Origin of the sequence: Paraburkholderia sp. Cpub6 (assembly GCF_014201065.1) — a bacterium.
Classification (GTDB): Bacteria; Pseudomonadota; Gammaproteobacteria; order Burkholderiales; family Burkholderiaceae; genus Paraburkholderia; species Paraburkholderia tuberum.
In genome coordinates this window covers 1-113652 of record NZ_JACHDM010000006.1, presented here as the reverse complement: position 1 = coordinate 113652, position 113652 = coordinate 1, and the positions used below count along the sequence as shown (strand labels likewise).

The 113652-nt window shown below is 64.8% G+C and carries 109 protein-coding genes, 1 tRNA gene, 1 other RNA gene and 1 riboswitch; of the genes, 48 read left to right on the top strand and 63 right to left on the bottom strand.

The features are described 5' to 3' along the window. Positions 1-122: 122 nt before the first annotated feature. The 5 genes from HDG33_RS13415 to rpsP all read right to left on the bottom strand — a co-directional run bounded on the left by HDG33_RS13415 (position 123) and on the right by rpsP (position 3421). A complete protein-coding gene (locus HDG33_RS13415) occupies positions 123-881 on the bottom strand; it encodes a CoA pyrophosphatase (protein ID WP_184027809.1) in 759 nt (252 codons plus the stop codon). Between the two features lie 87 nt (positions 882-968). Next, the gene (rplS, locus tag HDG33_RS13410) at positions 969-1355 is read right to left on the bottom strand and encodes a 50S ribosomal protein L19 (protein ID WP_013090115.1); all 387 of its coding nucleotides are present in this window, start codon (positions 1353-1355) and stop codon (positions 969-971) included. A 149-nt stretch (positions 1356-1504) separates the two neighbouring features. Next, positions 1505-2272, bottom strand: a complete 768-nt coding sequence (gene trmD, locus HDG33_RS13405; protein WP_184027806.1) for a tRNA (guanosine(37)-N1)-methyltransferase TrmD — start codon at positions 2270-2272, stop codon at positions 1505-1507. 25 nt (positions 2273-2297) lie between these two features. Continuing rightward, a complete protein-coding gene (gene rimM / locus HDG33_RS13400) occupies positions 2298-3032 on the bottom strand; it encodes a ribosome maturation factor RimM (protein ID WP_184027791.1) in 735 nt (244 codons plus the stop codon). 134 nt (positions 3033-3166) lie between these two features. Further along, positions 3167-3421, bottom strand: a complete 255-nt coding sequence (gene rpsP, locus HDG33_RS13395) for a 30S ribosomal protein S16 (protein WP_006050280.1) — start codon at positions 3419-3421, stop codon at positions 3167-3169. Between the two features lie 171 nt (positions 3422-3592). On the opposite strand from rpsP, the gene HDG33_RS13390 reads away from it, so the two are divergent. Both HDG33_RS13390 and HDG33_RS13385 read left to right on the top strand, forming a co-directional pair. Then, positions 3593-4777, top strand: a complete 1185-nt coding sequence (locus HDG33_RS13390; RefSeq protein ID WP_184027783.1) for a sorbosone dehydrogenase family protein — start codon at positions 3593-3595, stop codon at positions 4775-4777. Positions 4778-4967: 190 nt separating this feature from the next. Beyond that, positions 4968-5435: an NINE protein gene (locus tag HDG33_RS13385; RefSeq protein ID WP_184027774.1), complete on the top strand. Its 468-nt coding sequence runs from the start codon at positions 4968-4970 to the stop codon at positions 5433-5435. 37 nt (positions 5436-5472) lie between these two features. Here HDG33_RS13385 and HDG33_RS13380 read toward each other — a convergent pair whose 3' ends face one another. Both HDG33_RS13380 and HDG33_RS13375 read right to left on the bottom strand, forming a co-directional pair. After that, on the bottom strand, positions 5473-6624 hold the full coding sequence (locus tag HDG33_RS13380) for a PA0069 family radical SAM protein (protein WP_184027770.1): 1152 nt from the start codon (positions 6622-6624) through the stop codon (positions 5473-5475). Between the two features lie 145 nt (positions 6625-6769). Continuing rightward, positions 6770-7258: an Lrp/AsnC ligand binding domain-containing protein gene (locus HDG33_RS13375; protein WP_090801287.1), complete on the bottom strand. Its 489-nt coding sequence runs from the start codon at positions 7256-7258 to the stop codon at positions 6770-6772. A 179-nt stretch (positions 7259-7437) separates the two neighbouring features. Between HDG33_RS13375 and HDG33_RS13370 the strand changes: the two genes are divergently transcribed. Further along, the gene (locus tag HDG33_RS13370) at positions 7438-8724 is read left to right on the top strand and encodes a D-amino acid dehydrogenase (RefSeq protein ID WP_184027767.1); all 1287 of its coding nucleotides are present in this window, start codon (positions 7438-7440) and stop codon (positions 8722-8724) included. 139 nt (positions 8725-8863) lie between these two features. Here the strand turns inward: HDG33_RS13370 and HDG33_RS13365 are convergent, their stop codons facing one another. From HDG33_RS13365 to HDG33_RS13340, 6 genes are all read right to left on the bottom strand, one after another. After that, entirely contained in the window at positions 8864-10654 is a 1791-nt protein-coding gene (locus tag HDG33_RS13365) for an acyl-CoA dehydrogenase (protein WP_184027764.1), read from the bottom strand. A gap of 98 nt (positions 10655-10752) precedes the next feature. After that, positions 10753-11700, bottom strand: coding sequence for an electron transfer flavoprotein subunit alpha/FixB family protein (locus HDG33_RS13360; RefSeq protein ID WP_184027751.1), 948 nt, complete (start codon positions 11698-11700; stop codon positions 10753-10755). Positions 11701-11713: 13 nt separating this feature from the next. Next, the gene (locus HDG33_RS13355; protein ID WP_184027740.1) at positions 11714-12463 is read right to left on the bottom strand and encodes an electron transfer flavoprotein subunit beta/FixA family protein; all 750 of its coding nucleotides are present in this window, start codon (positions 12461-12463) and stop codon (positions 11714-11716) included. A gap of 235 nt (positions 12464-12698) precedes the next feature. Beyond that, a complete protein-coding gene (locus tag HDG33_RS13350) occupies positions 12699-13496 on the bottom strand; it encodes a MetQ/NlpA family ABC transporter substrate-binding protein (RefSeq protein ID WP_184027728.1) in 798 nt (265 codons plus the stop codon). Positions 13497-13544: 48 nt separating this feature from the next. Beyond that, positions 13545-14198 (bottom strand): methionine ABC transporter permease, encoded by a 654-nt coding sequence (locus tag HDG33_RS13345; RefSeq protein ID WP_184011069.1) that lies wholly within the window; start codon positions 14196-14198, stop codon positions 13545-13547. Then, positions 14188-15222 carry a methionine ABC transporter ATP-binding protein gene (locus HDG33_RS13340; protein WP_184027716.1) on the bottom strand — a complete coding sequence of 345 codons (1035 nt, stop codon included), beginning with the start codon at positions 15220-15222 and terminating at the stop codon, positions 14188-14190. Before HDG33_RS13340 ends, HDG33_RS13345 begins: the two co-directional genes overlap by 11 nt. 239 nt (positions 15223-15461) lie before the next feature. Here HDG33_RS13340 and HDG33_RS13335 point away from each other — a divergent pair, with 239 nt between their 5' ends. After that, complete coding sequence (locus HDG33_RS13335; protein WP_184027713.1) at positions 15462-16367, top strand: alpha/beta hydrolase; 906 nt, start codon at positions 15462-15464, stop codon at positions 16365-16367. Positions 16368-16394: 27 nt separating this feature from the next. Here HDG33_RS13335 and HDG33_RS13330 read toward each other — a convergent pair whose 3' ends face one another. Both HDG33_RS13330 and HDG33_RS13325 read right to left on the bottom strand, forming a co-directional pair. Then, on the bottom strand, positions 16395-17204 hold the full coding sequence (locus HDG33_RS13330) for an enoyl-CoA hydratase (protein WP_184027710.1): 810 nt from the start codon (positions 17202-17204) through the stop codon (positions 16395-16397). Positions 17205-17283: 79 nt separating this feature from the next. Further along, positions 17284-18207 (bottom strand): histone deacetylase family protein, encoded by a 924-nt coding sequence (locus HDG33_RS13325; RefSeq protein WP_090801305.1) that lies wholly within the window; start codon positions 18205-18207, stop codon positions 17284-17286. Between the two features lie 334 nt (positions 18208-18541). Between HDG33_RS13325 and mltB the strand changes: the two genes are divergently transcribed. Then, a complete protein-coding gene (mltB, locus tag HDG33_RS13320; RefSeq protein WP_184027707.1) occupies positions 18542-19720 on the top strand; it encodes a lytic murein transglycosylase B in 1179 nt (392 codons plus the stop codon). A gap of 110 nt (positions 19721-19830) precedes the next feature. Here the strand turns inward: mltB and cysM are convergent, their stop codons facing one another. The 17 genes from cysM to gyrA form a co-directional block, all read right to left on the bottom strand. Beyond that, the gene (gene cysM, locus HDG33_RS13315) at positions 19831-20733 is read right to left on the bottom strand and encodes a cysteine synthase CysM (protein ID WP_184027705.1); all 903 of its coding nucleotides are present in this window, start codon (positions 20731-20733) and stop codon (positions 19831-19833) included. 237 nt (positions 20734-20970) lie between these two features. Further along, complete coding sequence (locus HDG33_RS13310; RefSeq protein WP_090805416.1) at positions 20971-21345, bottom strand: helix-hairpin-helix domain-containing protein; 375 nt, start codon at positions 21343-21345, stop codon at positions 20971-20973. A gap of 78 nt (positions 21346-21423) precedes the next feature. After that, on the bottom strand, positions 21424-22416 hold the full coding sequence (gene rfaD / locus HDG33_RS13305) for an ADP-glyceromanno-heptose 6-epimerase (protein WP_184011054.1): 993 nt from the start codon (positions 22414-22416) through the stop codon (positions 21424-21426). Positions 22417-22501: 85 nt separating this feature from the next. Next, complete coding sequence (rfaE1, locus tag HDG33_RS13300; protein WP_090801312.1) at positions 22502-23509, bottom strand: D-glycero-beta-D-manno-heptose-7-phosphate kinase; 1008 nt, start codon at positions 23507-23509, stop codon at positions 22502-22504. Further along, positions 23475-24878 (bottom strand): UDP-glucose/GDP-mannose dehydrogenase family protein, encoded by a 1404-nt coding sequence (locus HDG33_RS13295; RefSeq protein WP_090801314.1) that lies wholly within the window; start codon positions 24876-24878, stop codon positions 23475-23477. The genes rfaE1 and HDG33_RS13295 overlap by 35 nt, the downstream gene beginning before the upstream one ends. Positions 24879-25004: 126 nt before the next feature. Beyond that, the gene (lapB, locus tag HDG33_RS13290; protein WP_184027703.1) at positions 25005-26180 is read right to left on the bottom strand and encodes a lipopolysaccharide assembly protein LapB; all 1176 of its coding nucleotides are present in this window, start codon (positions 26178-26180) and stop codon (positions 25005-25007) included. 69 nt (positions 26181-26249) lie between these two features. After that, the gene (locus HDG33_RS13285; RefSeq protein ID WP_184027701.1) at positions 26250-26543 is read right to left on the bottom strand and encodes a lipopolysaccharide assembly LapA domain-containing protein; all 294 of its coding nucleotides are present in this window, start codon (positions 26541-26543) and stop codon (positions 26250-26252) included. A gap of 301 nt (positions 26544-26844) precedes the next feature. Beyond that, a complete protein-coding gene (locus HDG33_RS13280) occupies positions 26845-27168 on the bottom strand; it encodes an integration host factor subunit beta (RefSeq protein WP_006050255.1) in 324 nt (107 codons plus the stop codon). Positions 27169-27189: 21 nt separating this feature from the next. Then, the gene (gene rpsA / locus HDG33_RS13275; RefSeq protein ID WP_008921410.1) at positions 27190-28923 is read right to left on the bottom strand and encodes a 30S ribosomal protein S1; all 1734 of its coding nucleotides are present in this window, start codon (positions 28921-28923) and stop codon (positions 27190-27192) included. Positions 28924-29087: 164 nt separating this feature from the next. Beyond that, positions 29088-29774, bottom strand: a complete 687-nt coding sequence (cmk, locus tag HDG33_RS13270) for a (d)CMP kinase (protein WP_184027699.1) — start codon at positions 29772-29774, stop codon at positions 29088-29090. A gap of 47 nt (positions 29775-29821) precedes the next feature. Further along, positions 29822-31126: a 3-phosphoshikimate 1-carboxyvinyltransferase gene (aroA, locus tag HDG33_RS13265; protein ID WP_184027696.1), complete on the bottom strand. Its 1305-nt coding sequence runs from the start codon at positions 31124-31126 to the stop codon at positions 29822-29824. Between the two features lie 18 nt (positions 31127-31144). Beyond that, entirely contained in the window at positions 31145-32086 is a 942-nt protein-coding gene (locus HDG33_RS13260) for a prephenate dehydrogenase (RefSeq protein WP_184028740.1), read from the bottom strand. Positions 32087-32147: 61 nt separating this feature from the next. Continuing rightward, entirely contained in the window at positions 32148-33269 is a 1122-nt protein-coding gene (gene hisC / locus HDG33_RS13255) for a histidinol-phosphate transaminase (RefSeq protein ID WP_184027693.1), read from the bottom strand. 81 nt (positions 33270-33350) lie between these two features. Then, positions 33351-34430, bottom strand: a complete 1080-nt coding sequence (gene pheA / locus HDG33_RS13250; RefSeq protein ID WP_184027690.1) for a prephenate dehydratase — start codon at positions 34428-34430, stop codon at positions 33351-33353. 63 nt (positions 34431-34493) lie between these two features. Further along, entirely contained in the window at positions 34494-35576 is a 1083-nt protein-coding gene (gene serC, locus HDG33_RS13245) for a 3-phosphoserine/phosphohydroxythreonine transaminase (protein ID WP_184027687.1), read from the bottom strand. Between the two features lie 206 nt (positions 35577-35782). Further along, positions 35783-36388, bottom strand: a complete 606-nt coding sequence (locus HDG33_RS13240; RefSeq protein WP_184027684.1) for a DUF2059 domain-containing protein — start codon at positions 36386-36388, stop codon at positions 35783-35785. Between the two features lie 124 nt (positions 36389-36512). Further along, positions 36513-39143 (bottom strand): DNA gyrase subunit A, encoded by a 2631-nt coding sequence (gene gyrA / locus HDG33_RS13235; RefSeq protein WP_184027680.1) that lies wholly within the window; start codon positions 39141-39143, stop codon positions 36513-36515. Positions 39144-39619: 476 nt separating this feature from the next. Between gyrA and ompA the strand changes: the two genes are divergently transcribed. The 5 genes from ompA (at position 39620) to HDG33_RS13210 (ending at position 43071) form a co-directional block, all read left to right on the top strand. After that, positions 39620-40267: an outer membrane protein OmpA gene (gene ompA / locus HDG33_RS13230; RefSeq protein ID WP_090801331.1), complete on the top strand. Its 648-nt coding sequence runs from the start codon at positions 39620-39622 to the stop codon at positions 40265-40267. Positions 40268-40502: 235 nt separating this feature from the next. Continuing rightward, positions 40503-41201, top strand: coding sequence for a bifunctional 2-polyprenyl-6-hydroxyphenol methylase/3-demethylubiquinol 3-O-methyltransferase UbiG (ubiG, locus tag HDG33_RS13225; RefSeq protein WP_184027677.1), 699 nt, complete (start codon positions 40503-40505; stop codon positions 41199-41201). Positions 41202-41242: 41 nt separating this feature from the next. Next, positions 41243-41956, top strand: a complete 714-nt coding sequence (gene gph, locus HDG33_RS13220; RefSeq protein ID WP_184027663.1) for a phosphoglycolate phosphatase — start codon at positions 41243-41245, stop codon at positions 41954-41956. A gap of 144 nt (positions 41957-42100) precedes the next feature. Beyond that, positions 42101-42470: a transfer-messenger RNA gene (gene ssrA, locus HDG33_RS13215) on the top strand. Positions 42471-42702: 232 nt separating this feature from the next. Next, positions 42703-43071 carry a hypothetical protein gene (locus HDG33_RS13210; protein ID WP_184027646.1) on the top strand — a complete coding sequence of 123 codons (369 nt, stop codon included), beginning with the start codon at positions 42703-42705 and terminating at the stop codon, positions 43069-43071. Positions 43072-43186: 115 nt separating this feature from the next. Here HDG33_RS13210 and HDG33_RS13205 read toward each other — a convergent pair whose 3' ends face one another. Then, complete coding sequence (locus HDG33_RS13205) at positions 43187-43453, bottom strand: hypothetical protein (protein ID WP_184027643.1); 267 nt, start codon at positions 43451-43453, stop codon at positions 43187-43189. 130 nt (positions 43454-43583) lie between these two features. Continuing rightward, the gene (locus HDG33_RS13200; protein WP_184027640.1) at positions 43584-44663 is read right to left on the bottom strand and encodes a substrate-binding domain-containing protein; all 1080 of its coding nucleotides are present in this window, start codon (positions 44661-44663) and stop codon (positions 43584-43586) included. 133 nt (positions 44664-44796) lie between these two features. Between HDG33_RS13200 and HDG33_RS13195 the strand changes: the two genes are divergently transcribed. Genes HDG33_RS13195 through HDG33_RS13180 form a run of 4 tightly spaced genes read left to right on the top strand, consistent with a single transcriptional unit; the run spans position 44797 to position 50122 of the window. Further along, positions 44797-45282 (top strand): NAD(P)H-dependent oxidoreductase subunit E, encoded by a 486-nt coding sequence (locus HDG33_RS13195; protein ID WP_184027635.1) that lies wholly within the window; start codon positions 44797-44799, stop codon positions 45280-45282. Continuing rightward, positions 45279-46853 (top strand): NADH-quinone oxidoreductase subunit NuoF, encoded by a 1575-nt coding sequence (locus HDG33_RS13190; RefSeq protein ID WP_184027632.1) that lies wholly within the window; start codon positions 45279-45281, stop codon positions 46851-46853. The genes HDG33_RS13195 and HDG33_RS13190 overlap by 4 nt, the downstream gene beginning before the upstream one ends. A 15-nt stretch (positions 46854-46868) precedes the next feature. Then, the gene (gene fdhF, locus HDG33_RS13185; RefSeq protein WP_184027629.1) at positions 46869-49853 is read left to right on the top strand and encodes a formate dehydrogenase subunit alpha; all 2985 of its coding nucleotides are present in this window, start codon (positions 46869-46871) and stop codon (positions 49851-49853) included. Positions 49854-49861: 8 nt separating this feature from the next. Then, positions 49862-50122, top strand: a complete 261-nt coding sequence (locus HDG33_RS13180) for a formate dehydrogenase subunit delta (protein ID WP_184027626.1) — start codon at positions 49862-49864, stop codon at positions 50120-50122. Positions 50123-50208: 86 nt separating this feature from the next. Here HDG33_RS13180 and HDG33_RS13175 read toward each other — a convergent pair whose 3' ends face one another. Continuing rightward, entirely contained in the window at positions 50209-51933 is a 1725-nt protein-coding gene (locus HDG33_RS13175) for an FAD-dependent monooxygenase (protein ID WP_184027623.1), read from the bottom strand. Positions 51934-52429: 496 nt separating this feature from the next. Here HDG33_RS13175 and HDG33_RS13170 point away from each other — a divergent pair, with 496 nt between their 5' ends. Further along, entirely contained in the window at positions 52430-54277 is a 1848-nt protein-coding gene (locus HDG33_RS13170) for a tetratricopeptide repeat protein (protein ID WP_184027619.1), read from the top strand. Between the two features lie 74 nt (positions 54278-54351). Here HDG33_RS13170 and HDG33_RS13165 read toward each other — a convergent pair whose 3' ends face one another. After that, complete coding sequence (locus tag HDG33_RS13165) at positions 54352-55653, bottom strand: MFS transporter (protein ID WP_184027616.1); 1302 nt, start codon at positions 55651-55653, stop codon at positions 54352-54354. A gap of 322 nt (positions 55654-55975) precedes the next feature. Here HDG33_RS13165 and HDG33_RS13160 point away from each other — a divergent pair, with 322 nt between their 5' ends. Together HDG33_RS13160 and HDG33_RS13155 are read left to right on the top strand one after the other, a co-directional pair. After that, positions 55976-56500: a GNAT family N-acetyltransferase gene (locus tag HDG33_RS13160; RefSeq protein ID WP_184027613.1), complete on the top strand. Its 525-nt coding sequence runs from the start codon at positions 55976-55978 to the stop codon at positions 56498-56500. Positions 56501-56700: 200 nt separating this feature from the next. Further along, the gene (locus tag HDG33_RS13155) at positions 56701-57738 is read left to right on the top strand and encodes a hypothetical protein (RefSeq protein ID WP_184027610.1); all 1038 of its coding nucleotides are present in this window, start codon (positions 56701-56703) and stop codon (positions 57736-57738) included. Positions 57739-57747: 9 nt separating this feature from the next. On the opposite strand, the gene HDG33_RS13150 is transcribed toward HDG33_RS13155, so the two are convergent. The 3 genes from HDG33_RS13150 to HDG33_RS13140 all read right to left on the bottom strand — a co-directional run bounded on the left by HDG33_RS13150 (position 57748) and on the right by HDG33_RS13140 (position 62143). Beyond that, positions 57748-58461, bottom strand: a complete 714-nt coding sequence (locus HDG33_RS13150; RefSeq protein WP_184027607.1) for a DUF2968 domain-containing protein — start codon at positions 58459-58461, stop codon at positions 57748-57750. Between the two features lie 344 nt (positions 58462-58805). Further along, positions 58806-60257, bottom strand: coding sequence for a gamma-glutamyl-gamma-aminobutyrate hydrolase family protein (locus HDG33_RS13145; protein ID WP_184027604.1), 1452 nt, complete (start codon positions 60255-60257; stop codon positions 58806-58808). A gap of 128 nt (positions 60258-60385) precedes the next feature. Then, the gene (locus HDG33_RS13140; RefSeq protein ID WP_184027601.1) at positions 60386-62143 is read right to left on the bottom strand and encodes a cation:proton antiporter; all 1758 of its coding nucleotides are present in this window, start codon (positions 62141-62143) and stop codon (positions 60386-60388) included. A gap of 214 nt (positions 62144-62357) precedes the next feature. Between HDG33_RS13140 and HDG33_RS13135 the strand changes: the two genes are divergently transcribed. The 7 genes from HDG33_RS13135 (at position 62358) to guaD (ending at position 72412) form a co-directional block, all read left to right on the top strand. Continuing rightward, complete coding sequence (locus HDG33_RS13135; RefSeq protein WP_184027598.1) at positions 62358-63737, top strand: amidase; 1380 nt, start codon at positions 62358-62360, stop codon at positions 63735-63737. 128 nt (positions 63738-63865) lie between these two features. Next, positions 63866-64375 carry a disulfide bond formation protein B gene (locus tag HDG33_RS13130; protein WP_184027595.1) on the top strand — a complete coding sequence of 170 codons (510 nt, stop codon included), beginning with the start codon at positions 63866-63868 and terminating at the stop codon, positions 64373-64375. Between the two features lie 385 nt (positions 64376-64760). Beyond that, positions 64761-66299 carry a xanthine dehydrogenase small subunit gene (xdhA, locus tag HDG33_RS13125; protein WP_184027592.1) on the top strand — a complete coding sequence of 513 codons (1539 nt, stop codon included), beginning with the start codon at positions 64761-64763 and terminating at the stop codon, positions 66297-66299. Continuing rightward, positions 66299-68788 carry a xanthine dehydrogenase molybdopterin binding subunit gene (gene xdhB / locus HDG33_RS13120; RefSeq protein WP_184027589.1) on the top strand — a complete coding sequence of 830 codons (2490 nt, stop codon included), beginning with the start codon at positions 66299-66301 and terminating at the stop codon, positions 68786-68788. The genes xdhA and xdhB overlap by 1 nt, the downstream gene beginning before the upstream one ends. Beyond that, positions 68769-69785: a xanthine dehydrogenase accessory protein XdhC gene (xdhC, locus tag HDG33_RS13115; RefSeq protein ID WP_184027587.1), complete on the top strand. Its 1017-nt coding sequence runs from the start codon at positions 68769-68771 to the stop codon at positions 69783-69785. Before xdhB ends, xdhC begins: the two co-directional genes overlap by 20 nt. A 47-nt stretch (positions 69786-69832) precedes the next feature. After that, a complete protein-coding gene (locus tag HDG33_RS13110; RefSeq protein ID WP_184027573.1) occupies positions 69833-70882 on the top strand; it encodes an adenosine deaminase in 1050 nt (349 codons plus the stop codon). Between the two features lie 165 nt (positions 70883-71047). Continuing rightward, complete coding sequence (gene guaD, locus HDG33_RS13105; RefSeq protein ID WP_184027570.1) at positions 71048-72412, top strand: guanine deaminase; 1365 nt, start codon at positions 71048-71050, stop codon at positions 72410-72412. A gap of 78 nt (positions 72413-72490) precedes the next feature. On the opposite strand, the gene HDG33_RS13100 is transcribed toward guaD, so the two are convergent. Both HDG33_RS13100 and cysS read right to left on the bottom strand, forming a co-directional pair. Next, positions 72491-72865 (bottom strand): hypothetical protein, encoded by a 375-nt coding sequence (locus HDG33_RS13100; protein WP_184027546.1) that lies wholly within the window; start codon positions 72863-72865, stop codon positions 72491-72493. A gap of 180 nt (positions 72866-73045) precedes the next feature. Then, complete coding sequence (gene cysS, locus HDG33_RS13095; RefSeq protein WP_184027543.1) at positions 73046-74452, bottom strand: cysteine--tRNA ligase; 1407 nt, start codon at positions 74450-74452, stop codon at positions 73046-73048. Between the two features lie 377 nt (positions 74453-74829). Here cysS and HDG33_RS13090 point away from each other — a divergent pair, with 377 nt between their 5' ends. Together HDG33_RS13090 and HDG33_RS13085 are read left to right on the top strand one after the other, a co-directional pair. Beyond that, the gene (locus HDG33_RS13090) at positions 74830-75222 is read left to right on the top strand and encodes a hypothetical protein (protein WP_184027540.1); all 393 of its coding nucleotides are present in this window, start codon (positions 74830-74832) and stop codon (positions 75220-75222) included. 459 nt (positions 75223-75681) lie between these two features. Next, positions 75682-76557, top strand: coding sequence for a lipid A biosynthesis lauroyl acyltransferase (locus tag HDG33_RS13085; protein ID WP_184027537.1), 876 nt, complete (start codon positions 75682-75684; stop codon positions 76555-76557). A gap of 515 nt (positions 76558-77072) precedes the next feature. On the opposite strand, the gene HDG33_RS13080 is transcribed toward HDG33_RS13085, so the two are convergent. The 16 genes from HDG33_RS13080 to HDG33_RS13005 form a co-directional block, all read right to left on the bottom strand. After that, complete coding sequence (locus HDG33_RS13080; RefSeq protein ID WP_184027533.1) at positions 77073-78317, bottom strand: NAD(P)/FAD-dependent oxidoreductase; 1245 nt, start codon at positions 78315-78317, stop codon at positions 77073-77075. Next, on the bottom strand, positions 78314-79594 hold the full coding sequence (locus tag HDG33_RS13075; protein ID WP_184027530.1) for a beta-ketoacyl synthase: 1281 nt from the start codon (positions 79592-79594) through the stop codon (positions 78314-78316). The genes HDG33_RS13080 and HDG33_RS13075 overlap by 4 nt, the downstream gene beginning before the upstream one ends. Beyond that, complete coding sequence (locus tag HDG33_RS13070; RefSeq protein ID WP_184027527.1) at positions 79591-80817, bottom strand: beta-ketoacyl-ACP synthase; 1227 nt, start codon at positions 80815-80817, stop codon at positions 79591-79593. Before HDG33_RS13070 ends, HDG33_RS13075 begins: the two co-directional genes overlap by 4 nt. After that, the gene (locus HDG33_RS13065; RefSeq protein ID WP_090801376.1) at positions 80817-81542 is read right to left on the bottom strand and encodes a 3-ketoacyl-ACP reductase FabG2; all 726 of its coding nucleotides are present in this window, start codon (positions 81540-81542) and stop codon (positions 80817-80819) included. The genes HDG33_RS13070 and HDG33_RS13065 overlap by 1 nt, the downstream gene beginning before the upstream one ends. Continuing rightward, complete coding sequence (locus HDG33_RS13060; RefSeq protein ID WP_184027524.1) at positions 81539-82027, bottom strand: hotdog family protein; 489 nt, start codon at positions 82025-82027, stop codon at positions 81539-81541. Before HDG33_RS13060 ends, HDG33_RS13065 begins: the two co-directional genes overlap by 4 nt. Before the next feature lie 5 nt (positions 82028-82032). Beyond that, positions 82033-83217, bottom strand: a complete 1185-nt coding sequence (locus tag HDG33_RS13055) for a beta-ketoacyl-[acyl-carrier-protein] synthase family protein (protein ID WP_184027519.1) — start codon at positions 83215-83217, stop codon at positions 82033-82035. After that, positions 83214-85673 carry an MMPL family transporter gene (locus tag HDG33_RS13050; protein WP_184027508.1) on the bottom strand — a complete coding sequence of 820 codons (2460 nt, stop codon included), beginning with the start codon at positions 85671-85673 and terminating at the stop codon, positions 83214-83216. The genes HDG33_RS13055 and HDG33_RS13050 overlap by 4 nt, the downstream gene beginning before the upstream one ends. Then, complete coding sequence (locus tag HDG33_RS13045; RefSeq protein WP_184027480.1) at positions 85673-86383, bottom strand: outer membrane lipoprotein carrier protein LolA; 711 nt, start codon at positions 86381-86383, stop codon at positions 85673-85675. Before HDG33_RS13045 ends, HDG33_RS13050 begins: the two co-directional genes overlap by 1 nt. Then, entirely contained in the window at positions 86371-86811 is a 441-nt protein-coding gene (locus HDG33_RS13040; RefSeq protein WP_184027470.1) for a thioesterase family protein, read from the bottom strand. Before HDG33_RS13040 ends, HDG33_RS13045 begins: the two co-directional genes overlap by 13 nt. Positions 86812-86901: 90 nt before the next feature. Next, positions 86902-88626 (bottom strand): glycosyltransferase, encoded by a 1725-nt coding sequence (locus HDG33_RS13035; protein ID WP_184027457.1) that lies wholly within the window; start codon positions 88624-88626, stop codon positions 86902-86904. Continuing rightward, on the bottom strand, positions 88626-90350 hold the full coding sequence (locus HDG33_RS13030; RefSeq protein ID WP_184028737.1) for an AMP-binding protein: 1725 nt from the start codon (positions 90348-90350) through the stop codon (positions 88626-88628). Before HDG33_RS13030 ends, HDG33_RS13035 begins: the two co-directional genes overlap by 1 nt. After that, a complete protein-coding gene (locus HDG33_RS13025; protein ID WP_184027446.1) occupies positions 90350-91018 on the bottom strand; it encodes a hypothetical protein in 669 nt (222 codons plus the stop codon). Before HDG33_RS13025 ends, HDG33_RS13030 begins: the two co-directional genes overlap by 1 nt. Beyond that, positions 91018-91269 carry an acyl carrier protein gene (locus HDG33_RS13020; protein WP_013090186.1) on the bottom strand — a complete coding sequence of 84 codons (252 nt, stop codon included), beginning with the start codon at positions 91267-91269 and terminating at the stop codon, positions 91018-91020. The genes HDG33_RS13025 and HDG33_RS13020 overlap by 1 nt, the downstream gene beginning before the upstream one ends. Before the next feature lie 2 nt (positions 91270-91271). After that, the gene (locus tag HDG33_RS13015; RefSeq protein WP_184027441.1) at positions 91272-91571 is read right to left on the bottom strand and encodes a phosphopantetheine-binding protein; all 300 of its coding nucleotides are present in this window, start codon (positions 91569-91571) and stop codon (positions 91272-91274) included. Then, positions 91546-92340, bottom strand: coding sequence for a 1-acyl-sn-glycerol-3-phosphate acyltransferase (locus tag HDG33_RS13010; protein ID WP_184027438.1), 795 nt, complete (start codon positions 92338-92340; stop codon positions 91546-91548). Before HDG33_RS13010 ends, HDG33_RS13015 begins: the two co-directional genes overlap by 26 nt. Beyond that, positions 92324-93049: a beta-ketoacyl synthase chain length factor gene (locus HDG33_RS13005; RefSeq protein WP_184027435.1), complete on the bottom strand. Its 726-nt coding sequence runs from the start codon at positions 93047-93049 to the stop codon at positions 92324-92326. The genes HDG33_RS13010 and HDG33_RS13005 overlap by 17 nt, the downstream gene beginning before the upstream one ends. Positions 93050-93543: 494 nt before the next feature. Next, positions 93544-93756, top strand: a riboswitch (yybP-ykoY riboswitch). An 11-nt stretch (positions 93757-93767) separates the two neighbouring features. Between HDG33_RS13005 and HDG33_RS13000 the strand changes: the two genes are divergently transcribed. After that, entirely contained in the window at positions 93768-94340 is a 573-nt protein-coding gene (locus HDG33_RS13000) for a TMEM165/GDT1 family protein (RefSeq protein WP_184027431.1), read from the top strand. Between the two features lies 1 nt (position 94341). Here HDG33_RS13000 and HDG33_RS12995 read toward each other — a convergent pair whose 3' ends face one another. Beyond that, the gene (locus HDG33_RS12995; protein WP_184027419.1) at positions 94342-95037 is read right to left on the bottom strand and encodes a DUF4136 domain-containing protein; all 696 of its coding nucleotides are present in this window, start codon (positions 95035-95037) and stop codon (positions 94342-94344) included. 323 nt (positions 95038-95360) lie between these two features. On the opposite strand from HDG33_RS12995, the gene pepN reads away from it, so the two are divergent. The 21 genes from pepN to HDG33_RS12890 all read left to right on the top strand — a co-directional run bounded on the left by pepN (position 95361) and on the right by HDG33_RS12890 (position 109227). Beyond that, positions 95361-98057 (top strand): aminopeptidase N, encoded by a 2697-nt coding sequence (gene pepN, locus HDG33_RS12990; RefSeq protein WP_184027416.1) that lies wholly within the window; start codon positions 95361-95363, stop codon positions 98055-98057. Positions 98058-98253: 196 nt separating this feature from the next. Further along, positions 98254-98535, top strand: coding sequence for a type II toxin-antitoxin system RelE/ParE family toxin (locus tag HDG33_RS12985; RefSeq protein WP_184027413.1), 282 nt, complete (start codon positions 98254-98256; stop codon positions 98533-98535). 16 nt (positions 98536-98551) lie between these two features. Next, positions 98552-99004, top strand: coding sequence for a HigA family addiction module antitoxin (locus tag HDG33_RS12980; RefSeq protein ID WP_090801406.1), 453 nt, complete (start codon positions 98552-98554; stop codon positions 99002-99004). Between the two features lie 85 nt (positions 99005-99089). Next, positions 99090-100106 carry a class 1 fructose-bisphosphatase gene (locus HDG33_RS12975; RefSeq protein WP_184027398.1) on the top strand — a complete coding sequence of 339 codons (1017 nt, stop codon included), beginning with the start codon at positions 99090-99092 and terminating at the stop codon, positions 100104-100106. Positions 100107-100180: 74 nt separating this feature from the next. Continuing rightward, positions 100181-100256, top strand: a tRNA-Thr gene (locus HDG33_RS12970). A 71-nt stretch (positions 100257-100327) separates the two neighbouring features. Next, entirely contained in the window at positions 100328-101329 is a 1002-nt protein-coding gene (locus HDG33_RS12965; protein WP_184027395.1) for a site-specific integrase, read from the top strand. Continuing rightward, complete coding sequence (locus HDG33_RS12960; RefSeq protein WP_184027391.1) at positions 101326-101892, top strand: hypothetical protein; 567 nt, start codon at positions 101326-101328, stop codon at positions 101890-101892. Before HDG33_RS12965 ends, HDG33_RS12960 begins: the two co-directional genes overlap by 4 nt. 134 nt (positions 101893-102026) lie before the next feature. Next, positions 102027-102389 carry a hypothetical protein gene (locus tag HDG33_RS12955; RefSeq protein WP_184027388.1) on the top strand — a complete coding sequence of 121 codons (363 nt, stop codon included), beginning with the start codon at positions 102027-102029 and terminating at the stop codon, positions 102387-102389. Between the two features lie 12 nt (positions 102390-102401). Next, the gene (locus HDG33_RS12950; protein WP_184027386.1) at positions 102402-102569 is read left to right on the top strand and encodes a hypothetical protein; all 168 of its coding nucleotides are present in this window, start codon (positions 102402-102404) and stop codon (positions 102567-102569) included. Further along, positions 102566-102991: a DNA primase gene (locus HDG33_RS12945; RefSeq protein ID WP_184027383.1), complete on the top strand. Its 426-nt coding sequence runs from the start codon at positions 102566-102568 to the stop codon at positions 102989-102991. The genes HDG33_RS12950 and HDG33_RS12945 overlap by 4 nt, the downstream gene beginning before the upstream one ends. Then, positions 102984-104393, top strand: coding sequence for a primase-helicase family protein (locus HDG33_RS12940; protein WP_184027380.1), 1410 nt, complete (start codon positions 102984-102986; stop codon positions 104391-104393). The genes HDG33_RS12945 and HDG33_RS12940 overlap by 8 nt, the downstream gene beginning before the upstream one ends. Positions 104394-104561: 168 nt before the next feature. Next, positions 104562-105074: a hypothetical protein gene (locus HDG33_RS12935; RefSeq protein ID WP_260330417.1), complete on the top strand. Its 513-nt coding sequence runs from the start codon at positions 104562-104564 to the stop codon at positions 105072-105074. Further along, entirely contained in the window at positions 105071-105514 is a 444-nt protein-coding gene (locus tag HDG33_RS12930) for a single-stranded DNA-binding protein (RefSeq protein WP_184027377.1), read from the top strand. Before HDG33_RS12935 ends, HDG33_RS12930 begins: the two co-directional genes overlap by 4 nt. Continuing rightward, complete coding sequence (locus tag HDG33_RS12925) at positions 105501-105797, top strand: hypothetical protein (RefSeq protein ID WP_184027374.1); 297 nt, start codon at positions 105501-105503, stop codon at positions 105795-105797. Before HDG33_RS12930 ends, HDG33_RS12925 begins: the two co-directional genes overlap by 14 nt. An 83-nt stretch (positions 105798-105880) precedes the next feature. Next, positions 105881-106891 (top strand): phage major capsid protein, encoded by a 1011-nt coding sequence (locus HDG33_RS12920; protein WP_184027371.1) that lies wholly within the window; start codon positions 105881-105883, stop codon positions 106889-106891. Further along, the gene (locus tag HDG33_RS12915; RefSeq protein ID WP_184027368.1) at positions 106888-107223 is read left to right on the top strand and encodes a hypothetical protein; all 336 of its coding nucleotides are present in this window, start codon (positions 106888-106890) and stop codon (positions 107221-107223) included. The genes HDG33_RS12920 and HDG33_RS12915 overlap by 4 nt, the downstream gene beginning before the upstream one ends. Before the next feature lie 10 nt (positions 107224-107233). Continuing rightward, positions 107234-107536 (top strand): hypothetical protein, encoded by a 303-nt coding sequence (locus tag HDG33_RS12910; RefSeq protein ID WP_184027364.1) that lies wholly within the window; start codon positions 107234-107236, stop codon positions 107534-107536. Then, complete coding sequence (locus tag HDG33_RS12905) at positions 107533-107685, top strand: hypothetical protein (RefSeq protein ID WP_184027361.1); 153 nt, start codon at positions 107533-107535, stop codon at positions 107683-107685. The genes HDG33_RS12910 and HDG33_RS12905 overlap by 4 nt, the downstream gene beginning before the upstream one ends. A gap of 234 nt (positions 107686-107919) precedes the next feature. Further along, positions 107920-108393 (top strand): hypothetical protein, encoded by a 474-nt coding sequence (locus HDG33_RS12900; RefSeq protein WP_184027358.1) that lies wholly within the window; start codon positions 107920-107922, stop codon positions 108391-108393. A 137-nt stretch (positions 108394-108530) separates the two neighbouring features. After that, positions 108531-108722, top strand: a complete 192-nt coding sequence (locus HDG33_RS12895; protein ID WP_184027355.1) for a hypothetical protein — start codon at positions 108531-108533, stop codon at positions 108720-108722. Positions 108723-108807: 85 nt separating this feature from the next. Continuing rightward, the gene (locus HDG33_RS12890) at positions 108808-109227 is read left to right on the top strand and encodes a hypothetical protein (protein WP_184027351.1); all 420 of its coding nucleotides are present in this window, start codon (positions 108808-108810) and stop codon (positions 109225-109227) included. A 293-nt stretch (positions 109228-109520) separates the two neighbouring features. Here the strand turns inward: HDG33_RS12890 and HDG33_RS12885 are convergent, their stop codons facing one another. The 5 genes from HDG33_RS12885 to HDG33_RS12870 all read right to left on the bottom strand — a co-directional run bounded on the left by HDG33_RS12885 (position 109521) and on the right by HDG33_RS12870 (position 113295). Then, complete coding sequence (locus HDG33_RS12885) at positions 109521-110156, bottom strand: hypothetical protein (RefSeq protein ID WP_184027348.1); 636 nt, start codon at positions 110154-110156, stop codon at positions 109521-109523. Between the two features lie 626 nt (positions 110157-110782). Continuing rightward, positions 110783-111046 carry a hypothetical protein gene (locus HDG33_RS37290; RefSeq protein ID WP_409259008.1) on the bottom strand — a complete coding sequence of 88 codons (264 nt, stop codon included), beginning with the start codon at positions 111044-111046 and terminating at the stop codon, positions 110783-110785. Positions 111047-111150: 104 nt separating this feature from the next. Beyond that, on the bottom strand, positions 111151-112122 hold the full coding sequence (locus HDG33_RS12880; protein WP_184027345.1) for a Tim44 domain-containing protein: 972 nt from the start codon (positions 112120-112122) through the stop codon (positions 111151-111153). A gap of 126 nt (positions 112123-112248) precedes the next feature. Beyond that, positions 112249-112605, bottom strand: coding sequence for an HPF/RaiA family ribosome-associated protein (locus HDG33_RS12875; protein WP_184027342.1), 357 nt, complete (start codon positions 112603-112605; stop codon positions 112249-112251). A gap of 384 nt (positions 112606-112989) precedes the next feature. Then, positions 112990-113295, bottom strand: a complete 306-nt coding sequence (locus HDG33_RS12870; RefSeq protein ID WP_184027339.1) for a DUF4148 domain-containing protein — start codon at positions 113293-113295, stop codon at positions 112990-112992. Positions 113296-113652 lie beyond the last annotated feature (357 nt).

Here is a 113652-nt window from a genome sequence, read left to right as displayed (position 1 = left end):
CGATTGTTTTATAACGATAGCACAGGGTCGGATGAGTCTGAACGCGGATGCTGACAAAGCGCCGACAAGTGCGTCGTTCGCGCAACTGTGCATCGTCGACGCGGCGATGCGAGTCACGTAATTTATGCGGCGAGGAACCGATACAGGTTGCGCAGCATCGCCGCCGTCGCGCCCCAGATGAAATGATGGCCGCCTTGCACGCCCGCTGGCGTGACCGTCTGCGCGTGGTGCGCGCCGCGCTGCTCGGCGGCCTCCGGAGCCACCGTCAATTCGCCGCGCGGATACGGCATCGCGAAGAAGCGGCGCTCTCCGCCCTCGTAGCGGAACAGGCGCTCTTCGTGGTTGGACGGGTCCATCAGGAACGCGAGCGGCACTTCGAAGACCTCGGCCACTTCGAGCGTATCGATCTCCAGCGAGAACGGCGGGTGCACAAGAGCGATGACCGGCGACACGCGAAAGCCGGTGCCAGTGAGATAGTCGGGCAACGCGCCGAGAACTTCGACGCGCGACGCATCGAGGCCCACCTCTTCGCGCGCTTCGCGCAGAGCCGTAGCAGTCGCATCAGCGTCGAACGGTTCCTGGCGGCCGCCGGGAAAACTCACCTGACCGGCGTGATCGTTCAGATGGTCCGCGCGCTGCGTGAGCAACACGGTAAGACCACGCGCGCGCACGACGAGCGGCACCAGCACCGCGGCCACGCGCGGATCGAGGTCGGTATTGCGCCACGGCGCATCGGCAATTTTCTCGGGTGTCCAGGCTAGCTGCCGATCAAAGCGCGCCCGCAGTGCATCGGGCGTCAGACGCTCGCGCGCGACCGGTGGCAGATCGGCGCCTGTCGCGATGACAGGCAGAGTTTCGGGCTCAAAGACGGGGCGGATCAACGGGTCTCTCTGATGAGCGTGGACATGCCGCTATTTTGACCTGGCCAACAAAAAAGCACCCGCGAGGGGTGCTTTTTCTTACAGCATTTACGCTTGGGAAGCAGCGCGGTCTTTCGAGACCAGCTTTTCCTTGATTCGAGCCGACTTGCCCGAACGCTCGCGCAGATAGTACAGCTTCGCACGACGCACATCGCCGCGACGCTTGACGACGATGCTAGCCAGCAGCGGCGAATACGTCTGGAACGTACGCTCGACGCCTTCGCCCGACGAAATCTTACGGACGATGAACGACGAATTCAGACCACGGTTACGCTTGGCGATCACGACGCCTTCGTAAGCCTGCACACGCTTACGCGTGCCTTCAACCACGTTCACGCTGACGATGACCGTATCGCCCGGACCAAAATCCGGAATGGTCTTTTCGCCGAGAACGCGCGCGATTTCTTCCTGCTCGAGTTTTGCAATCAGATTCATCACTGACTCCTAGATCCATCTTGTCGGCGTTCGTACCTGCCTCACGCGCTTACTGCGTTGGGCTACGGCCCCGATAGAGGATGGGTTCACATCTGGCACCGCACACGCATGCACGGCACCGCCTTGTGTCCGCTCGGAAGACCGGGGCCTCAGGCCTTCGGCTCTTCCTTCGCGAGACTCGCGAGCCACGCCTCGTCGGCACGGCTCAGCATTCTGTTCTTTCTGGCCTTCACGATCAGATCGGGCCGCTTGTTCAACGTGTTGCGCAATGCTTCGCGCCGCCGCCACGCTTCGATTTCCGCATGATGGCCGCCGAGCAGCACATCAGGCACCCGCACGCCCTCGTATTCCTCGGGACGCGTGTAGTGCGGACAATCGAGCAGCACATCGACGAAGCTATCCTGCACCGCCGACTGTGAGTCGTTCAGCACGCCAGGCAACTGACGCACGACCGCATCCATCAACGCCATCGCGGGCAACTCGCCGCCCGACAGCACGAAGTCGCCAAGGCTTACTTCTTCGTCGACTACACGGTCCAGCAGACGCTGGTCGATCGCTTCGTAGCGCCCGCACAACAGGATCAGACCGGGTTCGGCCGCGAACTTCATCACGCGCTCGTGATTCAGTGTGGCGCCTTGCGGCGACATCATCACGACGCGCGCCGCGCCGATGCCCTGCTCCGACTGCGCCGCTTTCGCGGCACTGATCGCGTCTTCGAGCGGCCGGGCCAGCATAACCATGCCGGGGCCGCCGCCGTATGGGCGATCGTCGATCGTGCGGTAGTTGTCGGTCGTGAAATCGCGCGGATTCCACGTACGCAACCCATAGCGTTGCTGCTTCGCGGCCCGGCTGGTGATACCCCAGTCAGTCAGCGCGCGGAACATTTCTGGAAAGAGCGTCACGACATCGAACTGCATCGCTCTCCCCGCTCAACGATAGATTTCAATAGTCAGCTTCCCAGTCGACGACGATATGCTTTGCCGCCTGGTCCACCGTTTTGACAAAGACGCCGACGAACGGGATCAAACGCTCGCCTGCGACCGGCTTGCCGTTTTTGTCGGTAGCCGGATATTCGATGCGCAGCACCGACTGCGCGCCGTTGTCGATCATGCTGGCGACTTTGCCGAGGTTGAGCCCGGCGAGATTCACCACGTCCAGGCCGATCAGATCGACCCAGTAGAATTCGTCGGCTTCGAGCGCCGGAAATTCGCTACGGCCGATGTATACGCGCGAACCGCGCAAAGCCAACGCCGTATCGCGGTCAGCGACGCCACCCAGCCGGGCGACCACGCTGTCGCTATGTGTCTTGGCCTGCAAGGACGGCGCCGATTTGCGCTCCTGGCCTTTCAGCAGCCACCAGCGCTTCGCGCTCAGCAAGACGTCGCCGCCTTGCCCGGCATCCGCATGCGCGGCTACCTTGACCCAGCCTTTGAGACCATAGGCGTCAACGATTGCGCCGACTTCGACCGCATCGGCCGGCCAGCTTGCCGCCGTTTCGATGCGCATTTCTGCAGCTTCGAAATCGGCGTTCGCGGCATTGGCTTGCGCCTCTTTCGCCTTGCCGTCGGTTCGTTCGACCGGCTTGCGGACGAATGCACCGAACGACGCCTGACCAGACGCCTTTGCGCGCGAAGCTGCCTTGACGCTACCAGAACTGCCGGAATCACGCACAGACATCGAATAACCTCGACAACAACTTCGCAGCCTGCTTTGGCGTCTGCTTCAGTAAAACAAATTGCGCATCGGACTGCTCACGCGAGTTGCGCGAGCCGCCGGCCGAACCGACGACGATACGCCTGCGGGCCGCCATATCAAGCAGCCGGCTGCGCCTTTTGCGCTTCCTTCACGAGACGTTCGACGGTCGGCGACAGTTGCGCGCCAACACCTTGCCAGTACGTCAGGCGATCCTGAGCGATACGCAGGGACTCGCCCTTCGTAGCGACCGGGTTGTAGAAACCGACGCGCTCGATGAAGCGGCCGTCACGACGGTTGCGCGAGTCGGTGGCGACGATGTTGTAGAACGGGCGCTTCTTGGAGCCGCCACGAGCCAAGCGGATGATGACCATACTAGAATCCTTGAAAACCGGGGTTCGGAACGACTGAAACACGCGATTATAGCGGGAAACCGACGCCATAACAAACACTTACCGGGATGAACTGCGGAACCGGGCTGCACCCACCTTCTACAAGAGGTGCGAGAACCCGTTCAAACGCCCGAATTGCCTGAAGGAGCGCCTGTGCAACGCCAGCCGAAACTCCCGTTTCCGTTCGCCTTTTGTGCCTTTTTCGTACGCTTTGCTGGACTTTCGCGCACCTCGTGCAGCCGGTTTCTACGTGCGGTAGCGGCCGCGGTTATCGCCGCGCAGGCGTTGACGGCAATCGCCGCGCTGCCCATCGAGAAAATCAAGCTGCCGCCGGGCTTTCACATCGAAGTGTTGTCGGACGAGGTGCCGAGCGCGCGCGCGATGACGTTGTCGCCCAAGGGCATTCTCTACGTGGGCAGCGACGATGGCCATGTGTATGCGCTCGAGCTGCGGAACGGCCGCGTGACCAGTCACCACGTGATCGCGTCCGGGCTGCAGATGCCCGCCGGCGTCGCGTGGCGCGACGGCGCGCTGTATGTGTCGGCCGTGTCGAAAATCGTGCGCTTCGATGCGATCGACTCGCACCTGAACGATCCGCCGAAACCGGTCGTTGTCACCGACAAGCTGCCGACGGACACGCATCACGGCTGGAAATTCATCGCGTTCGGCCCGGATGGCAAGCTGTACGTGCCGCAAGGCGCGCCGTGCAACATTTGCCAGAGAGATCCGGACCGCTTTGCGATGATCGGCCGCATGAACCCGGACGGCAGCCACTACGAGGTCGTCGCGCGCGGCATCCGCAATTCGGTCGGCTTCGCGTGGCATCCGGTCACCCACGAACTTTGGTTCACCGACAACGGTCGCGACCTGCTCGGCGACGATATTCCGAGCGACAAGCTCAACCGCGCGCCGCTAGTCGGCATGAACTTCGGCTTTCCGTACTGTCACGGCGGCGACACGCCCGACCCCGAGTTCGGCAAGGATCATCCGTGCAGCGAATTCACGCCGCCAGTGGTCAAGCTTGGCGCGCACGTGGCGGCGCTTGGCATGCGCTTCTACGACGGCCCGATGTTTCCAGCCGACTACCGCAACAATATCTTCATCGCCGAGCACGGCTCGTGGAACCGCAGCAAGAAGGTCGGCTACCGCGTCGTGCGCGTGATCACCGACCCTGACGGCAGCCACGCACGCCAGCAGGTCTTTGCCGAAGGCTGGCTACAACCCGGCGAATCGGTCTGGGGCCGCCCCGCCGACGTGTTGCCGCTGCCAGACGGTTCGCTACTGATCAGCGACGATACCGCCGGCGCAATCTATCGCATCACATATTCAGCGCCGTAACGCGCGGATGCACGCATGCCCGGCTGCACTCACCTTGAGCCAGGTCCGGCGCATCTCGCCACCCCGCTTTCAGCCTGGGCGATCGTCCTCCACGTGACCACCCGCGCGCCGCAGGCGTAGAATGCGCGTCGGCCCGCGCCCCCGCGGCGCGCCGCTCCTTTCGACCGCCCGTCACTCTGCCCACGCGTTCATGCCCACCGCTGCCTCGACTTCCCCGCGCTTCAGATCCAAGACGCTCACCGCCGCGTTGGCGTTCCTGTTCGGCAGCCTCGGCGCCCACCGCTTCTATCTGTACGGCACCCGAGACATCTACGGCTGGGCGCATCTACTCGGCACGCTGATCGGCATTCCCGGCGTGATGCTGCTGGTCGCGACCGAGCGCGCGTCGATCCTGGGCTGGGCGCTCGCGCCGATCGGCGCGGTTTCGCTGTTTGCCGCGTTTCTGGCGGCGCTCGTCTACGGGCTGCGTCCTGATCAGAAATGGAATGCGCAATTCAACACCCACACGCAACGCAAAAGCCGCTCCGGCTGGACGGTCATTTTCGTCGTGATCTTTTCGCTGCTGATCGGTGCGTTTCTGCTGATGACCGGTCTCGCGCTCGCGTTCCAGACCTACTTCGAAAGTCAGGTCGAAGCGGCCAAGGCGATTTCGCAGTAATGCCCCCCGTCGCGGGACCCGCAGACGTTCCTGCGCGCTAGAAAAGCCTCAGTTGCGGATTGTCGCGCGCCGGTGCGCTCACCTGCTCGGCGCGCGGCGGCTCGATCCGGCGGAAATGCGACATGTCGAGAATGCCGCGGTCGCGCCCGTTCAACCCTAACCGGCGCACGGCCTTGTGAAAGCGCTGCCTGAGCAGATCCGCCCATAAGCCCTCTCCCTTCATGCGGGTCGAGAACGAAGAATCGTAATCCTTGCCGCCTCGCATGTCGCGCACACGGCTCATCACGCGCTCGGCCCGATCCGGGAAATGTGCGCCCAGCCAATCCTTGAACAGCGGCGCGACCTCCCACGGCAGCCGCAGCACGATATAGCTCGCATTGCTGGCGCCCGCTTCGGCGCATGCTTCGAGCACGCGCTCCATATCCGGTTCGGTGACGAACGGGATCACCGGCGCGATGCTGACGCCGACCGGAATGCCCGCCTCGCTTAGCGTACGGATCGTGCGCAGCCGGCGCGACGGCGTGGCCGCGCGCGGTTCGAGCGTGCGCGCGATGTCGGCGTCCAGCGTGGTGATGGTGATCGCCGCCATGAATTGCCCGCGCCCGGCCATCGGCGCAAGCAGGTCGATGTCGCGCTCGATCAGCGATGATTTGGTGATCGCCGCGAACGGGTGGTTGCGCTCGCTGAGCACCTCGATCACACGACGCGTAAGACGCAAGTCACGTTCGGCCGGCTGCCATGCATCGGTGGCGACGCCGAGCGCGATCGGCTCGGGTACATAGGATTTCTTCGACAGTTCCCGCTCGAGCAGTTCGGGCGCGTTGATCTTCGCGTAGATGCGGCTTTCGAAATCGAGCCCGGGCGACAAGCCCAGGTAGCTGTGCGTGGGCCGCGCGAAGCAATAGATGCAGCCGTGTTCGCAGCCCCGGTAAGGATTCAGCGACACATTGAACGGAATGTCCGGCGATGCATTGCGTGTGAGGATGGTTTTTGCGCGCTCCTCGAACACCTGCGTGCGCAGGACCTTCGGCTCCCCGTCTTCGTCGGCCGTCTGCCAGCCATCGTGGACGGCTTCGCGCTGGTCGACTTCGTAGCGGCCTTGCAGGTTCGTGACCGCGCCGCGCCCCTTGCGAGGCGCCGGCGGCGCGATCGGAAATTCGGGAATGTCAGGGGTGTCGGGGTCATCCACGGCGGGCCACGCAAAGCAAACGCAAACAGGAAGCGCCAAAGGAAAGCGGCGCAAAACACCTGTATAAATATACAGTGTTTACGCCGTTTGTCGAGCACTTCGTTGGTCGCTTGATGCGCGTCCAACCCCGTCAGTGAACCGGCACCTACTCGCCCACCGCGATCGTCAGCGTCTCCTTGATTTCCTCCATCACCACATAGCTCTTCGACTGCACCGCGCCCGGCAGCTGCAGCAGGATATCGCCGAGCAACTTGCGGTAATCGGCCATTTCGCCGATGCGCGCCTTGATCAGATAGTCGAAATCGCCCGACACGAGGTGGCACTCGAGAACCTCGGGGATCTTCTGCACCTCGCGCCGGAACAGATCGAACATGTTGCCACTCTTGTGATCGAGCGTGATCTCGACGAACACGAGCAGCGCCGCGCCGAGCTCGGCCGGGTTCACGCGGGCGTAGTAGCCGGTGATCACGCCGTCGCGCTCCATCCGCTTGACGCGCTCGATGCACGGCGTCACTGACAGACCGACCTGCTCCGCCAGGTCCTTCATCGCCATACGGCCGTCCTGCTGCAGGAGCCGCAGGATCTTGTGATCGAGCTTGTCGAGAGCCCGCACGGGCTGGCGCTGGGTACGCATGGTGTTTTTTCTAAAAATGATGAAAATACGATAACAAAACCTGTCTCACTGTTAATAGTATAGCGGTTAACACTGGGCAAACGGCATTTCACCTCACATTGCAGCTCGCCGAATCGAATCAGATCGAACCTCCGACGAGCGCCTTGCCCTCACTCAATTTTTGGATATCTGGAGCAGCTATGCGAGTCGTCGTTTTGGGCAGTGGCGTCGTCGGCGTGACGAGTGCGTATTACCTCGCGCGCGCCGGTCACGAAGTGACTGTCATCGATCGCGAAGCCGGCCCGGCGCTCGAAACCAGTTTCGCCAACGCGGGCCAGATCTCGCCGGGCTACGCTTCGCCGTGGGCCGCCCCGGGCGTGCCGCTGAAGGCCGTCAAGTGGATGTTCCAGAAGCACGCGCCGCTAGCGATTCGCGTCGACGGCACCGCGTTCCAACTGCAATGGATGTGGCAGATGCTGCAGAACTGCACGGCGCCGCGCTATGCGGTGAACAAGGGCCGTATGGTGCGGCTGGCCGAATACAGCCGCGACTGCCTGCAGGCGTTGCGCGCCGACACCGGCATCGAGTACGAAGGCCGCACCGGCGGCACGCTGCAGGTATTTCGCACGCAACAGCAGTTCGACGGCGCCGCGAAAGACATCGCCGTACTGCAGGAAGCCAACGTGCCATACGAGCTGCTGACGGCCGACGAACTCGCCAAGGCCGAACCAGCCCTCGCCGCGGTGTCGCACAAGCTCACCGGCGGCCTGCGCCTGCCCGGCGACGAAACCGGCGACTGCCAGATGTTCACGACGCGCCTCGCGGCGCTCGCCGAGGAACTGGGCGTCAAGTTCCGCTACAACACGTCGATCGACGCGCTCGCGATGGCGGGCGGCCGCATCGCCGGCGTGCAGTGCGGCAGCGAACTCGTGCGCGCGGATTCGTTCGTGGTCGCGCTCGGCTCGTATTCGACACGCTTCCTCGATGGCATAGTGAAGATTCCGGTCTATCCGCTGAAAGGCTATTCGATCACCGCGCCGATCGTCGACGCGGCTGCCGCGCCAGTGTCGACCGTGCTCGATGAGACCTACAAGATCGCGATCACGCGCTTCGATGACCGGATTCGCGTCGGCGGGATGGCCGAGATCGTCGGCTTCGACAAATCGCTGCGCCAGGCGCGCCGCGAGACGCTCGAGCTTTCTGTGAATGACCTGTTCCCGGGCGGCGGCGACACGTCGAAGGCGACGTTCTGGACCGGTCTGCGGCCGATGACGCCGGACGGCACGCCGATCGTCGGCCGCACGCCGGTTCCGAACCTGTTCCTGAACACCGGCCACGGCACGCTTGGCTGGACGATGTCGTGCGGCTCGGGCCAACTGCTCGCCGACTTGATGTCGGGCAAGCAGCCCGCGATTCGCGCGGACGATCTGTCGGTGCATCGCTATCTCGGTGAGACCGCGGGCGAGCATCGGCCGGCGTATGCGTGAGTTTGAGTGCGTGCGCTGACGCGGTCCTGGCCGCGGCGCAGGCCGCAACAAACAGCAGCCGGTCAAACAAACGGCGCCTCGCGGGGCGCCGTTTGCATTTCAATGTGCTGCCGCGATCGCGGCCGGCATCGAGGCATGCTCAGAACTGGTCTTCCGACAAAGCCAGCACGCCCTCGCCCCCCTTCGCGCTGACGATCGCCACTTCGAGCGCCGCCGCCTGTGGCAACACGTGCTCGGCGTAGAACCGCGCGGTCGCGATCTTCGCGTCATGAAACGCTGGGTCCTCGTCGCGCTTCGTCGCCGCGGCAAGCTGCGCACGCGCCATCTGCCAGCCGCCCAGCACGATGCCCGCGAGCTTCAGATAGGGCACGCTGCCCGCGAACACCGCATTCGGATCGCCCTTCGCATTGGCGACGACGAAATCAACGACCGCGCCAAGCGCGCGCCGGCCCTGCGCGAGCTGTGTGCGCATCGACGCGAACGCCGCGCCCTGCTGCGCGCCAAGCGCTTCAACCGTTTCGGCGACGCCAGCGAGCAGTTCCTTCGCGACCTTGCCGCCGTCGCGCAGCGTCTTGCGACCGATCAGGTCGTTGGCCTGGATCGCGGTCGTGCCTTCGTAAATCGGTAGAATGCGCGCGTCGCGGTAGTACTGGGCAGCGCCGGTTTCCTCGATGAAGCCCATGCCGCCATGCACCTGCACGCCGAGGCTCGTCACGTCGATCGACAGCTCCGTGCTCCAGCCCTTCACGATCGGCACGAGGTATTCGTAGATCGCCTGATGCTTCGCGCGCGTCGCATCGTCCGGATGACGATGCGCGATATCGCAGTGCGAGGCGGCGACGTAGGCGAGCGCGCGCGACGCCTCGGTGAGGCTGCGCATCGTCGACAGCATGCGGCGCACGTCCGGGTGCTGGATGATCGCGACCGACTGCTTCGCGGAGCCGTCCACGGGACGGCTCTGCACGCGCTCTTTCGCATACGCGACCGCCTTCTGATATGCGCGATCCGAGATCGCGACACCTTGCATGCCGACCGCGAAACGGGCGGCGTTCATCATGATGAACATGTATTCGAGGCCACGATTCTCTTCGCCGATCAGTTGACCGAGCGCGCCGCCGTGATCGCCGAACTGCAGCACCGCGGTCGGGCTCGCCTTGATGCCGAGCTTGTGCTCGATCGACACGCAATGCACGTCGTTGCGCTCACCGGGCGAGCCGTCTTCGTTGACGAGAAACTTCGGCACAAGGAACAGCGAAATGCCTTTCACGCCATCGGGCGCGTTCGGCGTGCGTGCGAGCACCAGATGCACGATGTTCTTCGCCATGTCGTGCTCGCCCCAGGTGATGAAAATCTTCGTGCCGAACAGCTTGAACGAACCGTCGGCCTGCGGCTCGGCGCGCGTGCGTACGAGCGCGAGATCGGAGCCGGCCTGCGGCTCGGTCAGGTTCATCGTACCGGTCCATTCGCCGGAAATCAGCTTGGGCACATAGGTCTGTTTTTGCGCTTCGCTGCCAGCGGTTAGCAGCGCTTCGATGGCGCCGTCGGTCAGCAACGGACACAGCGCAAAAGAGAGGTTCGACGCGTTGAGCATTTCGATGCAAGGCGTCGCGATCAGCTTCGGCAGGCCCTGGCCTTCGTAGTCGAGCGGATGTTGCACGCCCTGCCAACCGCCTTCGGCAAACTGGCGGAAGGCTTCCCTGAAACCCGGCGTCGCAGTGACGACGCCATCCTTCCAACTGCTCGGATTGCGATCGCCGTCGACGTTCAGCGGCGCGAGCACTTCGCCGCATAGTTTCGCCGACTCGTCGAGCACGGCCCGCGCGGTGTCGAGGTTCGCGTCCTCGAAGCCGGGCAGCTTCGCGATGTCTTCGAGTCCGGCCAGTTCTTTCATCACGAACAGCATGTCCTTGATGGGCGCCGTGTAGCTCATTTCGGTTCTCCTCCCTTGATATGAAAAAAGGGCGCGGGACTTGGTCGGTCCTGCGCCCTTCGTTTGCTTTCGGCGGCCTCTTTCAGGCGCCGCGGCGCTTAGCCGAGTTCGCTCACGAGTTCCGGCACGAGGGTGAACAGATCGCCAACCAGGCCGTAATCGGCCACGCTGAAAATCGGCGCTTCTTCGTCCTTGTTGATCGCGACGATGACTTTCGAGTCCTTCATGCCGGCGAGGTGCTGGATCGCACCCGAGATACCGACCGCGACGTACAGTTGCGGCGCGACGATCTTGCCCGTCTGGCCGACCTGATAGTCGTTCGGCACGAACCCCGCGTCGACCGCCGCACGCGATGCGCCCAGTGCCGCGCCGAGCTTGTCGGCCAGCGGTTCCAGCACCTTCATGTAGTTCTCGCCATTGCCCAGACCACGGCCACCCGACACGATGATCTTCGCGCTCGTCAGTTCCGGACGATCGAGCTTCGTCACTTCGCGGCTCACGAACTGCGAGAGGCCTGCGTCGGCTGCCGCTTCGATCTTCTCGACCGCTGCGCTGCCGCCTTCGGCTGCAACTGCATCAAAACCGGTCGAGCGCACGGTGATGACCTTGATCGGATCAGCCGATTGCACGATCGCGATTGCGTTGCCCGCGTAGATAGGACGCTCGAACGTGTCGGCGCTATCCACTGCCGTGATGTCGCTGATCTGCGCGACGTCGAGCTTCGCGGCGATACGCGGCGCGACATTCTTGCCGTAGGCGGTAGCCGGCGCGAGGATGTGCGTGTAGTGCTTCGCCGCATCTTGCACAAGCGTCAGGACCGTCGCTTCGACGTTTTCCGCGAGGCCTTCGGCCAGTTGCGGCGCATCGGCGAGCAGCACCTTGCTGACACCCGCGATCTTCGCGGCCGCATCGGCCGCGCCCTGCGCGTTATGCCCCGCGACCAGCACGTGAATATCACCGCCAATCTTCTGTGCCGCTGCGATCGTGTTCAGCGTCGCGGCCTTGATCGACGCATTGTCGTGTTCTGCAATTACCAGGTTCGTCATTTCTCGGGTCTCCTCACAGCACCTTCGCTTCGGTCTTCAGCTTCTCGACCAGCGTCTTCACGTCCGGCACCTTCACACCGGCGGAGCGCCTGGGCGGCTCGGCGACTTTCAGCGTCTTCAGACGCGGCGTGACATCGACGCCGAGGTCTTCGGGCTTGACCGTTTCCAGCGGCTTTTTCTTCGCCTTCATGATGTTCGGCAGCGTGACGTAGCGCGGCTCGTTCAGGCGCAGATCGGTCGTGACCACGGCCGGCAGCGTCAGCGACAGCGTTTCCGCGCCGCCGTCCACTTCACGCGACACCGTCGCCTTGCCGTCCGCCACGACAAGCTTCGACGCGAACGTCGCCTGCGGCAGATTTGCGAGCGCGGCGAGCATCTGGCCGGTCTGATTGGAGTCGTCGTCGATGGCCTGTTTGCCGAGGATCACCAGTTGCGGCTGCTCCTTGTCGACGAGCGCCTTGAGCAGCTTCGCGACGGCGAGCGGCTGCAGGTCTTCACCAGATTCGATCAGGATCGCGCGATCCGCGCCGATCGCGAGCGCGGTGCGCAGCGTTTCCTGCGCCTGCGCAACACCGGCCGACACGGCGATCACTTCGGTCGCGACGCCCGCTTCCTTCAGACGCACCGCTTCTTCAACTGCGATTTCGTCGAACGGGTTCATCGACATTTTCACGTTCGCGATATCGACGCCCGTACCGTCCGATTTCACGCGGACCTTCACGTTGTAGTCGACCACTCTTTTCACTGGCACCAGAATTTTCATGCACACGCTCCAAAGTTACGAATACGTCAACCCGATGAACATTATAGCGACTGCCCTCATGACAGCCGTGTCGCGGGCGCTTTGCGGGAGGATATCGCTCCTCAGCGGCGCAACGGCAATATCGAACGATCGTTCTATTTTAATCTCCAAAAAACCCGGGAGACAACCCCGGGTTCCGACTCAGACCTCTAATTTCGCATTGCCGTCGTGTTCTGCGAGGTCCGCGGGCATTGCATCACCAGGAGGTGATCACCGAGCCGCCGAATTTGCTGTCGACGAACTGCTTCACTTCCGGCGAGTGGTACGCCGCGACGAGCTTCGCGACCCACGGCTTGTTCTTGTCCGCTTCGCGAATCGCGATCACGTTCACGTAGGGACCTTTCCGGTCCTCGATCGCGATAGCGTCCTGCGTTGGCTTGAGGCCCGCTTCCATCGCGAAGTTGGTGTTGATCGCGGCGGCATCGACATCGCCCAGCGAACGCGGAATCTGCGCCGCGTCAAGCTCGACGATCTTTAGTTTCTTCGGATTGTCGACGATGTCGAGCGGCGTCGCCTTCAGGCCCGCCTCGGCGCGCAGCTTCAGCAAGCCCTGCTTCTGCAGCAACAGCAGCGCGCGGCCGCCGTTGGTCGGGTCGTTCGGCACGGCGATCTTCGCGCCCGGCTGCAGTTCGGCGAGCGACTTCACCTTCTTCGAGTAGATACCCATCGGGTACGTGACCGTATCGGCGATACGGATCAGCTTGTAGCCGCGATCCTTCACCTGCGCCTGCAAGTACGGGTCGTGCTGGTAGCTGTTCGCGTCCAGATCGCCGCCCGCGAGCGCCGCGTTCGGCTGCACGTAGTCGGAGAATTCGACGATCCTGATGTTCAGGCCGTTCTTCGCGGCGACCGTCTTCACGACGTCCATGATCTGCGCGTGCGGGCCGCCGGTGACACCAACCTTGATCGTGTCTTCGGCATGCGCCGCGGTGGTGGCGAACAGCGTTGCCGCGCCGAATGCGGCGGCCAGCTTGAGAATGAAGCGACGTTGCATGATGGACCTTTTTCGAATCTTTATTAGCGGGCTTCCGAACGCCCTTGTTTATTTGTGGCTCAGACGACGCACGAGCCAATCCCCAAACGACTGCACCAGTTGCACGAACACGATCAGTATCAGCACGACCGCGAGCATCACTTCTGGCAGGAAGCGCTGATAGCCGTAGCGGATGCCAAGGTCGCCAAGACCGCCGCCGCCGATCGCGCCGGCCATCGCCGAATAGCCGACCAGCGACACGAACGTGATCGTCAACCCGGCGACCACGCCCGGCAGCGATTCCGGCAACAGCACCTTGAAGACGATCTGGCTGGTGGTCGCGCCCATCGCCTGGGCCGCCTCGATGAGCCCGCGATCGACCTCGCGCAGCGCCGTTTCGACCAGACGCGCGATGAACGGCGCCGCGGCGATCGTCAGCGGCACGATCGCGGCCGCGGTGCCGATTGACGAACCGACGACAAGTCGCGTAAACGGAATCACCGCGACCAGCAGGATGATGAACGGCGTCGAGCGCACCGCGTTGACGATCACGCCCATCACGCGATTCAACGCGACGTTTTCAAGCACGCCCTGGCGGTCGGTCAGATACAGCAGCACGCCGAGCGGCACGCCGACCACAGCGCCAACCAGTCCGGAGACGCCCACCATGATGAGCGTCTCCCAGAACGACTGGACGAACATATCGAACATTTCACTCAACATGCGAGAGCTCCTCCACTACGACACCCTGCTCGCGCAGAAACGTGATCGCCTGCGCGACCTTGGCCGGATCGCCGCCCGCGAGTACCGCGAGCGAGCCGAACGCCTGCCCCTGGATTTCGTCGATCTGGCCGTGCAGGATGTTGAAGTCGAGCTCGTAGCGGCGAATCGTCTCCGACAGGATCGGCTGATCGACGCCCGAACCGGTGAACGCGAGGCGCAGCAGATGGCCGCTGCCGGTCTTCAACCGCTGCGCGACGCGCGCCTTCATGGCGGGCGGCAGCTCCTGCGCGATCACGTCGCCGATCAGCGCGCGCGTGACTTCGTGGTGCGGCTGCAGGAACACGTCGATCACCTTGCCCTCTTCGACGACGCGGCCCGCGTCGAGCACTGCGACGCGATCGCAGACCTGCTTGATCACGTCCATCTGGTGAGTGATCAGCACGATCGTCAGGTTCAGTTCGCGGTTGATGCGCTTGAGCAGATCGAGGATCGCGCGGGTGGTTTCGGGGTCGAGCGCGGAGGTCGCCTCGTCCGACAGCAGCACCTTCGGCTTGCTCGCGAGCGCACGCGCGATGCCCACGCGCTGCTTCTGCCCCCCGCTGATCTGCGCCGGATAGCGGTCCTTCTGCGCCGACAGACCGACAAGCTCGAGCAGCGGCAGCACGTTCGCCTCGATCTCGTCGCGCTTCATGCCGGCCAGTTCGAGCGGCAGCGCGACGTTCTCGTACACGGTGCGCGACGACAACAGATTGAAGTGCTGGAAGATCATGCCGATCTCGCGACGCGCGTCGCGCAGTTGCGCGGCGGGCAGCGTCGTCAGATCGCGGCCGTTGACGAGGATGTTGCCCTCGGATGGGCGCGTCAGCAGGTTGATCGTGCGCACGAGCGTGCTCTTGCCCGCGCCGCTGCGGCCGATGATGCCGAACACCTCGCCCGCCGGAATCGTCAGATTGACGTTGTGCAGCGCCTCGACCCACCCCCGGGGCCCGGCAAACCGCTGGGAAACATTGCGTATTTCGATCATGGACAAACGAAAACGGCGGAGGCTGCCGGCGAGCATCGTGCTCCCGACAAGCGGCCGCCGTTTCTTTTATTGGGATTTGAGGTCGTCATTCTACCGCAGCGACGACATGCCCTTTAATAATCAATTTCGATCTTTTCATAACCTGAGGGCATTAGAGCCGCGCCTTATGCACGAAGCTCACGCGCTTCGCGCCGCGACGACTATGATCGAGCCACCCTTCCTCAGCACAGGCCGCCGCCATGCAGACTTCTCCGAGCCACACCGTGCGCGCGAGCGCCGGCAGTCTCAATAAAGATGCGCCGCAGCGCGGGTCGGTGACGACCGGCGATGGCATCGAATTGCCGCTGTATCGCTGGCGGCCGAACGGGCCCATACGCGCGACGGTCGCGCTGCTGCACGGCCTCGCCGAGCACGCCGGCCGTTACGCCGCCGTTGCGGGCCGGCTCAACGGGGCGGGCATCGAACTCGTCGCGATCGATCTGCGCGGCCACGGCCACGCGCCCGGCAAGCGCGCCTATGTGAAACGCTTCGACGACTACCTGCTCGATGCGCAGGCGCTGCTCGACGCCGCCGCGCAAAGCTGTGCGCCGTTATTCCTGATGGGTCACAGCATGGGTGGCACGGTGGCGGCGCTGTATGCGATAGAGCGCCTCGACGCGAGCGGGCGGCGCCTTGCCGGTCTGATCCTGTCGAGCCCCGCGCTCGCGCCGGGCCGCGACGTGCCGAAGTGGATGCTCGCGCTAAGCCAGGTGATCAGCCGCGTCTACCCAACCTTCCCGGCGATGAAGATCGACCCTGCGCTGCTCTCGCGCCTTCAGCCGGTGGTCAAAGCCAACCTCAACGATCCGCTCGTGCATCACGACGCGATTCCGGCGCGCACGGGCGCCGAGCTGCTGCTCGCGATGGCGCGCATCGAACGCGGACGCGCGAGGCTGCGCATGCCGCTGCTCGTGTTTCATGGCACCGACGACAAAGTGACCGAGCCCGACGGCAGCCGCGCGTTCGGCGAGCACGCGGGCTCGCCGGACAAGACGCTCACGCTGCACGAGGGTAGCTACCACGAGACGATGAACGACCTCGATCGCGATCGGGTGATCGAGGCGTTGGTCGAGTGGATCGAAAGGCGGGCGGTTGGACCGGGTTGACAAGACGCGGCGCTTGCTGGCCGTCGACTACCGCTTCCACTCCGGCGCGCGTTTGTCGATGAAAGCTTGCACGCCTTCGAGCGCCGAGTCGTCCATCATGTTGCAGGCCATCGTCTGCCCCGCGAGCTGGTACGCGGCTTCGATACCCATTTCGAGCTGCCGGTAGAACAGGCCCTTGCCCGCGCTGACAGCTTCGACCGGCTTCGCGCAGATGCTCGCGGCGAGCCGCGCGACTTCGTCGTCGAGCGCATCGGCTGGGGCGACGCGGTTCACGAGCCCCTGCTTGCGCGCTTCGGCGGCGTCGATGAAATCGCCGGTCAGCAGCATTTCTAGCGCGGCCTTGCGCGACAGGTTGCGCGACAACGGCACCGACGGTGTCGCGCAGAACAATCCAAGGTTCACGCCCGATACGGCGAAGCGCGCGGTATCGGCGGCGACCGCGAGATCGCACATTGCGACCAGCTGGCAGCCGGCGGCGGTCGCGATGCCATGCACGCGCGCGATCACCGGCTGCGGCATGCGCTGGATCGTCAGCATCAGCTTCGTGCAGCGCGCGAACAGCTGCTGGTAATAAGCTAGCGATGGCGCCGCGCGCATTTCCTTCAGGTCGTGCCCCGCGCAGAACGCGCGGCCAGCGCCGGCGATCACGACCACGCGGGCATCGGTCTTCGCGATCCCGGTCAGCGTCTGCTGCAGTCCGTCGAGCAACGCTTCGGACAGCGCGTTGAACGCATCGGGCCGGTTCATCGTCACGCGCACGACGCCCGCTACGCGATATGCGTCGTGTTCGATCGTGACCAGCGACGCGTCGCCGGTGCTGGCGGGACTGGCGTTCATGGCTCGCTCCTCGGTGCGTGAATGTCGATTTTCGCTCGCTGGCTTTCGAGCCACTGTCGCCGCGTGCAGTCGGGCAACCTCAGATCTCCGCCAGCGACCGCACGTGCGCGACCACGCTGCGCCCGAGCGCCGACAGGTTGTAGCCGCCCTCGAGACAACTGACGATGCGCCCACGCGCATAACGCCGCGCGATCTCGCGCATCTGGTCGGTGATCCACGCGTAATCGTCTTCGACGAGGCCCATGTTGCCGAGGTCGTCCTCGCGATGCGCGTCGAAGCCGGCCGAGATGAACAGCATCTCCGGCCTGAATTCGTGCAGGCGCGGCAACCACAGCATATCGACCGCTTCGCGCACGGCCATGCCGTTCGAACGCGCCGGCATCGGCACGTTGCACATGTTGGACGCCTGGTTGTCGGCGCCCGTGAACGGATAGAACGGGTGCTGGAAGATACTGCACATCAGCACGCGCGGGTCGCCCGAGAACGCGGCCTCGGTGCCGTTGCCGTGATGCACGTCGAAGTCGATGATGGCGACGCGCGCGAGACCATGCACGTCGAGCGCGTGGCGCGCGGCGATCGCGATGTTGTTGAAAAAGCAGAAGCCCATCGCACGCGCCGGCTCCGCGTGATGGCCCGGCGGCCGCACGCTGCAGAACGCGTTGTCGTAGCGGCCTTCGATCACCGCGTCGGTGGCGGCGACCGCCGCGCCCGCCGCGCGCAGCGCGGCCTGCCACGTGTGGGGATTCATCGTCGTGTCGGGATCGATCTCGGCGACGCCCTCGACGGGCGAGCGACCGCGGATGTAGTCGACGTGCGCCTGCGTGTGCACTCGCAGCAGCGCGGCCTCGTCGACGAGCGGCGGCGATTCGCGCTCGATCAGCGCGTCGATGCGGCTTGCGATCAGTTGATCCTCGATCGCCTGCAGGCGAGCGGGACACTCGGGGTGCCACTGCCCCATGTCGTGCAGCAGACAGTCGGGGTGGGAATAGAAGCCTGTTGCCATAGTTCGTGTTGTGCGTCTCTTCTACGGCGCGACGCATGAACTGCGCGCGCGGCGTGTCTCCGTCGAGCGGCGCGCGCCCCCGCGCGCCTCCATTCGTCAAGTTACCACACGACGCCGCTGTCGCCGATTCAGCACGGTTTTGCGGGAGTCGTCGGATATACTTCCCCGACCCGTTATTCGCCGTTTCGTTCCTGCCGCTTTCCGACTGCTTCCAGCCTTTCACGCATCGCGCTCACTGCTCACCATGACCGTCAAGCTTGCTCTGTCCGCAGGATCCCCACGCCACCGGCTTCGCTTCGGCACCCACGCCGCCTCACTGATCGTCGCATCGTGCATGTTCATCGCAGCAAGTCCCGCGAGCGCGCAAAGCGCCACGAGGAAAGCGCCGGTGCAACTCGCGCAGAGCCAGCCGCAGCAGCCGGTACCGCAAGGACAGACGTTCGAGGAAGAGATCATTCCGCAGCGCTATGCGCACAACGCGAACGTCGATGCGTTCATCAACGAGATGGTCGCGCGCTACGATTTCGACGAAGCGTCGCTGCACGCGCTGTTCACCGGCGTCAGCTACTCGGCGACCGCAGTGAAGCTGGTCACCCCGTCACCGACGCCGTCGGTCAAGAACTGGCGCTCGTATCAGGCGCGCTTCCTCGACCCGGTGCGCGTCAATGCCGGCGTGCAGTTCTGGCGCGAGAACCGGGCCACGCTGCAGCGCGCGTATCAGGAGTTCGGCGTGCCGCCGGAGATGATCGTCGGCATCATCGGCGTCGAGACGATCTACGGTCGCTACATGGGTAATTTCCGCGTGCTCGATGCGCTGACCACGCTGAGCTTCGATTATCCGAACACCGCGAATCGCGCGGACCGCCAGGCGACCTTCCGCAAGAATCTCGAAGACTACCTGGTGTGGACGCGCGACGCGCAGATCGACCCGAACACGGTGCTCGGCTCGTACACCGGCGCGATCGGCATTCCGCAGTTCCTGCCGAGCAGCATCGTCCAATACGCGGTCGACTACGAAGGCAACAAGCACATCGATCTGCGCACGAGCGATGCGGATGCGATCGGCAGCGTCGCGAATTATCTGCGCCAGAACGGCTGGGAAAGCGGGCGGCCGGTGGTATGGCGAATCGGCTCGGACGTGGGCAGCCTCGGTGTCGCGCAGGCCGCGGCCAATGGGCAGCCGGAGCCGCACTGGCCGCTCGACCAGTTGCTGCGTGCCGGCCTCGTGCTGAACGAGCCGAACGTCGACATTGCTTCCGAAGCGGGCACCCCGGTCACGGTGGTCGATCTGCCGACACCGGGACGCGGCACCGAGTTCGTGCTCGGCCTGAAGAATTTCTACGTGCTGACGCGCTACAACCGCAGCTTCTTCTATGCGCTCGCGGTGTATCAGCTGGGTCAGAAGGTCAAGGCGCAGATGCAAGCGATCGATGCGGCGAATGCCGCAAAAGCGGCCAACAACGGCGGCGCGTCGCAAGGCCAGGCGGATCAGTCGAACTCAGATTCGCAGTGAGTCGCGCCGCGAGTCGCCGCGGGCGCCTCGCGTTGAAAGACGCAAAAAAAGCGCCGGCTCGACCGGCGCTTTTTATTAGCTCGTGTGCCCGCGAAGGCGCGGCGACCCGCTTACGCGGGAAATACCCCCGTGGACAGGTAACGGTCGCCGCGATCGCAGACGATGAACACGATCGTCGCGTTCTCGACCTGACGCGCGATGCGCAGCGCGACTTCGCACGCGCCACCCGACGAAATGCCCGCGAAGATGCCTTCGACCGACGCCAGGCGGCGCGCCATCGCCTCGGCCGCGGATTGACTGACGTTCTCCACGCGGTCGACGCGGCTGCGGTCGAAGATTTTCGGCAGATACGCTTCCGGCCACTTGCGAATACCCGGAATACGCGAGCCCTCTTCCGGCTGCGCGCCGATGATTTCGATCTGCTGGTTCTGCGTTTTCAGATACGTCGACACGCCCATGATCGTGCCGGTCGTGCCCATCGACGACACGAAGTGCGTGATGCGCCCTTCCGTGTCGCGCCAGATTTCCGGGCCCGTGCCTTCGATGTGCGAGGCCGGATTGTCCGGGTTCGCGAACTGATCGAGGATGATGCCCTTGCCTTCGCGCTGCATCTGCTCGGCGAGATCGCGCGCGTACTCCATGCCGCCTTTGACAGGCGTCAGGATGATTTCCGCGCCGTAAGCGGCCATGCTCTGGCGGCGCTCGACCGACAGATCTTCCGGCATGATCAGCACCATCCTGTAGCCGCGGACTGCGGCGGCCATCGCGAGCGCGATGCCGGTGTTGCCGCTCGTCGATTCGATCAGCGTGTCGCCCGGCTTGATGCGTCCGCGTGCTTCGGCCTTCTTGATCATGGACAACGCCGGCCGGTCTTTCACCGACCCCGCAGGATTGTTGCCCTCGAGCTTCGCGAGGATCACATTGTTGCGGCTACGGATCTCGTCGTCGGGAAGCCGGACGAGTTGTACGAGCGGCGTATTGCCGACCGTGTCTTCAATCGTTTGGTATGCCATATGGGGTCTAGCGATCGATGCGCGAAAGAGTGTCTTCAATCCATCGATTCTAAACCACGATCTCCGGCGCTGCCCTGCAGCCCTTCTGTCCGCATGGATGCATGGTGTTGCCACGCAAAATGCCCGCGGCTGCGAGCCGCGGGAAAACGTGTGTACCAATCGATGCAATGGAACGTTCGCGAACCCTGCGCGCCGCAAGCCGCTCGTCAGCATGGCACGCGCAAGGCTCGCGGCCGCTTACTTCTTCACCGCCACTGCGGCGGCGCCCTTCTGCGTGGCGGCGGACGCGGCCGTAGCGGCCGGCTCCTTGCCCGCCGCAGCTGCCGCAACCTGCGTGCTAGCAGCCGCGCCAGCCGGTCCGACAGCGAGACCCTCCGCCTGCAGGCGCTCGATGGTGTGCCCGCCCATGCCCTTGACGCGCTTGCCGAAATCCGCCGCGTCCTTGAACGGGCCGTGCGCATTACGTTCCTCGACAATCGCTTTGGCTTTTGCCGGACCGATGCCCTTGATGCCGCGCAGCGCGTCTTCGTTAGCCGTGTTGACGTCGACCGCCGCATACGCGTGGCCGAAAGCGGCGAGCATCGCCGCGGTAACCAGTACTTTTCGAAACATATTGGAATCTCCCTGTTGCCACTGGCCGGCGACCATCACCGGCCAGGAGATTCCAGTTTAAAGAGGATGACGTACGAATCACACCTGGCCGAACAGCCAACGCACGTAACGATCGACACCTTCCTGCACGCTCAGAAACGGCGCGTCGTAGCCGGCCGTGCGCAGTTTCGACTGATCGGCCTGCGTGAAGCACTGGTACTTGCCGCGCAGCGCGTCGGGGAACGGAATGTATTCGATCAGCCCGCGTTGCACCTGATCCGCGAGCGACAGCGCCGGCTCGTTGTTCAGCGCGCGCAGCGTGTTGACCACGGTGCTCGCGATATCGTTGAACGGCTGCGCGCGGCCGGTGCCGAGATTGAAAATGCCTGACTTCTCCGGATGATCGAAGAAGAACAGGTTGACCTTGACGACGTCTTCGACCGAGATGAAATCGCGCGTCTGCTCGCCGGCCGCATAGCCGTTGTACTCGCCGAACAGCTTGACCTTGCCCTCGGCGCGGAACTGATTGAAGTTGTGAAACGCGACCGACGCCATGCGCGCCTTGTGCGTTTCGCGCGGACCGTAGACGTTGAAATAACGGAAGCCCACGATCTGGCTCTTCGCGGTGGGCAACACGCGGCGAATCACCTGATCGAACAGGAACTTCGAATAGCCGTACACGTTCAGCGGCTGCTCGACCTCGCGCTCCTCGACGAAGCGGCTCGAGCCGCCATACGTCGCCGCCGACGACGCGTACAGGAACTGAACGTTCTGCGCGAGGCAGATGTCCAGCACGTCGCGGCTATAGCGGTAGTTGTTGTCCATCATGTAGCGGCCGTCGGTTTCCATCGTGTCCGAGCAGGCGCCTTCGTGGAATATCGCGCGCACCTTGCCGAAGTCGCCGCGCCTGAAGCGCTCGACGAATTCGGTTTTGTCGAGATAGTCGTCGATTTCGCAGTCGACCAGATTCCTGAATTTGTCCGCACGCGTGAGGTTATCGACGGCGATGATGCGCTGTTCGCCGCGCTCGTTGAGCGCCTTCACGAGATTGCTGCCGATAAAACCGGCCGCGCCGGTGACGATGACGGTCATGGTGATCCTGCGGTAGTGAGCTTCGTTCAGTCAACGCCGCGCGGGGTCCGCTGGTCCGTCGGACGACGGCGCCCCGCGGGCTGCATCAGGAAAAGAGTTCGTCGTAGTCGACGGTGGCGGTGCCCAGTTTGCCGACCACGATGCCGGCCGCGCGATTCGCGAGTCCGACCGCGTCGACGAGCGAAAGACCCGCGCCGAGCATCGCGGCGAGTGTCGCGATCACGGTGTCCCCCGCGCCCGAAACATCATACACTTCGCGCGCAACGGCCGACGCGTGCAGGATGCCATCGTCGGAGAACAGCGTCATGCCCTCCTCCGAGCGCGTCAGCAGCAGCGCCTTGAACTGGAGCTCGGCGCGCAGCTTCGTGACGCGCGCGATCAGATCTTCCTCGGACTTCCACTGTCCGACGACCTCGCGCAATTCCGCGCGATTCGGCGTGATCAGCGTCGCGCCGCGATAGCGCTCCCAGTCGTCGCCCTTCGGATCGACGAGCACCGGTTTGCCGGCCGCGTGTGCCTTCGCGATCATTTGCGTGACGTGCGTGAGGCCGCCCTTCGCGTAGTCGGACATCAGGATCACGTCGTACGATGGCAGCAGCTCGTCGAAACGCGCGAGGCCCGCGAGCAGCACCTCGTGTGCCGGCGAGTTTTCGAAATCGACGCGCAGCAACTGTTGCTGACGCGACAGCACGCGCAGCTTGATCGTCGTCAGCAAGGCCGGATCGCGTTCCAGATGCGGCGTGACGCCGCTTTCGCCGAGCAGCTGCACGATGCGCTCGCCGGGCTCGTCATGACCGACCACGCACAAAAGGCCCGCCTGCGCGCTGAGCGCGACCGCGTTGCGCGCGACGTTCGCCGCGCCGCCCAGCCGATCTTCCTGGCGCTGCACGTGCACGACCGGCACGGGCGCCTCCGGAGAAATGCGGTTGACGTCGCCGAACCAGTATCGGTCGAGCATCACGTCGCCGACCACCAGCACGCGCGCCGCGTTGAGCTGCGCGCGCGGCACGACCGTGAGCTTCTGCGCCGTCGTGGACGCGGGCGCCGCGGGCATGGCCTCAGGCATCGACCGGAAGTTCAGAGGGTTGGGCATAGGGGCGTCCAATGGCGTGGTAGTCGATACCGAGCTCGGTCATCGCGTCCGGTTCGTACAGATTGCGGCCGTCGAAAATCAGCGGTGTCTTCAGCACCGATTTCAGATGCACGAAATCAGGACTCTTGAACTCCTTCCATTCGGTCACGATCACGAGCGCGTCGGCGCCGATCAGCGTTTCGTCCTGAGTGCTCGTGAACGTGAGACGCGCCAGCTGCTCCGGCGCAGCGTGCAGATCCATCGCGAATACGCGACGCGCCTCGGTCACGGCGACCGGATCGTACGCACGCACGTTCGCGCCGCGCGCAAGCAACTCGCCGATCACGCGACGGCTCGGCGCCTCGCGCATGTCGTCGGTATTCGGCTTGAACGCGAGACCCCACACCGCGAACGCGCGGCCGCTCAAATCCTCGCCGAGCTTCGCGGTGATCTTGTTCACGAGCACGTCCTTCTGCTGGTAGTTCACTTCCTCGACCGCCTCGAGAATCCGCAGGTTGTGGCCGCTCTCGCTCGCGGTGCGAATCAACGCCTGCACGTCCTTCGGGAAGCACGAGCCGCCATAGCCGCAGCCCGCATACAGGAAGTGATAGCCGATGCGCGGATCGGAACCGATGCCGCGGCGCACCGCTTCGATGTCGGCGCCGACCTTGTCCGCGAGATTCGACATCTCGTTCATGAACGAGATGCGCGTCGCGAGCATCGCGTTGGCCGCGTACTTGGTGAACTCGGCCGAGCGAACGTCCATGTACAGCGTGCGTTCGTGATTGCGGTTGAACGGCGCGTACAGACGCTTCATCATTTCGCGCGCCCGCACGCCCGGTTCGTCTTCGTCGATACCGATCACGATACGGTCGGGGCGCATGAAGTCGTCGACGGCCGCACCTTCCTTCAGGAACTCGGGATTCGACACGACCGAGAAGCGATGCTGCGCGCTGCCGGCGAGCCCGCGTTTCGCGAGCTCTTCATTGATCACCGCGCGCACGCGCTGCGCGGTGCCGACCGGCACCGTTGATTTGTCGACGATCACCTTGAAACCATTCATCGTGCGGCCGATGTTGCGCGCGGCCTCGAGCACATATTGCAGATCGGCGGAGCCGTCTTCGTCGGGCGGCGTGCCGACCGCGATGAACTGCACGTCGCCGTGCGCGACGCTCGCGGCGACATCGGTCGAGAACGTGATGCGGCCGGCCGCGCGCGTGCGGGCGATCATCTCCTGCAAGCCCGGTTCGTGAATCGGCACGCCGCCTTTGTTAAGGATGTCGATCTTGCGCTGATCGACGTCGAGACAGAAGACGTCATTGCCGATTTCGGCGAGACATGCGCCGGTGACAAGGCCCACATAGCCGGTGCCGATAATGGTGATTTTCATACGCTTTCCGGTGGAAGTTTCCGGTAATGAATGCCGCTCATGAGGCCGGCGATAAACTCGTTGCGAAATTCGCGGAGCGGTTGCGTCGCAATGAACGCCGACGCGGCCAAAGCCGCCCGTGCGGCGTCAACTCGACGCGGTAATCGGCTCGACGCGGCGCGGTGCATAGGTTTCCCAACCGCTGCATCCGGGGCACTGCCAGTAGAAAAGCCGCGCCCGGAAACCACAATTCTGGCACGTATAGCGTGGCAGATTCTTGGTGCGCTGGCGGATCAGTGTGTGCATCAGTTCGAGCTCGCTGCGCCGCGGCTCTTCGGCGACGGCCTGCTGCGCTTCGAGCAGACGCGTCATGCCGACCAGATTCGGCGACTTCTGCATCTGCGTGCGCGCGAGCGCATGCGCGGCATCGGCGCCGCGCAGCGACGCGACGTACTGATACGCGACGTCGAGCAGATCGTTGCTCGGATGACGGTCGACCCACGTGGTCAGCAGATCGGCGCCCTCCTGCGCGCGGCCGAGCGCTTCATACGCCTTCATGATTTTCTCGGCGACGAGCGGCAGATACGCGGGGTTCTGCTCCTCGACGCCGCGCCATTGACCGATCGCCGCTTCGGAGGCGCCGCCGGCCGCGTCGACGTCGCCGAACAGGATCGTCGCGCGCACGTTGGTCGGGTTCGCCTTCAGCGCGAGACCGAGCTGATGACGCGCTTCGTCCGGTTTCTTCTGCTGCAGCGCTTCCTGAGCAAGTTCGCAATGGAACTGCGCGATTTCCTTGTCGAGCGACGGCGCGCCCATCGTTTCGAGATGTCGCGCGGTATCGATCGACTTGACCCAGTCCTTCTCGATCTCGTAGATCGTCAACAGCGCGCGTTGAGCGCCGAGTGCGTAATCGCCCGCCTGCAGCGAGCGGAAGGTTTCCTCGGCACGGTCGAGCAGACCCGCTTTCAGGAAGTCCTGGCCGAGTTCGTACAGCGCGTGATCGCGCTCACTGACAGGCAGGTCCGCGCGGCTCAGCAGATTTTGATGCACGCGGATCGCTCGATCCGTTTCGCCGCGCCGGCGGAACAGATTGCCGAGCGCGAAATGCAATTCGACCGTTTCAGGGTCGAGCTTGACGACCTCGATGAATGCGTCGATCGCCTGGTCGGGCTGCTCGTTGAGCAGGAAGTTCAGGCCGCGAAAATAGGACCGCGGCAGGTTCGCGCTCTCGGACAGCAGCGTCTTGAGGTCGTAGCGCGCCGCCATCCAGCCGAACGCGAATGCGACGGGTATGACCAGCAGCCACCAGAAGTCTAGATCCATGCGATTAATGCAAATGTGCGGGAAAGCGAAAACGAAAAGCCGCGCTCAGAGCGCGCGGCGCAACGGAGTTCAGATCAGCGGCGGCATCGGCGGCTGCTCGACGACGGCTGGAGTTTCGCGCGCCACGCGCAACTCGCGCCTGAGCCGGCCATTCTCCATGCGCAGACGTACGACGGCCGGCACCGCCGACACGAGCCCCGCAAGCAAGCCGATCACGAAAAACGCGAGACCGATCAGAATCAGAGGCGCCGACCAGACGTAGCCGGCGAGGAAATTCAGCGTAGCGGGTTGCGTGTTGGAGAGCGCCAGCACCAGCAGCAGCACGAACACCAGCACACGGATCAGCCAGACGATAAATTTCATGAATAGATCTCTTGACGGCAGTTGCGGGGTGACGCCGGCTCGATGACGCGTCGCGCCACGGTGTTGCCCGCGCCGAAGTGACCCGTATTGTAATGGATGACCTCGGGGCTGGGCAGCAAGTGGCGGGATGGCGCACTTACGGGTGATTCGCGAAATGCAAAGGCCGCACCGGAAGGCGCCCTCTTCTCAAACGATGGACGCAAAAAAAAAAGCGCCCGAAGGCGCTTTTCCTGGTCTTTTGCCGACTGGCTTTGGCCGCTGACGCTAGCTATGCCACGCTGCAAGACGCACAGCGGAGTCATTAAAGGTCGTCATCCGGCTCTTCGGCCTTCAGCGGCTCGCCCGCGCGACGATCCACCCGCTCGCGCAATTCCTTGCCTGGCTTGAAGTGCGGTACGTACTTCTCAGGTACCAGCACCTTCTCGCCCGACTTCGGATTGCGTCCAACGCGGGAGGGACGGCGGTTGAGCCCGAAGCTGCCGAAGCCTCGAATTTCGATGCGATGACCTTTGGCAAGTGCCTCCGACATCGCATCGAGCATCGTCTTCACCGCGAAATCCGCATCTTTGAGAACAAGTTGCGGAAACCGCGTAGCCAGCTGGGCGACCAATTCCGATTTGGTCATACTGCAGCAGACCTCTCAGGCTTACTGGTTCTGGCCGTCGAGCTTGGCCTTCAGCAGCGCGCCGAGGTTCGTCGTGCCGGTAGCGGCTGCGCTCGAATCCGAAGCAGCGAGACCGCGGATGGCTTCCTGCTGCTCAGCCGAATCCTTCGCCTTGATCGACAGGTTGATGCCACGCGACTTGCGATCGATGTTGATGATCATCGCGTTGACCTTGTCGCCTTCCTTCAGCACGTTGCGAGCGTCTTCCACGCGGTCCTGGGCGATTTCCGAAGCACGCAGGTAGCCTTCGACTTCACCCGACAGCTGGACCACAGCACCCTTCGCGTCCACCGACTTGACAGTACCATCGACGACCGAACCCTTGTCGTTCATTGCAACGTAGTTGCTGAACGGGTCGCCTTCGAGCTGCTTGATACCCAGCGAAATACGTTCCTTCTCGACGTCGATGCCGAGAACGATCGCTTCCACTTCGTCGCCCTTCTTGTACTTGCGAACGGCTTCCTCGCCGGTTTCGCTCCACGACAGATCCGACAGGTGAACCAGACCGTCGATGCCGCCCGGCAGACCGATGAACACGCCGAAGTCGGTGATCGACTTGATTGCGCCGCTGATCTTGTCGCCCTTCTTGAAGTTGCGGCTGAAGTCGTCCCACGGGTTCGGCTTGCACTGCTTCATGCCGAGGCTGATACGACGGCGGTCTTCGTCGATTTCGAGAACCATGACTTCGACTTCGTCGCCCAATTGGACAACCTTCGACGGAGCAACGTTCTTGTTGGTCCAGTCCATTTCCGACACGTGGACGAGGCCTTCGATGCCCGATTCCACTTCGACGAATGCGCCGTAGTCGGTGATGTTGGTGACCTTACCGAACAGACGCGTGCCCGACGGGTAACGGCGCGAGATGCCTTCCCACGGATCGTCGCCCAGTTGCTTGATACCGAGCGAAACGCGGTTCTTTTCCTGGTCGAACTTGAGGATCTTCGCGGTGACTTCCTGGCCAACCGACAGAACTTCGCTCGGGTGACGCACACGACGCCATGCGATGTCCGTGATGTGCAGCAGGCCGTCGATACCGCCGAGGTCCACGAACGCGCCGTAGTCGGTGATGTTCTTGACCACGCCTTCGACGATCGCGCCTTCCTTCAGCGTTTCGAGCAGCTTCGCGCGCTCTTCGCCTTGCGTTGCCTCGATGACAGCGCGGCGCGACAGCACGACGTTGTTACGCTTGCGGTCGAGCTTGATGACGCGGAATTCGAGCGTCTTGCCTTCGTACGGGGTGGTGTCCTTGACCGGACGCGTATCAACCAGCGAACCCGGCAGGAACGCGCGGATGCCATTGACCATCACGGTCATACCGCCCTTGACCTTGCCCGTGATCGTGCCGGTTACGAGTTCGTTGTTGTCCAGCGCCTTTTCCAGCGACAGCCACGAAGCCAGACGCTTCGCCTTGTCACGCGACAGGATGGTGTCGCCATAGCCGTTTTCCAGCGCGTCGATCGCGACGGAAACGAAGTCGCCCGCCTGCACTTCTACCTCGCCCGCGTCGTTCAGGAACTCTTCGAGCGGGATGTAGGCTTCGGACTTCAGACCAGCGTTCACGACCACGAAGTTGTGGTCGACACGCACGACTTCCGCGGAGATCACTTCGCCAGCGCGCATGTCCTGCTTGGTCAGCGACTCTTCGAACAGAGCCGCAAAAGATTCGGTATTCGGGGTAGAGGTTTGCAGGTCGGACATAAAAATCAGAGTTTGCATGGTCTTCGCAACGCCTGGCTCACCGGACTGGTCAGCAACTGCGGCAAATACGCGAACGCCACGCGAGGTTAAAGGGTTAAAAAAACAACGCTTCGCGACCATCGCGAAGCACCTACCAACAACAGGACTGCCGCTGCCTGGCCACTACCGCATGACCGTTTCAGTTACGCATGCGGGACCAGCGCTTCATACCATTGCACCACCTGCTCGACCGCCTGGTCGACCGACAATGCGGAGGTATCAAGCAGTTTTGCATCCGCCGCGGGCTTGAGCGGCGCGGCCGCGCGCTGACTGTCACGCTCGTCGCGCTCACGCAAATCCCGGAGCAAGTCATCTATATTAGCAGAAAATCCTTTTTGGATCAATTGCTTATGCCGGCGCGTCGCGCGGGCCTCGACGCTCGCCGTCATGAACACCTTCAGCACGGCATCCTGAAAGATCACGGTGCCCATGTCGCGCCCGTCGGCGACGAGCCCCGGCTCCTTGCGAAACGCCCGCTGACGCGCCACCAGCGCGGTTCGCACCGGCGCGTGAACGGCGATCGCCGAGGCGCGGCTGCCCACTTCCTCGGCACGAATTTCGGTCGATACATCGACGCCGTCGAGCTGCGCGAGCCCCTCGCGAAACGTGATATGGAGGTCGTCGATCAGTTTGACAAGTGCGTCGACGTCGTCCGCCGCGATGTCGTAGCGCAGGCTCGCGAGTGCCGCGAGCCGGTAGAGCGCGCCGCTGTCGAGCAGGTGAAAGCCGAGGTTGGCGGCCACCATCGCGGCCACAGTGCCTTTGCCGGAGGCGCTGGGGCCGTCGATCGTAATGACGGGCGTCTGGTGAAAGGGACGGATCGGTTTCATCTAAAAATGTCGCACATCGGGCGATTCGCACACGAATCTGGATCGCATCAGGGTTGCGCGAGCGCCGTGAAGCGCTCGAAATAATCGGGGAACGTCTTGCCGACGCACTTCGGGTCATTGATGCGGATCGGCACACCGCCCAAGCTCACAAGCGAAAAGCACATCGCCATACGATGGTCGTCGTAGGTGTCGATCGCGGCATTCGGGATCAGCTTTTCGGGCGGCGTGACGACGAGGAAATCCTCGCCCTCCTGCACCTTCGCGCCGACCTTGCGCAGCTCGGTCGCCATCGCGGCGATGCGGTCGGTTTCCTTGACGCGCCAGCTTGCGATGTTGCGCAGCGTGGTCGTGCCGTCCGCGAACAGCGCGGCGACCGCGATCGTCATCGCCGCGTCGGGGATCAGGTTGAAGTCCATGTCGATCGGATCGAGCTTGCCATGGTCGTTGCCGACGCCGCGCACTTCGATCCAGTCCTCTCCCATCTGCAGGTTCGCGCCCATCTTGATCAGCGCATCGGCAAAGCCGACGTCGCCCTGGATGCTCGCGCGGCCCACCCCTTCCACTCTCAGCGGGCCGCCGCCGAGCGCTCCCGCGGCGAGGAAATACGACGCCGACGACGCATCCCCTTCCACCATGATCGCGCCTGGCGACTGATAACGCTGCCCGGCCGGCACCACGAACTGGTGCCAGCCGTGACGCTCGACGTCGATGCCGAAGCGCGCCATCAGCTTGATCGTGATCTCGATGTACGGCTTCGAGATCAGCTCGCCGTCGACCTGCACGGTGGTGACGCCGCTCGCCGTGCGCAAGAGCGGCAGCGTCATCAGCAGCGAGGTCAGAAACTGGCTCGACACGTCGCCGCGCACGCGGATCGGCGCGTCGGCCGTGATCTGGGCGGGACGGATGCGTAGCGGCGGATAGCCTTCGTTCTGTTCGTAGTCGATCTTCGCGCCAATCTGGCGCAGGCCGTCGACGAGATCGCCGATCGGTCGCTCGTGCATGCGCGGCACGCCGTGGATCCGGTAGTCGCCGCCGTTCACGGAGAGGGCCGCGGTCAGCGGACGCACCGCCGTACCCGCGTTGCCGAGGAACAGGTCGGCCGTGCGCGCGGTGAACGCGCCGCGCGTGCCGGTTACGACGCAGGTGTCCCCGTCGCGCTTCAGACGTACGCCAAGCTTCTCGAGCGCGGCGAGCATCACGCGGGTGTCATCGGAATCGAGCAGGTTCGTGATCGTCGTCTCGCCTTCGGCGAGCGCGGCGAGCAGCAGCACGCGGTTCGAGATGCTCTTCGAGCCGGGCAGACGAATCGTGCCGGACGCACGGGAAAATGGTCCGAGATCGAGGAATTCCATGATGTGTCCAGTTTCCGGTTATTTGGACGCGTCGCTGGCGGCCACGCCAGCCGCGCGCTGCTCCTGCCACTGACTGCGCGCGACGCGCGAGCGCGCGAACACCGCTTCGAGCGCGGCGCCGTCGCCGGCCTCGATCGCCGTGCGCAGGCGCGCGAGCACCGCGGTATACGCGTCGAGTTCGTCGAGCAGCGCCGCGCGATTGGCGACGCAGACGTCGCGCCACATCTCCGGACTCGACGCGGCGATGCGCGTGAAGTCGCGGAATCCGCCCGCCGCGAACGAGAACTTCAAAGCGGCGTCGGGCGAACTGAGGATCTGTTCGACGAGCGCGAACGACAGCACGTGCGGTAGATGACTGACCGACGCGAACACGCGGTCGTGCTGCTGCGGCGTCATGTCCCGCACCAAGGCGCCGGTGGCGCGCCACATCGCCGCGACGCGCTCGACCGCTTCCGGCGCGTTCTCCGGCAGCGGGCACAGCACGACGTTGCGGTTCACGTACAGATCGGGCAACGCGGCGTCGACGCCGCTCGACTCGCGGCCGGCGATCGGATGGCCCGGCACGAACTGGCCGATCCGTGCACCGAGCGCCGCGCGCGCGGCGGCGACCACGTCGGACTTGGTGCTGCCCGCGTCGGTGACGATCGTGTTGGCGTCGAGATGCAGCGCGATGCGTTCGAGTAGCGGCTGTGTCTGCGCGACCGGCGCCGCGAGCAGCACGAAGTCCGCGCCCGCTAGCGCGTCGCGCAGCGCGGCGTCGTCGGTGAGCGCCGCGGCGCCGTCGATCACCCCGAGCGCCAACGCGCGCTCGCTCGACGCGGACGTCCGTCCCACCCCAACCACCGTGCGTGCCCCGCCGGCCTCGCCGCGTTCACGCAACGCGCGCGCGAGCGATCCGCCGATCAGGCCGACACCGAAAATCACCAGCTTGTTAAAAGAAAACGCGGCCACGTCGCTCACACAATACGGACAATAAGCGCGCCGCTCCTGCCGGCCGACGCGCGGGATCAAGGAGCAATGCTTACGCAGCGGCAGGCTCGGCAAGCGTCTTTTCGAGCGCCGCGAGGAACGCTCCGTTTTCCTCCGGCAGGCCGATCGTGATGCGTAGCCACTGCGGCAAACCGTAGTTGCCGACCGGTCGCACGATCACAGCCTGTTTCAGCAGCGCGAGATTCACCCGGGCGCCGGCTTCGTCGTCACCGCCGACGCGCACGAGCACGAAGTTACCTTCGGATGGCACGTATTCGAGACCGAGCTTGTCGAACGCCTCGGTCAGAAGCTTATAGCCCTGCGCGTTCAGCGCCGCGCTCTTTTCCAGAAATGCGCTGTCGTTCAGTGCCGCAATCGCCGCGGCCTGCGCGAGCGTATTGACGTTAAACGGCTGACGCAGTCGATTCAGCAGATCGGTCAAGCTGGGCTGCGCGATCGCGAAGCCGATACGCAGGCCCGCCAGGCCGAACGCCTTCGAGAAAGTGCGCGACACCAGCAGGTTCGGATAGCGGCGCACCCAGTCGATCGAGTTATAGCGCTTGTCCGCCGACAGATACTCGGTGTACGCCTCGTCGAGCACGACGACCACATGGCGCGGCACTTTGCCGAGAAACGCCTCGAGCGTCGGACCGTCGACGAACGTACCGGTCGGATTGTTCGGATTGGCGACGAACACGAGACGCGTGTCGTCGTCGATCGCGGCAAGCATCGCGTCGAGGTCGTGACCATAGTGCACGGCCGGCACGACGATCGCGCGCGCGCCGACGCCTTGCGTTGCGAGCGCATAGACCGCGAACGAATACTGCGAGAACACTACCGCCTGGCCCTTCTCGACGAACGCGTGCGCGGCGAGTTCGAGGATGTCATTGCTGCCGTTGCCGAGCGTGATCCACTCGGCCGGCACGCCGTAGCGCGCGGCGAGTGCCGCCTTCAGTTCGAAACCGTTCGAGTCCGGATAGCGGCCGAGGTCGGCGATCGCCTGCGCCATCGCGCGCTGCGCGGATTCCGGCATGCCGAGCGGATTCTCGTTCGATGCCAGCTTCACGATGCTCGCCTCGTCGAGACCAAACTCGCGGGCCACTTCCGAAATCGGCTTGCCGGCGATGTACGGCGCGATCGCACGCACATAGGAAGGGCCGAAAGACGCTGTCATGAAAATCTCCGAACGACGATGGATCGTGAAATATGCGTTCGGGCAGTGCACTTGGCGCCGCCCGGACTGCGCTACCAGCCCTTACCGGGCGCGCGGATACGAGCCGAGTATTTTCAGGAACGCGGCCTTCTCGCCGAGCCCGGCGAGCGCGGCGGCCACGGCCGGGTCGTCGCGATGGCCTTCGACGTCGATATAGAAGTAGTACTCCCACGTGCCGACGCGCGCCGGGCGCGATTCGAAACGCGTCATCGACACGCCGTGGCGCGCCAGCGGCTCGAGCAGCTTGACCATCGCACCCGGTTCGTTCACGACCGACACAATCAACGAGGTCTGGTCGTAGCCGCTCGGATCGGTCGGCTGCTTGCCGATCATCACGAAGCGAGTGCGGTTGTGCGGATCGTCCTGGATCAGCGCGTTGGTGACCTGCAGGCCGTAGTGGATCGCGGCGCGGTCGCCGGCGATGGCCGCGACCGTCGGATCTTCGGCTGCCATCCGTGCAGCTTCCGCGTTGCTCGACACCGCCTGGCGCTCGAGATGCGGCGCGTTGGTCGACAGCCAGCGCTGGCATTGCGCGAGCGCCTGGGCGTGCGCGCACACGCGCGTGACGCCGGCGAGCCCGTTTTGCGTGAGCAGGTTGTGATGAATCGGCAATGCGAGTTCGCCGCCGATGGTCAGCTGCGTTTGCAGCAGCAGATCCAGCGTGCGCGACACCGCGCCTTCGGTCGAATTCTCGACCGGCACGACGCCGTAGTCGGCGGCACCCGCCTCGACGGAGCGGAACACTTCATCGATCGACGGGCACGGCAGCCCTTCGATCGACTGACCGAAGTACTCATGCATCGCCTGTTCGCTATAGGTGCCGACGGGCCCGAGGTACGCGGCCTTGATGGTCTTTTCGAGCGCGCGGCTTGCGGCCATGATCTCGCGCCAGATCGCGCTGATGTGTTCGTCCGCAAGCGGCCCCGCGCTCATCTCCTGCAGGCGCGCGATCACCTGCATCTCGCGCTCGGGTCGGAACACCGGTGCGTTGAAATGCTTCTTGACCTCCCCGACTTCGAGCGCGACCGACGCGCGCTGGTTCAGGAGCGCGATCAGCTGCGCGTCGAGCGCGTCGATGCGATCGCGCAGAGGTTTGAGTCGTGTATTGAGTTCGTCGTCCATGCGTAAAACGGCTTTGCCGGGTAACTGCTGGAAAAGATGCGCACGCCTGCCGGTCAGTGTGGCTCAGGCACTGCGCTGTTCGAATTCCTTCATGTATTCGACAAGCGCTTTGACGCCTTCGAGCGGGACGGCGTTATAAATCGACGCCCGCATGCCGCCGACGGACTTGTGGCCCTTTAGCTGCACCAATCCCCGCGCTTTCGCGCCGGACAGGAAATCTTCGTTGCGCGACTCGTCGACGAGAAAGAACGGTACGTTCATCCGGGAGCGCGAGCCACGCTCGACCTTGTTCAGATAGAAGCTGCTCGAGTCGATCGTGTCGTACAGCAGCTTCGATTTTTCGAGGTTGCGTGCCTCCATCGCCAGGAGGCCGCCCTGCTTCTTCAACCACTTGAACACGAGCCCGGCGATATAGATCGCGTAGGTGGGCGGAGTGTTGTACATCGAATTGTTCTCGGCGACGGTCTTCCATTCGAACGCCGACGGGCAGATCGGCATCGCGCGATCGAGCATGTCCTCACGCACGATCACGACCGTCACGCCGGCCATGCCGATGTTCTTCTGCGCACCGCCGAATAGCACGCCGTATTTGGCGATGTCCATCGGGCGCGACAGGATATGCGACGACGCGTCCGCGACGAGCGGAGTATCGCCGAGGTCGGGAATCTCGAAGGTTTCGACGCCGTGAATGGTCTCGTTGGTGCACAAGTGCACGTAAGCCGGATCGTCCGACAGCTGCCATTCCGAGCGCGCCGGCGCGCGGGTGAAGCCCTCGGCTGTCTTGCCGGTCGCGGCGAGATGCACGCTGCCGTATTTCTGCGCTTCCTTGAACGATTTCTCCGACCACGAGCCGGTGATGACGAAATCCGCACGCGGTTTCGAGCCGAGCAGGTTCATCGGCACGATCGCGTTTTCGCCGAGTCCACCGCCCTGCAGAAACAGGATGCGGTGGCTTGCCGGCACCTGCAGCAACTCGCGCAGATCGGTCAGCGCTTCCTCGTGGATCAACATGAATTCCTTGCCGCGATGGCTCATTTCCATCACGCTCATACCACTGCCTTGCCAATTCAGCATCTCGTCGGCTGCCTGGCGCAGCACTTCTTCGGGCATGGCCGCCGGGCCGGCGGAGAAATTAAAGACGCGCATGTGAGGTCCTGGAAGCGGGCGCGAAATAACGAAGTCGCGCGGGAATCGGCGAAAAGAACTGCGAAATGGCTCGCCGAAAAAGAAAATGGCCGTCTGCGCCAGTGCGCAAACGACCATTATCGCATTGTCGCCGCCAACCCGCCACGCCGGGTGGCCCAGCGGGCGCGACGACAGGCCGGCTGATCAGCGCAGCCTGCGAGCGGAATTTACTTGGCAGCCGGCTTGACCGATGCGACTTCCTTGTCGGCCTGGTCACGCGTTGCCTTGATCGATTCCGGCATGTACTTCTGCATCAGACCGTTCACGACGTCGCGGCCAACCTGGTCTTGCACCTGGATGAACTTGCGACCGGTCGGGCTCTTGTAGAACGTGGTCAGATCCTTGATTTCCGACGTGCTGTAGTACTTCGCGTACGCGTCGTACTGAGATTGCATCGCGTCCTGACGGAAAGAGTCGGTCGCGAACACCTGGCCCGCGCTGTCCACCAGCTTCGGCACCGCGTTCTTTTGCAGCGTCGGCACGGCGGCCTGCTTCTGCTTGTCCGTCATCGTCTTGTTCTCGGTCAGCGCGTCCGACAGGATTGCCGGAACGAGCTGCTTGGCCTGCATCTGCGCGCTGTTGCCGATTGCGCCAACCAGCTTCTGCGCATCGATGGCGTCGAGCAGCTCCTTGATGGCAGCTTGCTTGGCCGGATCAACCGGTGCTGCTGCGGCAGCCGGAGCCGCAGGCGCCTGGTTCTGCAGCGCTTGAGCCATGGCGAAGGTCGGCACGATGGCAGCCAGCAACATCAGTTGTTTGAATCGTTTTTGCATCACTACTCCCTAAGAGAAATTAACTTGAACGGCACGCCACACGGGAAAGCGTACCGGCCCGATACGCGGTGACCCGCAGCGTAGCTTCAACGTATTAACTGAGACTGAAAGCCGCTGGCACGGATCAAGCCGCGCCGCCGCCCTCACCGCCGTTATCACCTTCAGCGGAGCCGTCGGAATCGCTTTCCGACTCGCCCTCGGCCTCCGCTACCTGTTGCAGACCGGACAGCTTGGTCCCTTCGTCAAGGCTGATGAGTGTAACACCTTGCGTTGCGCGTCCCATTTCGCGAATTTCCGACACGCGCGTGCGAATCAGCACGCCCGTCGTGGTAATCAGCATGATCTGCGCTTCCGGGTCCACGAGCGTCGCGGCAACGACCTTGCCGTTACGCTCCGACGTCTGGATTGCGATCATGCCCTTCGTGCCGCGGCCATGACGCGTGTACTCGGTGATTGGGGTGCGCTTGCCGTAGCCGTTCTCGGTTGCGGTGAGCACCGACTGCTGCTCGTCGCCGGCCACCAGCAACGCGATCACGTTCTGGCCGTCCTCGAGTTGCATGCCGCGCACGCCGCGCGCCTCGCGGCCCATCGGACGCACGTCGTTTTCGTCGAAGCGCACTGCCTTGCCCGAATCCGAGAACAGCATCACGTCGTGCTGGCCGTCGGTGATCGCGGCGCCGATCAGGTAATCGCCCTCATCGAGACCGACCGCAATAATACCCTTGCGCAGCGGCCGGCTAAATGCTTCCAGCGGCGTCTTTTTTACCGTTCCCAACGCGGTCGCCATGAACACGAACTTGTCGGCCGAGAACTCCTTGACCGGCAGCACGACCGTGATCTTTTCGCCTTCTTGCAGCGGGAACATATTGACGATCGGCCGGCCGCGCGAATTGCGCGAACCCTGCGGCACTTCGTAGACCTTGACCCAGTACACACGGCCGCGGTTCGAGAAGCACAGGATGTGGTCGTGCGTATTGGCAATGAACAGCGTGTCGATCCAGTCGTCTTCCTTCATGGAAGTGGCCTGCTTGCCGCGACCACCGCGCTTCTGGGCTCGATATTCGGACAACGGTTGCGATTTCACGTAGCCCGCGTGCGACATCGTCACGACCATTTCCTGCGGCGTGATCAGGTCTTCGGTGTTCAGCTCGGTCGCGTTCAACTCGATCTTCGAGCGACGCGCATCGCCGAATTCGGCCTTGATGGACGTGAGTTCGTCGACGATGATCGCCGAAATGCGTTCCGGGCGAGCCAGAATGTCCAGCAGGTCAGCGATCTGCGCCATCACGTCGCGGTATTCGCCGATGATCTTGTCTTGCTCGAGACCGGTCAGTCGCTGCAGGCGCATCTGCAGGATTTCCTGCGCCTGCGTATCGGACAGACGGTACAGGCCATCGGTCTGCATGCCGAACGACGGGTTCAATCCCTCCGGACGATAAGCTTCGCGACCGCCCGCCGACGCGTTTTCCGACTCGGCGCGTGACAGCATTTCGCGCACGAGCGACGAATCCCACGCGCGCGACATCAGCTCCTGCTTGGCGATCGGCGGTGTCGGCGCGGCCTTGATGAGCGCGATGAATTCGTCGATGTTCGCGAGCGCAACCGCGAGACCTTCGAGCACGTGACCACGTTCGCGCGCCTTGCGCAGTTCGTAGACGGTGCGCCGCGTCAGCACTTCCCGGCGATGCGACAGGAAGCACGTCAGCATTTCCTTCAGATTCAGGAGCTTCGGCTGGCCGTCGACGAGCGCGACCATGTTCATACCGAACGTGTCCTGAAGCTGGGTCGCCTTGTACAGATTGTTCAGCACGACCTCGGGCACTTCGCCGCGCTTTAGTTCGATCACGACGCGCATGCCGCTCTTGTCGGATTCGTCGCGGATGTCGGAAATGCCTTCGAGCTTCTTCTCGTTGACGAGCTCGGCGATGCGCTCAAGCAGCGAGCGCTTGTTCACCTGATAGGGCAGCTCGTCGACAATGATCGCCATGCGCTGGCCACGGTCGATTTCCTCGAAGTGCGTCAGCGCGCGCATCACGACGCGGCCGCGACCGGTGCGATAGCCGTCGCGCACGCCGGCCACGCCGTAGATGATGCCGGCGGTCGGGAAGTCGGGCGCGGGGATGATCTCGATCAGCTCGTCGATCGTCGCTTCCGGGTTTTTCAGCAGATGCTGACACGCGTCGACGACTTCATTGAGGTTGTGCGGCGGGATATTGGTCGCCATGCCGACCGCGATGCCGGACGAGCCATTGATCAGCAGATTGGGGATGCGCGCGGGCAGGATGGCCGGCTCGTTCTCGCTGCCGTCGTAGTTCGGCACGAAGTCGACCGTTTCCTTGTCGATGTCGGCCAGCAGTTCGTGGCCGATCTTCGCCATGCGGATTTCGGTGTAACGCATCGCCGCGGCGTTGTCGCCGTCGACGGAACCGAAGTTCCCCTGGCCGTCGACGAGCATGTAGCGCAGCGAGAAGTCCTGCGCCATCCGTACGATCGTGTCGTAGACAGCGGTGTCGCCGTGCGGATGGTATTTACCGATGACGTCGCCGACGATACGCGCCGACTTCTTGTAGGCGCGGTTCCAGTCGTTGTTCAGCTCGTGCATCGCGAACAGCACGCGCCGGTGCACCGGCTTCAGGCCATCGCGGACATCGGGAAGCGCTCGCCCTACGATCACGCTCATCGCGTAATCGAGATACGAACGGCGCATTTCCTCCTCAAGGGAGATTGGCAGAGTCTCTTTGGCGAATTGATCCATTATCCGTATCTTTTACGTGCGAAGGCGGGGTTTCGCCGCTTCTTCGCGTAAGCATTGCAGGCGCAACGCATCACGCGATTCTAACATGCCACGAATCCACGCCCGACGAAGGTACGTATACATATTAGAGAGGCACCCGCCAACACCTCGCCGATCGCACAATTTCAGTCTCGTCAGGCTCGATTCCTGCGTGGGACCCAATTCGCCGCTCAGCCAGAGCCGGCGGACCGCTCAGACGAAAACATTTGTTGCGCATGCACCACAATTGGAGGGGGATTTGATCGGGGGCGGATTTTTTTTTCGTCGGAAGGGAACGATATGGCAAAATGCCAACGCACAAAGAGTCAGACACTGCTCGAAGTCTACACAAACGGTTTTTGTTCCGCACCAATGTTATACTTCGAGCAATGTATGACTGGTCTTCGTCAACAGGCTCGCAGTAAACCTGCGGTAATCTCAATTTCGAGAGGAGAAATATGAATAAACTTTCAAAGCTCGCGTTCATTGCAGCTACCGCAGTTATGGCTGCATCCGCCATGGCGCAGTCGGTGCCGGCGTCGCGACAAGCTACCAACGACAACTGGGTGAATGGTACTGGCGAATACGTGTGGATGAACGGCACGAACGAGCTTTGCTGGCGCGATGCATTCTGGACGCCCGCAACGGCTAACGCCAAGTGCGACGGCGCTCTGGTTGCTCAGGCTCCGACCCCGCCGGCACCGGTCCCTCCGCCTCCGGCTATCTCCAGCGAAAAGATTACGTATCAAGCTGATGCGCTGTTCGACTTCGACAAGGCAATCCTGAAGCCGGCCGGCAAGGAACGTCTGAGCGAACTGGCATCGAAGATCCAGGGCATCAACCTCGAAGTCGTCGTCGCTACGGGCCACACCGACCGTATCGGTTCCGTCGCCTACAACGACCGTCTGTCGCTGCGTCGTGCTCAAGCTGTGAAGGCCTTCCTGGTCAGCAAGGGCGTCGAAGCCAACCGTATCTACACGGAAGGCAAGGGTCCGCGCAACCCGGTTACCACCGGTTGCAACCAGAAGAACCGCAAGCAACTCATCGCCTGCCTCGCACCGGACCGCCGCGTGGAAGTCGAAGTTGTCGGTACGCCGAAGCAGTAAGCTGGAAAATTACCGCAGTATCGAAAGCCCCGCTTCGGCGGGGCTTTTTTTATGCGCGGGTACCGCGGCCTGGCGTGATGCGCGACGCAGGAGGGTCCCGCTCAGCTACAAGCGGCTCGCAGCTTGCATCAGCGCTCGCTACCCGACGCGCTTTTGCCGCTCTTTCTCTCGCCCTATATACTCAGGGTTTATCCTCGAGCGTCCGCTCACCGCTTTCATCGAGGCAGCCTTCACCATGACCAACGCCGATCCTCACGAACTACAGAAATTCAGCGACCTCGCGCATCGTTGGTGGGACCCGAACGCCGAATTCAAGCCGCTGCACGAACTGAATCCGATTCGTCTAAGCTGGATCGACGCCCACGCCCATCTCGCCGGCAAAAAGGTGCTCGATATCGGCTGCGGCGGCGGCATCCTGTCGGAATCGATGGCAGGTTTGGGCGCTCATGTGAAGGGCATCGATCTGTCGACGCAGGCACTCGGTGTCGCCGATCTTCACAGTCTTGAAAGCGGTGTAACCGTCGATTACGAAGAAATCGCGGCTGAGGCGCTGGCCGCACGCGAACCGGGCACTTATGACGTGGTCACCTGCATGGAAATGCTCGAGCACGTGCCCAGGCCGGCCGCGATCGTCGAGGCCTGCAAGAATCTCGTGAAGCCGGGCGGCTGGGTGTTTTTCTCCACGCTGAACCGTAATGTCAAGTCGTATCTGTTCGCGGTGATCGGCGCCGAATACATCGCGCGAATGCTGCCGATGGGCACGCACGACTACGCGCGCTTCATCCGCCCGTCGGAGCTCGCCGGCTTCGTGCGCGCCGCCGAGCTGCGCACGGCGGACATCAAGGGCATCGTGTACAACCCGCTCAGCAAGCTTTTCGCGCTGTCGTCCGACACGAGCGTCAACTATATGCTCGCCTGTCGCCGCGACGCCTGAATTGCCCGAACCGCCCCGATCCGCCGTATCCGAAACGAACAATGAGCGACCCGACTCCCCTGCCGCAACGCGAAGACAACGACGACACGCTCGGTTTTTGCCTCGCCGTGCTTTTCGACCTTGACGGCACGCTTGCCGACACGGCGCCCGACCTCGCGGCCGCCGTCAACAAGATGCGCCACGACCGGCGGCTCGAGATGGTGCCGCTCGAGAAGCTGCGCCCGCTGGCTTCAGCCGGAGCGCGCGGACTGATCTGCGGGGCGTTCGGCATCGGGCCCGATCATCACGAATTCGCATCGATGCGCGAGGAGTTTCTCGCGAACTACGAAGCAGATCTGTGTATCGAGACGACGCTCTTTCCGGGTATCGCGGAAGTGCTCGACGAACTCGACGCGCGCGGCGTGCGCTGGGGCATCGTCACGAACAAGGTCGCGCGGCTCACCGAGCCGCTCGTCGCGCAACTCGGGCTCGAGGAGCGCGCCGGCTGCGTGGTGAGCGGCGACACGACCCCGCATTCGAAGCCGCACCCCGCGCCATTGCTGCACGCGGCGCGTGAGCTGGACATCGCGCCGGAGCGCGTCGTCTATATCGGCGACGATCTGCGCGACGTGCAGGCCGGTTTTGCCGCCGGCATGAAGACCGTCGCCGCGGCGTACGGCTATTGCGGCAACGACATTCCGCCGACACGGTGGCACGCGCAACACGTCGTAGAATCGACGGCCGAGTTGCAAACCCTGCTGCGCGACATCGGCTGACAAAGTCAGACAGATCGGCTGAAGGTGCGGTCCCGCACTCTTGTTAACCATGTTGCACCATTCAGCGGCCACCAAAGACGCACGACGCGGCCCTCGATCTATTGTAAAATCTCCTTTGGCTCACATATGTGAGCAACGAACCGCGGGGGCGACCTGGTTTCGACAGGGGTTGCGAAGCGGCTAGGGCATGTCGAGGACCCGTCACCTCGTTAATCAATGGGAAAAACGTAACTGCAAACGACGATACGTTCGCACTGGCAGCCTAAGGGCCGCCGTCCTCTGCCTAGTTCACTGACGGGCTAGTGTCGCAAGACCGGTAGCAATACCGACAGAGGTCATATACGTCAGTTAAGCCTTGGCGGCGTCACGACGTCCGGGTCGAAAATTTAGTGAATCGCCGTAGCGCAGCGTGTTCGTCCGCGTCGCTGCGGTTAAATCAAAAGACAGAACTAAACATGTAGAACTGGTCGTAGAGGACTTCTGGACGCGGGTTCGATTCCCGCCGCCTCCACCAAATACCTGGAACGTTCGCGATGAACGGCCCAAAAAAACCCCGGTAGCGTAACGCTGCCGGGGTTTTTTATTTTCGGCACCGTCCGCGACGCTTTGCGGGCCGGCCACACATCTCCCCTTCACTCAGCGGGGACGCACAACACGCCCCGGTAAATCCGCGGCCGCTACTTATACTCATAGCTCGAAGCGAGTCGTCATTCGTCAACCGCGTCGCCAAAACAGGAGCCTGCGTCATGCGCAAGACCATCGCTCTGCTGGCCCCGCTCGCACTCGCCGTGCTACACGCCGGTGCCTTCGCCGATCCGCCCACACTGTCCGACGGCCGCTTCGTCACCGCTGACGGCATGACGCTCTACACGTTCGACAAGGACACCACGCCCGGCGTCAGCGCCTGCACCGGCGGCTGCATGAGCAACTGGCCGGCGGCCACGGCGGCGCCGACCGACAAGCCGTCGGGCGACTGGACGCTGATCCCGAGCGCAGACGGCAAGCAACAATGGACGTACAAGGGCCATCCGCTGTATCACTACGCGGCCGACAAGCAGTCGGGCGATGCAAAGGGAGACGGCTTCAAGGAAATCTGGCACATCGCCAGGCCATGAGAAGCCACTCCAGCCGGCAACTGGGCCGCCATCGCCCCCGCCACAAAGCACAACGCCGACCCAAGGGCCGGCGTTGCGTCAAACCTCGAAGCTCGAGCGAAGCCCGAGCCAATTCTTATTCGTCTTTCGGGCACTGCAGATTGCAGCCATTCGGATCGCCCATGTCGCCGCGCTTGCGCGCCTGCGAACGTTGGCCGTGCTGATACTTCTCCGACGGGGCTGACGCGGCGAATGGCATCTGCGGATGCTCGTTAATGCGGAATTCGTCGGTCAGGATGCCACCCGGCACGCCAGGCGAATTTTGCGCGTAAGCGACGGAGACGGTGGCACAGAGCACACCAGCCGCGGCAGCGGCGGCACATGCATGGAGAAGAGCTTTCATGTCGGTTCAGCGCAGCTTGGCGCGTGGTAAAGGCGGATACGAAGCCAAGAGAGTAGCCGAAACCGGCGCGCTGCGCAGCCGCGCACGCCGAGCGCCACCGCTTTTCTGGTTACAGGCTCTTACTCCGCCGTTACGCGAGCGCGCCGCCGAGCCCCTCGTCCAGATCGACGAGCCTGCCGCAGTCGCACGGATCGTAGCCGGCGAGTTGCTCGACGCGTTGGTGAAACGCGCTGCCACGCAACAGGTTGATCACCGTCGCGAGCGGCGCGCGAGAGAGGTGCGCGCGATCGCACGCGAAGTAATAGTCCTCGTCGACGATCGGAATGAAGTCGAGCCCGAAATGATGCGCGGCCGGTTCGACGCCGAAGCCTATGTCCACCATGCCGCTCGCGACGAACGCCGCGATCGCCGAGTGCGTCAGCTCGGTCGACGCATAGCCGTTGACGCGGTCCGGGTCCACACCGACCTGTCGCAGCGCGAGATCGAGCAGCATCCGTGTACCCGAGCCCGGCTGGCGGTTGACGAAACGGATGTCGTCGCGCGCCAGATCGCCGAGCCCGCCGATCCGCTTCGGATTGCCCTTGCCGATGAACAGACCCTGCTTGCGTCGGGTCAGATGCACGAGCACATGGCGTTGCGGATCGAGCCAGCGCCGGTAGGTATCGGCGCACACCGCGCGGAACTCGCCGAGCGGCAGATGAAAGCCCGCCAGATCGCACTCGCCGCGCGCGAGCGCACTGACCGCCTCGGCGCTGTCGCGGTACTTGATCTCGACCGGCAGATCGTTGGCGACCAGCGCCGTAACAAGCGCGGCCACCGCGTAACCGTGCGACGCGTGGATGCGCACGTCATCGGCTGGGGGCGCAAGCCAGCGGTTCAGATCGCTCGCCACTTCGCTCGCGAGCGCCTGCAAATTGCCGTCGAGCCGCTCGCCGCAGAGCCGCTGCCCGCGCAGCACCGCGTGACCGAGCTCGGACAACACCGAGCCGCGCCCACGCTCTTTCGCGATCAGAGGACCACCAAACCGCTCCTCGATGCTGCGCAGCAAGCCCCATGCGTGCCGATAGGACAAACCCTTAAGCGCCGCGGCCTGCGCAATGCTGCCAGATTCAGCGACGAGCGCGAGCAGCGGCACCACGTCAGACAGGCTGGCCTCGCGGCCGTCCGCGCCCTTCACCACCAGCTCGACCTGACATTCGATCCTGACCATATATGTTTGACTGTTTCCTATTGCGCGCGCTGGTCGGCCCGCCTATCTTTCGGCTATACCATGTCGAATAAGCGAAGCATACGTGCATGCATTATGAATAACAAGTGCATATATCGCTTCGGAGGAGCCCCCTTTGGACGATTCTCTCGCCACGGCGCCGGATCAGCTCGTGCAACGTCACGCGCAGCCGGGCCGCACACTCATCACGATCCTGCACGCGATCCAGGACGAACTCGGCTTTGTGCCACCCGCGGCGGTCGGACCGCTCGCCCGCGCGCTGAACCTGTCGCGAGCGGAAGTGCACGGCGTCATCACTTACTACCATCACTTTCGCACCTCGCCGGCCGCGCCCGTCACGGTGCAGCTGTGCCGCGCCGAAGCGTGCCGCAGCATGGGCACCGAGGCGCTTGCCCAGCACATCGAGGCGCACACCGGTTGCCGCTTCGACGCCGGTCACCATGACGGCGCAACGGTGGAACTCGAATCGGTGTACTGCCTCGGCCAATGCGCGCTGTCGCCGGCGATGATGCTCAACGGCACGCTGCACGCGCGCGTGTCGCCGCATAAATTCGACGCGCTGTTCGCCGCTGCCCGCAAATGCGTGGAGGTGCCGGCATGACGCGCATCTATATTCCGCGAGATTCGTCGGCGCTCGCGCTCGGCGCCGATGCGCTGGCCGAAGCCATCGCCAGCGAAGCCGCGCGCCGCGGCATTGCGATCGAACTGATCCGCAACGGTTCGCGCGGGTTGCTGTGGCTCGAACCGCTCGTCGAAGTTGCGACGCCCGAAGGCCGCATCGGCTATGCGAATGTCGACGTGGAAGACGTCGCCGCGTTGTTCGACGCGGGCTTCGTCGACGGCGGCGAGCATGCGCGGCGCGTCGGCGTGGTCGACGAGATTCCGTATCTGAAGAAGCAGCAGCGCCTGACCTTCGCGCGGATCGGCATCACCGACCCGCTGTCCATCGACGATTACGTCGCGCACGGCGGCCTCGAAGGCCTACGCAACGCCCTGCAAACCGACGCCGATGCCGCCTGCGAAGCGTTGATCGAATCCGGTCTGCGCGGCCGCGGCGGCGCGGCCTTTCCGGCCGGCATCAAGTGGCGCACGGTGCGCGGCGCGAAAGCCGCGCAGAAGTACGTCGTCTGCAATGCCGACGAAGGCGATTCCGGCACCTTCTCCGATCGTCTCGTGATGGAAAGCGATCCGTACGTGCTCATCGAAGGCATGATCATCGCCGGCGTCGTGACCGGCGCGACCGTCGGCTACATCTATGTGCGCAGCGAATACCCGCACTCGATCGCGACGCTCGAAGCTGCCATCGCCCGTGCGCGCACAGCCGGCTGGCTCGGCGACAGCGTGCTCTCGAGCGGGCAGCGTTTCGAGCTGTTCGTCGCGAAAGGCGCGGGCTCGTATGTGTGCGGCGAGGAAACCGCGATGCTGGAATCGCTCGAAGGCAAGCGCGGCATCGTCCGCGCAAAGCCGCCGGTGCCCGCACTCGTGGGTCTCTATGGCCAGCCCACCGTGATCAACAACGCGATCACGCTCGCCACCGTGCCGATCATCTTCGCGCGCGGCGCCGCGTTCTATAAAGACTTCGGCATGGGCCGCTCGCGTGGCACGCTGCCGTTCCAACTGGCCGGCAACATCAAGCGAGGCGGCCTCGTCGAACTCGCGTTCGGCGTGACATTGCGCCAACTGCTCGACGACTTCGGCGGCGGCACCGCGAGCGGCCGGCCGGCGCGCGCGGTGCAGGTCGGCGGTCCGCTCGGCACCTATCTGCCGCCAAGCCAGTGGGACATTCCGATGGACTACGAGGCGTATGCGGCGATCGGCGCGGTGATCGGCCACGGCGGTCTCGTCGTGCATGACGACACCTCGAACCTCGCCGAGCTCGCGCAATACGCGATGCACTTCTGCGCGCTCGAATCGTGCGGCAAATGCACACCGTGCCGTATCGGCTCGACGCGCGGCGTCGAGGTGATCGCGCGGATTCGCAACGGCGACACGTCGACGCGTCAGGTGCAATTGCTGCGCGATCTGTGCGACACGATGGTAGCCGGCTCGCTGTGCGCGATGGGCGGCATGACGCCGTATCCGGTGCTGTCCGCGCTCGATCATTTCCCTGAAGACTTCGGTCTCGCCGCCGATCCCACTGCCGACCACGCCACCAAAGCGGCCGCGGCCTGACTCCAGGAGTTCACCATGTCCGACCAGTTCAACTCCCCTGCCGGCGCCCCGAAGGAAGTCCCCCTGGGGGGCGGCTGCGGCTCAGGCAACTGCGCGTGCAAATCGCAAGCCCAGGCACGCGCCGCCAACGCGTTCGCCGACGACACCGACTACGGCACCCCCGCCCGCCACTCAAACGTCGACGTGACGCTCGAAATCGACGGCCAGGCGGTGACCGTACCGGCGGGCACGTCGGTGATGCGCGCGGCCGCTGAAGCTGGCGTCAACGTGCCGAAGCTGTGCGCGACCGATTCGCTCGAACCGTTCGGCTCATGCCGCCTGTGTCTCGTCGAAATCGAAGGACGGCGCGGCTATCCGGCCTCGTGCACGACACCGGTCGAAGCCGGCATGAAGGTGCGCACGCAGACCGACCGTCTGCAGTCGCTGCGTCGCAACGTGATGGAGCTGTACATCTCCGACCATCCGCTCGATTGCCTGACCTGCCCCGCCAACGGCGACTGCGAACTGCAGGACATGGCGGGCGTGACCGGCCTGCGCGAAGTGCGCTATGGCTTCGACGGCGCGAATCATCTGAAGGACCAGAAGGACGAATCGAATCCGTACTTCACGTACGACCCGGCGAAGTGCATCGTCTGCAATCGCTGCGTGCGCGCGTGCGAGGAAACCCAGGGTACGTTCGCGCTGACGATCACCGGACGCGGCTTCGAATCTCGCGTCACGGCCAGCGAGAACCAGCCGTTCATGGAATCGGAGTGCGTGTCGTGCGGCGCCTGCGTGGCCGCGTGCCCGACCGCGACCTTGCAGGAAAAGACCGTCGTGATGCTCGGCCAGCCCGAGCACTCGGTCGTCACCACCTGTGCCTATTGCGGCGTCGGCTGCTCGTTCAAGGCAGAGATGAAGGGCAACCAGGTCGTGCGGATGGTGCCGCACAAGAACGGCCAGGCCAACGAAGGTCATGCATGCGTGAAGGGCCGCTTCGCGTGGGGCTACGCGACGCACAAGGACCGCATCAAAAAGCCGATGATCCGCGCGACGATCACCGACCCGTGGCGCGAAGTCAGCTGGGACGAAGCGATCTCGTACGCGGCATCGGAATTCCGTCGCATCCAGGCGAAGCATGGGCGCGATTCGATCGGCGGCATCACGTCGTCGCGTTGCACGAACGAGGAAACCTACCTGGTGCAGAAGCTCGTGCGCGCCGCGTTCGGTAACAATAACGTCGACACCTGCGCGCGCGTCTGCCACTCGCCGACCGGCTATGGTCTGAAGACGACGCTCGGCGAATCGGCCGGCACGCAGACGTTCGCCTCCGTCGACAAAGCCGACGTGATCATGGTGATCGGCGCGAATCCGACCGATGGCCATCCGGTGTTCGCCTCGCGTCTGAAGCGGCGCGTGCGCGAGGGTGCGAAGCTGATCGTCGTCGATCCGCGCCGGATCGACATCGTCGATACGCCGCACGTGAAAGCGTCGCACCATCTGCAATTGCGGCCCGGCACCAACGTCGCGATCGTCAACGCGCTCGCGCATGTGATCGTTACTGAAGGCCTGCTCGACGCAGCGTTCGTGGCCGAGCGCTGCGAAACCCGCGCGTTCGAACAGTGGCGCGATTTCGTCGCGCTGCCGGAGAACTCGCCGGAAGCGACCGAAGCGGCGACCGGCGTGCCCGCGCAACAGGTACGCGAAGCCGCGCGCATCTACGCGAGCGCCGGCAACGCCGCGATCTACTACGGCCTCGGCGTCACCGAACACGCGCAAGGCTCGACGATGGTGATCGGCATCGCGAACCTGGCGATGGCGACCGGCAACATCGGCCGCGAAGGTGTCGGCGTGAATCCGCTGCGCGGCCAGAACAACGTGCAGGGTTCGTGCGACATGGGCTCGTTCCCGCACGAGCTGCCGGGCTATCGCCACATCAGCGATCCGCTCGTGCGCACTCAGTTCGAAAACGCCTGGGCCGTCACGCTGCAACCGGAACCGGGCCTGCGCATTCCCAACATGTTCGACGCCGCGCTGGACGGCAGCTTCATGGGCCTCTACTGCCAGGGCGAGGACATCGTGCAGTCGGACCCGAACACGCATCATGTGGCGGCGGCGCTGTCGTCGATGGAATGCATCGTCGTGCAGGACATCTTCCTGAACGAGACCGCCAAGTATGCACACGTGCTGCTGCCCGGCTCGTCGTTCCTCGAAAAGGACGGCACGTTCACCAATGCCGAGCGCCGCATCTCGCGCGTGCGCAAGGTGATGCCGCCGCTCGCCGGCTACGCGGACTGGGAAGTCACGCAGTTGCTGTCGCGCGCGCTCGGCTACGAGATGGACTACACGCATCCGTCCGAGATCATGGACGAAATCGCGCGGCTCACACCGACCTTCCACGGCGTGTCGTACCAGAAGATCGACGAAATGGGCAGCATCCAGTGGCCATGCAACGAGGACGCGCCCGACGGCACGCCGACGATGCACGTCGACACCTTCGTGCGCGGCAAGGGCAGGTTCGTGATCACGAAGTTCATCGCATCGCCGGAGAAGGTCACGCGCAAGTATCCTTTGCTGCTGACGACCGGGCGCATTCTGTCGCAGTACAACGTCGGCGCGCAGACGCGCCGCACCGAGAATTCGCGCTGGCATGACGAAGACCGGCTCGAACTGCATCCGCACGATGCCGAGGAACGCGGCATCAAAACCGGCGACTGGGTCGGCATCGAATCGCGCGCGGGGCAGACCGTGTTGCGCGCGAAGGTGACGGAGCGGATGCAGCCGGGCGTCGTCTATACCACGTTCCACTTCCCCGAATCGGGCGCGAACGTGATCACGACCGACAGCTCCGACTGGGCGACCAACTGCCCCGAATACAAGGTGACCGCGGTGCAGGTGATGCCGGTCGAGCAGCCGTCGCAATGGCAGAAGGACTATTCGCGCTTCAATAGCGAACAGCTCGAACTGCTGAAGCAGCGCGAGCCGGCCAATGCGGCCGCGGCCGTCACCGCGGGCAAGTGAGGCGAGCCATGGACAATCGGAATCTGATCGACATGGCGAACCGGATCGGCGACTTCTTCGAGTCGATGCCCGACCACGAGGAAGCGCTGACCGGCGTCGCCGAACACATCCGCCGCTTCTGGGAGCCGCGCATGCGGCGCGCGCTGCTCGCGACGCTCGACGAAGCGCCGGACACGTATGACATCGCGCTATCGGACTTCACGCGCGAGGCGATCGTCAGGTATCGCGAGAAGTTGACGCCGGCGCCGGCCCAGGCGCCGGCGGCTTAGGCTCGGGCGGTTTCCCCAATCACCCAGGCGCGGCGGCGCGATCCGCTGCCGCGTGCGTGCCCATGCCACGCAACAGGCGGCGCCAATCACAACGTCGCCTGTTCCGAGATCTCTCCCCCAACCGTAAACCACGCTTCGCAGTGCCGTACGAGACCGTGCAGGTCCGAGCCGGTGCGTCCGCGCGCGCTGATGTAGCCGTCGGGCCGCACCAGATAAAACGACGGCCGCGTGCGCCCATACGATTCGGACAACGCCGGGCCGCCGTCGCCGCTCGTATCGGTGACGCGCCAGATTCGCACCGCGTTCGGCAGCAGCCGCTCGACCTCGGCGGCGAGCTTTTCTACTTCGGGGTCCGGCGGCGGTGCATGTTTGGCGGCGGGATCGAGCGGCGTGTCATCGACGGGCAGCGGCGGCAACAGCAGAAACAGCGAGAAGAACGCCGGATCGTGCAGATCGAAAATGCAGCCGACGCCCGGCGCGCGCCCCAGCGGACCATCGACGACGTGCACGAGCGCATCGGGTGCGCGCTCGCCCGCGCGCGGGCCGCCGTCGAGCACGCGTTCGAGCGTCAGCGGACTGCGCCGGTACTGGATCGACAGCTCGCTGATCGTCGCGCGTGCGGCATCGCGCAGCGGACCGAACGCGGCCAGCACCGGCATCACGTGCTCGCGCAGCAGCTTCATCGGTCCGTGATCGGCCTCGGCCATCTGCGTGATGAAACCGGTCTGCCGCAGCACCTCGCGCTCGATCGGATGTCGCTCGGCGTGATACGTGTCGAGCAGGCGATCCGGCGCCGCGCCGCCGATCACGCGCGCGAGCTTCCAGCCGAGATTGAGCGCTTCCTGGATGCCGGTGTTCATGCCTTGTGCGGCCGCGGGGCTGTGTACGTGCGCGGCATCGCCGGCGAGGAAGATGCGGCCCACGCGCAGCCGGTCGACCATCCGGCTGTTCACGTGGAAGTACGCCGACCACGCCAGCTCCGACACGTCGACGCGCTCGCGCACGCGTCGCGCGATCAGCGCCTTGCATTGTTCGAGCGACGGCGCCGGCGCCCGCTCCAGCGGCGGCTCGCCGAGCACCGCGGGGGCCGGCGGCGCGGCGCTGCCGGACGGCTCGACCGCATGATCGGCGATCAGACGATGGCGGCCGTGGCCCATCGGAAACAGCGCGACGAGACCATCGCCCGACGCGAAGATATGGAACTCGTCGTCGGGCCAGTCGGTTTCGGCGTGCAGGTCGGCGAGCAGAAAGGTCTGGTCGAAGGTCTTGCCCTCGAAGTTCAGGTCGAGGCGATGGCGAATCGAACTGTGCGCGCCATCGGCCGCGATCAGATACGACGGGCGCATGGCTTCCGTGCGGCCGTCCGCGCGGCGCAAGGTCGCCTGAACGCTCGCGGAGCCTTGCATGAACGCCACGAGCTCGACGCCGCGCTCGACCTTCACGCCGAGCGTCGCCAGATGCTCGGTCAGGAGCCGCTCGGTCACCGACTGGTCGAGAAACAGCAGATAGGGATAACGCGTGTGCAACGGGTCGAAATCGAGCTGCGCAAGCCGCATGCCGTTCGAAAACAGATTCGCCACGCGCGCGCGATGGCCGAGCTCCAGAAACGGTTCGATCAGCCGATGCTGCTCGAGCAGTTCGAGCGTGCGTGCCTGAATGCCGATCGCGCGCGAGTAAGGGTTCGGCTGCGGCGCCTTGTCGATCAGGCGCACGGGGATGTGGGCGCGCGCGAGACTCATCGCTGCGGCAAGTCCGGTGGGACCGGCCCCGACGATCAGCACCGGCGACGCGTCGTAGGCGGCAGCGTCCATGCGGAACTCCGGAGGCAACAATGCGTTCTAGGGTCTGTTTACATATGGAACGCACGTGCGAATGCCCGCTATCGGCCGCAGGGCAAGGAGTAAGGAGCGCTGCGTGGCCGCGCCACGTGAGCGACGCGCGACGCCGCCATGCGGCCGATAGCGGGCATTCCCCTGGAATGAAATTCAGAACTGGGGTTGCCGCGAGAAGGGCCGCTCGCTGCGTCATGCTCCTTGCGAATACGTCGAGCATTCGCGGCGTCGCAATCCTTGCGAGCGGCCCTTCTCGCGGCAACGCACGTGCGTTCCATATGTAAACAGACCCTAGTGTACGCCGCCGCTCTTGCGCACACGGGTGCGCTGCATCAATCGCGCGTCGGCAAGACGGGTCGCGCGGGGGGTCCATCCGTCGTTGCCCATGAACTCACGCTCCGCGCAAATCCGGGCCGCTCGCGCAAGTATGGGAAAATGCGCCCTCAGTCTGATTGATCCAAATGCCCTCCCCGTCATGCAACCTGTATTTGACCGCGCGTTCGCGGCGCATCGTGACGGCCGCCTCGACGACGCCGAACGCGGCTACCGCGCCACGCTCGACCACGACCCCAGCCACGTCGACGCGCTGCATCTGCTCGGCGTGCTGCGCCACCAGCAGGGCCAGCACGCCGAAGCCGAGGCGCTGGTGCGGCGCGCGGTCGATCTGCGCCCCGAAGACGCGGCGCTGCAGCTGAACCTCGGCAATGCGCTGAAGGCGCTCGGCCAGATCGACGCCGCGATCGAGCAGTTCCGCAACGCGCTGACGCTCGCGCCGACCTTCCCGATGGCGCACTACAACCTCGGCAACGCGTACGCGTCGCAAGGCCGTCACGAAGACGCCGCCGATGCGTTCGAACGTTCGCTGCGCCTGCAGCCGAACGACGCGTCGTCGCACAACAATCTCGGCAACGCGCTGCACGCGCTCGGCCGTCACGCGGACGCGATCGCGTCGTTCCGGCGCGCGCTCGAGCTGCGCCCCGGTCACGCGGGCGCGCTGAACAACATGGGCATGTCGCTGAACGCGCTCGATCGACCGAACGAGGCGGTGCCCTGCTTCGAGGCTGCGCTCGCCGCCGAGCCGCGCTTCGTCGCCGCGCACTTCAATCTCGCGAATACGTTCGATGCGACCGGCCGCCATGCGCGGGCAGTCGCGTCATTTGAAGCGGCGCTGCGTCTGCAGCCGAACCTGCCGCCGGCGATCTATGGCATGGGCAACGCGCTCGCGGCGCTCGGCCGTGCCGAACAGGCGCTGCCGTATCTGGAGCGCGCGGTCGGGCTCGATCCGCAATTCGCGCTCGCGTGGCTTGCGCTCGGCACCGCGCACCAGGCGCTCGGCGCGCACGCGGCCGCGGTGCGCGCGCTCGATCAGGCGTTGCGGCTGCGCCCTGATCTCGCGTCCGCGCACATGAACCGTGCGCTCGCGTGGCTCGCGATGCGCGACTTCGAGCGCGGGCTGCCCGAATACGAATGGCGCTTGCAAACCGTCGCGCAACCGGTGATCCAGACGTTGCCGCGCTGGCACGGCGAGTCGATCGAAAAATACACGCTGCTGATCCATGCCGAACAGGGTTTCGGCGACACGCTGCAGTTCGTGCGCTTCGTACCGCTCGCAGCGCTTCGCGCCGCGCGCGTCGTGCTGGAAGTGCAGCCGCAGTTGGTGCCGCTCTTCGCGCCCGTCGCGCAGGCATGGCGCGTCTCGCTGATCGCGCAGGGCCAGCCGCGCCCCGCCGCCGATCTGCAGATTCCGCTCTTGAGCCTGCCGCTAGCGCTCGGCACGCGCTACGACACGATTGACGCGCGCACGCCCTATCTGAGCGTGCCGCCGGCCTATGGCCGCAAATGGCGCGGCTCGCTCGGCGGTCAGGCGAAGCGCAAGATCGGGCTCGCATGGTCGGGGCGCATCCAGCGCAACGAAACCCGCACGATGCCGCTCGCCGCGTTGGAGCCGCTGTTCGCACTGGATGGCATCGACTGGATCGTGTTGCAGCCCGATCTGTCCGAGGACGACCGCGCGGCGCTCGACGCGCATCCGCGCGCGGCCGCGATCCACCGCTTCGACCACCGTATCGATGATTTCGCGGATACCGCGGCGATCGTCGAGCGGCTCGACGCGGTGGTGTCGATCGACACGTCGATCGCGCACCTCGCGGGCGCGCTGCGCAAGCCGCTGTGGCTGATGCTGCCGTTCGCCGCCGACTGGCGCTGGTTCGACGGCGACACGCGCAGCCCGTGGTATCCCGGCGCGACGCTCGTGCGTCAGCCGCGGCCGGGCGCGTGGGATGAAGTCGTCGAGGTGGTCGCTAACGAATTGCGGCACGGGTAGCCACAGACCACGCGCCGCAAACAAAAGACCCCGCTAGCGCGGGGTCTTTTGTTTTCAGAACACGAAGTGAACCGTCAGGCCGCCCGATACTGATTGCGTGACTCCGGCGTGCGATACAGGAACAGCGTCGCGAGCAGACCGCAGATTGCCGCCACGCCGAGGACCAGGCCCGGCGCCGCCTTGTTGCTGGTCACGTGGATCAGCAGCGTGGCGATGGCCGGCGTGAAGCCGCCGATCGTCGTCGCGAGACTGTACGCGAGCGAGAAGCCAGCGGTTCGCACTTCGACCGGCATCACTTCGGTCAGCGCGACGACCATCGCGCCGTTGTAGCAGCCGTACAGGAACGACAACCACAGCTGCACGGCGAGCAGACGCGCGAACGACGGTTCGGCGACGAGCCATTGCAGCGCCGGATACGCGGTGAGGATCGTCAGGATCGTGAACGCGAGCAGCACCGGACGGCGGCCGATGCGGTCCGACAACGCGCCGGACAACGGCAGCCAGATCAGATTCGAGATACCGACGCAGACGGTGACGACGAGCGCGTCGATCGCCGACAGCTTCAGCACTTCCCTGCCGAAGGTCGGCGTGTAAGCGGTGATCATGTAGAACGACACGGTCGTCATGACGACCATGCCCATGCCGCCCAGCACGATCGGGTAGTTCGCGAGCATCGACTTCAGGATCTCGCCCACGCTCGGACGATGCTTGCGCGCCGTGAACTCCTCGGTTTCCTGCAGCGAGCGGCGGATGATGAACAGGAACGGCACGATCAGACAGCCGATCAGGAACGGCACGCGCCAGCCCCACGCGAACATCTGCTCGGCAGGCAGAATCTTGTTGAGCATCACGCCGATCAGCGCGGCGAATACCACCGCGACCTGCTGGCTGCCCGACTGCCACGAGCAATAGAAGCCCTTGTTGCCCTTCGTCGCGATCTCCGACAGATACACCGACACGCCGCCGAGCTCAGCGCCGGCGGAGAAGCCTTGCAGCAGCCGGCCGAGCAGCACCAGCACGGGCGCCACGAGCCCGATGGTCGCGTAGCCCGGTATCGTCGCGACCGTCAGCGTGCCGAGCGCCATCAGGCTCAGTGTGAGGATCAGGCCTTTGCGACGGCCGTGATGGTCGATGTAGGCGCCGAGCACGATCGCGCCGAGCGGACGCATCAGGAAGCCCGCGCCGAACACGGACAGCGACAGCATCAGCGACGCGAAATCGCTGCCGCCAGGAAAGTAGGTCTTGGCGATCGCGGAAGCGTAGTAGCCATAGACCATGAAGTCGTACATTTCAAGAAAGTTGCCGCTGACAACGCGGAACACTGTCTTGACCTTGGATTCTTCGGTGGTGGAAGCGGCGTGGGTCGCTGTAGACATGACACTCTCGGATAGGCCCGCCGCCCTGTCGGACGGATCGACGCGGACGGTGACGAGCGGGCAGTTGAAACGATCCACCGCGTTTGGCAAGCGGATGCCGCAGGCGGACGCGCAGGTATAAGCAAGTGCGCCCGGGGGCGCCGCATTTTGCTGCTCACGGCGCTCATTCGATATGAGGGTAAACGCTGAGCTCGATGTCGGGCCGATGCCACGTAATGTTATTGCTGATAGGGTCGACGCGAAACGCATACAGTTTGCTTACGCGCGACACCCGCGGGCGGCCGTAGACTGTCCGCGCGAGGCCATTCAGTCGATTACGCCGATGCGAACCACCCCTGCTCTTTCCCTGCGCCCCGCCGCGCTCGAGGACGCCGCGCTGATTGCGTCGATCCACAGCGCCAGTTGGCAGGCGACCTATCGCGGTCTGTTGCCCGACGCGTTCCTCGACGGCGAAGTCACACGCGAACGCGCCGCCTATTGGGAAGCACGTCTCGGCGCGCCGGGCGGCGAGCGCCGCATCGTGCTGATCGCCGAGCTGGCCGGCGAGCCGGCCGGCTTCGTATGTGTCGAGCGCCAGCCCGAGTCCGCGTGGGGCGTGCTGCTCGACAACCTGCATGCGCTGCCCGGTTATCAGGGCATCGGCGTCGGCAAAACACTGATGCACGCAGCCGTAGACTGGACGCGCGCGCAAGGCGAGGCACAGCTGTATCTGTACGTGCTCGAGGGCAATACGGCGGCGATCGGCTTTTACGAGCGACACGGCTGGCAGTTGGTCGGCGCGGAGCCCGATCAGATGGGCGGCGTGGATATCACCGCGTTGCGCTACGTGTACCGGTTGAAGGCTTGAACGCCGTGGTTGAGTGTGCGTGAAGCGCATGGCGTCGCGGGGACGGCGCGCGCCGGCGGTGTTCCTGTTTTCGGAGTCGTCTGAACGGTGGACGACGTAGTTTCGAGGCATGATTTTCTGTTGCCGATGGCTTCGTCGGCCCCGTACAGATTCCGTCACTGCCGCACCGGTGTGACTGTCCGAGACACCGGAAGAAACCGATGACCCGCACGCCGCTCATCCCAATCGAAGGCGCATTCGCGCTACCCCATCTCCGTGCGCTCGACCACCTGCCCGAACCGTTCGGCCGCGACTGGACGTTGCTGTCCGGCGCTCAGCGCTGGCGAACCGGGCTCGATTCGCTGTATGCCGCGCTGCTGCGCACCGTGTGCATCAGAGATCAGCAGTTGCTGTCGTATGGGCAGTGGGTGTCGATCGACGGCGTGCTGACCGGCGTGCTAACTGACATGAAGCGGCCGGCAGAGACGCCCGTCGCGAACGCCACGCAGCCTGCCGGGGAACCGTCGAATACCGCGACGGCGGCGCATCCCGCTATGCAACGGAAGGTGCCTCAGGGTCCAATGCGAATCCCGCTCAAGGCCCGCTCGCCGCGAATCGCGCAGGGGCGCACTGTGCGGCATCGGCGAACGGTCGCGGTGAGTGCCGGCGTAATCGGCTGCGTCGCGGTGCTGGCGTGGTGGATCGTCGATCAGCCTCTGGCGCCGCGGCATGTGGCCTCCGACATGCTGAAATCGGCGCAAGCTCTGATGCCCCGTCGCGATGCGCCGGCGCCGGTAGAAAAGCGTCGTGCGCAGCATCTGGTTGCGAGTCCCGAGGCACCGGTGATTGCGGAGGCCGTCACACCGGCTCCTGTGCTTCCGCCATTACCTGTCGACGTGGCCGCCGCCGCACCCGCGCGCATCGTGGCTTTGCCTCAGGGCACCGCCACGCGACATGCGTCCACGCCGCGTGACGCGATTCGCTCATCGCCTCCGCGTCGTGCGCTTCGCGTGCAAACGCGTCCGCTTCCGGTAAATCGCCATGCCGCGAATGACCCATCGCATGAAGCGCGCGTTCGTACCCGGCTCGGCGAAGACGGATACGCTGATGTAACGACGTTCGCCATGATGTCTTTGCTCGACGTCGCGCCGCTGCCGCGCTCCACCGTGTCGAACAATTTGCCGGTAAATAGCACCGAGTGGATGAACCACATATCGCAGCGTCGCGTCACCGAAATCCCGGAACAATTCGCGCAATGAGCGCCGCCGTTACTTCGACGCAGGCAAACCCGCTTCCGTCTGCTGCTGCAAGCGCGTGACCGCGCTCTGAAGCTGACGCAATTGCGCCTGCGCGTTGTCGCGCTCCGCGCGCAGCGCGAGCGCCTCGTCGCGCGTCTGCCGCTGCCGGTCGTCGACCTTAGCCTGCTGCGTGCGGGCGACGTCGAGATCGGTCTGCAGCCGTTGCGCCTGCTGCTGCGATATCGCGATGCTGCCCTGCAGATACGCATTCTGCGCCTGCAACCGCGTGCGATGAATCTCGACGTCCGCGAGTTGCTGCGTCTGCTGCGCGAAACCGGCGTAGATCGCTTCCGCGCGCTCCGCCGAATCGCTCCTGATCACGCGCCAGAAATGCTTGTTCTGAAACAACGCGACGTAGTACGTCATCCGCGGCGGATGGAAGAACAGGCTCGCACCGTAGCTGCCGTTGTAGGTCGTGCGCAGTTCGCTGAGGTTCGCGTCGTGGATCAACTGGATCAAATCGGCGACGTCGCCGCGCGCGGCGGCGGGCGTATTCGCGGACACCTCGGGCTCAGCGACGGACTGGGGACCAGCCTCTCGCGGCGCCAACTCCCCTGGAGCCGGCCGCGTGCCCGCCAGCGGCGCGCTCACGCTGTCCTGCTGTGCCACCGCAACACCCGTATGCCACAACGCATAGACACCGGCGAGCAACATAGCGCGCCGGATAACCAAGGAGTACTTCATGTGCCTGCTCCACGCCGATCGAGAATGACGTTGGATTATCGCGCGGATTTATCGCGACGCGAAGCTCGTGGGCACTGTATGGACACGCTCGAAATCGAGATAGACGTTGGCGCAGCGAACCACTCCATCCAAAATCACAGTCGCAAAATAAAGACGCCACCCAGCTCGCACTCCTGATTATTTCGAGAGAAGAAAACGCACTGCCACATAACGTGACAGCGTGTCAGATGGATGGAATGGCTCCGTCGGGCTGCGGAAAACAGCGAAAGCGCGGGACCGATGCGCAACCACGCCGCGGACTCAACCTCGACCGCGCACGCCGCGCCAACGCAAACCCGCCATGCTTAAAACCGCGTCTCCCGCGCGACCCGCAGGAACGTATCGAGCAACGGCGTGCAATCGAGAAGCTCCGGGCCGCCCGCGCGATGAAACTCCGGGTGCCACTGCACGCCCATCACGAATGGCGCGCGCCGGTAGCGCACGGCCTCGATGATGCCGTCCGACGCCGACACCGCCTCGATATTCAGATCGCGGCCCAGCGTCTTTACCGCCTGATGGTGGATCGAGTTGACGATCGCGTCGCGCCGTCCGGGGAACATGTTCAGCAGCGTCGAGCCATCCGGAAAATGCACGCCGTGCCGGTGCTGATCGTAGTTTTCGTTGACGTGGGCGTTCGCGGTGGGCACTTCGGTCGCGATGTCCTGATATAGCGTGCCGCCGAACGCGACATTGATCAGCTGACAGCCGCGGCAGACGCCGAGCACCGGCTTGCCCGATTCGACGAACTCGTGCAGCAGCTCGAGCTCGTACATGTCGCGCACGCGGTCACCGGGCCATTCGTGGCTGGTCGCCGATTCCGCATACGTCTGCGGCGACACGTCGGCGCCGCCTTGCAGCAGCAGGCCATCGAGATGCTTCGCATAGTCGCGCAGACGGATGTTGCTCGGGTGCAGCATGCCCTGATGACCAACGGTCGGGATCATGAACACCAGCACGTCGCGCGACATCACCCAGTGCGCGACCGACTCCTCCAGATACTGCAGCGTCTTGCCGCGCAAGCCCTTCGCGCCCGGTTCCGGGTGGAAGATGCGCGCCGACACGCCGATGCGCAACGTGCGCTGCGTGATCCGCTGCCCCGCGCGATCGAACAGCTGCCGCGCGCGCGCCGCGATGATGCGGCCGAACACGCTCCACGCGGAGTCGCTCTGCTTCAGATAACGCGGTGGCGACGGCGGCAGCGCGTTGGGTGGCGGCGGGTTCGTGGCGCTGAAATCGGGTGCCGCGCCGAAACCGGGCGGCGGCGAGCCGGGCGCACGCGCCGCGGGTGCGGCGGCTGCCTCGGTGGCGATTTCGTCGTCGGTGGCGAGGTCCGCGGCGCTAATGCCGCCCGCGTGCGGCTCGCCGGCGGCCGCCGTCGGTTTGACGACTGGCTCGGGTTTCACCATGGTCGCGCCGCCGGCGTACGGACCAGCGCGCCGCGCTTCGCGCTCGTGCACCTTGGCTTCCTGCCGCGCGGTCGATTCGGCGGCGGCGCTGCGCGCCTCGGCCGCGTCGCGCAGCCGCGCCGTGCGCGGATCTTCGGGCGTGACCGACGATGCGCTGAGCGGATCGTCGGTCGACGACCTCGCGGTCGCCTCCTCGGCCGTCGGGCTCGTGTCTTTGGCGGCCGACTGGGTGGCATCTTCATGCGACGGAGGAAGCGAGGCGGCCGGTTCGGCCGGTGCACTGCTCGGCGCGGGGGAGGCCGGCTGCGGACTGCCGGTCGTGCCGGCGTTTTCGGGTTTGTTTTCGCTCATGACTGTCGGACGGGCGCCTTACACGGGAACGAATGAATATGCCCTGATTATCCGTCAGTGCTGCAGGCCCCGCAAACCCGCACACAATTGCTCACATTGTTGCGAAGCGTTACACCGAACCCGATGAGTCAAGGATCCGGCCGCTCTTCGAAGGTTTCCCGCAACGCGATCTGCATCGACGCATGAATCTTCACGCACCAGCGCCACACGAGTGCGAGCAGCAGCGCGGCGCACACGAGCACCGCGACGAGCAGGCCAGTCGGCGGCAGGATGCTGCCCGACAGCGCCGCCACCAGCAGAAACACGCCGATCATCGACACGATCGGCACGAGATCGGCGATCGCGTGACGCAGCGCGCTCGTGAAGCGTCCCGCGGTGGTCGCCTGCACGCTGACTTCGGCGAGCAGCAGCGCGAGCGACTTGGTCTTGCGATACACGGCCACGAGAAACGGCAGCGAAACGACGAGCGCGACGCTCCACTGCACGACGCGTTGCAGCGGCTCGTCGTCGAGCCAGTGCGCGAGCAGCCGGCCGCTATGCGGCGCGCTATACGACACGGCCAGGAAAATAGCCGCGACGAGCGCGAGATTCACCGCGATCTGCAATACGATCCGCCGCGTCATGCTGATGAGCGTCGGCTCGCCGCGCGCCGTGATCAAACTGCGCAGCCATTGCCCGTACATGCCGAACACGTTGGACAACGTGGCGGGCATCGCCTGCCCGATGCGGCGCGTGAGCGGATCGGCGACGCGGATCAGATATGGCGTCGTCAGCGTCGTCAATGCCGACACGGCGACCGCGATCGGATACAGAAACCCGCTCGTCACCTTCAACGTCAGACCGAGCGTCGCGATGATGAACGAGAACTCGCCGATCTGCGACACGGTCATGCCGACGCGCATCGAGGTGCGCGCGTCCTGCCCCGACAGAAACGTGCCGAGCCCGCACGACACGATCTTGCCGACGATCACCGCGAGCGTGATCACGGCGATCGGCCACGCGTAGTCGAGCATCACGGCCGGGTTCAGCATCAGTCCGATCGTCACGAAGAAGATCGCGGAAAACGCGTCGCGCAGCGGCGCGATCAGATGCTCGATCCGATGCAGATGACGCGACTCGGCCATGATCGCGCCGATCAGGAACGCGCCGAGCGCGATGCTGTAATCGAGCTTGACGACCAGCAGACAGAAGCCGAAGCAGAAGCCGAGCACGGACACGAGCATCATCTCGTCGCTGCCCGTGCGCGCGACGTAGTTCAGCGCGCGCGGCACGAGCAGCACGCCGACCAGCAGCGACACCGTCACGAACAGCAGCAGCTTGCCGAGCGTGACGGCCGCGAGCCCGGCCGACAGCTGCCCGGTCTGCGCGATGCCGGTCAGCAGCACGAGCATCGCGATACCGAGAATGTCCTCGACGATCAGAATGCCGAACACGAGCTGCGCGAAGCTTTCGCGTTTGAGTCCGAGATCGGACAGCGCCTTCACGATGATCGTCGTCGACGAGATCGCGAGGATCGCGCCGAGGAACAGCGAGTCCATCGGAGTCCAGCCGAACGCGCTGCCGATCTCGTAGCCGATCCACAGCATCAGCACGATTTCCGACAGCGCGGCGACGATCGCCGTCGCGCCGACCTCGAACAGCTTGCGCAGGCTGAATTCGAGGCCCAGCGAAAACATCAGGAACACGACGCCCAGCTCGCCGAGCGTCTGGATCGTCTGTTCGTCGTGGATCAATTGGAACGGCGGCGTATACGGTCCGATGATCACGCCGGCCGCGATATAGCCGAGCACCACCGGCTGCTTCAGGCGATGGAACAGCACGGTGACGACGCCGGCCAGCGCCATCACGACGGCCAGATCCTGGATGAAGCCGATGCCATGGTGCATGAGCGCTTTCCTTACAAACAGTAATCATGGAAAGCGCAGTGTAGCAAACGAGCCGACCATCTTTCTGGCGAATTCGTGTGCCACGCCGCTCCGCCAGTAGCAGGCCGCTCGGCCGCAAAACCTTGCTCTACAATGCGGACGGACCTTTCCCTTTGGCTCCGCACTGCTTCGCTCATGCGCCCGCGCTGCGCTCAACCGGATCTCTACCGACATCATGGCCACTGAATTCGCCCCCTTCCCGCCGCTTGCCCAGCTTGCCGCCGATCTCGCCGCCGGCCGCACGACGAGCCGCGCGCTCGTCGAAACCGCACTGGACCGGATCGCCGATCCGGCTGGCCAGGGCGCCGCCGTCTTCATGCACGTCGACACCGACGCCGCGCGCGCCGCCGCCGACGCGCACGACCGCCTGCGCGCGGCCGGCACCGTGCTGTCGCCGCTCGCCGGGATTCCGGTGTCGGTCAAGGACCTGTTCGACATCGAAGGCCAGCCGACCCGCGCGGGCTCCGTCGTGCTCGCCGACGCGCCCGCCGCGAAGGCCGACGCGGTCGCGGTCGCGCGTCTGAAGCGGGCCGGCGCCGTGATCGTCGGGCGGACCAACATGAGCGAGTTCGCGTTTTCCGGACTCGGCCTGAATCCGCACTACGGCCATCCGCTGTCGCCGTACCGGCGCGGCGTGAAGGGCGACGAGCGGATTTCGGGCGGCTCGTCGTCGGGCGCGGGCGCGTCGGTCGCCGACGGCATGGCCGCGGTCGCGCTCGGCACCGACACCGGCGGCTCGATCCGCATCCCGGCCGCCTTGTGCGGGCTGACCGGCTTCAAGCCGACCGCCGCGCGCATCCCGAAGCAGGGCGGCGTGCCGCTGTCGTCGACGCTCGATTCGTTCGGGCCGATCGGCGTGTCGGTCGCATGCTGCGCGCTGGTCGACCGGATGCTCGCCGGGCTCGAGCCGCGCATCCCGGCCGCGCGGCCGCTCGAAGGCGTGCGCCTCGGCGTGCTGACCAATTTCGTGACCGACGGCGTCGAGCCCGAAGTCGCGCGCGCGATCGATACCGCGCTCAAGCATCTGGAGGCGGCCGGCGCGATCGTCAGCGAGGTGCGCTTCGCGCCGCTCGACCGGCTGCCGGAGATCAACCGCTTCGGCTTTTCGTCGATCGAGGCGTATGCGTGGCATCGTCCGCTGCTCGACAAGCATCGCGAGCAGTACGATCCGCGCGTGCTCGTGCGCATCATGAAGGGGCAGCCGGCCAGCGCGGTCGATTATCTGGACCTCGTCGCCGAGCGCGACGCGATGCTCGACGAAGCCGCGCGCACGCTGTGGCAGCGTTTCGACGCGGTCGTCGCGCCGACCGTGCCGGTCGTGCCACCGCGCCTCGCCGACCTGCTCAACGACGACGACGTGTTCGGCCGCACCAATGCGCTGATCCTGCGCAATCCGAGCGCGTTCAACTTCCTCGATAGCTGCGCGCTGTCGCTGCCGTGCCATCTGCGCGGCGACGCGCCGGTCGGCCTGATGCTGGCGGGCGCACCGCACGCCGACGACGCGCTGCTCGCGATCGGCCGCGCGGCCGAGGCAGTGCTGAAGGCGATCCGGTAAAGCGCGCCGGGGTTGGCCGCCCGGCGCGGTCGCCGCCGCGCCAATGTTCAGGCAATAAGTGGCGCGGCCGGGGTTCGCGCTAGAATCGCGGGCACCCGCCCTTTCGTCTCCAGACCAATCGATGATCCATGACTAACGACTCCGCGATACTGCGCCGCGAGCGCACCCTGCTGGTTTTGCTCGGCCTGATCTGCCTCGCCCTCGTGGGCGGTGCGTTGTATCTGCAGTTCGGCCTGCACGAAGACCCGTGCCCGCTGTGCATCATCCAGCGCTATTTCTTCCTGCTGATCGCGATCTTCGCATTCCTCGGCGCGCGCTTCAGGCACTGGCGCGGCGTGCGCCTGCTCGAAGTGATGGCGGCGCTGTCGGCGCTCGCCGGCATCGCGACCGCGGCGCGCCATGTGTACATCCAGGCGAATCCTGGCTTCAGCTGCGGCTTCGACGCACTGCAGCCGGTGGTCGACAGCCTGCCCCCCGCGCACTGGCTGCCGAGCGTATTCAAGGTCGCGGGCCTGTGCGAAACCGCATATCCGCCGATTCTCGGGCTGACGCTGCCGATGTGGTCGGGCGTCGCGTTTATCCTCGCGTTCGTCGCACTGGTGCTGAGCCTGGTGCGCAATCGCCATCGGGTGTCCTGACGGCGGGCAACTTGGCCGAGCGAGCTTCGAACGCCGCCTGAAGCGCCGAACTCGCCGCCAGGACGCCTACCGATTCGCATCGCCAATGACGCCGGACTTCGTGTTGCCCATGCCGGGCACCGAAGCCCGGCGTTTTTTCTGCGCGACGTTCCGCGATCGCGCGCCGTCCCTGTCGGTCCCCGCTCCGCGCACGCAACTTCTCGCCTCGGCGCGAATCGTACCGGGATCATGACCGCCGCCGCATGAGCTTCATGCGACACGGGAAATATTTTCGGGCCGGGGTAGTGCTATCTTCGGGTATGGATGGCGATCTACGTGCGCGAGGCCGGCTTTTTGCGACCCCATGCGTAACGCGCGCCCGGTCCGCACTGTCTTCCGATTCGCCATGACAACGCAAACCATCCGCTTCTACCACCAGGGGTCCGTCCGCGAGGTCGCTGGCGTGCCGGCGACGCGCACCGTGCTGCAGCACCTGCGCGAGGACTTGCGCTGCACCGGCACCAAGGAAGGCTGCGCGGAAGGCGACTGCGGCGCATGCACGGTCGTGATCGGCGAACTCGATGCGCGCGGCGACCTCACGTTGAAGGCGGTCAACGCCTGCATCCAGTTCCTGCCGACACTCGACGGCCGCGCCCTCTTCACCGTCGAAGACCTGCGCGCCGCGAACGGCGCGCTGCATCCGGTGCAGCAGGCGTTGGTCGACTGCCACGGTTCGCAATGCGGCTTCTGCACACCCGGCTTCGTCATGTCGATGTGGGCGCTCTACGAGAACCAGCCCGTCAGCGCCGGCCTGCCGACCCGCCATGAAATCGACGCCGCGCTGTCCGGCAATCTGTGCCGCTGCACGGGCTACCGGCCGATCATCGACGCCGCGCAGAAGATGTTCGACTACGCGCAGCATCCGCGCGTCGCGCTCGACCGGGACGCGATCGCGGCCACGCTGCGCACGCTGCAACGCAAAGACACGTTCGAATACAGCGCGCCAGACACTCGCGGCGCCACCTTCGGCTCGCCCACCTTCCACGCCCCGCTCACGCTCGACGCGTTCGCGACGCTGCGCGCGCAGCACCCGGACGCGCGCATCGTCGCGGGCAGCACCGACGTCGGCTTGTGGGTCACCAAGCAGTTCCGCGATCTCGGCGATCTGCTGTACACCGGCAACGTCGCGGAACTGAAGACGATCGCGCGCGACGCGCAAACGCTGACCATCGGTGCGGCGGTCACGCTCGAGGACGCGTACGCTGCGCTCACCGCCGACTACCCCGAACTCGCCGAACTATGGACGCGCTTCGCATCGCTGCCGATCCGCAATGCGGGCACGCTCGGCGGCAACGTCGCGAACGGCTCGCCGATCGGCGATTCGATGCCGGCACTGCTCGCGCTCGGCGCCGACGTCGAGTTGCGCCGCGATCGCACGACCCGCACCCTGCCGCTCGACGCGTTCTACCTCGGCTATCAGAAGACCGCGCTCGCGCAAGGCGAATTCGTCAGCGCGCTGCGCGTGCCTCGCCCGGCCGGCGCGCTGCGGTTTCGCACCTACAAGGTGGCGAAGCGTTACGACCAGGACATCTCGGCGGTGTGCGCGGCGTTTGCGCTGCACGTCGCGGAAGATGGCACGATCCGCGCGGCGCGGGTCGCGTTCGGCGGCATGGCGGCGACGCCGAAGCGGGCCGCGCATGCCGAAGCCGCGCTCAACGGCGCGGCGTGGAACGAACCGACGGCCCGTCGCGCGATGGACGCGCTCGCCGCCGACTACCAGCCGCTCACCGACATGCGCGCGTCGAGCGCGTATCGGCTGAGGGTCGCGCGCAATCTGCTGTGGCGCTTCTACCTCGAAACGCGCGACGACGCGCCGCTCGCGCTCTGCGACGTGAACGCGTTCGCGTTCGAGGCCAACGCAATCGTCGTGAAGGAGTCGCCGTGATGAACCGGACCGATGCCTTTATCGAACCCGCGGGCGCGCGTGCCGATCAACGCGAGGACGCGTCGATCGGCGTACCGTTGCCGCACGAATCCGCCGCGCTGCACGTGAGCGGCGAAGCGACCTACACGGACGACATCGCCGAGCTGCACGGCACGCTGCACGCGGCGCTCGGCCTGTCGCGCCATGCGCATGCGCGCATCGTGTCGATGGATCTCGACACGGTGAGAAACGCGCCCGGCGTGATCGCGGTGTTGAGCGCCGACGATATCCCCGGCGAAAACAATTGCGGCCCGGTGCTGCACGACGATCCGATCCTCGCCGACGGCGAAGTGCTCTATCTCGGCCAGCCGGTCTTCGCGGTGATCGCCGAGAGCCACGAACTCGCACGTCGCGCCGCCGCGCTCGCGAAAAGCGACGACGTGATTCGCTACGAGCCGCTCGACGCGATCCTCACCGCCGCCGATGCGAAAGCCGCGAAGCAGTTCGTGCTGCCCCCGCTGCATCTGCGGCGCGGCGACCCCGACGCGAAGATCGCCGCCGCGCCGCATCGACTGGCCGGCAGGTTCGAGGTCGGCGGCCAGGAGCAGTTCTATCTCGAAGGCCAGATCGCCTATGCGGTGCCGAAGGAAATGGACGGCATGCTCGTCTACAGCTCGACGCAGCATCCGAGCGAAATGCAGCAGGTCGTCGCGCACATGCTCGACTGGCCCGCGCATAACGTCGTCTGCGAATGCCGGCGCATGGGCGGCGGCTTCGGCGGCAAGGAATCGCAATCGGCGCTGTTCGCGTGCGTGGCCGCGCTTGCGGCGCAACGCCTGCGTCGCCCGGTCAAGCTGCGCGCCGATCGCGACGACGACTTTCTGATCACCGGCAAGCGCCACGATGCAGTCTACGAGTACGAAGCGGGCTTTGACGAGCAAGGCCGCCTGCTTGGCGTGCGCGTCGAAATCGCATTGCGCGCCGGCTATTCCGCGGATCTGTCCGGCGCGGTCGCGACGCGCGCGGTGTGCCACTTCGACAACGCGTACTACCTGTCCGACGTCGATATCGTCGCGCTGTGCTGCAAGACCAATACGCAGTCGAACACCGCGTTTCGCGGCTTCGGCGGACCGCAGGGCGCGCTCGTGATGGAGGTGCTGCTCGACGGCATCGCGCGCGAGCTGCGGCTCGATCCGCTCGACGTGCGGCTCGCGAATTACTACGGCGTCGGCGAATGCGATACGACGCCGTACGGACAACGCGTCGAAGACAACATCATCGCGCCGCTGACCGACGCGCTGCTAGATTCGAGTGACTACCGCGCGCGTCGCGCGGCACTCGCCGAATTCAATGCGAAGAGTCCCGTGCTCAAACGCGGCCTCGCGTTTTCGCCGGTCAAGTTCGGCATCTCGTTCAACGTGCCGTTCCTGAATCAGGCCGGCGCGCTCGTGCACGTGTACAAGGACAGCTCCGTGCTCGTCAATCACGGCGGCACCGAGATGGGCCAGGGGCTCAACACGAAAGTCGCGCAGGTGGTCGCGAATCAGTTCGGCTTGCCGTTATCGCGCGTCCGGGTGACCGCGACCGATACCTCGAAGATCGCCAACACGTCGGCCACCGCGGCCTCGACCGGCAGCGACCTGAACGGCATGGCCGCCGAAGCCGCCGCGCGGACGATCCGCTCGCGGCTCGCGGAACTCGCGGTGCGCCAGCTCGGCGGCGACGCGAACGACGTGCAATTCGCGCGCGGCAGCGTGTCGGTGAACGGCGGCGCGCTGCCGTTCGAACAGCTCGTCAACGCCGCGTATCTCGCGCGCGTGCAGTTGTGGTCGGACGGCTTCTACGCGACGCCGAAAGTGCATTGGGATGCGAAGTCGCTGACCGGTCATCCGTTCTATTACTTCGCGTATGGTGCGGCGGTGTCGGAGGTCGTCGTCGATACGCTGACCGGCGAGTGGAAGCTCCTGCGCGCGGACTTGCTGCACGACGCGGGCCAGTCGATCAATCCGGCGATCGATCTCGGCCAGATCGAAGGCGCCTTCATTCAGGGCATGGGCTGGCTCACCACTGAAGAGCTATGGTGGAACCGCGACGGCCGCCTGATGACGCACGCGCCGTCGACATACAAGATTCCCGCGGTCAGCGACACGCCCGCCGCGTTCCACGTTCGGCTCTACGACAACAGCAACGCCGAGCCGACCGTGTTCCGCTCGAAGGCGGTCGGCGAGCCGCCGTTGCTGCTGCCGTTTTCGGTGTTTCTCGCGATTCGCGACGCGATCGCGGCCGCAGTGCCGGGCGCGCGACATGCTCCGCCGTTGCGCGCGCCGGCGACGCCCGAGGCGATACTCGATGCGCTCGACACGTTGAGTGCGATGAACGCGTCGCAGAACGCAGATCCGACCGAAGCCGCCGCGCACCCCGATAGCACCGACACAAACACGCAACCCGCCGCGGAAACGCCCCACGCGGCCCCCCACGGAGAATCGCCGGATGCAAGCCTGGCTCACTGACCTGCAACATCTGCTCGCGCATGGCGACGCCGCCGTGCTGGTGACGGTCGCGCGCGTCGAAGGTTCGGCGCCGCGCGAAGCCGGCACGAAGATGATCGTCACGCGCGAGGCGGCCAGGCATACGATTGGCGGCGGCCACCTCGAATGGAAGGCGATCGAGACCGCGCGCCAGGTGCTGCGCGACGGCATGCGCGCGCCGCACATGCGCCGGCTCGAACGCTTCGCGCTGGGGCCGAGCCTCGGCCAGTGCTGCGGCGGCGCCGTGATCCTCGCGTTCGAGCGGCTCGACGTCGGCGATCTCGGCTGGCTCACGTCGCTCGCCAAGCGCCTCGCGGCGGGGCAATCGACGGTGCGTAGCGTATCATTCGGCCCCGCGCCGGATGCGGTGATGCTGTCCGAACCCGAGCCCGGCATCGACGGCGCCGACTGTCTGCTGTGGGACGGCGCCGGTTTCGACGACAGCAGCGCGCTCCTGACCGAAACCATCGCGCCGGGCGAATTCGCCGTCGTGCTGTTCGGCGCCGGTCACGTCGGCGCGGCGCTCGTGCGCGTGCTGGCGACACTGCCTTGCATGGTGCGCTGGGTCGACGAGCGCGACGCGCAGTTTCCGTCGCTCGATGCGCTGCACGCGGCGAACGTGAGGATCGACGCGAACGACGCACCCGACGAGGCGATCGATCAGGCCGCGCCGAACACGTACTTCGTCGTGATGACGCACAACCACGCGCGCGATCTCGAACTGGCCGAACGCATCCTGCGGCGCGGCGACTTCGCGTTCTTCGGCATGATCGGCTCGCATACCAAGCGCAAGCAGTTCGAGCATCGGCTCGCGGCTCGCGGCATCGATCCGGCGCGGATCGCGCGGATGAAATGTCCGCTCGGCGTCGACGGCATCGTCGACAAGTCGCCCGAGGTCATCGCGATCTCGGCGGCCGCGCAGGTGTTGCAGGCCGTCGAGGCGAACGCGGGTGCGCGCTACCCGACGCAGGCGGTTTGATACGCGGCCTGCGCCGCTCGTTACCCAACACACAATTCCAAACCACGATGAACCCGACAACCGCTACCCCTGTTTCCTCCGTTACGCTCGCCGACAAAACCGCGCGCGCACCGAAGGCCGAGCTGCATATCCACATCGAAGGCTCGCTCGAACCCGAGCTGATTTTCGCGCTCGCGCAACGCAACGGCGTGAAGCTCGCCTACGACTCGGTGGAAGCCTTGCGCGCCGCCTATGCGTTCACCGACCTGCAATCGTTCCTCGACATCTACTACGCGGGCGCGAGCGTGCTGCTGCACGAGCAGGACTTCTACGACATGACGATGGCCTACGTCGAGCGCTGTCTCGCCGACAACGTCGTGCATAGCGAAATCTTCTTCGACCCGCAGACGCATACTGAGCGCGGCGTGCGGATCGCGACCGTCGTGGCCGGCATCGAACGCGCGCTCGCCGACGCGGAGAAGCGCGGCATGTCGAGCAAGCTGATCCTGTGTTTCCTGCGCCATCTGTCCGAGGACGATGCGCTCGCCACCTTCGACGAAGCGCTGCCGCTGTTCGAGCAGTACGAGCATCGGCTGATCGGCGTGGGGCTCGATTCGTCGGAACGCGGCCATCCGCCGTCGAAGTTCGAGCGCGTGTTCGCGAAGGCGCGCGCGCTCGGTCTGAAGCTCGTCGCGCATGCGGGCGAGGAAGGCCCGCCGTCCTACATCTACGAAGCGCTCGACGTGCTGAAGGTCGACCGCGTCGATCACGGCGTGCGCAGCATCGAGGACCCGGCGCTCGTCACGCGTCTCGCCGATACGCGCGTCGCGCTGACCGTGTGCCCGCTGTCGAACCTGAAGCTGTGCGTGTTCGACGACCTGACCAGGCACACGCTGAAAGACCTGCTCGATCGCGGCGTCGCGGTGACCGTCAATTCCGACGATCCGGCCTATTTCGGCGGCTACGTGAACGCGAACTATCTGGCGACGATCGACGCGCTGAAGCTCGACGACGCCGAGGTCTACACGATCATCCGCAACGGCTTCGAGGCGTCGTTCGTGACGCCCGAGGAACGCGCGATGCTGATCGGTAAGCTCGACGCGTATTGGCGGCACTGAGTGGCGGCACTGAGCCGCGCGCCGACGGATTTCAACTGACGGGCCTCGACCGACGTCGGCGGCCGGCGGCTTCGCTTCGTTCGGGCAAACGGCAACGACCCGAACCGGGAAGCCGCGGCCGCTGCCTGCGCCGCCCAGCTTTCAACATTCGGAGACAGCTTTTCCATGACTGAATCGGCTCATACCGCGCAAGCGGCGCAAGCGGCATTCCGCGCCCCTCTGCTGACCTTCAACGGCGATCCGGCGCACGCGCCGAACGCCGTGGTGTTTCACGAGGACGGTCTCCTGATCGTGGAAGACGGCCGCGTCGTCGCGGCCGACGCGTATGCGGCGCTCGCGTCGCGGCTCGCGCCCGGCACGCCGGTCGTGGAGCGGCGCGACAAGCTGATCGTGCCGGGCTTCATCGATACCCACATCCACTATCCGCAGACCGACATGATCGCGTCGCCGGCGCCGGGTCTGCTGCCGTGGCTCGACACGTACACGTTCCCAACCGAGCGCCGCTTCGCCGACATCGCGCACGCCCGCGACACGGCGAGCTTTTTCCTCGACGAACTGCTCGCCTGCGGCACGACGACCGCGCTCGTGTACTGCACGGTGCACAAGGAATCCGCCGACGCCCTCTTCGCCGAGAGCGAAGCGCGCAATCTGCGCATGGTCGCGGGCAAGGTGCTGATGGACCGCCACTGCCCCGCGTTCCTGCGCGACACCGCGCAATCGGGCTACGACGACAGCGCCGAGCTGATCGGCCGCTGGCACGATCGCGGCCGCCAGATGTACGCGCTGACGCCGCGCTTCGCGCCGACCTCGACCGAGGCGCAGCTCGAAGCATGCGGCGCGCTCGCGCGGCTGCATCCGGACGTGTTCGTTCAGAGCCACGTGGCCGAGAACACCGACGAGGTGAAATGGGTCGCCGAGCTGTTCCCCGGCCACCGCAGCTATCTCGACATCTACGATCACTATGGGCTCTTGCGCCGTCGCGCGGTGTACGGCCATTGCATCTACCTCGACGACGAGGACCGCAGGCGCATGGCGCAAACCGGCGCGCTCGCGTCGCACTGCCCGACCTCGAACCTGTTCCTCGGCAGCGGCCTGTTCGACTTCGACAAGGCCGACTCGGCCGGCATGCCGATCGCGCTCGCGACCGACGTCGGCGGCGGCACGTCGTTCTCGATGCTGCAGACGATGAACGAAGCGCACAAGGTCGCGCGCCTCGGCGGCCATCATCTGACGGCGACGCGCATGTTCTATCTCGCGACCGCCGGCGCGGCCGAAGCGCTCGATCTCGGCGACAGGATCGGCACGCTGAGGGACGGCTCGGAAGCGGACTTCGTCGTGCTCGATCCGCAGGCGACGCCGCTGCTCGCGCGCCGCACCGCGCGGCGCGAATCGCTCGAGGAGCTGCTGTTCGCATTCGCGCTGCTCGGTGACGATCGCGCCGTGTATGAAACGTATGCGGCCGGCAAGTGCGTGCATCGCCGCGACGACGCGCGCCAGCGCGTGCCGGGGCGCGCGAAGATAGCGGCTTGACACCAGCTTCGGTTGAGACGCCCCAGTTGCAGCAGAAACGCTAGTGCGCGTCTTGGTCCGCGAGTGCTCACAAATTGGCTATTCAGTGTCAATTTCGAGCGTCTCAAATTCGACGGCAATCTCAGCGCCAACTGTTGAGAAAACGTATGCGATATGGTCGGCACGGGGCTTTCCAAAATGCGCGGATTTCTTGAGTACCTCGATTGCCGCGGCGTATGCCTCATCACCGGGTTTCAACACCTCAATCGAATTGACGATGTTCAACAATCCACCGTCAATGATGCTCGCGCGCGTCACTCCAAGAAAGGTAACGGTCGCGCGCCGGCTCTCCTCGTACAACCCAAGTGTTAGTACGTTTGGTGTATTGGCGCCACCTTCCTTGCTGGTCGCAATCGCATCCAGGTACCAGTCATGAAAACCGCCGAACTGTTCCAGTGCATCTGTGATGGTCATGGTGGCTTGTCCTATGGAAGTATGCTCTACCCACAAAGTGCAAGCGTATCCTTTACAACAGAGCCGGCGTCCAGTCGGCTTTGTTGCATCTGGACGCTACTTTTGAAGGTCCCTGTTCGTCCCTGAACGGTCAGTCGAACTTATGCAGACCGGACACTCAGTTTGGCGCCAATGCAGTAATCACTCATTCCCAATATCTGTCGTGTCCGTGGTGATTCCGATAAGGCGTTGCCCTTCTTTGCTGTCCTCGACTCTCCAGCCTCGGGCGTTTAACGTGTCTCGTATGTCATCGGCCTTCGACCATTCCCTTTCGGCTCTAGCCTGCTCGCGCTCCTTGAGTAGCTTGCTGATGTCTTCTGGAATTTCGAACGCAACCGGTTTCCAGTCGCTTAGCCCGAGACCTAGCACCAAATCAAAGCTGTCGAGGGTCGCTCGCACATTCGCCGGAGGCAGAGGACTTTTGACCAGTTCCCAAAGCACGGCCAGCGCTCGCGGCAGGTTCAGGTCGTCGTTCACTTCGGCGTCGAAGCGCGCGGCGAAATCCGGATCGATGCGGCCACCGTCTGGCCCAGCCGAGTAGAGTTGGCGTAGCCGGTTCAAGGCTGTCTGCGCTGCATCAAGCGATGCCCAACTGAAATGCAGCTTGCTTCGATAGTGGGCCGTCAGGCACAGGTAACGGTAAGCGAGCGCATCGATACCATTGTTCTGGAGAGTCTGCAGGCGAATGAAATCGCCGTTCGATTTTGACATCTTTGCATTGGCATCGAGCGTCAGGAAATGTCCGTGCATCCAGAAATTCGCTAGCCGTGTGCCGTGGGCCGCCTGAGTTTGTGCAATCTCGTTGCTGTGATGGACGGCGATATGATCCTCGCCACCGCAGTGAAGATCGAACCAGTTGCCAAGATATTTCGCTGACATCGCCGAGCACTCGATATGCCAGCCTGGAAATCCGCGTCCCCATGGGCTATCCCATTCCATCTGACGCTTGATACCGGCCGCACTGAACTTCCACAACGCAAAATCCGTCATGTTTTTCTTGTTGCCCACAGCGACGCGCTTGCCCGCCTGAAGGCCGGCGCGATCGAGCCTGGCGAGGAACCCGTAATCTTCCTGCTTGCTGGTGTCGAAATACAAACCGTCACTGGTCCGATAGACGTACCCGGCTCGTTCCAGTTCGCCGATGAACCCAATCTGCTCGGTGATGTGATCGGTAGCACGGCACCATACCGTCGGCTCCAGCAGATGAAGCGCGCGCCAGTCAGCGAAGAAGGCCTCGGTGTAGCGTTGCGCGATAGCCCATGCTGATTCTCCGGCCCGCCGGCTGCCTCTTTCCATCTTGTCCTCGCCTTCGTCTGCATCCGAAGTCAGGTGACCGACGTCCGTGATGTTGACGACGTGGCGGACCTCGTATCCGTTGCGTATTAGTGCGCGGCGCAGGACGTCCTCGAACACGTAGGTTCTCAGATTGCCGATATGGGCATAGTCATAGACAGTGGGACCGCAGCAATACATGCCGACCACCCCGGCGTGGATTGATGTGAACGGGCGCACGGTACGCGACCAGGTGTCATACAGTGCAAGCGGCATCGAGTTCCTCTGTCCAGAAGGTGTTGGGCCAAAACAAAAAGGCCGCCGGTTTTGCAACGGGCGGCCAGAAGGTGGTTGATTCAGCGTGTAGCTAGATCGCTAAGCGCAGCTTCCCCCCGGCACGTTCTGACAACATGCACGGACCAGCGAAGAGAGGTATTTGTTGAGACTAAGCATGGGGACAATCCTAGCGTCTCGTGGCTGCGCAGGTCAATACCGTCGAATGACCGCTTTCAGTGAGTATTCCCGGATGACCGTTCATGGCCGACTGCTGGCCAATGCGTCTTGCATAAGACGACGCGGCACGGGCCTCCGCAATAGTGGCCAACAATTTCGGTCTGGTACGCTGAGCGAAAATTCTTTCTATCAGAACCAGCATGCTCCGTGCAGCCTTTGCCATTCGCGCTCTGTTCGCGGTATGCCTTCTTGCTGCGACCTTCAATCATGCTCGTGCAATTCTGGAGCACGGTGTGCTTTGGGACTATGGCTACGGAAGCAAGATTGCCTTTACCAGTCGGCTATATTGGGCCATGCTGACTATTCTTGATCCCCTCGCCGCCGTGCTGTTGTTCATTAAACCGAGGACGGGAATCCGGTTAACTATCGCGATCATGGTAAGCGACGTGATCCATAACACGTACTATGTCGCGGCGAACGACCAATGGCTTGCGCCGTTTTATTTAGCCCAGGTCGGATTCCTTGTGGTTGTGCTTGGTCTCGCACCGGTCGCCGCGAGGGCAGGTCCATCTCGGGGTCATGCGCCAGTTTGAAGGGCTGACGTAAATCACGCGTTCACCATTGATTGTTCACGATCTTCGGCGAGGTATCGAACGTCTCAAATTGGCCGACCTGAGCCTGATGCGGTAGGCATAGACCGGCCCGAAGCCGCCGCGCACTGTTTTGCAGAACGGAGGTCCCCCTTCTGCGTGGAAGTGCCGTTCGCATAGCCGCCGCCAGCAGGATCCCCTTTGAGTCGTGGAACAGCGTCGTCGATGCAAGCGACGATTACTCACGACCAGAATCGTTGGGGTAAGTCGCACCTAAGCCGCCTGTTACACCCGGTAAGTTCGCGAGTCGTCACCGGTAACCCGGTGATCGCGCTTGGACTGTATAGTGCACGGCTGACATCGAGAGCGAAAACATTCCCATGAAGCAGTGATGAGCAGAAAGGTCGCCTGCTTGGCGTTTGACTTCGCTTTCCAAACTTCACCACCCATAGGGGACAGTCTTTGAAACGCCTCGGTCTTGCGCTCATCGTGGCGTTGCTACGCACGCTTTCCGTACTTCCTTACAAATTCGTCGCAAGGCTCGGGATGGTTGTCGGCACTGCGTTGTATGCGCTTCCGAGCCGCCGCAAGCATATCGTCCTGGTGAACTTGTGTCTTTGCTTTCCCGAGAAGACTAGCCGCGAACATCAGAAGCTCGCAAGAGCTCACTTCCGCCACGTTGTTCGCAGCTATCTCGAGCGAGGCATCCAGTGGTTTGGCAGTGCGCAGTCGATCCGGGATCTCGTCCAGATTGAAAGCAAAATTGATCTCGATGACGATGCAGCCCCGCCCACCATCTTCATGGGTTTTCACTTTGTGGCCATTGAGGTCGGCTGCATGCTCTACTCGACACACCTCCCCGTCGCCTCACTGTATACGCGCATGTCAAGCACAGCCCTATGCGACCTGGCCAAGCGGCAACGCGGCAGATTCGGAGCAGAGATGATCGAGCGCGCGACAAGTGCCAGAAAGATAGTGGGATTGTTGCGTTCCGGCAAACCAGTCATGCTCGCGGCGGATATGGACCAGGGCGTTCACAACTCTGTTTTTGTCCCATTCTTCGGCGTTCCCGCCTGCACGCTCACAGCCGTTTCGCGGCTCGCGAGACTGGGTCGCGCGCGGGTTGTTCCCTTCGTGACTGAGGTACTCCCGAATTATCAAGGGTATAAGTTGACGATTTTCGAGCCGCTCGCGGACTTCCCATCGGAGAGTGATGTGGACGACGCGCGCCGCATGAATGCGTTCCTTGAGGAACAGGTCGTCAAATTTCCCGAGCAGTATTACTGGGTGCACCGACGTTTCAAGCACCGACCGCCGGATATGGCATCGGTATATTGACCGGTTCGCTTAGTCATTGAGCCTGCAGGCAGCGCTTGCCGGCATCAACGCGTTGTGTGTTTTCAAAGGTTTGCATAGCCAGGCCTTTTCCTGCTCGCCAATGGAATGGCGGTTTTTGCGGGATGCAGCGCTACGCCAAAGCACCTACGAGGAGGTTCTCAGGTGCAAAGACATGCTTACGTGCCCCTGCAAAGATACGGTTTAAGTTTCATGAGAAATTCCTGGGTCTCCGCCTTGGCCTTCTGAAGGTCTGCGGCCCTTCCGAGGCACGCCTTCTAGTGCCGCTCATCGCAAATGACATAACAGGCACCAAGGGGCCTTTGACAGCGCAGCTCCACGGAGTGCATTTCAAATACGGACAAGGACATAGGCGTGTCGACGATCTATTTGAAGTTGCTGCCCGGATTGGCAGCATCCAGATAGATACCGTGCTCGGGGTTGTCCGTATATGGGCGACAGCCCAAAACCTCAACTGCCCTCGATCCCCTGGGACACGCCCAAAGCGGAGGCCCACCTCAGCCCGCCTTGCACACCTCGTGCAACGCGTTGAGGCGCCGCACCGGATCCGCGACATACGGATTCGACTCGTCCCACGCGTAACCGGCGAGCACCGCGCAGATCATGCGGCGGATCGGCGTCACCTGTTCCGGGTAGTAGATGATGTCCTGCAGCTCGCCCGTGTACCAGCGCTCGACGAATGCGCGGAACGTATCGATGCCCTTGCGCAACGGCACGTCGTAATCGGCTGACCAGTCGACCGTCGCGCCGTCGAGCTGCCGGTTCAGCGCGCGCGCCGCCAGATGCGCGGAGCGCAGCGCGATCGTCACGCCCGACGAAAACACCGGATCGAGAAACTCGCCCGCATTGCCGAGCAGCGCATAGCCCGGCCCATGCAGACTCGCGACATTCGCTGCGTAGCCGCCGATCTGCCGCACCGGCATCAGGAATGGCGCCTGCCCGATCAGCCGGTTCAGCGTCGGCTCCTGCCGGATCAGCGCGCGCAGCGCCGCCTCGCGCTGTGTTTCGGGCACCTCGAGAAAACTCGCCTCGGCGACACATCCCACCGAAGAACGGCCGCCCGCGAGCGGAATCATCCAGAACCACACGTCGCGACGCTCGGGATGCGTGGCGATGCAGATCTTGTTGCGATCGATGTCGTCGAGCGCGAGCCCGTCGCGCACGTGCGTGAACAATGCGGCGCGCGTCGGCATGCGCGTCGGCGCCTCCAGCTTCAGCAGGCGCGGCAGCACGCGCCCGAAGCCGCTCGCATCGAGCACGAAACGCGCTTCGACCCGATACGCGCCGGCACTTTCATCGACGACGTCGAGCACCGGTGCCGCGCCCGTGCGCACCGCGCTCACGGTGTGGCCGAACCGCACGTCGGCACCCTGCGCGGCCGCGCAGCGAATCAGCACGTCGTCGAACAGCGCGCGCTCGACCTGGTACGTGGTGCCCCAGCCCGGCGAATGCTTGTCGCGAAAGTCGAACGACGAGCTAAGCTCGCGATATACGAAGTGCGCGCCGTTCTTGTACTGGAAGCCCGCCTCGACGACGGCCTGCAGCATGCCGGCCTCTTCGAGGTACGCCATGCTTTGCGGCAACAGGCTCTCGCCGATCGAGAAGCGCGGAAAGTGCTGACGCTCCAGCACCAGCACCGAGCGGCCCGCCTTACGCAGCAGCGCGGCGGCCACCGCGCCGGCGGGACCCGCACCGATGATCGCGACGTCGACCACGGTCCGCTTTGAAGAATCGCTGTTCAAATCACTCCTCCAACGGTTTGCGTGCGTTGCCGCGCCGTATGCGAGCCTCGCCACGCTTCGAACATCAGGCTCGCGCAGCTCCCGCCGAACCCGAAAGAAACCGACATCGCCGTGTCGATGCGCGCGTCGCGCGGCAAGCGCACGAGTGGCATGTCCCGCACTTGCGGCTCCGGCGTATCGACCAGCGCGGTCGCCGCGATGAAGCCCTCACGCATCATCAACAGCGTATAGATCGCTTCGTGCGCGCCGCACGCGCCGAGCGAATGCCCGGTCATGCCCTTGGTCGACGAAAACGCGGGCAACCCTTGCGCCGATGCACCGAACACGTCGCGCAACGCGTGCAGCTCTTCGAGATCGCCGAGCGGTGTGGACGGCGCATGCGTGTTCACGTAGTCGGGGCGCCGGCCCGCCTGCTCGAGCGCGCCGCGCATCGCGCGCGCGATGCCGGCCGCACGCGGCGCGACCATGCCCGCGCGATCGGTGCAATCGCCGAAGCCGCTCAGCTCCGCGTAGATGCGCGCGCCGCGCGCGAGCGCATGATCGAGCGCTTCGAGCACGAGCACGCCGCCGCCCGATGCGATCACGAAGCCATCGCGCTGCGTGTCGTACGGCCGCGATGCACTGTGGGGCGTGTCGTTGAAGCGGCGCGACAGCGCGCCCATCGCGTCGAACATCAGCGTCGTGTTGTCGTGCAGCGCTTCGCTGCCGCCCGCGAGCACGATCTGCTGGCGGCCGGTCTGGATCAGCTGCATGGCCTGCCCGATCGCGAGCGCCGACGTCGTGCATGCCGATGACGGCGAATAGCTGACGCCTTCGAGCCCGAACATCTGCGCGACGTTCGCCGACGCGGTGCTGCTCATCGTATGCGGCACCGTGTACGGCGGCACCTTGTCGACGCCGCGCGTTTGCGCGATCGCGAGCGCCGCGTCGTAGCTCGCCATCGTGCCGACGCCCGAGCCGATCACGACACCCGCGCGCGGCGACTGCAATGAAGCGAGGTCGAGCCTTGCATCGTCGATCGCGCGTCGCGCCGCGTGGCACGCAAAGCGCGCGGTGTCGCCCATGAAGCGTTCGAGCTTGCGCTCGAACGGCGCCTCGTGCGCGACCGACGCCACGCCCGCGACTTGCGATGCAAGCCCGCGCTCGCGCCACGCATCGATACGCTCGATTCGCGAGTACCCCACGCGCAACGCCGCGCAGACCTGGTCGAGCGTATTGCCGAGACACGACACGATGCCCATGCCGGTCACGACCACGCGTTGCAGGCCTGTGCTCATCGAACGCGCCGGAAAATCAGCGACGTGTTGATGCCGCCGAACGCGAAGTTGTTGCTCATCACGTACTCGGCGTCGATCTCGCGCGCGCCGCCGACGATGTAATCCAGCGGCGCGCAAGCCGGATCGAGGTGGTCGAGATTCAGGGTGGGCACGTACCAGTTGCGCTTCATCATCTCGATCGTCCACCACGCCTCGATCGCGCCGCACGCGCCCAGCGTATGGCCCACATAGCTTTTCAGCGAGCTGATCGGCATGTGCGCGCCGAAGGTCTGCGCGGTCGCATGGCTTTCGGCGATGTCGCCGCGATCGGTCGACGTACCGTGCGCGTTCACGTAGGCAATCGCTTCGGGCGGCAATTGCGCGTCGCGCAGCGCGAGTTGCATCGCGAGCGCCATCGTGTCGGCGGTGGGCTGCGTCATGTGCGCGCCGTCCGAGTTGCAGCCGAAGCCGACCACTTCCGCGTGAATCCGCGCGCCGCGCGCCAGCGCATGCTCGTATTCTTCGAGGACGAGCGTCGCCGCGCCCTCGCCGACCACGAGGCCGTCGCGCGCGGCATCGAACGGACGCGGCGTCAGATGCGGCTCGTCGTTGCGCGTGCTGGTCGCGTACAGCGTGTCGAACACGGCGACCGCGGGACCCGACAGCTCTTCCGCGCCGCCCGCGAGCATCAGCGTCTGTTTGCCGGACTGGATCGCCTCGTACGCATAGCCGATCGCCTGGCTGCCCGACGCGCACGCGCACGAGGTCGGGATGATGCGGCCTTTGAGGTCCCAGAACAGGCTCACGTTGACGGCCGTCGTGTGCGGCATCATCTGCACGTAGCTGTTCGACGTGACGTTGCTCATCAAGCCGGTTTCGAGCATCGTGCCGAACGCGCGGATCGGCTGCACCGAGCCCGACGACGAACCGTACGCGACGCCCATGCGGCCATCCGCGATGCGCGTGTCGTCGGCGAGGCCCGCGTCGGCGAGCGCGAGTTCGCTCGCGCGCACCGAGTACAGCGACACCGGGCCCATCGAACGCACTTTCTTGCGCGGGTAATGCGCGGGGATCGTGAACCCGGGCAGCGGACACGCGAGCCGCGTATGCAGCGACTCGAAGTAATCCCACTCGGACATGCGCCGCACCGCGTTCTCGCCGCGCTTCAGGCGCGCCTGAACCGCGTCCCAGCTATCGCCGAACGCAGTCACGCCGCCCATGCCGGTGATGACGACGCGCTTCATCAGACCATCCCGCCGTTCACGCCGATCACCTGGCGCGTCACATACGATGCGCCATCCGACATCAGAAAGCTCACCACCGACGCGACCTCGGCCGGCTGGCCGACGCGGTTCATCGGCACGGTCTTCAGCGCGTGATCGAGCGTCACCTGTTCGAGCATGCCGGTTTCGATCAACCCCGGCGCGACGCAATTGACGGTGATGTTGCGCGACGCGAGTTCGACCGCGAGCGCCTTGGTCGCGCCGATCAGTCCCGCTTTCGCGGCGCTGTAATTGACCTGGCCGCGATTGCCCATCACGCCCGACACCGACGCGATCGTGACGATACGGCCGCCCTGGCGCGCGCGCACCATCGGCATCGTCAGCGGATGCACGACGTTGTAGAAGGCATCGAGGCCGGTTTCGATCACGACGTCCCAGTCTTCTCCGGTGAGCGCCGGAAACGCCGCGTCGCGCGTGACCCCCGCGCTGCACACGATGCCGTAGTAAGGACCGTGCGCGGCGACGTCGGCTTCGAGCGCCTCGCGACACACGGCACGCTCGCGCACGTCGAATTGCAGCACGCGCGCCGTGCCGCCCTGCGCGGCGATGCCCGTCGCGACCGCGTCGGCTTCGCTGCGTCCGGTGCGGCAATGCACGGTCACGGCGAACCCGTCGGCGGCCAACTTGTACGCAATCGCGCGGCCGATGCCGCGGCTTGCGCCGGTAACGAGAACTCGCCGGCTCATGAACTGATACTCCCTTCGATGAATGACTGGAAATCGGGCGGTTGAAACACCTTGATCACCGCTTCGGCACAGCGCGCGTCGCCGTCGTCGATCGTGCATTCGTAGGCACTGTGGCCTGCGTCGCTGCGCAGCAGCTCGCTCACGTGAACGCGCAAACGCGCGCCGCTTTGGAACACCGGCTGCAAGGCCTGATAGCTGCGCGAGCCGAGCAGCACGCCGGGACGCGCGTGGCCGCCGCCGCGCATCGCGACGAGCGCGATGTGCGCGGCGATCGCCTGCGCCATCAGCTCGATGCCGATCCACGCGGGCATCGCGCCGGCGGCGTCGGCATACCATGCGTGCGGGTCGACGTTGGCGAAGGCGCTCAGCGTGGTGTCGGCGAACGTGTCGATCGCATCGAGCAGCAGCATGCTGCCGCGATGCGGGATGATCGCTTCGATCGGCTGACGCACGAGTTGCTCGACCGTGAGTGGCGGAGTCGTCATGCGCTTTACCGTGCGAGAATCAGGCTGACATTGCTGCCGCCGAACGCGAACGAATTGCTCATCGCGTACTGCGTGCCCGTGCCGCGCGGCAGATGGCGCGCGCCCGCGACGAGATCGAGCGCGGGCAGCGCGGGATCGGCCTCGCCGTCCCATAGATGCGGCGGCAGCGTCGCGTTCTCGCGCGCGAGCGTGAGCCACGCGAAGCCGAGTTCGGTCGCGCCGGCCGCGCCGAGCTGGTGGCCGGTCAACGGCTTGGTGCCGCTCGCGGCGACGCCGCCGGGGAACACGCGCGCCATCAGATGCGCTTCCATTTCGTCGTTCTTCCGCGTGGCAGTCGCGTGCAGATTCACATAGCCGATCGCCGAGGCCGCAATGCCCGCGTCCGCGAGCGCTTCGCGAAGCGCGAGTTCGCCACCGACGCCCTGCGGGTCCGGCGCCGAAATATGATGCGCGTCGCTCGATTCGCCGAGGCCCGCGAGCCGCACCGCCGCTTCGTCGCGGCTCATCAGGAACACGGCCGCGCCCTCGCCGACGTTGATGCCGCGGCGATTGCGGCTCATCGGATTGGTGCGCGCGCTGCTGGTCGATTCGAGCGACGCAAAGCCCTGCACCGTCAATTCGCATAGCGAATCGACACCACCGACGACAACCGCATCGCATAGCTGCAATTGCAACAGCCGACGCGCCGACGCGAACGCCTTCGCGCTCGACGTACACGCGGTCGAAATCGTAAACGCCGGCCCGTGCACGCCGAGCGCGGCGGCAGCGAACGGCGCGGCGGTGCCGATTTCCATCTGCCGATAGTTGAAGTTGGCCGGCAACTCGCCGGCTCGTGCGTGATAGACGAACGCGGTTTCGGCCGCCTCGATGCCCGACGTGCTGGTGCCGAGCACGACGCCGATGCGCTGCGGGCCGTAGCGCTCGCGCGCGGCTTCGAGCGCTGGCGCGATCTGCGCGAGCGCCGCGAGCAGCAGCCGGTTGTTGCGGCAGTCGTAGCGCGCGAGGTCGGCGCGCGGCGCGAGGTCGAGCGGCGCGAGCACGCTGCCGACGAACGCGTCGCCGATGCCGGTATGCACGTTGCCCATGCCGGGCGAGCGCGCGGCGGCGAGCGCCGGCACGATCTCGTCGACGTCGCCGCCGAGCGCGTTGATCATGCCTAGCGCATGCAAATAAACTGTTGGCGCTTTCATGCCGCCCTCCGTGGTTCCGATGACTTGCCCGAGCGCGCTGCCGATGGCATGCCGAGAGGCGCGAGCAGCACCGCCACCGCGATGCCGAGCGCGAGCGTGGTGCCGAAGCTTTTGAGCGCGGGCATCGCGCTCACGCCGAGCATGCCGAACGACAACAACGTGGTCGCCGCCGACAGCAGCACGCCGGTCCACACCGCGCCGAGATCCGCCTCTGCGCGCGCGCAGCCTTCGCGCAGGAACACCGCATAGTTTGCGCCGACGCCAAGCACCAGCATCAGCGCGAGCCAGTTGAACAGATTGAGCGGCACGCCTGCGTAGCCGAACACCGCCAGCGCGACGCCGACCGCGAACAGCACGGGCAAGGTCGTGGCGATACCCCCGCGCGCCCCGTAGCGCAGCATCAGCAGCGCGCACACGAGCACGAGCGCGCCGCCGAGCCACCAGCCGCTATCCACGCGATACGCGCCGAACAGCCTCGACACGCTCGCGGCCTTATCGACGAACACGACGCCGGGCAGGCCGCGCGCGAGCGCGATCAGCGCGGGCTCGTTGCGCGGCGTCACGCCTTGCGGGATCACGACGGCCGCGTAGCTTTGGTCATGCGCCCGATTCGCGTCATTCGATCCCACCGCGCCGAGCCACAGATGCCGATACGGCTGCGACCACGGCGCCGCGAGCCAGCGCTCGACGGTGAGCGGCGCGGGCGGCTTGGCGAAGCCGGCGAGCCACGCATCGGCGACTTCGTCCTTGAAGCCCGCTTGCAGCAGCGTCGCACGCAACGCGGCGAAGTCGCCGAACACATGCTGCACGAGCAGCGCGCGATCCTCGCGCTGACGTTGCGCGGACGGCACGAACTGCGCGACCGACTGGTAGCCGCCGACGCTATCGGCGCTGCCGTTCAGCGCATCGAGCTTCGCACCGAGCGCTTCGGCGCGTTGCAGCACCGCTTCCTGGGTCGCGCCGCGCACGACGAAAAACTGCGCGCTGTTATCGACGCCGACCGCCTCGCGCACCGTGTCTTCCTGCGCGGCCAGCGACGCATCGCGCTGGATCAGCAGATGGATGTCGTCGTCGCTGCTCAGACGCAGCCAGCCGGGCACCGACGCGATCAGCAGCAGCGCGGCGACCAGCCAGGCGCGCTTGCCGCCGAGCGCATGCTGCCAGCGCGCGAGCAGCCGCGCCGCGCCCGCGAACAGGCGCCGAGGGCTGTGCTTCGGCGCGCGCGTGAGCAGCGCGGGCAGCAGCCACAGTACCGACGCGAACGCGGTCGTAATGCCCACCATCGCGAAGCACGCGATCTGCTTCAACGCCGGGAACGGCACCCACATCAGGATCGCGTAGCCGAGCAGGCTCGTCGCCAGCGCAACGCCCAGCGCGGGCCGCACGCTACGCGCGCCGAGCCGCGCATCCCAGTCGCGGCCCGCGCCGAGATAGACGACGAAATACTGGATCGAGTAATCGACAGCCTCGCCGATCAGGCTCGCGCCGAACACGAGCGTCAACAGATGCAGCTTGCCGAAGACCAGCAGCGTCGCCGCGAGCGCGCAGACGATGCCGAGCGCGGTCGATACGAAGCCGAGCAGCAACAGACGCGGCGAGCGGAACACCCACATCATCAGCAGCGCGATGCCGGCGAGCGACGCGATGCCGATCACGTGCACCTCGCGTTCGGAAGCGCTGCGCGCGGCCTCGGCGTAGAACACGGCGCCCGTGCGTGCAACCGATACGTCGGGGAACGTCCGACGCAACGCGCTTTGCGCATCGGCGAGCGCCGCGTGTACCGCGCGCTGCGTCTTCGTTTCGTAGGCGGAGCCCGGCAGGGTCGCGATGACCAGCACGCTGGTCATGTCGCCATGCGCGTCGTGACGATGCGACACCAGCAGGTTGTCCTCGACTTCGAGATTCGACGTCGCGAGCGGCAGATTGCCGAGCCAGCGTTCAAGCCAGCCGAACGGATCGTCGGCGAGCTGCGTGCTGAGGCCGCCTTGCAGCGGGCTGTAGATGCGCTGCGCGAGCATGTCGTGCAGCGTCGTCGCGCTCGCGGTCGCGAGCGCGGTGCGATCGGCCGGCGCGAGCAGGCCGAAGCGGTATGGCAGATACAGCGCCGAGATCTGCGACAGGTCGAACGGCGGCAGTTCGGCCGTCACCGATGCGAATGCGCCGCTCTTTTGCAGCGACGCGCCCAGCTGCTTCGCGGCCGCTTTCGCGTGCGCATCGTCGCGGCTCGTGACGAGCAGCACGGTGCGATCGCCGAGCGCGCTCGCGAGCGTGTCGACCGCTTTCTCGGCGACCGGGTCCGCTTCGGTCGCGGGCAGCAGCGCGAGCAGATTGGTTTCGAGCGGCGACGCTCCGGCGAAGCGCCAGCCGCAATACAGCGCCGCCAGCAGCGCGAGCACGAGCCATGCGGCGCGCACACCCCACGCATGTTTCGCGGTTCGCTGCTGCGGCATGTCCATCACGGCGCTCCGAACAGGCTGCGCTCGTCCGGCGTCGGCTCGGCAACGGCCGTGCTGTTCGCGAACTCGAGCTTCGTCACGTCGCCGTTCGCGAGCGTGATGCGCAGGTGTTGCAGATAATCGCCGCCGCTCATGTCGAGGCCCTTGATCGATTGCGCGAGCTGCGGTTGATTCGGCGTGAGTCGCATGCGCCATTGCGCGGCGCTGCCTTCGGCGCTCACGTCGAACTGCGAGTACAGCGCCGACAGATCGCCGCCGAGCATCGCGCGCATCATCTTCGACACTTGCGCGACGCCGCGGCTGCCCTGCGCGCTATGCGTGCTCACGCGGCGGCCGCTGGCGTCGAGCTGCGCGACGCCAGCGTCGGTGATCACGTAGGTGGCCTTGTACGGCGTGTCGATCCGCCAGATCACGCCGCGCTCGCGGAAGAACAGCAAGGTGCCGTTGCTGACGAGCGGCTGCTTCATCGCGGCAAGCGTCTGCGTCTGCGTGAATTGCGCGCGTACGCCCTTGGGCTGCGCAAGATGCGCGGCGATCTGCGAGACGAGCGCGGCGTTGGCGTTGCTGGCGGCGTTGGCGGCTGGAGCCGTATTGCTGGCGGTGGCCGCATCGGCCGACGCCGCTGCCAATGCAAGCGCCCCGATTGCGACGATCGCCCCCGCCAGCCGCAACACGAGCGCTCCCAGCGCGCACCGGTTCACCGTCCCCATACGCGCTCCAGCTTTTCGAATACGACCGGCGGCGACACGAACTGCAATTCCTCGGTGGCGGCGTCGACGGCGACCTGGACCGTATAGCCCTTCGTGAGCCGCGCGCCCGATGCGCAATCGACGATTTTATAGCCTATTTTCAGGCGGTTTTCGTATTCGAGCAGTTGCGCGCGCACTTCGATCTTCTGTCCGTACACGGCGGCCCGCACGTACTTCAGATGCGCCTCGACGATCGGCCACAGATAGCCGGACGCCCGCATCTCGCGATAGTCGTAGTCGAACGCGCGCAACAGCGCCGCGCGGCCCAACTCGAAGTACTTCAGATAATTGCCATGCCAGCACACGTTCATCGCGTCGACGTCGTGAAACGGCACTTCGACGGTCGCGCTCGCGGCGAGCACGTGCTGCGTTTTCGCGGGCTCGCTCATGCGTTGACTCCTTGGGGATCGGCAGCGGCACCGGCATCCACATGCGCCGCGGCACTCGTAACAGCGCGTACGTGCCGCACATCGTTCAGGTCATGGTCGGCCATTTGCGCCTCGCTCGGGGCTGGCCCAGAAATCGAAGAAATTGAACCATTGGTAAGGGGCCTTGCGGCAATAGTGTTCGAGGCGCAGCGCGTAGCGTTGTGCCCACGCTGCCAGATGCTGCGCGCGTTCGCGGCGCGGCAGCTCGATGCGCTCGGCGAACGGCTCGAAATACATGCGGTAACCGTCGCTTTCCTTCAGGCAGAAGAACAGGTAGACCGGACAGCCGAGCGCATGCGCGAGCACGTAGGGTCCTTGCGCGAACCGCGCGCTCGCGCCGAGAAATTGCGCGTCGGTGGTGCGTCCTGCCTCGCGCGCCGGCACCCGATCGCCGACGATCACGAGCAGTTCGCCCGCATCGATGCGCTGCTGCATCAGCACCGCCGTCTCGGGACCGAAGTCGCCGACTTCGAGCAGATGCCGCGCGAAGTCGCGATTCGACGCCGCCAGCACCTCATTGAAGCGGCGCGCGTGCCCGGTGTAGACGACCGCCGTGACCTTCGCGTGTTCGCCGCGGATGGCGAGCGCGCGCATCATCTCCAGATTGCCGAGGTGCGCGCCGATCACGAGCGCGCCCTTGCCGCTCGCGATCAGTGCTTCGAACGCCGCAGGATCGTCGAACGTGACGTCGGTGTCGTCGACGCGGCCGGTCCATGCGGCGAGCTTGTCGAAGCCCGATTGCGCGAACGCGAGCATATGGCGATACGCGGACAGCCAGCCCGGGCGCGGCGTATCCGCCGACGGCGCGACCGCGCTCAGATGCGCGAAGTAGTTGTCCGACGCGGCGCGCGCCGCGCGGCCCGTCAGCAGAAAATACGCGACGACCGGATGCAGCCACAGCGCGGTGAAGCGGCGGCCGAACAGCTTGCAGCTCAGCGCGAGCAGGCTCATGCCGAGGCGGCTGCCGCGTTCGGCGATGCGCCACCAGGCTTCCGGCCGGGGTTCATCGGCGGCGTCGGCCAGCGCGCCGCGGCGCGGCATCAGCTTGTGCGCGAGCAGCATCGGCAGACGCCACAGCATCCCGAACACGAGCCGCGTATGGCTGCGGCTGATTCGGACGTTGTCCCACAGCACGTCGAAATGCGACACTCCGTCGGCCGCGTAGGTCACGCGCGTCGGGATCGAGCGGAACACGGCGCGGCGCCAGTAGAGACGCACGAGGATCTCGATGTCGAAGTCCATGCGCGTGGGCAGTCGCACGCTGTCGATCAGCTCGCATGCGAGCGCGAGCGGATACAGACGAAAGCCGCACATCGAATCGCGGATCGTCAGCGACAGCGTCTCGATCCACACCCACACGTGGGTCAGATAACGCCCGTACAGACGTGCCTTCGGCACGCTGTCGTCGTAGACCGGACGGCCGAGAATCACCGCGCCGGGTTCGGCGCGCGCGGCATCGATGAAGCGCGGCACGTCGGTCGCATCGTGCTGGCCGTCGGCGTCGATCTGCAGCGCGTGCGTGTAGCCCGCGGCGCGCGCGGCGCGCAGGCCCGCCATCACTGCCGCGCCCTTGCCGCCGTTTGCCGGCAGACGCAGCAGCGTCATCTGCTGCGCGTATTGAAGCGCGAGCGCGGCGAGTACCCGCTGGGTCGGCGCGTCGCTGCCGTCGTCGACGACGAAGATCGGCAGGCCGTGCACCGCGAGATGCGCGACGCTCGCTCCGATCGCGTCCTTGTGGTTGTAGATCGGAATGACGATGCAGGGCGCGAACGTCATCACGCGTCCTCCCGATGCACGAGCAAGCCCGACGCGCATTCGCGTCCGTCGAGCCGATACGCGAACTGCACACGCCGGCGCGCGGCATCATAGGCGAGCGTGAGCTCGAGCACCGCACCGGGCGACACCGACGCCATGAACTTCAGGCGGTCGACCGATGCCACCTCTCGCACGCGCGGCCAATGCCCGGCCGCGAGCCGCGCTGCCCAGTCGACCTGCACGACGCCCGGCAGAATCGGCAGACCCGGAAAGTGGCCGGCGAAATGCCGGAGTGACTGCGGCACGCGCAGCACGTAGTGCAGCGTGTCGCCGACGCGCATGTCGCCGACGCGCATGTCGCCGACGCGCGTTTCGGCGAGCACTTCCATGCCCTCGGCGAGCGGCGCGAACGCGGCCGCAACCGCGCTCGCGGGCAGCTTGCCGCGCGCGTCGAATGGCAGGCTCACGCGAAAACGCCAATGACGCGGCAGCACGACCGCATCGAAGTAATCGGCCAGATGCCGGCGCAGCGTTTTCGCCAGCGCGACGCGGCCTTCGTCGCACAACGCAGCGCCGCCCGCCTCGGTCAGCGCGACCACCGCGCCGACGCGTTCGCGCGACGCGCCTATGAGCAGCACCAGCGCCGCCTGCGCGACATACGGATGCAGCGCGAGACGCGCCTCGAGTTCCGGCAGCGAGACGCGCTTGCCGCCGAGCTTCAGCACGCGGTCGAGGCGCCCTTGCAAGCGGAAGCGCCCGTCGGCATCGAACGCGATGCGATCGCCGGTGCGATGCCAGCCGTCGTGGTCGAGATGCGGCGAGCGCACGCACAGCGCGCCGTCGTCGTCGCGGCGCACCTCGGCGCCGGCGACCGGCTGCCACGCGTCGCCCTGATCCTGACGCCGCCACGCGATCCCGCCGGTTTCCGTGCTGCCGTAGATTTCGAGCGGCGCCGCGCCGTAGCTCGCCGCATAGGCCAGCGCGGCGTCGGCCGCGAGCGGGCCACCCGACGAAAAGAACCCGCGCGGCGCGGGCGTAAGCGCGGCGAAGCCCGGCAACGCGGGCCAACGCGACAACTGCGCGGGCGTCGACACCACCGCCGTCGCGCCGCATTGCGCGATGCGCGCCTGCAGTTGCAGCGGCTCCATGCCGATCGCGCGATCGAACGCGCGGCCAGCCGCGAGCGGCCACAACACGCGAAACAGCAAACCGTAGATGTGGTGATGCGGCACGCTCGCGAGCATCGTCGCGTCGCCGAGCAATGCGCCCCATTGCCGTTCGAGCGTGTGGACTTCGGCGTTGAATTGCGCGAGCGTCTTGCGGATCGGCTTCGGCGTGCCGCTGCTGCCGGATGTGTAGAGCGTCATCGGCGCATGGGCGTCGATCGGGTGGGCGGTGTGAGCCGTGCGATGTGTCGCTGCGACGAACGGCGGCAGATCCGCATCCGTCAGCAGGAAGTCGTAGGCGTGCGCGAGATCGGCGAGATAGCCCGGCGTTGCATTGGCCGGAATCACCGGCTCCTTGCCGCACGCGAACAGCGCGAACAATGCGCAGGCGAACTCGAACGGATCGTCGATGCAGAGCGCGCAGCGCCGCGCGTCGGGCGTTCGCACGAGCTCGATCAAGCCCTCGACGCGCGCGCGAAACGCCGCGCGATCGAGCAGCACGGCGCCATCGCGGCACACCGGTGCGGCGGACGTCGCAAGCGCGGGATCGGCCGACAACAGATCGTGCAACGCGAGCATCAGGCGGCCTCCGAATCCGCTCGCGCGGCGCGCGGCAGCACGAACAGACGTCGCCATACGTATTCGCCCGCCAGCAGCGCGCCGATCAGTCCGTAGGCGATCGCGCCGTTGTACAGCGACCAGGCCGCGCGGCTCCAAAAGAGCGCGGTGTAGACGGAAAACGCGCCGTTCAGCACGAAGAAAACGCACCAGACCTGAGTCACGCGCCGCGTATAGCGCACCGCACCCGGCGGCAGATCGGGACTGCCGAGGCGCGCAAATTTTTCGATCATCGACGGCCCGCGCACGAGCGTCGCGCCGAACGCGATCAGCAAACCGAGATTGACGAGCGACGGATAGAAGCGCAGCAGCAGCTCGCTATCGGTGACGACGATCGTCGCCGATGCGCAGCTCAGCATCGCCACCACGCTCCAGTCGAGCGTGGAAAGCTGCCGCAGCGACATCGCAACCGGACCGCCACCGGCCCAGCGCTGCAGCCATAAAGTCACCAGCAGCATGCCGCCGACGAGACGCGGCGCGTCCCAGCGCCATGCGCACAAGATCAGGGCGGGGTAAGCGAGTTTCAGCAGCACCTGCAGGACGGTCCTGCTCCAGTGAGGCCGCGCGCCGGATTCGCTTGCGGCGGGACTTGGCTGCGACATCTGCGTGCGCGGGTGCGCGACCGGCATCAGCCTTGCGCCGCGAGCAGCGATTCGACCGCGCCGATCACGTCGCCGACCGTGCGCACGGATTTGAAGTTCTCCGGCTTGATGCGGCGGCCGGTCATCTCCTGCAGCTTGATGGCGAGATCGACCGCGTCGATGCTGTCGAGATCGAGGTCTTCGAACAGGTGAGCGTCGGGCGTCACGCGCTGCGGCTCGATCGCGAAATTTTCCTGAAAGATCGCGCGGATGCGCTCAAGAATCTCAGTCTCGGTCACGATTAAACCCCCTTCCTTGCGGTTTCGTTCGCAGCATGCGCCGCTTCGCGCTGACTCTCGACCAACGCGGCAAGCGTGTTGATCGAGCGAAAGTGCTCGCGGGTGCGTTCGTCGTTCGCCACGATGGTCAATTGGTATTGTTTGCGCAGCACGATGCCGATTTCGAGCGCGTCGATCGAATCGAGACCGATGCCGTCGGAACCGAACAACGGGGTGTCGTCGTCGATATCGGCGGGGCTCAGGTCTTCGAGATCGAGGGCTTCGATCAGAAGCTTCTTAATTTCCAGTTTTAAAGAATCCATAGTCGAACAGGTGCTGGGTAATGTGGGCTTCTACGGCATTCGTCACGCTGCGCGCCGCGATGGCCGCGGTGGTGTCGTGCGCGGCCAGCTCGTCGACGCCAAGCGGCGCGAGCACGTTCACGCGCATCCGGAAAGCGCGCGCCGGCACGTCGTACCAGCGCATCTGCCGCGTGAACGCGGGCGGATCGCAATCCATCAGTACCGGCACGATCGGCGCGCCGGCCTTCAGCGCCATGTGCGCGAATCCGCGCGAGAACGCGTGCAGCCGGTTCGGCGCCGGGCTGCGCGTGCCTTCCGGAAAAATGATCATCGTATAGCCGGCCGCGAGCTGCTTCGCGCCGGCCTCGACGAGCGCGATCGCGTCCGCGTTGCTCACGTATTCGGCCGCGCGCACGATGCCCCAGAAACACGGGTTGTGCCAGTGCGCGTGCTTCACGACGCAGCACGCGCGCGGCGTCAACGACAGCAGAACCATCACGTCGAGGTAAGTCGGGTGATTCGCGACGACGATCGCCGGCCCGCCCGCGCACAACGCCTCGGCGCCGGACACTTCGAGTTCCATCACGCCGAGACCGCGCAGCACCGCGACGAGCGCGCGGAAGAACCGGTGAATCACGACGGTCACCGCGCGCTGCCGCGACGCGCGATGCGGCCACAGCCACGCGAGCGGAAACACGAGTACCGAAAACAGCACGCCGCACACGCCGAACGCGACGAAAGCGAGGCCAGTCGCGCAAAAACGCCACGCGTAATCAAGCCGCGCGCTCATCCCACCTCCAGTGCCACAGCGCGCCCGCGCGCTGCCAGCGCGCGGGCTGGCCGGTTTCGAGGCAGTGCAGCAGCGCCTGGCTCTGGGTCGCAAAGCTCGGGGCGTCGCTCAACGCGGATCGCGGGTCGCCGCGTTGCTCGGCCACCTCCTCGTCAGCGCGGGCCAAAGAGCAAACAACGTGCCCAGCCGACGCATCTTTGTCGAGCAACACCGCGATCGCACCGCCGTGCACTTCGTCTTCGATCGTGCCGTACGCGAGATCGGCCGGTTCGTCGGCATACACGAGCAGCACCGGCGCATTCGGTTGCGTCGCGTATTGCGCGTACGCTTCGAGCAGCGCATAACCGAGCGTCTGCGCTCCAGCCGATACCGCGCTCGCGGCCGAGCGGTCGCCGCGCGCAATCCCGAACACGCCGGTCATCGCGTTCAACACCGACAGGCTGAAGGCGGTCGGCGATACCGGCTCGCCGGCGCTGATGCTGCGCAGGATGTCGGTGGTACGCCGCAACTCCCCGTGCCGCGAAGCGAACACCACGCGCGCGGGTTCCTGCGCGACGCAGTCGTGCGCGACCTTGAGCGCCAGCTTGGACAGCGTGCTGAGACGCCGCCGCACGATCGGCTCGATGAAGCCGATATCGGGTGCGGCAGACGAGGTAGCCGGCCAGCTAGACCAGCGACCGACCGGAATGGTCCAGTGCAGATCGGGCATATTGGTGTTCGCGCGTGGAAACGGGGAAGGGGCTCAAGCGCCTGACGGAATACACAGCCGTCACGGCGAGCGCCGCCGCGCGGATCGGGAAGTTCCAACCCGGGACCGACCAGTCTGCCTGTCAGGGAATGCAGCACCGGCGATCGGGCCCGATTTGTCAGGCGCCCCTGACAATCGGTGTAGTGGATAGCGGCTCAGGCTCCTTTTGTGGCCGAATAGTACCGGGTATTTTGAATCAGATCGGCGAGGAAAGACGTATCCATCTGTATCCGCGCCTGTCACGCAACACATTGTTAGACGATTTGACAAGACCGGCCCCGACGCCGCACCGGAAGGCGATCTCGTGCGTCGGCGCTGGCGCGACAATGCCGCCGGAACCGACGAAAGACCTTTCATTCGTCTTTCTTCGAATGCACCGCAGAGCGAAGACACCGACGCCGCGTCGTCCGTGCAAACAACATTCGTGGCAACGATGCGCCCGCGCCTGCTATACTCCGGCCCTCATTGGGGAGTAGCCGCCCCGCGGCACGTCCGCACCGCTTCGCCGGTGCGTCGCACGTGTGGTTCGCGGGGGCGCCTGTCAACAGACTTGGCCTGCACGGCCATGGCAGTCGCAGCCTCTGGCCTGGCGAGACCGATGATCCACACGCGCCGCAACAGGGCCCGGCGTGTCGTGGGTCGTCGCTCGTTCATCTTCGGCCCGAGGAATCCATTCAACGTGAATCAAGCTTTTCTGATTTCGACCGGAGCGGTCGCGCTCGCCGAGATCGGCGACAAGACGCAACTGCTCTCGCTCGTGCTGGCCGCGCGCTATCGCAAGCCCGTGCCGATCATTCTCGGCGTGCTCACGGCGACGCTGATCAATCACGCAGGAGCCGGCGCGCTCGGCGCGTGGCTCGGCTCGATGCTGACGCCGACCATCATGCGCTGGGCGCTGGCGGCGTCGTTTATCGGCATGGGGCTGTGGATTCTCGTGCCCGACAAGCTCGACGACGAGGAAGCCAACACGAACCGCACGCACTTCGGGGTGTTCGGCGCGACGGTCGTCACGTTCTTCCTCGCGGAAATGGGCGACAAGACACAGATTGCGACGGTCGCCCTCGCCGCGCGCTTTCACGATTTCTTCGGCGTGGTGGCCGGCACGACGCTCGGCATGATGATCGCGAACGTGCCGGCGATCCTGCTCGGCGACCGCTTCGCGCATCGTCTGCCGACCAGGCTCGTGCACGGCATCGCCGCGGTGATGTTCGTCGTGCTGGGCGCGATGGCGTTGTTCGGGGTCGGGGTCTGAGCTACTGCGCGGCCTTCGGCGCCGACGCCGCGCCCGCGGGGGGCGTGGCCGCCGGCAGCGACACTTCGTTGGCGTCCGCGCCGCCACCGCCGCCGAGCGGAATCTTCACGGTGTGCACCGCGCCGTTGGCCAGCGGGAAATCAGCCAGCGCGCTACGCGCCAGATATGGCATTGCCCGCACCAGCGACGACTCCTCGCCGACATTGCGCGCCGTGACGTTGTAGACCTCCCGGCCGCTCGCGCGCTCGGTGATCCGGATGCCGAGCAGATGCGTGAACACCGGGTAGCTCTGGTTCACGTACGTCGCCGGGAAGGGCCCCCACGGTCCCCACGGATCGAACGGCCGGCCCCAGTAAGGACCGGGCCACGGGTTGTAGTAGACCGGCTGCGCGACGGTTACGATGTCCGAGCGGATGCCATAGGCGAGCTCGACCAGATAGCGCGCGTCGTCGTGCGAGACTTCGCGGAACGCGTGCAAGGCGAGCTCGTTCGCGACGATCCGCTCGTACGCGCTCAGTTCGAGATTGTTCTTCTGATCCTCGTGCCGCGTGAACGCATAGGTGCGCGTCGCGTCGCTTCCGCTCCAGTCCGAGAACGCCGTGACCTGCGTGGTCACGTAGGTCGTGCAGCCGGACAGCAGCGCCGTCAGCGCGACGAACAGCAGCGCGACGCGGCGGGTCCATCGATCGATGTTCATGGTCTGCCTCGTGATGCCTCTGATTGCATCTATTCTGCTTCAGTTAAAACTCTGCTTCAGTCGAGACTATTCCGTCGCGCGATCCGCTGCCCGGCGGACGATGCCGGCGCTCCGCCACGCGCGGTGCCCGATAATACGCTGACCTCGCCAGCCGGTAGAAGGTTCTTCCCCTGTCCGTCGAAAGCGGCAGCGCTACCCGGCGCCGAGACTCGGCCCCCTTCCCTTCCGCACGATTGCCCGAGGCTTTGTACAATGAGTCGACCAAGCCCGGCTCGCGCGCCGTTTGCGCGCCCGACCGCTCGAGTACACCACCACAGAACGCCATGGCCGATACCGCAACGCCCAATGTGATCCGCCGCGCCGATTACGCGCCGCCCGCCTTCCTGATCGACACCGTCGCACTGGAGTTCGATCTGGTCCCCGAACGCACGGTCGTCAGGAACACGATGCGCGTTCGCCGCAACCCGGATGCGTCGCGCGCCGCGCATCTCGACCTGATGGGCGAGCAACTGGAGTTCGTCAGCGCCGCGATCGACGGCAAGCCATTCCCGAACGCGCACCCCCACGAGCACGGCCTGCTGCTCGACGACGTGCCGGACAGCTTCGAGCTGACCCTCACCAGCATCTGCAATCCCGCGGAAAACACCACGCTGTCGGGGCTGTATGTGTCGAGCGGCAACTTCTTCACGCAGTGCGAGGCCGAGGGCTTTCGCCGCATCACCTATTTCCTCGACCGCCCCGACGTGATGGCGAGCTTCACGGTCACGCTGCGCGCGAGCAAGGCCGACTATCCGGTGCTGCTGTCGAACGGCAATCTTCTGGAACAAGGCGAGTTGCCCGACGGCCGCCATTTCGCGCGCTGGGAAGACCCGTTCAGGAAGCCGAGCTATCTGTTCGCGCTCGTCGCGGGCAAGCTCGTCGCGCTCGAAGAACGCGTGAAGACCGGCTCAGGCAAGGAAAAGCTGCTGCAGGTCTGGGTCGAGCCGCACGATCTCGACAAGACCCGTCACGCGATGGATTCGCTGATCCACTCGATCCGCTGGGACGAACAGCGCTTCGGGCTCGAGCTCGATCTGGACCGCTTCATGATCGTCGCGGTCAGCGACTTCAACATGGGCGCGATGGAGAACAAGGGGCTCAACATCTTCAACACGAAGTACGTGCTCGCGAACCCCGAAACGGCCACCGACACCGACTTCTCGAACATCGAGGCGGTGGTCGGCCACGAGTACTTCCACAACTGGACCGGCAATCGCGTGACCTGCCGCGACTGGTTCCAGCTGAGCCTCAAGGAAGGCCTGACGGTGTTCCGCGACCAGGAGTTCTCGGCCGACATGGCGGGCGGCGCCACCGACGAAGCCGCGCGCGCGACCAAGCGCATCGAGGACGTGCGGGTGCTGCGCCAGATGCAGTTCGCCGAGGACGCGGGCCCGATGGCGCATCCGGTGCGCCCGGAAAGCTACGTCGAGATCAACAACTTCTACACGATGACCGTCTACGAGAAAGGCTCGGAAGTCGTGCGGATGTATCAGACGCTGTTCGGCCGCGACGGTTTTCGCCACGGCATGGACCTGTACTTCAAGCGTCACGACGGCCAGGCCGTGACCTGCGACGACTTCCGTCACGCGCTCGCCGACGCGAACGGCCGCGACCTCGCGCAGTTCGAGCGCTGGTATAGCCAGGCCGGCACGCCGCGCGTGTCGGTGCGCACGCGCTACGACGCCGCGCAGCAGCGCTACAGCGTGACACTGCGCCAGGGCTACGGCGATGCCGTGCCGGCCGCGCGCGAAACGCAGAAGGGGCCGCTGCTGATTCCGTTCGCGATCGGTCTGATCGGCAAGGACGGCCGCGATCTGCCGCTGCAGTTCGACGGCGAGGCGAACGCGTCGGAGTCGACCACGCGCGTGCTCGAATTCACGCAGACCGAGCAGACCTTCACGTTCGTCAACGTCGGGCAGGAACCGCTGCCGTCGCTGCTGCGCAATTTCTCGGCGCCGGTGATCGTCGAATACGACTACACGGGCGAACAGCTCGCGTTCCTGCTCGCGCACGACAGCGATCCGTTCAACCGCTGGGAAGCCGGCCAGCGGCTTGCCACGCGCGAGTTGCTCGCGCTGGCCGCGCGCGCGGCCACGGGCGCGGCGCTGCAGTTCGACGACTCGGTCGTCGCCGCATTCGCGCGCGTTTTGACCGACGAGACGCTGTCGCCGGCGTTCCGCGAACTCGCACTGATGCTGCCGTCCGAAGCGTATCTCGCCGAGCAGATGGCCGAATCGAATCCGGCCGCGGTGCACGCGGCACGGCAGTTCGTGCGCAAGCGCCTCGCGAATGCGCTGCGTGACGACTGGCTGAAGGTCTACGAGCAGCATCGCACGCCAGGCGCCTATGAAACGACGCCCGAGGCCGCCGGTCATCGCGCGCTGAAGAATCTGGCGCTGTCGTACCTGACCGAACTCGACGACTCCGCGGACGCCGTGCGTGTCGCGGCCGCGCAATATGAAACCGCGAACAACATGACCGACCGCGCGGCCGCGCTGTCGGCACTGCTCAACGCGGCCGCGCCGCAAGGCGGCAGCCCCGAGGCGCAGCACGCGCTCGACGACTTCTATCGACGCTTCGAGAAGGAGCCGCTCGTCATCGACAAATGGTTCGCGTTGCAGGCCACCCAGCGCGGCGGCGCACGACATCCGGTGATCGATACGGTGCGCAAGCTGATGACGCATCCGGCCTTCAACCTGAAGAACCCAAACCGGGCGCGTTCGCTGATTTTCAGCTTCTGCGCGGCCAACCCCGCACAGTTCCACGCGGCAGATGGCTCCGGCTACGCATTCTGGGCCGAGCAGGTGATCGCGCTCGACGCGCTCAATCCGCAGGTGGCCGCGCGCCTCGCGCGCTCGCTCGAACTGTGGCGACGCTTCACGCCGGCGCTGCGCGACAGCATGCGCGCGGCACTCGAGAAAGTGGCCGCAGAGGTCAAGTCGCGCGACGTGCGCGAGATCGTCGAGAAGGCGTTGGCGTGATGCCTCTCTGAGTTCCCGAGTCACATCGGAAAGCCGGCACGCGTTGCCGGCTTTTTTTCGCGTTGTTTTCAGCTGCGTTCACGCGCTCGTGTCGCGCCGTTAGCCGTTTGGCCGACTGTTCATCGGGCCTCGCCGGGCAGAAAGTATACGTACAGGTTTGATGGTTTACATTTAACGCGGTACGTTATACGATTCGATGATCACGACATTCGCAGACAAGGCCACCGCAAGAATCTTCCAGGGCAGGTTCGTGCATTCGTTGCCACGCTCGATCCAGGCGCTAGCGCATCGCAAGTTGCTGATGATCGACGCCGCGAGCTCCGTCTCGAATTTGCAGGCGCCGCCCGGAAACCGGCTCGAAGCCTTGCAAGGCCAGCGCAGCGGGCAATGGAGCATCCGCATCAATGCGCAGTGGCGCATCTGTTTTCACTTCGTCGGCGAGGACGCGCTGAATGTCGAGATCATCGACTATCACTGACTACTGGGAGACCGACATGGTCATCAAACGCTCCGCGCTCAACAGCATCGATTTCTCCGACATCGATACGGGCGCGGCCATTGCCGAGATCCATCCGGGCGAAATTCTGCGCAGCGAGTTCCTCGAGCCGCTCGGCATGTCCGTCAACGCGCTCGCGCTCGCGCTGCGGGTGCCGGCGCCGCGCATCAACGACGTCGTGCGCGGCCGCCGCGCAATCTCCGCCGATACCGCGCTGCGGCTCGAGCGCTACTTCGGCGCCAGCGCGCAGTTCTGGCTCAATCTGCAAATCGCCTACGACCTGCGCGTCGCCACCGCCGCCGCCGGCGAGCAGATCGAACGGGAAATCGAACCGATGCCGCGCGCCGAGCGCCCGAAACTGCCCCGCGTGCCGGCCGGACACGCCCGGGCCGCGGCCCTCGCGGCCAGCGTCAGCGGCACCGTCTCGGCCAAGGCGCGCCGCAAGACCTGAAGCCGGCCGTGCAACCAAAAGCACGGAGCCGACACAAACGAGCGGTTAAAATCCCATCATTCTTCTAGCCTTCCGGAGTACAGCAATGTCTTTGCAACGTCGTACCACTCTCACGAAGTACCTGATCGAGCAGCAACGCGAAACCAACAACCTGCCCGCCGACCTGCGCCTGCTGATCGAAGTCGTCGCGCGCGCGTGCAAGGCGATCAGCTACCACGTCAGCAAGGGCGCGCTCGGCGATGCGCTCGGCTCGGCGGGCAGCGAAAACGTCCAGGGAGAAGTGCAGAAGAAGCTCGACATCCTCTCGAACGAAATTCTGCTCGAGGCGAACGAATGGGGCGGCAACCTCGCGGGCATGGCCTCCGAGGAAATGGAACAATTCTTCCCGATTCCGGCCAACTATCCCAAGGGCGAATATCTGCTCGTGTTCGATCCGCTCGACGGCTCGTCGAACATCGACGTGAACGTGTCGATCGGTACGATCTTCTCGGTGCTGCGCTGCCCGGACGGCCATCAGGCCACCGAGCAATCGTTCCTGCAGCCGGGCACGCAGCAGGTCGCCGCGGGCTATGCGGTGTACGGCCCGCAAACGGTGCTCGTGCTGACCACCGGTAACGGCGTGAACTGCTTCACGCTCGATCGTGAGCTCGGCTCGTGGGTGCTCACGCAAAGCGACATGCGCATTCCCGTCGAAACGCGCGAGTACGCGATCAACGCGTCGAACGAACGCCACTGGTATCCGCCGGTTCAGCAATACATCGGCGAGCTGAAGGCGGGCAAGGAAGGTTCGCGTCAGGCCGACTTCAACATGCGCTGGATCGCGTCCATGGTCTCCGACGTGCATCGCATCCTGAGTCGCGGCGGCATCTTCATGTACCCGGCCGACAAGCGCACGCCGGACAAGCCGGGCAAGCTGCGTCTGATGTACGAAGCGAATCCGATGGCGTTCATCGTCGAGCAGGCGGGCGGCGCCGCAACCAACGGCGAGAAGCGCATTCTCGACATCCAGCCGAAGAGCCTGCACGAGCGCGTCGCGGTGTTCCTCGGCTCGAAGAACGAGGTCGATCGCGTGACCCGCTATCACCTCGAAGCGAAGAAGTGATCTCGAAAGAAAAAAATGCCTCAAGGGGCTTGTCAAGGCACTAAAGTAGTCCCTATAATTTCGTTTCTCCTGATGCCGGAATAGCTCAGACGGTAGAGCAGCGCATTCGTAATGCGAAGGTCGGGGGTTCGATTCCTCTTTCCGGCACCAAGTCAAATACTGGCGAGGCTTACAGGCCCCCATGCACTAGCGACGAATGCGTTGCTTTCATGGAGTCTGATATGTCCGCCAAACCTCTGAAAATCGTGGCTGGGTCGTCCAGGACCGCCTACGATATTGCCCCTGTCCGAGCCGTAACGGCGCCGGACAGGCGGCGCATTTCTTTTCCCGAACTTGCCGAAGCCTATCTTGCTGCCTACGTAGGACGCGATCCGTCGCGGGCGCAGATCATCCGCCGCTGGTCGCAATACTTCGATGGCTGGATCGCCGCCGAAATCGACGGTGACGCGGTGGCCGATGCCCTCGACCACTGGGCTGCGACACCCGTGCGCCGCTACGTTGGCTCGGACGAATCCGGCGCAATGCTCTATCGCGAACTGGGCCTTCCCAAGCCCGGTTCGATCAACAAGGCCAAAGCCGTCCTATCCGCTGTGCTGAACTTCGCCAGGGCCCGCCGCATGATGCCCAAGGGCTGGACGAACCCCTGCCGCGAGGTGCCGGGTCTCACGATGAACAACGAGCGCGTCCGCTTTCTGGACGCCGCCGAACGCAAGCGGCTTCTCGCCGTGTGCCGCCTGTCAACGTGGAACCGGCTTTACCTGCTGGTCCTGACGGCAATCACGACCGGCGCGCGCCGCTCCGAACTGCTGCGCCTGCGTTACCCCGATCTCGATCTCGATCGTGCCACCGCCTACGTGCGCAGCTCGAAGAACGACGAGCCGCGCGTGCTGCCGCTCACGCCGGCTGTGATCGCGGAAATCCGCCGCTTCGGCAAGCCGCCGCACCCTGATGCCCTGCTGTTCGCCCGCGTCGGGGACCCAGACCGCCCCTTCACGATTGACAGTGCGTGGTACGCCGCACTGCGCGACGCAAATATCCACAACTTCAGGTTCCACGACCTCAGACACACGTGCGCGTCTTATCTGGCGCAGAACGGCGCGTCGCTGCTCGACGTGGCCGCGACACTCGGCCACAAGCAACTGGACGTCACGCGTCGTTACTCGCACCTGACCATCGACAGCAAGCGCGCGATCGTGGAACGCGTCATGGGAGATATCGCATGAGAACGAAGGACAAGGTGCAGCACCCGCTTCCCGAACTTGCGCTGACCGACAAGGGCGGCAACGTCGAACGTACCGGCCTGACGCTGATCGACGTGCGCACGCGGGAAACCGTGCAACGCCTCAACCTCGCATTTACGGAAGCGTTCACGGCGACGCTCGGCGTCCAGCCAACCGCGGCCCTCCTGACGGACTTGAGTCGTCGCAACCGCACGATCATTGCCGACCTGCTCGCGAGCCTCGACCGCGAACTGCGCGGGGGGTTCAACCAACCGGTAATCGATGCGAGGAAAGGTAACCGCGACGACAAGGTGACGCCCGACGACGAGCGCGCGGTGCGCGAAACGTTCGTAATCCAAGCCGACCGGCTCGCGAAGGTTGGGCGCAAGCTGAAGAAGGTGGTCTATGCCGAGGTCCAGTCCCGCTGCCTGCGTGAGAAGAATGGCCGGCGTCTGCGGCCGTTCTCGCTGTCCACGATCCGCAAGCTCACCGATGGCATCCCCTATCCACCACCGCCACTGCGCGACGACACCGAAGCGCCGCCCATACTGCACACTGCGACCTGATCGCAGCGAATCAGCAAGCAATCGATGCCACGAGTAAGTCGTGGCATTTTCATTTGCGCACTATCACATCCATCGGCAGGTCCGGACGCCTGACCAGTATTGGACTGAACCACCAGTGACTAACGGAGGATGTGATGACCGAAGTAATCCGCAGCCCGCTGATCGACATGTACGGCGGCGAACGCTCGTGGTGCGCGATCTACGGCGGATCGCTGTTTCCGTCCGAGCAAACGGCGCGCACGTATATCGCCGGTGAGAAAAAGCGGAAACTGATGTGGCTCGGCCTGCTGTTCGTTATCGGCAAGCGCATGGTGACCGACCAGCCCGAGGCACTGTTCAACGCCATCGTGGAGATGAAGAAGGACGATTCCCGCGCCATCGCCGGCACGGCGACCGCCCAGCCGTTCGCGCCGGTCGAGCCCATCAAGCCAGGACATGCACGCATCACGTCGCTGCGCGGAAAGAAAGGGGATCAACTCGAACCCGAACCGGCCTGAGCGGAGGCCGTCATGAACGACGAACTCCAGGCATGGCTGAACGCGGTGAACCTGTCCGGCAGCGGCACGCTCGACGGGCTCACCGCCGGACGCTGGCATGACGAACTCGACGCCCGGAACCGGGAACTGCAGGAGGCCCGCGACGAACGCGACGAGCGCGACGCTGCGGGCAGCGCATGAGCGCCGCCGCCCTGCTGGACAGGCTCGATGGCGTGCATGCGTGCGGAGCGGGCCGCTGGCGGGCAAGGTGTCCGGCGTGCGACTCGCGCCGCGACGTGCTCGCGATCACCGAGACAATGGACGGCGTGGTCCTGCTCCACTGCTTTCGCGACGGATGCACGGCGACCGATATCGTGGGCGCGACCGGTCTCGAACTCGACGCACTGTTCCCGCCGCGCGTTGAAGGTGTCCACGCCGCGAAGCCGGTGGCGCGCCGCTTCAACGCCGCGCAAGTGCTCGCCGCCGTCAATCTCGAACTGCTCGAAGTGCTGCTCATTGTCGGCGCGATCCTGCGCCGGGGATCGGTCACGCGCACCGAGCACGCGCGCCTGATGCTTTCGGTCTCGCGCGTGTTCGTCGCGGAGGGCGCGACCCATGACTAGCCCCTCGATCCTCGACACACTGATCACGCAACCGCCCATTCAATCGAAGCGCAAGCCGCGCACGGGGATGAACGGCATGTCCGCCGCCGCGGCCGGTTTCAGCTATCACGACTTCTACTCGCACCTGCCGACGCACAAGTATCTGCACGTTCCGACCGGCGAACTGTGGCCCGCGTCGAGCGTGAACGCAAAACTGCCGCCGGTGAATCTGGCGGACGATTCATATGTGAAGGCGCACGCGTGGCTGGACGAGCACCGCGCCGTGATGCAGATCGTGTGGATGCCGGGTGAGCAGCAGGTAATCGAAGACCGCGTGATGCAGGCCGCAGGCTGGCAGGCGCACGCCGGTGCGCGGTCCTTCAACCTCTATGTGCCGCCTTCGATGGTGACGGGCGACGCGACGAAGGCCGGTGCATGGCTCGGACATCTGGAACGTCTTTACCCCGACGACTGGCCCTTCATCGTCAACTGGTTCGCGTACACGGTGCAGCACCCGGAGGACAAGATCAACTGCGCGCTGGTGCTCGGTGGCGGTCCAGGCATTGGCAAGGACACGCTGGTCGAGCCGCTGCGCGTGGCGGTTGGCGCGCACAACGTGGCCGATATCACGCCCGCGATCATGTTCGGACGCTTCAACCGGTGGGTACGCAACAAGCTCGTGCGCGTGTCCGAGGTACGCGATCTGGGCGACCTCGACCGCTATGGGTTCTACGAGCACTGCAAGCCGTATCTGGCAAGCCCCCCCGACGTGATCCGCGTCGACGAAAAGAACATGCGCGAGTACTACGTCGCGAACGTGTGCAACTTCCTTTTCACAACGAACCATCTGACGGATGGACTCTACCTGCCCGCCGATGATCGTCGCCACTACGTCGCGTGGAGCGCACGCACAAGCACCGACTTCACCGATGCCTACTTCCGCAAGTTCTGGGCGTGGTACGCAGGCGGCGGCATGGCGAACGTGGTGGCGTTCCTGCGCGGGCACGACCTGTCGACCTTCGATGCGAAGGCCCCACCGCCGAAGACGTCCGCATTCTGGCAGATGGTGGCAGCGGGAGAGGCGCCCGAGGGCGGCGAGATGCGTGATGTGATCGACCGGCTCGGTAACCCGGACGCGATCACTCTGCGCGACCTGATCGACGCAGCCAACGCCGCGCAGATGGACAGCCTGGGCTACGAGCTTTCCCTGCGCGCGAACCGGCGCTCAATCCCGCATCGCATGGAACGCGTCGGTTATTCGGCGGTGCGCAACCCGAATGCCCCCGATGACGGACTGTACAAGGTCGGCGGCAAGCGCGTGGCCGTCTATGCGAAGAGCAGTCTCACGGCGGCGCAGCGGTACCGGGCGGCGCAGGACCGCACCCAGCCGGTGCCCAAACAGCCGCCTCTTCCTGATCGGTGAGTCGGTCATGTCGGTGTCCGCCTATCTCCTTCTACGTATGCTGCTGTTCTTTTAAAAAATGCGGGGCTGGGCACGCGGGCGCGTAGAAGGAGATAGGAGACGACTGACATCACCTACTCACCGATCAGGCCGACCGGCTACACACGAACGATGACGCTGGAGGAAGCGATGCCCGATCCCGAAGAAATGGCCGGACGGCCCCTGCCGGACTGGGTCACGCGCAATGCGCTGCCCGTCCCGGGCGACCGCGCCCGGCCGGTGGCGATGGATTACACCCGCGCGCTGTCGGCGCTCGCCGCGATACCCGGCGATGACCCGGACTGGCTTCTGGTCCTCGCGTCGTGGGCGCTCGAATTCGACCGCGCCGGCGAGCGTGATGCGCGGGCGTGGTTTGCGCGCTGCCCGGCTGCGGACGGTATCGCGTTCCGGGACGTCTACCGCGCCACGCCCGGGGCGCGCATCGCGTTCGTGGTGGTGCGTGCGGCGCGCTATGGCTGGCTCGACCCGCTGCCCGCGGCGGTGAAGTCGCGCGAGATGCGCGCGAAGCAGCGCGCGGCGCTCGAAGCGAAGACCGCGAAGCTCGCAGAGCGTGAGCGCAGGACGCGTGAGCGCAACGCGGCGAACGCGGCACGTGAAGCGGCGCGTGCCGCGAAGCGTGCCACAGGGAGGAAGGCAGCATGATCGACGCATTGCTCGGCGGGACGCTCGCGAAAGACCCGGGGGCTCGCACCGCGAAGAACGGCAGCGTGTATGCGCTCGCCACCCTGCGCGTGCCGGCCGGTGGCGACACCGTGATCTTCGCGCGGGTCATGGCGTTCGATGCGCACGTGAGGGACGCACTGCTCGCGCTCGCGAAGGGCCATGCGGTATGCGTGAGCGGTGCGCTCGAAATTGGGACGTGGAACACCGATACCGGCGAGGTCCGGCCGTCGCTGTCGGTGATCGCGCACGCGCTCGTGTCGCCCTGTCACGTGAAGCGCCGGCGCACGGAAGTCGCCAGCACGCAGCAGCACGAGGCACGCAGCGAGGCGAAGCGCACGAACGGCACGCGCGCACCGCAGCGCACTTCCACGATGACCGGCTCGACGACCTCTGACGGGCGCGCGCATGAGCGGACCTGACGAACTCGAGGAACGCATCGCGGTGACCGCAGCCTCGATCCGCGAATGCTGCCAGCGCAACGATTACACCGTCACGGTCGACGACTGCATCTGCGAGCGGGCGGCGGCAAAGGTGCTCGGTTACCGCTCACCCGATTCGCTTCGAAAGCAGGTGCGGGAAGGCCGCAACCGGCTTGAGTACCGGATGCGTGGCAACGTGCGCCATTATCGCGTGCTCGATCTGAGCCGCGTCATCGAAACGGGCTGGGCGGGTAACTGCGGACAGGCCGGCGAAACGCGGTAGTCGCGGAAATGACGTCATGGCGCCCTGCGCGCCTACCGACGATCATGCAAGGCATGAGTGAACGACTTCAACGGGAGCGGACCATGATCGTCGGCAACACATTCGTCAAGTTCGTCCGGTGCATGGCAAAGGCAGGCGGCGATCCGCTCGCCGCTGCCGAAATCCATCGCAAGGATTACGGCGACGGTCCCGCCCTGTCGCTGATCCAGAAGTCGATCATCACAAGCGGCAGTTTTGGCGCGGACGCCGCGTGGCGCGCAGCGGTCAATGATTTCCTAGCCGGCGTGGCCGTCTACGATGTGATGGCCCGCATCAATGCCCTGAGCCCCCTGCACTCGATCCCGGTGCGCACGCGCATCCTGATCGAAGATGAAGCGCCGGTGGCGCAATGGATCGATGAAGGGCAGCCGGTTATGGTCAGCGGCGCGAGCTTCGAACAGGCGAACATCGCGCCGAGGAAATGCGCAGGTCTGATCGTCGCGACAAAGGAAGTGATCCATCTTTCGACTGACGCCGCGGAGAAGGCGCTGACGCGCTCGCTCCAGCGCGCAGTCGCGAAGATCACCTCAGCGGCGGCGTTCGCTTCGGCACCGGTTGCGGGCGCACCTGATTCGCTGCTGACCGGTGCCGTCGCGGTGCCCGCGACCGGCGACGTGCAAGCGGACATGATCGCGCTGGTTTCCGCTTTCACGGGTGACATCGAGCGCGCCGTGCTGGTGATGTCATCGAACACGGCGATGTCACTGGCGCTTCAGGGCGCGATGGTAGGCGCTGCGAACGGCTTCGGCGTGAAGGGCGGCATCTTCTGCGGCCTGCCCGCCGTGGGATCGGCGGACGTGCCCGACGACATCGTTGCGCTGGTCGATGCCGCTCAGGTCGTCTATGGCGACGACGGCGCGAGCATGGACATTTCCGAACAGGCTGACGTGACGGTTGACGATGTGACGCACTCGCTGTCGCAGGAAAATCTGGTCGGCTTCCTGTGTGCGCGCTTTGTGTCGTGGCAGGCCGCGTCCGGCGCGGTCGCGTATCTGAGCGGCGTGGACTGGTCCGCGCCGGTGACGAAATCAGGGACGAAGGGAGGCGCACGATGATCGGGAAAGACACCACGGACGAAGACCGGCCGACGCCGCTTGATGTGTCCGGCCCTGTGCTGGCTGTCGTCGGCGAACAGATCGCGCAATTCATCAGGCGGCGCGGGCGCGTCCCCGGCAATGATGAAATCGCCGTATTCGTCGAACTCGCGAACAACTTTGCCTTCGCGTGCGCGCTGTTTCCCGACGCGCGCGCGATCGATGCGGAAGTTGTGCCCGACGCGAACGACCCGACGCACTCACGGATTGTCGTCGCGTTCGACAACGGGCGGCGGGTGCGCTGCGAACTGCCCGCCGCCGTGGCGGCGCTGTACGCGCGGACCATGCATTGAGGGGTCTGTGATGAATAGTCAACGCGTGACGTTTCATGAACTCGGCCGCAACCAGACGCTCTCGATCGCGCGCGATTATGTGTCGCGCGCTTATGTCGGCGGTGAGGGGTGGGCCGATCTTCTGAGCGATGCCGAAGTGCTCGACGCCGCGCGCGTGCTGCTGCGCGATGTAGCCGCGTGCATCGTGGACCGGGATCGCTGCGCGCTGAGCCGCATTTTCATGATGCGTGACGAAGCCGGGGCGCAAAGGTTGATGTTCTCATTCGAGGACGGCTCGGCCTACATCACGCCCGCTGAAGGGGACATGAAATGACCATGCCGGTTCCGGTGCGCGTGGATCGCAACCTGATGCGCATGCTGCTGCGAACTGATCGCCCGCGTCGCTGGCGCGACCACGTGGACCTGCGTACGGTGAACACCGACGGTTGCGATGCTGCCGCGCGAAAACTATCATTCGTCTAACCCGGCCGCTGATCCGTCAGGCGCGGCGCGAATAGCTGCCGGGGATTTTTCCTTCGGCACTGGCGCGCGCAGGGGGAACGGACGGCGCGGCGTCCGAGAGTCTGACCGCGCATCATCGAATCTTTCGCGGGCGATAATGGACGCGGATCGTGAAACTCTGACGGACAGGACGGCGGCGACCGGGCACGTTCCGCCGTGCGACCTGTCTGTCCGCGTATCAGGCCGGGCGCTGACATGAAACTTCTTGGTGCTATCTACGACAGTCCTGTCAAGTTACTCGAGAAGGCGGAGCGAGACGGCGCGGCCTTAACTCAGGCGCTGAGCAATTGCGACGAATCGGCAGTTCACGACTCGCTATTCAATTTTGCGATCACCGCCTACCATCTTGTCGATTGGGTCAAGACGCTTCGCCCTGAGGTGGATATCAGCAAAGTTTCCGACCTACTTGAAGGTTCAGAATGCCTCCGGGCATGCCGCGATCTCTGCAACGCCAGCAAGCATATCGACCTTACGAAGTATCCTCCCACAGCGCAAGACGTCCGATTCTCGGCTACCGCGGCAACCAGCATATCCAACACTTCGGCTTCACAGCCGCCGTGGCGGCTCAAGATCCAGATGAAAGACGGTCACACAATCAGAGCAGACGATCTTGTGTCAGACGTTATCGATGCCTGGAAGACGTTCTTTGCTGACAACCACATTCAATAGATCGGTCTGAGCAACTTCCGCTTCAGGTCGACTGGCGCTGTCCCTTCCGTCGAAAATCCACGAAGAACCTTTTTGTTGCGCGAGCTAACTGTGCGGGCTCAGAATCGTTGCGCGTGCAACCAGCGGAGCGACGAACCATGGACACCGGCAAGGCGACATTTTCACGGCTCGTTGCTGATGTAGTCGGCGGCCTCGCCTTCTGGGTGGCCCGCCAGCCCGAGCGCGAAATCAACCCGGCACCGTTGGTCCTGACGCCCGAGGCGCGCCGTGAGTATGACCGGTTGCGCAAGCGTCGGCAGCGCGCCCGCGTGACCGGGCGGCCGGTCTGAGCGGCGATCGGCGGAAACGATGGCTGCGCGACGACACCGACAACTGTCGTAGTATGCTCTGCTAATACAATCGGCGACGGGGGAGATGATGGACCTAAAGGAGTTCGTACACGCCAGTCTTACACAGATTGTGGAGGGCGTCCGCGGCGCGCAAAACGACGTTCTCAAACACGGTGGATACGTCAGTCCAGCAGTTTATGGATCGACGGGGGCCGAGACGCACTTCGCAGTTATGCCCGATGGGCAGAATGTATTTTTGGTCGACTTCGATGTAGCCGTAACGGTCACTGAAGGCACTGCTTCAGACGTGGAAGGACGGCTAAAGGTTGCGTCTGTATTCGGTGTAGGCGGTGGTCGAAAGACATCAGGTAGCGAAGAACATACTAGCCGGCTTCGCTTCAAGGTTCCACTCGCACTTCCTGTTGATCAAGAAACGAAGACGCAATTGCAAGCACGCGACCAGCAAGTGCAACGACAGATGGGCGCGGCGCGTGATCAGTATTGACGGTCTCTGTTTCGGTTGAGGCGGTCACGTTGGGGCGCAACCGCCATTCGCCCCGGGAAGCGTGCCATCCCCTCCGAATAGCCGAAATCCCGACAAGTCAGCATCGAATGCCGTCGGCATACTGGCGGGGGTGCGCCGCGGGTGGCGGGCGCGTTCCGGCCCCCGTTATCGAAGTGCGCCGGTGGAAAGAAACCTTCGCCCGGGGTTTCCGGTGAGACCGGTAAATCTTTTTGCCCACCCCCCACCCGTTGACCAGCCCACGTCGCCACGACGCGCCACCGGGCTCGTGATGGCTATGCAAGACGTTCGCGCATCTGTGCGTAAATCTCGCTCGGGACTGACGAGCGGTTCCAGTAGACGCTACGCGGAAACTGGTGGACGAACAGCGGCCTGTCCGCCGACCCCAATGCCGGGAGCCAGTACCATGCGCCCCGCCCAACGACTACCAGTGCGCCGCGCGATAGCGCCGCTCGGGCGTGATTGAGTGCCAGCATCATCGAAGGCAGCACCAGCCGCTTCGACCGGTCTAGCGCGACGCTCGCCCACGGATGGATCTGAAGAAGTGCAACGCGGCCCGACACGCGCTGCGCACCGAATTCGGCAATGAGGTCGGCAAAGCGCGGCGCGCTGTAGCTGTGCATACCTCTTGGCGCATCAGGATGCAGCGAGGCGTAAGGCCAGCCGTCGACATGGAAGCGGTGATCCTCGAACGTGCTCGTATCGCCAAAGCCGGGGTTGTTCATCAGGATGACGATGCTCGCATTCGCGACATCGCCCTCGAACGGTTGGGGCCCGAGTTCGGTGTGCAGCCGGTAATCGTCATTCAGCCGCGGGATCGCGTGATAGCGCGCGATGGCCTCACGGTCGAGTTCAGCGAGATGGTCGGGATCGAAGTAAAGCATCGGAGTCAGTAGTTGCGCGACGTCCATCCGAGCGCCGGTAGCAGGCTTGATCTGCGCGAGCAGGCATTTGGACCGCCGACAGCGCCGGGGATCGCATACAGACGCGCAGGGACGCCCGCGCGGCCGGTACGTAGTAGACGCAGGAGCGGCGTCGCGAAGCCGCCAGACGGCAACAGATCGTTCACTCTCGAATCGTTCGTTGCGTACTCCTGTTATAATCGCGATTCGCTAGTGCATTAAAAAGTATTCGTAATGCGAAGGTCGGGGGTTCGATTCCTCTTTCCGGCACCATCAAGTTTCAAGCAAAAAGCCCAGTCCTCGCGACTGGGCTTTTTGTTTTCTGGAGTCTGTGTAGGCGCTGTGTAGGCATTTCACGTCAACTAGATGTGTTTTCGGACGGCCAGGTTCTCGAATATTTCACGAACTGTCGGCCGAGCCTAGCCTGGTGCATCTGGCCGAGTTCGACCCTGCTCTGCCGTTTGCTTGTCCGTCGGCCGAATGGCCGCCTTGAGATGGGGATGCGACACAGCCTCCTGCCGGCATAATCAGGAAATCTACCAGTGCCGACAAGTGGGGCCAAGCCGATTTCTATCGAGCATGCAGGCTGCTCGCCCGAGGCCATCGTTGACGCGTCCGCGCATTGAAGTGATTGATCACTCGGCCGATCCAGTCGTGCAGTAGCGAGCAAACTGTTCTGCGGAGAGCGCGAAACCCTTCTGCCTGGCGAGTTCCCAAGGACGTTCGCATTGGTGCGTGGATTCACACCAGGAATACCCAGCCGATCCAATACAACCATGTGCATCGCGATCTGCACCGACAACGGGTGACGGGCTGCTGGGCGGCGAGGCCGCGCAAGCGCTTAGCAAGCATGTCATCGTGACAGTGGCCAGGCAAAGAGAAAAGTAGTCTCGGCGCATAAAATGAGTCCCAGATTTGTGTGACGTCGGATTTTGGTCTTTTTGCCGTTTCGCTTGTGGGCTAACCGGCAGCGAGCCGCTGCCGGTTCCGGCCGCGCTCGATGCTAACGGCCAATCTGCTGTATCCCCGCCAGTCGCCAGGCCGGGTCGCCATGCCCGTGGCCCACGATGTTCCAGACCTCCTCAAACGGTTGCGCCGTCTGCGCGTCCTCGTCTTCCCGCATCTGGCCGTGAAAGCGAAGGCTAACCAGTGTTTCGCTGCCATTGTGTTCCGTGCTCAACAATTCCACGTCCAGCTGCGTGATTTCCGTATGGCTCGGCTGGTTGCCCCGATCTTCCAGGTCCCGCTTGATCACCGCGAACATTTCCGGGGTTGTCAGCTCGAAAAGGTCGCCTTGTTCGTTCCGGTCCCAGGCGCGTTGCAGACGCAGGAACAAGGTCTTGGCCGATGCCAGCAAGACCGCCTGATCGAGTCCGACAGGCAGCCCCGGCACTGTCGTTGTTTGTGCCGCTGCGGCGGGATTCATCGCTGTGCGCGGCCAGGCACCGAAATTCGTCTCAGGCGCCGCCTGCCCGCTCTGATTCATGAGCCAGGAGCCGTTCATGCGCTGCCCGTTCGCCGCGTCGTGCCCATAAGCGAGATCCGGACGGCGCCGGTCGGCAATGAAGCGGAACAGCATGATGCCGGCGACAATCACGAGGCCGATCACCACTACGTTCGACAGCATCTGGGCCAGGCCTTCACCCAGCCCCAACGACGACATCAGCGCGGCAATGCCGAGTCCTGCGGCCAGGCCGGCGAGCGGGCCCATCCAGCGGTTGCCTGGCTTCGCGGCAGCGGCCGCCGGCGCGGCCTGCTGCGCCGGTTGAGCTTGCTGGCTCCGTTGGCCTTGCCCGGACGGCGACGCCGTCTGCGACTGGCGGCCGACGCTACTACCACCGCCAATACGCTTCGCTTCGGCATGGTTGGATGCGACAGTGCCCGCGACGAGCACTAGCGCCATGGCCAGTACAGCGGTACCGCGCGTCACGACACGCGCAAGGCGTCGCAACTGATTGATTGTGTGCAAATACATAAGAATCTCTTTCGTGTAGGACAGAAACTCGCGAAGGTTGCCCGAACGCGTCTTTCCATCGCGGACCGCAAATAGCGAGCAATACCGCTCGTACGATGCCACCGTAGCCGTGCAAGCATGGCTTGCTTAGACGGCATCAGGCTCAGCGCTCCAGGTGCACTCGCGTTGACTCGCGCGGCGCTTCGCGAGGCGCGCCTGGCGCCTGCGGACGATCGAAGAAACGGCGCGGGCAAGTGCGAGATCGAGGGCGCCGCGCCAGTCTTTCGCAATCGACGTCACCACGACCGGATTCGCACCGGGCACCTGCACCTGCACCTGGCAACGCTTATCGAGTCCGCGGCGCGGGCCGTTGACGTCGGAGAGATTGACGGTGGCCCGGGAAACCAGCCAGGCCATCCGGCGGAACACAAACTGGGTGCGTTGGCGCGCGAAGCTACGCAAGCGTGCAGCTTCAATGTCGCAGGACTTGAACAGGACTTGCATGAGACCTCCATCAGAAACAGAAAGAAAAGACGGGTTAGCGAAACAACGACCGCCGGGGCGGAAGCCTGTGTGCTTAGTCGTTGAAACCAGTTTATCGGTTTAACGCGCCATTACAATCCACTTTCACCCAATAAATACTTGTCGCGTCTGCAACGTCACCCCAGTGGGCGCAAAGCAATTACAAACGACAAAACGCCGGAGCGAATGACGAATTCGCGCCGGCGCAAAAATGCAATGAAACGCTAATACTGGAAGGGGGTGGAATGCCGGTCTGCGCGGCTGAATGCAGGCCCGGTTGCAGACGATGAAGCGGCGACGATGCCGCTCGCCGGAGCTCACCGGGCCGGGCAGTTGAAAGCGCCCGGCCATCCGGCTGATAGCCCATCAACTTCCTTTGTAGATCGAATGATCCGAGGCCACCTGGGTCGGCGCGCCGGAAGCGGCCGAGCCCGATTTCACGCCACCGTGGCCACTGAGTGCCTGCTGAGCCGCCACGCTTTTCAGCGCGTCCTGGAGGTGCGCCGGGTAGTGCGCGTCACTGTGGTTGCGGTCGTAGCCCGCCTGCTGCAACTGGACCAGTTCCGCGCGCACCTGCTCACGGGTGAGGGGGCCGTTGCTGCTAGCGGATGCCATCGTGGGCAGCGCTAGGACCGAAACGAGTGCGATAACCGGAATGAATGTTTTAGCCATGGTTAATTCTCCAATTTAAATTTCAGAAACAGAAAATACTGGGTTAGCGAAACAACGACCGCCGGGGCGGAAGCCTGTGTGCTTAGTCGTTGAAGCCAGTTTATCGGTTTAACTCACCATTACAATCACCTTTCACCCAACAGATACTTTCCGCATCTGCAACGTCATCGGGGTACCTCGCGGCGCAAAGCAATTACAAACGACGAAACGCCGGAGCGAAACGAATTCGCCCCGGCGCAAGATGCAATGAAACTGTCGCTAAGGAAACGCTGATTTATTCAGCTCGGTGGTCATCGCTGGCGTAGCCGAGGACGTTATAGAAGAAGGCAGTTTACGGAACAGACTCACGATGATGAA

Excerpts from the sequence above, each read along its gene's own strand:
- mltB (WP_184027707.1), top strand. The coding sequence starts at position 18,542 with ATGTTCATCGCAGCAAGTCCCGCGAGCGCGCAAAGCGCCACGAGGAAA.
- HDG33_RS13075 (WP_184027530.1), bottom strand. The coding sequence starts at position 79,594 with ATGAGCACAGGCCTGCAACGCGTGGTCGTGACCGGCATGGGCATCGTG.
- serC (WP_184027687.1), bottom strand. The coding sequence starts at position 35,576 with ATGCGCGTCTTTAATTTCTCCGCCGGCCCGGCGGCCATGCCCGAAGAA.
- fdhF (WP_184027629.1), top strand. The coding sequence starts at position 46,869 with ATGTCCGACCAGTTCAACTCCCCTGCCGGCGCCCCGAAGGAAGTCCCC.
- HDG33_RS13065 (WP_090801376.1), bottom strand. The coding sequence starts at position 81,542 with ATGAGCCGGCGAGTTCTCGTTACCGGCGCAAGCCGCGGCATCGGCCGC.
- HDG33_RS12905 (WP_184027361.1), top strand. The coding sequence starts at position 107,533 with ATGACCATGCCGGTTCCGGTGCGCGTGGATCGCAACCTGATGCGCATG.
- HDG33_RS13205 (WP_184027643.1), bottom strand. The coding sequence starts at position 43,453 with ATGAAAGCTCTTCTCCATGCATGTGCCGCCGCTGCCGCGGCTGGTGTG.
- HDG33_RS12920 (WP_184027371.1), top strand. The coding sequence starts at position 105,881 with ATGATCGTCGGCAACACATTCGTCAAGTTCGTCCGGTGCATGGCAAAG.
- rfaE1 (WP_090801312.1), bottom strand. The coding sequence starts at position 23,509 with ATGCCCAACCCTCTGAACTTCCGGTCGATGCCTGAGGCCATGCCCGCG.
- HDG33_RS13135 (WP_184027598.1), top strand. The coding sequence starts at position 62,358 with ATGGCCACTGAATTCGCCCCCTTCCCGCCGCTTGCCCAGCTTGCCGCC.
- hisC (WP_184027693.1), bottom strand. The coding sequence starts at position 33,269 with ATGACAGCGTCTTTCGGCCCTTCCTATGTGCGTGCGATCGCGCCGTAC.
- HDG33_RS12910 (WP_184027364.1), top strand. The coding sequence starts at position 107,234 with ATGAATAGTCAACGCGTGACGTTTCATGAACTCGGCCGCAACCAGACG.
- rpsA (WP_008921410.1), bottom strand. The coding sequence starts at position 28,923 with ATGCAAACTCTGATTTTTATGTCCGACCTGCAAACCTCTACCCCGAAT.
- HDG33_RS13240 (WP_184027684.1), bottom strand. The coding sequence starts at position 36,388 with ATGCAAAAACGATTCAAACAACTGATGTTGCTGGCTGCCATCGTGCCG.
- HDG33_RS12915 (WP_184027368.1), top strand. The coding sequence starts at position 106,888 with ATGATCGGGAAAGACACCACGGACGAAGACCGGCCGACGCCGCTTGAT.
- guaD (WP_184027570.1), top strand. The coding sequence starts at position 71,048 with ATGACTGAATCGGCTCATACCGCGCAAGCGGCGCAAGCGGCATTCCGC.
- HDG33_RS12900 (WP_184027358.1), top strand. The coding sequence starts at position 107,920 with ATGAAACTTCTTGGTGCTATCTACGACAGTCCTGTCAAGTTACTCGAG.
- HDG33_RS13310 (WP_090805416.1), bottom strand. The coding sequence starts at position 21,345 with ATGTTTCGAAAAGTACTGGTTACCGCGGCGATGCTCGCCGCTTTCGGC.
- HDG33_RS12975 (WP_184027398.1), top strand. The coding sequence starts at position 99,090 with ATGTCTTTGCAACGTCGTACCACTCTCACGAAGTACCTGATCGAGCAG.
- HDG33_RS13370 (WP_184027767.1), top strand. The coding sequence starts at position 7,438 with ATGCGAGTCGTCGTTTTGGGCAGTGGCGTCGTCGGCGTGACGAGTGCG.
- HDG33_RS12950 (WP_184027386.1), top strand. The coding sequence starts at position 102,402 with ATGAACGACGAACTCCAGGCATGGCTGAACGCGGTGAACCTGTCCGGC.
- aroA (WP_184027696.1), bottom strand. The coding sequence starts at position 31,126 with ATGGAATTCCTCGATCTCGGACCATTTTCCCGTGCGTCCGGCACGATT.
- HDG33_RS12955 (WP_184027388.1), top strand. The coding sequence starts at position 102,027 with ATGACCGAAGTAATCCGCAGCCCGCTGATCGACATGTACGGCGGCGAA.
- HDG33_RS13100 (WP_184027546.1), bottom strand. The coding sequence starts at position 72,865 with ATGACCATCACAGATGCACTGGAACAGTTCGGCGGTTTTCATGACTGG.
- HDG33_RS13350 (WP_184027728.1), bottom strand. The coding sequence starts at position 13,496 with ATGCAACGTCGCTTCATTCTCAAGCTGGCCGCCGCATTCGGCGCGGCA.
- pepN (WP_184027416.1), top strand. The coding sequence starts at position 95,361 with ATGGCCGATACCGCAACGCCCAATGTGATCCGCCGCGCCGATTACGCG.
- HDG33_RS13355 (WP_184027740.1), bottom strand. The coding sequence starts at position 12,463 with ATGAAAATTCTGGTGCCAGTGAAAAGAGTGGTCGACTACAACGTGAAG.
- rimM (WP_184027791.1), bottom strand. The coding sequence starts at position 3,032 with ATGTCTGTGCGTGATTCCGGCAGTTCTGGTAGCGTCAAGGCAGCTTCG.
- cmk (WP_184027699.1), bottom strand. The coding sequence starts at position 29,774 with ATGAAACCGATCCGTCCCTTTCACCAGACGCCCGTCATTACGATCGAC.
- rfaD (WP_184011054.1), bottom strand. The coding sequence starts at position 22,416 with ATGACCGTCATCGTCACCGGCGCGGCCGGTTTTATCGGCAGCAATCTC.
- xdhA (WP_184027592.1), top strand. The coding sequence starts at position 64,761 with ATGACAACGCAAACCATCCGCTTCTACCACCAGGGGTCCGTCCGCGAG.
- HDG33_RS12880 (WP_184027345.1), bottom strand. The coding sequence starts at position 112,122 with ATGTATTTGCACACAATCAATCAGTTGCGACGCCTTGCGCGTGTCGTG.
- HDG33_RS13035 (WP_184027457.1), bottom strand. The coding sequence starts at position 88,626 with ATGACGTTCGCGCCCTGCATCGTCATTCCGATCTACAACCACAAGGAC.
- lapB (WP_184027703.1), bottom strand. The coding sequence starts at position 26,180 with ATGGATCTAGACTTCTGGTGGCTGCTGGTCATACCCGTCGCATTCGCG.
- HDG33_RS13040 (WP_184027470.1), bottom strand. The coding sequence starts at position 86,811 with ATGAGCGAGCCCGCGAAAACGCAGCACGTGCTCGCCGCGAGCGCGACC.
- HDG33_RS13165 (WP_184027616.1), bottom strand. The coding sequence starts at position 55,653 with ATGTCTACAGCGACCCACGCCGCTTCCACCACCGAAGAATCCAAGGTC.
- HDG33_RS13365 (WP_184027764.1), bottom strand. The coding sequence starts at position 10,654 with ATGAGCTACACGGCGCCCATCAAGGACATGCTGTTCGTGATGAAAGAA.
- HDG33_RS13130 (WP_184027595.1), top strand. The coding sequence starts at position 63,866 with ATGACTAACGACTCCGCGATACTGCGCCGCGAGCGCACCCTGCTGGTT.
- HDG33_RS12965 (WP_184027395.1), top strand. The coding sequence starts at position 100,328 with ATGTCCGCCAAACCTCTGAAAATCGTGGCTGGGTCGTCCAGGACCGCC.
- HDG33_RS12935 (WP_260330417.1), top strand. The coding sequence starts at position 104,562 with ATGCCCGATCCCGAAGAAATGGCCGGACGGCCCCTGCCGGACTGGGTC.
- HDG33_RS13060 (WP_184027524.1), bottom strand. The coding sequence starts at position 82,027 with ATGACGACTCCGCCACTCACGGTCGAGCAACTCGTGCGTCAGCCGATC.
- HDG33_RS13160 (WP_184027613.1), top strand. The coding sequence starts at position 55,976 with ATGCGAACCACCCCTGCTCTTTCCCTGCGCCCCGCCGCGCTCGAGGAC.
- HDG33_RS37290 (WP_409259008.1), bottom strand. The coding sequence starts at position 111,046 with ATGCGCCGAGACTACTTTTCTCTTTGCCTGGCCACTGTCACGATGACA.
- HDG33_RS12885 (WP_184027348.1), bottom strand. The coding sequence starts at position 110,156 with ATGGACGTCGCGCAACTACTGACTCCGATGCTTTACTTCGATCCCGAC.
- rpsP (WP_006050280.1), bottom strand. The coding sequence starts at position 3,421 with ATGGTCATCATCCGCTTGGCTCGTGGCGGCTCCAAGAAGCGCCCGTTC.
- HDG33_RS13180 (WP_184027626.1), top strand. The coding sequence starts at position 49,862 with ATGGACAATCGGAATCTGATCGACATGGCGAACCGGATCGGCGACTTC.
- HDG33_RS12980 (WP_090801406.1), top strand. The coding sequence starts at position 98,552 with ATGGTCATCAAACGCTCCGCGCTCAACAGCATCGATTTCTCCGACATC.
- HDG33_RS13280 (WP_006050255.1), bottom strand. The coding sequence starts at position 27,168 with ATGACCAAATCGGAATTGGTCGCCCAGCTGGCTACGCGGTTTCCGCAA.
- HDG33_RS13200 (WP_184027640.1), bottom strand. The coding sequence starts at position 44,663 with ATGGTCAGGATCGAATGTCAGGTCGAGCTGGTGGTGAAGGGCGCGGAC.
- HDG33_RS12890 (WP_184027351.1), top strand. The coding sequence starts at position 108,808 with ATGATGGACCTAAAGGAGTTCGTACACGCCAGTCTTACACAGATTGTG.
- gyrA (WP_184027680.1), bottom strand. The coding sequence starts at position 39,143 with ATGGATCAATTCGCCAAAGAGACTCTGCCAATCTCCCTTGAGGAGGAA.
- trmD (WP_184027806.1), bottom strand. The coding sequence starts at position 2,272 with ATGCAGTTCGATGTCGTGACGCTCTTTCCAGAAATGTTCCGCGCGCTG.
- HDG33_RS13050 (WP_184027508.1), bottom strand. The coding sequence starts at position 85,673 with ATGGACATGCCGCAGCAGCGAACCGCGAAACATGCGTGGGGTGTGCGC.
- HDG33_RS13175 (WP_184027623.1), bottom strand. The coding sequence starts at position 51,933 with ATGGACGCTGCCGCCTACGACGCGTCGCCGGTGCTGATCGTCGGGGCC.
- ompA (WP_090801331.1), top strand. The coding sequence starts at position 39,620 with ATGAATAAACTTTCAAAGCTCGCGTTCATTGCAGCTACCGCAGTTATG.
- rplS (WP_013090115.1), bottom strand. The coding sequence starts at position 1,355 with ATGAATCTGATTGCAAAACTCGAGCAGGAAGAAATCGCGCGCGTTCTC.
- HDG33_RS12940 (WP_184027380.1), top strand. The coding sequence starts at position 102,984 with ATGACTAGCCCCTCGATCCTCGACACACTGATCACGCAACCGCCCATT.
- HDG33_RS13155 (WP_184027610.1), top strand. The coding sequence starts at position 56,701 with ATGACCCGCACGCCGCTCATCCCAATCGAAGGCGCATTCGCGCTACCC.
- HDG33_RS13330 (WP_184027710.1), bottom strand. The coding sequence starts at position 17,204 with ATGAACGCCAGTCCCGCCAGCACCGGCGACGCGTCGCTGGTCACGATC.
- gph (WP_184027663.1), top strand. The coding sequence starts at position 41,243 with ATGAGCGACCCGACTCCCCTGCCGCAACGCGAAGACAACGACGACACG.
- HDG33_RS13345 (WP_184011069.1), bottom strand. The coding sequence starts at position 14,198 with ATGTTGAGTGAAATGTTCGATATGTTCGTCCAGTCGTTCTGGGAGACG.
- HDG33_RS13375 (WP_090801287.1), bottom strand. The coding sequence starts at position 7,258 with ATGCGTACCCAGCGCCAGCCCGTGCGGGCTCTCGACAAGCTCGATCAC.
- cysM (WP_184027705.1), bottom strand. The coding sequence starts at position 20,733 with ATGGCATACCAAACGATTGAAGACACGGTCGGCAATACGCCGCTCGTA.
- HDG33_RS13140 (WP_184027601.1), bottom strand. The coding sequence starts at position 62,143 with ATGCACCATGGCATCGGCTTCATCCAGGATCTGGCCGTCGTGATGGCG.
- HDG33_RS13010 (WP_184027438.1), bottom strand. The coding sequence starts at position 92,340 with ATGAGCGCGCGGCTTGATTACGCGTGGCGTTTTTGCGCGACTGGCCTC.
- HDG33_RS13285 (WP_184027701.1), bottom strand. The coding sequence starts at position 26,543 with ATGAAATTTATCGTCTGGCTGATCCGTGTGCTGGTGTTCGTGCTGCTG.
- xdhC (WP_184027587.1), top strand. The coding sequence starts at position 68,769 with ATGCAAGCCTGGCTCACTGACCTGCAACATCTGCTCGCGCATGGCGAC.
- HDG33_RS13385 (WP_184027774.1), top strand. The coding sequence starts at position 4,968 with ATGCCCACCGCTGCCTCGACTTCCCCGCGCTTCAGATCCAAGACGCTC.
- HDG33_RS13110 (WP_184027573.1), top strand. The coding sequence starts at position 69,833 with ATGAACCCGACAACCGCTACCCCTGTTTCCTCCGTTACGCTCGCCGAC.
- HDG33_RS13090 (WP_184027540.1), top strand. The coding sequence starts at position 74,830 with ATGCTCCGTGCAGCCTTTGCCATTCGCGCTCTGTTCGCGGTATGCCTT.
- HDG33_RS12895 (WP_184027355.1), top strand. The coding sequence starts at position 108,531 with ATGGACACCGGCAAGGCGACATTTTCACGGCTCGTTGCTGATGTAGTC.
- xdhB (WP_184027589.1), top strand. The coding sequence starts at position 66,299 with ATGAACCGGACCGATGCCTTTATCGAACCCGCGGGCGCGCGTGCCGAT.
- HDG33_RS13360 (WP_184027751.1), bottom strand. The coding sequence starts at position 11,700 with ATGACGAACCTGGTAATTGCAGAACACGACAATGCGTCGATCAAGGCC.
- HDG33_RS12945 (WP_184027383.1), top strand. The coding sequence starts at position 102,566 with ATGAGCGCCGCCGCCCTGCTGGACAGGCTCGATGGCGTGCATGCGTGC.
- HDG33_RS12925 (WP_184027374.1), top strand. The coding sequence starts at position 105,501 with ATGAGCGGACCTGACGAACTCGAGGAACGCATCGCGGTGACCGCAGCC.
- ubiG (WP_184027677.1), top strand. The coding sequence starts at position 40,503 with ATGACCAACGCCGATCCTCACGAACTACAGAAATTCAGCGACCTCGCG.
- HDG33_RS13145 (WP_184027604.1), bottom strand. The coding sequence starts at position 60,257 with ATGAGCGAAAACAAACCCGAAAACGCCGGCACGACCGGCAGTCCGCAG.
- HDG33_RS13070 (WP_184027527.1), bottom strand. The coding sequence starts at position 80,817 with ATGAAGCGCGTCGTCATCACCGGCATGGGCGGCGTGACTGCGTTCGGC.
- HDG33_RS13025 (WP_184027446.1), bottom strand. The coding sequence starts at position 91,018 with ATGCCGGTCGCGCACCCGCGCACGCAGATGTCGCAGCCAAGTCCCGCC.
- HDG33_RS13190 (WP_184027632.1), top strand. The coding sequence starts at position 45,279 with ATGACGCGCATCTATATTCCGCGAGATTCGTCGGCGCTCGCGCTCGGC.
- HDG33_RS13045 (WP_184027480.1), bottom strand. The coding sequence starts at position 86,383 with ATGGGGACGGTGAACCGGTGCGCGCTGGGAGCGCTCGTGTTGCGGCTG.
- HDG33_RS12985 (WP_184027413.1), top strand. The coding sequence starts at position 98,254 with ATGATCACGACATTCGCAGACAAGGCCACCGCAAGAATCTTCCAGGGC.
- cysS (WP_184027543.1), bottom strand. The coding sequence starts at position 74,452 with ATGCCGCTTGCACTGTATGACACCTGGTCGCGTACCGTGCGCCCGTTC.
- HDG33_RS13055 (WP_184027519.1), bottom strand. The coding sequence starts at position 83,217 with ATGAAAGCGCCAACAGTTTATTTGCATGCGCTAGGCATGATCAACGCG.
- HDG33_RS13340 (WP_184027716.1), bottom strand. The coding sequence starts at position 15,222 with ATGATCGAAATACGCAATGTTTCCCAGCGGTTTGCCGGGCCCCGGGGG.
- HDG33_RS13150 (WP_184027607.1), bottom strand. The coding sequence starts at position 58,461 with ATGAAGTACTCCTTGGTTATCCGGCGCGCTATGTTGCTCGCCGGTGTC.
- HDG33_RS13295 (WP_090801314.1), bottom strand. The coding sequence starts at position 24,878 with ATGAAAATCACCATTATCGGCACCGGCTATGTGGGCCTTGTCACCGGC.
- HDG33_RS13335 (WP_184027713.1), top strand. The coding sequence starts at position 15,462 with ATGCAGACTTCTCCGAGCCACACCGTGCGCGCGAGCGCCGGCAGTCTC.
- HDG33_RS13015 (WP_184027441.1), bottom strand. The coding sequence starts at position 91,571 with ATGGATTCTTTAAAACTGGAAATTAAGAAGCTTCTGATCGAAGCCCTC.
- HDG33_RS12995 (WP_184027419.1), bottom strand. The coding sequence starts at position 95,037 with ATGAACATCGATCGATGGACCCGCCGCGTCGCGCTGCTGTTCGTCGCG.
- HDG33_RS12930 (WP_184027377.1), top strand. The coding sequence starts at position 105,071 with ATGATCGACGCATTGCTCGGCGGGACGCTCGCGAAAGACCCGGGGGCT.
- HDG33_RS12875 (WP_184027342.1), bottom strand. The coding sequence starts at position 112,605 with ATGCAAGTCCTGTTCAAGTCCTGCGACATTGAAGCTGCACGCTTGCGT.
- HDG33_RS13030 (WP_184028737.1), bottom strand. The coding sequence starts at position 90,350 with ATGCTCGCGTTGCACGATCTGTTGTCGGCCGATCCCGCGCTTGCGACG.
- HDG33_RS13325 (WP_090801305.1), bottom strand. The coding sequence starts at position 18,207 with ATGGCAACAGGCTTCTATTCCCACCCCGACTGTCTGCTGCACGACATG.
- HDG33_RS13210 (WP_184027646.1), top strand. The coding sequence starts at position 42,703 with ATGCGCAAGACCATCGCTCTGCTGGCCCCGCTCGCACTCGCCGTGCTA.
- HDG33_RS12960 (WP_184027391.1), top strand. The coding sequence starts at position 101,326 with ATGAGAACGAAGGACAAGGTGCAGCACCCGCTTCCCGAACTTGCGCTG.
- HDG33_RS12870 (WP_184027339.1), bottom strand. The coding sequence starts at position 113,295 with ATGGCTAAAACATTCATTCCGGTTATCGCACTCGTTTCGGTCCTAGCG.
- HDG33_RS13170 (WP_184027619.1), top strand. The coding sequence starts at position 52,430 with ATGCAACCTGTATTTGACCGCGCGTTCGCGGCGCATCGTGACGGCCGC.
- pheA (WP_184027690.1), bottom strand. The coding sequence starts at position 34,430 with ATGGACGACGAACTCAATACACGACTCAAACCTCTGCGCGATCGCATC.
- HDG33_RS13005 (WP_184027435.1), bottom strand. The coding sequence starts at position 93,049 with ATGCCCGATCTGCACTGGACCATTCCGGTCGGTCGCTGGTCTAGCTGG.